At 68.1% G+C, this 110,600-nt stretch carries 109 protein-coding genes, 2 tRNA genes and 1 pseudogene (1 of these 112 running past the window's edge); 81 read left to right on the plus strand and 31 right to left on the minus strand.

The genetic code is table 11. From position 1 onward, the window contains the following. The 10 genes from ACFSCU_RS07120 to ACFSCU_RS07165 form a co-directional block, all read left to right on the plus strand. Window positions 1-1,581: type II secretion system protein GspD (locus tag ACFSCU_RS07120; protein ID WP_377560269.1), on the plus strand; the 1,581-nt coding region annotated here is incomplete at its 5' end. Window positions 1,582-2,028: 447 nt separating this feature from the next. Continuing rightward, entirely contained in the window at window positions 2,029-2,460 is a 432-nt protein-coding gene (locus tag ACFSCU_RS07125; protein ID WP_377560270.1) for a hypothetical protein, read from the plus strand. 178 nt (window positions 2,461-2,638) lie between these two features. Continuing rightward, complete coding sequence (locus tag ACFSCU_RS07130; protein WP_180549957.1) at window positions 2,639-4,237, plus strand: hypothetical protein; 1,599 nt, start codon at window positions 2,639-2,641, stop codon at window positions 4,235-4,237. Between the two features lie 543 nt (window positions 4,238-4,780). Further along, complete coding sequence (locus ACFSCU_RS07135) at window positions 4,781-5,773, plus strand: peptidylprolyl isomerase (protein ID WP_180549956.1); 993 nt, start codon at window positions 4,781-4,783, stop codon at window positions 5,771-5,773. 47 nt (window positions 5,774-5,820) lie between these two features. Next, window positions 5,821-6,627 (plus strand): ABC transporter permease, encoded by an 807-nt coding sequence (locus ACFSCU_RS07140; protein WP_377560271.1) that lies wholly within the window; start codon window positions 5,821-5,823, stop codon window positions 6,625-6,627. Window positions 6,628-6,715: 88 nt separating this feature from the next. After that, window positions 6,716-7,009 carry a BrnT family toxin gene (locus tag ACFSCU_RS07145; RefSeq protein ID WP_308645787.1) on the plus strand — a complete coding sequence of 98 codons (294 nt, stop codon included), beginning with the start codon at window positions 6,716-6,718 and terminating at the stop codon, window positions 7,007-7,009. Next, window positions 6,984-7,220, plus strand: a complete 237-nt coding sequence (locus ACFSCU_RS07150) for a CopG family transcriptional regulator (RefSeq protein ID WP_180549955.1) — start codon at window positions 6,984-6,986, stop codon at window positions 7,218-7,220. Before ACFSCU_RS07145 ends, ACFSCU_RS07150 begins: the two co-directional genes overlap by 26 nt. 36 nt (window positions 7,221-7,256) lie before the next feature. Then, window positions 7,257-8,516 carry an ABC transporter ATP-binding protein gene (locus ACFSCU_RS07155; RefSeq protein WP_377560273.1) on the plus strand — a complete coding sequence of 420 codons (1,260 nt, stop codon included), beginning with the start codon at window positions 7,257-7,259 and terminating at the stop codon, window positions 8,514-8,516. Window positions 8,517-8,525: 9 nt separating this feature from the next. Then, complete coding sequence (locus tag ACFSCU_RS07160) at window positions 8,526-9,473, plus strand: class I SAM-dependent methyltransferase (RefSeq protein ID WP_257646021.1); 948 nt, start codon at window positions 8,526-8,528, stop codon at window positions 9,471-9,473. Next, on the plus strand, window positions 9,461-10,357 hold the full coding sequence (locus ACFSCU_RS07165; RefSeq protein ID WP_180549954.1) for a class I SAM-dependent methyltransferase: 897 nt from the start codon (window positions 9,461-9,463) through the stop codon (window positions 10,355-10,357). The genes ACFSCU_RS07160 and ACFSCU_RS07165 overlap by 13 nt, the downstream gene beginning before the upstream one ends. A gap of 75 nt (window positions 10,358-10,432) precedes the next feature. Here ACFSCU_RS07165 and ACFSCU_RS07170 read toward each other — a convergent pair whose 3' ends face one another. Beyond that, a complete protein-coding gene (locus ACFSCU_RS07170) occupies window positions 10,433-14,248 on the minus strand; it encodes a methyltransferase domain-containing protein (protein WP_377560276.1) in 3,816 nt (1,271 codons plus the stop codon). A gap of 141 nt (window positions 14,249-14,389) precedes the next feature. Here ACFSCU_RS07170 and ACFSCU_RS07175 point away from each other — a divergent pair, with 141 nt between their 5' ends. The 14 genes from ACFSCU_RS07175 to ACFSCU_RS07240 all read left to right on the plus strand — a co-directional run bounded on the left by ACFSCU_RS07175 (window position 14,390) and on the right by ACFSCU_RS07240 (window position 29,202). After that, window positions 14,390-15,502: a glycosyltransferase family 4 protein gene (locus tag ACFSCU_RS07175; RefSeq protein ID WP_377560277.1), complete on the plus strand. Its 1,113-nt coding sequence runs from the start codon at window positions 14,390-14,392 to the stop codon at window positions 15,500-15,502. Window positions 15,503-15,578: 76 nt separating this feature from the next. Continuing rightward, entirely contained in the window at window positions 15,579-16,472 is an 894-nt protein-coding gene (gene argB / locus ACFSCU_RS07180; RefSeq protein ID WP_180549952.1) for an acetylglutamate kinase, read from the plus strand. 552 nt (window positions 16,473-17,024) lie between these two features. Continuing rightward, on the plus strand, window positions 17,025-17,675 hold the full coding sequence (slmA, locus tag ACFSCU_RS07185) for a nucleoid occlusion factor SlmA (protein WP_180549951.1): 651 nt from the start codon (window positions 17,025-17,027) through the stop codon (window positions 17,673-17,675). A gap of 68 nt (window positions 17,676-17,743) precedes the next feature. Next, window positions 17,744-18,610, plus strand: coding sequence for a fumarylacetoacetate hydrolase family protein (locus ACFSCU_RS07190; RefSeq protein WP_180549950.1), 867 nt, complete (start codon window positions 17,744-17,746; stop codon window positions 18,608-18,610). A 135-nt stretch (window positions 18,611-18,745) separates the two neighbouring features. Next, window positions 18,746-19,390: a TetR/AcrR family transcriptional regulator gene (locus ACFSCU_RS07195; protein WP_308645786.1), complete on the plus strand. Its 645-nt coding sequence runs from the start codon at window positions 18,746-18,748 to the stop codon at window positions 19,388-19,390. Between the two features lie 42 nt (window positions 19,391-19,432). Next, complete coding sequence (locus ACFSCU_RS07200) at window positions 19,433-21,229, plus strand: acyl-CoA dehydrogenase C-terminal domain-containing protein (protein WP_377560280.1); 1,797 nt, start codon at window positions 19,433-19,435, stop codon at window positions 21,227-21,229. Next, the gene (locus ACFSCU_RS07205) at window positions 21,229-21,696 is read left to right on the plus strand and encodes a DUF2147 domain-containing protein (RefSeq protein ID WP_180551708.1); all 468 of its coding nucleotides are present in this window, start codon (window positions 21,229-21,231) and stop codon (window positions 21,694-21,696) included. Before ACFSCU_RS07200 ends, ACFSCU_RS07205 begins: the two co-directional genes overlap by 1 nt. 11 nt (window positions 21,697-21,707) lie before the next feature. After that, entirely contained in the window at window positions 21,708-24,107 is a 2,400-nt protein-coding gene (locus ACFSCU_RS07210; RefSeq protein ID WP_377560281.1) for a 3-hydroxyacyl-CoA dehydrogenase/enoyl-CoA hydratase family protein, read from the plus strand. A gap of 114 nt (window positions 24,108-24,221) precedes the next feature. Continuing rightward, the gene (locus ACFSCU_RS07215; RefSeq protein ID WP_377560283.1) at window positions 24,222-24,581 is read left to right on the plus strand and encodes an endonuclease domain-containing protein; all 360 of its coding nucleotides are present in this window, start codon (window positions 24,222-24,224) and stop codon (window positions 24,579-24,581) included. A gap of 142 nt (window positions 24,582-24,723) precedes the next feature. Further along, a complete protein-coding gene (locus ACFSCU_RS07220) occupies window positions 24,724-25,932 on the plus strand; it encodes an acetyl-CoA C-acyltransferase (RefSeq protein WP_377560284.1) in 1,209 nt (402 codons plus the stop codon). A 244-nt stretch (window positions 25,933-26,176) separates the two neighbouring features. Beyond that, window positions 26,177-27,064 (plus strand): alpha/beta hydrolase family protein, encoded by an 888-nt coding sequence (locus ACFSCU_RS07225; protein ID WP_377560286.1) that lies wholly within the window; start codon window positions 26,177-26,179, stop codon window positions 27,062-27,064. 36 nt (window positions 27,065-27,100) lie between these two features. Beyond that, window positions 27,101-27,970, plus strand: coding sequence for an acyl-CoA thioesterase (locus ACFSCU_RS07230; RefSeq protein ID WP_180549948.1), 870 nt, complete (start codon window positions 27,101-27,103; stop codon window positions 27,968-27,970). A gap of 225 nt (window positions 27,971-28,195) precedes the next feature. After that, window positions 28,196-28,960 carry an enoyl-CoA hydratase gene (locus ACFSCU_RS07235; RefSeq protein ID WP_180549947.1) on the plus strand — a complete coding sequence of 255 codons (765 nt, stop codon included), beginning with the start codon at window positions 28,196-28,198 and terminating at the stop codon, window positions 28,958-28,960. After that, complete coding sequence (locus tag ACFSCU_RS07240) at window positions 28,954-29,202, plus strand: hypothetical protein (protein WP_377560287.1); 249 nt, start codon at window positions 28,954-28,956, stop codon at window positions 29,200-29,202. Before ACFSCU_RS07235 ends, ACFSCU_RS07240 begins: the two co-directional genes overlap by 7 nt. A 311-nt stretch (window positions 29,203-29,513) precedes the next feature. Here the strand turns inward: ACFSCU_RS07240 and ACFSCU_RS07245 are convergent, their stop codons facing one another. Further along, window positions 29,514-29,975: an acyl-CoA thioesterase gene (locus ACFSCU_RS07245; protein ID WP_180549946.1), complete on the minus strand. Its 462-nt coding sequence runs from the start codon at window positions 29,973-29,975 to the stop codon at window positions 29,514-29,516. A gap of 206 nt (window positions 29,976-30,181) precedes the next feature. Here ACFSCU_RS07245 and ACFSCU_RS07250 point away from each other — a divergent pair, with 206 nt between their 5' ends. Beyond that, complete coding sequence (locus ACFSCU_RS07250) at window positions 30,182-32,092, plus strand: ABCB family ABC transporter ATP-binding protein/permease (protein ID WP_377560519.1); 1,911 nt, start codon at window positions 30,182-30,184, stop codon at window positions 32,090-32,092. A gap of 61 nt (window positions 32,093-32,153) precedes the next feature. On the opposite strand, the gene ACFSCU_RS07255 is transcribed toward ACFSCU_RS07250, so the two are convergent. Next, the gene (locus tag ACFSCU_RS07255) at window positions 32,154-32,327 is read right to left on the minus strand and encodes a hypothetical protein (protein WP_180549945.1); all 174 of its coding nucleotides are present in this window, start codon (window positions 32,325-32,327) and stop codon (window positions 32,154-32,156) included. Here ACFSCU_RS07255 and ACFSCU_RS07260 point away from each other — a divergent pair. Further along, window positions 32,317-32,487 (plus strand): annotated as a pseudogene (locus ACFSCU_RS07260) (amino acid ABC transporter ATP-binding protein); the annotation flags it as partial. The gene ACFSCU_RS07255 and the pseudogene ACFSCU_RS07260 sit on opposite strands and share 11 nt — an antisense overlap. A gap of 205 nt (window positions 32,488-32,692) precedes the next feature. On the opposite strand, the gene ACFSCU_RS07265 reads toward ACFSCU_RS07260, so the two are convergent. The 3 genes from ACFSCU_RS07265 to ACFSCU_RS07275 all read right to left on the minus strand — a co-directional run bounded on the left by ACFSCU_RS07265 (window position 32,693) and on the right by ACFSCU_RS07275 (window position 35,687). Beyond that, window positions 32,693-33,733: a DctP family TRAP transporter solute-binding subunit gene (locus ACFSCU_RS07265; RefSeq protein ID WP_333706205.1), complete on the minus strand. Its 1,041-nt coding sequence runs from the start codon at window positions 33,731-33,733 to the stop codon at window positions 32,693-32,695. 86 nt (window positions 33,734-33,819) lie between these two features. After that, entirely contained in the window at window positions 33,820-35,118 is a 1,299-nt protein-coding gene (locus ACFSCU_RS07270; RefSeq protein WP_180549944.1) for a TRAP transporter large permease, read from the minus strand. Continuing rightward, complete coding sequence (locus ACFSCU_RS07275) at window positions 35,115-35,687, minus strand: TRAP transporter small permease (RefSeq protein ID WP_377560289.1); 573 nt, start codon at window positions 35,685-35,687, stop codon at window positions 35,115-35,117. The genes ACFSCU_RS07270 and ACFSCU_RS07275 overlap by 4 nt, the downstream gene beginning before the upstream one ends. A gap of 217 nt (window positions 35,688-35,904) precedes the next feature. Between ACFSCU_RS07275 and ACFSCU_RS07280 the strand changes: the two genes are divergently transcribed. The 7 genes from ACFSCU_RS07280 (at window position 35,905) to ACFSCU_RS07310 (ending at window position 40,769) form a co-directional block, all read left to right on the plus strand. Further along, window positions 35,905-36,057 (plus strand): hypothetical protein, encoded by a 153-nt coding sequence (locus tag ACFSCU_RS07280; protein WP_180549943.1) that lies wholly within the window; start codon window positions 35,905-35,907, stop codon window positions 36,055-36,057. A 153-nt stretch (window positions 36,058-36,210) separates the two neighbouring features. Then, window positions 36,211-36,633, plus strand: a complete 423-nt coding sequence (gene rnk / locus ACFSCU_RS07285) for a nucleoside diphosphate kinase regulator (RefSeq protein ID WP_333706209.1) — start codon at window positions 36,211-36,213, stop codon at window positions 36,631-36,633. Between the two features lie 221 nt (window positions 36,634-36,854). Further along, window positions 36,855-37,298 (plus strand): hypothetical protein, encoded by a 444-nt coding sequence (locus ACFSCU_RS07290; RefSeq protein WP_377560290.1) that lies wholly within the window; start codon window positions 36,855-36,857, stop codon window positions 37,296-37,298. 180 nt (window positions 37,299-37,478) lie between these two features. Next, window positions 37,479-38,522 (plus strand): dihydroorotase, encoded by a 1,044-nt coding sequence (gene pyrC / locus ACFSCU_RS07295; protein ID WP_180549941.1) that lies wholly within the window; start codon window positions 37,479-37,481, stop codon window positions 38,520-38,522. A 99-nt stretch (window positions 38,523-38,621) separates the two neighbouring features. Beyond that, window positions 38,622-39,152, plus strand: coding sequence for an REP-associated tyrosine transposase (locus ACFSCU_RS07300; protein ID WP_180551706.1), 531 nt, complete (start codon window positions 38,622-38,624; stop codon window positions 39,150-39,152). A 56-nt stretch (window positions 39,153-39,208) separates the two neighbouring features. Then, window positions 39,209-40,042 (plus strand): NYN domain-containing protein, encoded by an 834-nt coding sequence (locus ACFSCU_RS07305; protein WP_180549940.1) that lies wholly within the window; start codon window positions 39,209-39,211, stop codon window positions 40,040-40,042. Further along, window positions 40,035-40,769, plus strand: coding sequence for a DUF3025 domain-containing protein (locus ACFSCU_RS07310; protein ID WP_308645785.1), 735 nt, complete (start codon window positions 40,035-40,037; stop codon window positions 40,767-40,769). The genes ACFSCU_RS07305 and ACFSCU_RS07310 overlap by 8 nt, the downstream gene beginning before the upstream one ends. 116 nt (window positions 40,770-40,885) lie before the next feature. Here the strand turns inward: ACFSCU_RS07310 and ACFSCU_RS07315 are convergent, their stop codons facing one another. From ACFSCU_RS07315 to ACFSCU_RS07325, 3 genes are all read right to left on the minus strand, one after another. Then, entirely contained in the window at window positions 40,886-42,538 is a 1,653-nt protein-coding gene (locus tag ACFSCU_RS07315; RefSeq protein WP_377560292.1) for an MBL fold metallo-hydrolase, read from the minus strand. Window positions 42,539-43,042: 504 nt separating this feature from the next. Continuing rightward, window positions 43,043-43,861: a mechanosensitive ion channel family protein gene (locus tag ACFSCU_RS07320; protein WP_180549938.1), complete on the minus strand. Its 819-nt coding sequence runs from the start codon at window positions 43,859-43,861 to the stop codon at window positions 43,043-43,045. A gap of 160 nt (window positions 43,862-44,021) precedes the next feature. After that, a complete protein-coding gene (locus ACFSCU_RS07325) occupies window positions 44,022-45,152 on the minus strand; it encodes an ABC transporter substrate-binding protein (RefSeq protein ID WP_180549937.1) in 1,131 nt (376 codons plus the stop codon). 200 nt (window positions 45,153-45,352) lie between these two features. On the opposite strand from ACFSCU_RS07325, the gene ACFSCU_RS07330 reads away from it, so the two are divergent. From ACFSCU_RS07330 to ACFSCU_RS07350, 5 genes are all read left to right on the plus strand, one after another. Next, complete coding sequence (locus ACFSCU_RS07330) at window positions 45,353-46,048, plus strand: REP-associated tyrosine transposase (RefSeq protein ID WP_180549936.1); 696 nt, start codon at window positions 45,353-45,355, stop codon at window positions 46,046-46,048. Between the two features lie 189 nt (window positions 46,049-46,237). Beyond that, the gene (locus tag ACFSCU_RS07335; RefSeq protein WP_377560294.1) at window positions 46,238-51,016 is read left to right on the plus strand and encodes a glutamate synthase-related protein; all 4,779 of its coding nucleotides are present in this window, start codon (window positions 46,238-46,240) and stop codon (window positions 51,014-51,016) included. Between the two features lie 9 nt (window positions 51,017-51,025). Further along, window positions 51,026-51,499 (plus strand): OsmC family protein, encoded by a 474-nt coding sequence (locus ACFSCU_RS07340; RefSeq protein ID WP_377560296.1) that lies wholly within the window; start codon window positions 51,026-51,028, stop codon window positions 51,497-51,499. Window positions 51,500-51,523: 24 nt separating this feature from the next. Beyond that, complete coding sequence (locus tag ACFSCU_RS07345; RefSeq protein WP_377560297.1) at window positions 51,524-53,014, plus strand: glutamate synthase subunit beta; 1,491 nt, start codon at window positions 51,524-51,526, stop codon at window positions 53,012-53,014. A gap of 670 nt (window positions 53,015-53,684) precedes the next feature. Further along, window positions 53,685-54,671 (plus strand): diaminopimelate dehydrogenase, encoded by a 987-nt coding sequence (locus ACFSCU_RS07350; RefSeq protein ID WP_180549935.1) that lies wholly within the window; start codon window positions 53,685-53,687, stop codon window positions 54,669-54,671. A 637-nt stretch (window positions 54,672-55,308) separates the two neighbouring features. On the opposite strand, the gene ACFSCU_RS07355 is transcribed toward ACFSCU_RS07350, so the two are convergent. Both ACFSCU_RS07355 and ACFSCU_RS07360 read right to left on the minus strand, forming a co-directional pair. Beyond that, window positions 55,309-57,294: a sensor histidine kinase gene (locus ACFSCU_RS07355; RefSeq protein WP_377560298.1), complete on the minus strand. Its 1,986-nt coding sequence runs from the start codon at window positions 57,292-57,294 to the stop codon at window positions 55,309-55,311. Beyond that, entirely contained in the window at window positions 57,284-57,997 is a 714-nt protein-coding gene (locus ACFSCU_RS07360; RefSeq protein ID WP_180551705.1) for a LuxR C-terminal-related transcriptional regulator, read from the minus strand. Before ACFSCU_RS07360 ends, ACFSCU_RS07355 begins: the two co-directional genes overlap by 11 nt. 622 nt (window positions 57,998-58,619) lie before the next feature. On the opposite strand from ACFSCU_RS07360, the gene ACFSCU_RS07365 reads away from it, so the two are divergent. From ACFSCU_RS07365 to hisG, 12 genes are all read left to right on the plus strand, one after another. Continuing rightward, the gene (locus ACFSCU_RS07365; RefSeq protein ID WP_180549934.1) at window positions 58,620-59,480 is read left to right on the plus strand and encodes an ABC transporter ATP-binding protein; all 861 of its coding nucleotides are present in this window, start codon (window positions 58,620-58,622) and stop codon (window positions 59,478-59,480) included. Next, window positions 59,477-60,259: a lipid asymmetry maintenance ABC transporter permease subunit MlaE gene (gene mlaE, locus ACFSCU_RS07370; protein WP_180549933.1), complete on the plus strand. Its 783-nt coding sequence runs from the start codon at window positions 59,477-59,479 to the stop codon at window positions 60,257-60,259. The genes ACFSCU_RS07365 and mlaE overlap by 4 nt, the downstream gene beginning before the upstream one ends. A 16-nt stretch (window positions 60,260-60,275) precedes the next feature. Then, window positions 60,276-60,758, plus strand: coding sequence for an outer membrane lipid asymmetry maintenance protein MlaD (gene mlaD, locus ACFSCU_RS07375; RefSeq protein WP_377560299.1), 483 nt, complete (start codon window positions 60,276-60,278; stop codon window positions 60,756-60,758). Between the two features lie 105 nt (window positions 60,759-60,863). Further along, window positions 60,864-61,661 (plus strand): MlaA family lipoprotein, encoded by a 798-nt coding sequence (locus tag ACFSCU_RS07380; protein ID WP_377560300.1) that lies wholly within the window; start codon window positions 60,864-60,866, stop codon window positions 61,659-61,661. 99 nt (window positions 61,662-61,760) lie between these two features. Continuing rightward, window positions 61,761-62,411: an MlaC/ttg2D family ABC transporter substrate-binding protein gene (locus tag ACFSCU_RS07385; protein ID WP_373368332.1), complete on the plus strand. Its 651-nt coding sequence runs from the start codon at window positions 61,761-61,763 to the stop codon at window positions 62,409-62,411. A gap of 5 nt (window positions 62,412-62,416) precedes the next feature. After that, a complete protein-coding gene (locus ACFSCU_RS07390) occupies window positions 62,417-62,710 on the plus strand; it encodes an STAS domain-containing protein (protein WP_180549930.1) in 294 nt (97 codons plus the stop codon). A 78-nt stretch (window positions 62,711-62,788) separates the two neighbouring features. Then, window positions 62,789-63,748: an ABC transporter ATP-binding protein gene (locus tag ACFSCU_RS07395; protein WP_180549929.1), complete on the plus strand. Its 960-nt coding sequence runs from the start codon at window positions 62,789-62,791 to the stop codon at window positions 63,746-63,748. Beyond that, the gene (locus ACFSCU_RS07400; RefSeq protein ID WP_257645650.1) at window positions 63,745-64,551 is read left to right on the plus strand and encodes an ABC transporter permease; all 807 of its coding nucleotides are present in this window, start codon (window positions 63,745-63,747) and stop codon (window positions 64,549-64,551) included. The genes ACFSCU_RS07395 and ACFSCU_RS07400 overlap by 4 nt, the downstream gene beginning before the upstream one ends. 143 nt (window positions 64,552-64,694) lie before the next feature. Next, a complete protein-coding gene (locus ACFSCU_RS07405; protein ID WP_180549928.1) occupies window positions 64,695-64,931 on the plus strand; it encodes a BolA family protein in 237 nt (78 codons plus the stop codon). Between the two features lie 139 nt (window positions 64,932-65,070). Continuing rightward, window positions 65,071-66,375 carry a UDP-N-acetylglucosamine 1-carboxyvinyltransferase gene (murA, locus tag ACFSCU_RS07410; protein WP_180549927.1) on the plus strand — a complete coding sequence of 435 codons (1,305 nt, stop codon included), beginning with the start codon at window positions 65,071-65,073 and terminating at the stop codon, window positions 66,373-66,375. 5 nt (window positions 66,376-66,380) lie between these two features. Further along, on the plus strand, window positions 66,381-67,094 hold the full coding sequence (locus ACFSCU_RS07415) for an MOSC domain-containing protein (RefSeq protein WP_308645784.1): 714 nt from the start codon (window positions 66,381-66,383) through the stop codon (window positions 67,092-67,094). Window positions 67,095-67,135: 41 nt separating this feature from the next. Further along, window positions 67,136-67,780: an ATP phosphoribosyltransferase gene (gene hisG / locus ACFSCU_RS07420; RefSeq protein ID WP_180549926.1), complete on the plus strand. Its 645-nt coding sequence runs from the start codon at window positions 67,136-67,138 to the stop codon at window positions 67,778-67,780. 137 nt (window positions 67,781-67,917) lie between these two features. Here the strand turns inward: hisG and ACFSCU_RS07425 are convergent, their stop codons facing one another. The 3 genes from ACFSCU_RS07425 to ACFSCU_RS07435 are packed head-to-tail and all read right to left on the minus strand — an operon-like array spanning window position 67,918 to window position 69,257. Beyond that, entirely contained in the window at window positions 67,918-68,685 is a 768-nt protein-coding gene (locus tag ACFSCU_RS07425) for a hypothetical protein (RefSeq protein WP_377560303.1), read from the minus strand. Between the two features lie 38 nt (window positions 68,686-68,723). Further along, the gene (locus tag ACFSCU_RS07430) at window positions 68,724-69,104 is read right to left on the minus strand and encodes a hypothetical protein (protein WP_377560305.1); all 381 of its coding nucleotides are present in this window, start codon (window positions 69,102-69,104) and stop codon (window positions 68,724-68,726) included. A 6-nt stretch (window positions 69,105-69,110) separates the two neighbouring features. Then, a complete protein-coding gene (locus tag ACFSCU_RS07435; protein WP_333707691.1) occupies window positions 69,111-69,257 on the minus strand; it encodes a hypothetical protein in 147 nt (48 codons plus the stop codon). A 132-nt stretch (window positions 69,258-69,389) separates the two neighbouring features. Between ACFSCU_RS07435 and hisD the strand changes: the two genes are divergently transcribed. Continuing rightward, entirely contained in the window at window positions 69,390-70,706 is a 1,317-nt protein-coding gene (hisD, locus tag ACFSCU_RS07440; RefSeq protein ID WP_180549922.1) for a histidinol dehydrogenase, read from the plus strand. A 122-nt stretch (window positions 70,707-70,828) separates the two neighbouring features. Here the strand turns inward: hisD and ACFSCU_RS07445 are convergent, their stop codons facing one another. From ACFSCU_RS07445 to ACFSCU_RS07455, 3 genes are all read right to left on the minus strand, one after another. After that, window positions 70,829-71,320: a flavodoxin family protein gene (locus ACFSCU_RS07445; protein ID WP_180549921.1), complete on the minus strand. Its 492-nt coding sequence runs from the start codon at window positions 71,318-71,320 to the stop codon at window positions 70,829-70,831. A gap of 22 nt (window positions 71,321-71,342) precedes the next feature. Then, window positions 71,343-71,960, minus strand: a complete 618-nt coding sequence (locus tag ACFSCU_RS07450) for an SAM-dependent methyltransferase (RefSeq protein WP_377560306.1) — start codon at window positions 71,958-71,960, stop codon at window positions 71,343-71,345. Window positions 71,961-72,027: 67 nt separating this feature from the next. Next, entirely contained in the window at window positions 72,028-72,612 is a 585-nt protein-coding gene (locus ACFSCU_RS07455; protein WP_180549920.1) for a lipocalin family protein, read from the minus strand. A 201-nt stretch (window positions 72,613-72,813) separates the two neighbouring features. Between ACFSCU_RS07455 and ACFSCU_RS07460 the strand changes: the two genes are divergently transcribed. After that, window positions 72,814-74,016, plus strand: a complete 1,203-nt coding sequence (locus ACFSCU_RS07460; protein WP_180549919.1) for an NAD(P)/FAD-dependent oxidoreductase — start codon at window positions 72,814-72,816, stop codon at window positions 74,014-74,016. A gap of 134 nt (window positions 74,017-74,150) precedes the next feature. Here the strand turns inward: ACFSCU_RS07460 and ACFSCU_RS07465 are convergent, their stop codons facing one another. Together ACFSCU_RS07465 and ACFSCU_RS07470 are read right to left on the minus strand one after the other, a co-directional pair. Continuing rightward, on the minus strand, window positions 74,151-74,549 hold the full coding sequence (locus tag ACFSCU_RS07465) for a hypothetical protein (RefSeq protein ID WP_180549918.1): 399 nt from the start codon (window positions 74,547-74,549) through the stop codon (window positions 74,151-74,153). A 3-nt stretch (window positions 74,550-74,552) separates the two neighbouring features. After that, complete coding sequence (locus tag ACFSCU_RS07470) at window positions 74,553-75,704, minus strand: hypothetical protein (RefSeq protein WP_180549917.1); 1,152 nt, start codon at window positions 75,702-75,704, stop codon at window positions 74,553-74,555. A gap of 202 nt (window positions 75,705-75,906) precedes the next feature. Here ACFSCU_RS07470 and ACFSCU_RS07475 point away from each other — a divergent pair, with 202 nt between their 5' ends. From ACFSCU_RS07475 to tatC, 16 genes are all read left to right on the plus strand, one after another. Beyond that, window positions 75,907-76,125: a CopG family transcriptional regulator gene (locus tag ACFSCU_RS07475; protein ID WP_180549916.1), complete on the plus strand. Its 219-nt coding sequence runs from the start codon at window positions 75,907-75,909 to the stop codon at window positions 76,123-76,125. Beyond that, window positions 76,122-76,580: a PIN domain-containing protein gene (locus ACFSCU_RS07480; protein WP_180549915.1), complete on the plus strand. Its 459-nt coding sequence runs from the start codon at window positions 76,122-76,124 to the stop codon at window positions 76,578-76,580. Before ACFSCU_RS07475 ends, ACFSCU_RS07480 begins: the two co-directional genes overlap by 4 nt. Beyond that, window positions 76,573-77,673 carry a histidinol-phosphate transaminase gene (gene hisC, locus ACFSCU_RS07485; RefSeq protein WP_377560308.1) on the plus strand — a complete coding sequence of 367 codons (1,101 nt, stop codon included), beginning with the start codon at window positions 76,573-76,575 and terminating at the stop codon, window positions 77,671-77,673. Before ACFSCU_RS07480 ends, hisC begins: the two co-directional genes overlap by 8 nt. Further along, window positions 77,670-78,269, plus strand: coding sequence for an imidazoleglycerol-phosphate dehydratase HisB (gene hisB / locus ACFSCU_RS07490; protein WP_180549914.1), 600 nt, complete (start codon window positions 77,670-77,672; stop codon window positions 78,267-78,269). The genes hisC and hisB overlap by 4 nt, the downstream gene beginning before the upstream one ends. Before the next feature lie 43 nt (window positions 78,270-78,312). Beyond that, complete coding sequence (gene hisH, locus ACFSCU_RS07495; protein WP_377560309.1) at window positions 78,313-78,984, plus strand: imidazole glycerol phosphate synthase subunit HisH; 672 nt, start codon at window positions 78,313-78,315, stop codon at window positions 78,982-78,984. Between the two features lie 84 nt (window positions 78,985-79,068). Further along, the gene (gene hisA / locus ACFSCU_RS07500) at window positions 79,069-79,818 is read left to right on the plus strand and encodes a 1-(5-phosphoribosyl)-5-[(5-phosphoribosylamino)methylideneamino]imidazole-4-carboxamide isomerase (RefSeq protein WP_180549913.1); all 750 of its coding nucleotides are present in this window, start codon (window positions 79,069-79,071) and stop codon (window positions 79,816-79,818) included. Between the two features lie 8 nt (window positions 79,819-79,826). Next, window positions 79,827-80,606 carry an imidazole glycerol phosphate synthase subunit HisF gene (gene hisF / locus ACFSCU_RS07505; protein ID WP_180549912.1) on the plus strand — a complete coding sequence of 260 codons (780 nt, stop codon included), beginning with the start codon at window positions 79,827-79,829 and terminating at the stop codon, window positions 80,604-80,606. 202 nt (window positions 80,607-80,808) lie between these two features. Next, entirely contained in the window at window positions 80,809-82,137 is a 1,329-nt protein-coding gene (gdhA, locus tag ACFSCU_RS07510; protein WP_333706872.1) for an NADP-specific glutamate dehydrogenase, read from the plus strand. A gap of 391 nt (window positions 82,138-82,528) precedes the next feature. After that, window positions 82,529-82,918: a phosphoribosyl-AMP cyclohydrolase gene (hisI, locus tag ACFSCU_RS07515; protein ID WP_180549911.1), complete on the plus strand. Its 390-nt coding sequence runs from the start codon at window positions 82,529-82,531 to the stop codon at window positions 82,916-82,918. 6 nt (window positions 82,919-82,924) lie between these two features. Next, window positions 82,925-83,287, plus strand: a complete 363-nt coding sequence (locus tag ACFSCU_RS07520) for a phosphoribosyl-ATP diphosphatase (RefSeq protein WP_180549910.1) — start codon at window positions 82,925-82,927, stop codon at window positions 83,285-83,287. A gap of 23 nt (window positions 83,288-83,310) precedes the next feature. Then, complete coding sequence (locus ACFSCU_RS07525; RefSeq protein WP_333706857.1) at window positions 83,311-83,727, plus strand: DUF4870 family protein; 417 nt, start codon at window positions 83,311-83,313, stop codon at window positions 83,725-83,727. Window positions 83,728-83,826: 99 nt separating this feature from the next. After that, window positions 83,827-84,870, plus strand: coding sequence for a patatin-like phospholipase family protein (locus tag ACFSCU_RS07530; RefSeq protein ID WP_333706858.1), 1,044 nt, complete (start codon window positions 83,827-83,829; stop codon window positions 84,868-84,870). Window positions 84,871-84,894: 24 nt separating this feature from the next. Next, window positions 84,895-85,263: a histidine triad nucleotide-binding protein gene (locus tag ACFSCU_RS07535; RefSeq protein WP_180549909.1), complete on the plus strand. Its 369-nt coding sequence runs from the start codon at window positions 84,895-84,897 to the stop codon at window positions 85,261-85,263. A 90-nt stretch (window positions 85,264-85,353) separates the two neighbouring features. Further along, window positions 85,354-85,590 (plus strand): Sec-independent protein translocase subunit TatA, encoded by a 237-nt coding sequence (tatA, locus tag ACFSCU_RS07540; RefSeq protein WP_180549908.1) that lies wholly within the window; start codon window positions 85,354-85,356, stop codon window positions 85,588-85,590. Between the two features lie 81 nt (window positions 85,591-85,671). Next, window positions 85,672-86,157, plus strand: a complete 486-nt coding sequence (tatB, locus tag ACFSCU_RS07545) for a Sec-independent protein translocase protein TatB (RefSeq protein ID WP_180549907.1) — start codon at window positions 85,672-85,674, stop codon at window positions 86,155-86,157. 131 nt (window positions 86,158-86,288) lie between these two features. After that, window positions 86,289-87,092 carry a twin-arginine translocase subunit TatC gene (gene tatC / locus ACFSCU_RS07550; protein ID WP_333706861.1) on the plus strand — a complete coding sequence of 268 codons (804 nt, stop codon included), beginning with the start codon at window positions 86,289-86,291 and terminating at the stop codon, window positions 87,090-87,092. A 273-nt stretch (window positions 87,093-87,365) separates the two neighbouring features. Here tatC and ACFSCU_RS07555 read toward each other — a convergent pair whose 3' ends face one another. After that, window positions 87,366-88,520, minus strand: a complete 1,155-nt coding sequence (locus tag ACFSCU_RS07555) for a S1C family serine protease (protein ID WP_180549906.1) — start codon at window positions 88,518-88,520, stop codon at window positions 87,366-87,368. A gap of 273 nt (window positions 88,521-88,793) precedes the next feature. Next, entirely contained in the window at window positions 88,794-90,137 is a 1,344-nt protein-coding gene (locus tag ACFSCU_RS07560) for a ferredoxin reductase family protein (RefSeq protein ID WP_180549905.1), read from the minus strand. Window positions 90,138-90,275: 138 nt separating this feature from the next. Between ACFSCU_RS07560 and ACFSCU_RS07565 the strand changes: the two genes are divergently transcribed. After that, window positions 90,276-91,049: a Nif3-like dinuclear metal center hexameric protein gene (locus tag ACFSCU_RS07565; protein WP_257645647.1), complete on the plus strand. Its 774-nt coding sequence runs from the start codon at window positions 90,276-90,278 to the stop codon at window positions 91,047-91,049. Window positions 91,050-91,243: 194 nt separating this feature from the next. Continuing rightward, complete coding sequence (gene pdxA, locus ACFSCU_RS07570; protein ID WP_377560311.1) at window positions 91,244-92,308, plus strand: 4-hydroxythreonine-4-phosphate dehydrogenase PdxA; 1,065 nt, start codon at window positions 91,244-91,246, stop codon at window positions 92,306-92,308. A gap of 34 nt (window positions 92,309-92,342) precedes the next feature. Here pdxA and mscL read toward each other — a convergent pair whose 3' ends face one another. Further along, the gene (gene mscL / locus ACFSCU_RS07575) at window positions 92,343-92,756 is read right to left on the minus strand and encodes a large conductance mechanosensitive channel protein MscL (protein ID WP_377560313.1); all 414 of its coding nucleotides are present in this window, start codon (window positions 92,754-92,756) and stop codon (window positions 92,343-92,345) included. Between the two features lie 151 nt (window positions 92,757-92,907). Here mscL and petA point away from each other — a divergent pair, with 151 nt between their 5' ends. From petA to ACFSCU_RS07605, 6 genes are all read left to right on the plus strand, one after another. Then, window positions 92,908-93,528 (plus strand): ubiquinol-cytochrome c reductase iron-sulfur subunit, encoded by a 621-nt coding sequence (gene petA / locus ACFSCU_RS07580; RefSeq protein WP_377560314.1) that lies wholly within the window; start codon window positions 92,908-92,910, stop codon window positions 93,526-93,528. Between the two features lie 9 nt (window positions 93,529-93,537). Next, window positions 93,538-95,007: a cytochrome b gene (locus ACFSCU_RS07585; RefSeq protein ID WP_377560315.1), complete on the plus strand. Its 1,470-nt coding sequence runs from the start codon at window positions 93,538-93,540 to the stop codon at window positions 95,005-95,007. Between the two features lie 20 nt (window positions 95,008-95,027). Further along, window positions 95,028-95,795 carry a cytochrome c1 gene (locus ACFSCU_RS07590; RefSeq protein ID WP_180549903.1) on the plus strand — a complete coding sequence of 256 codons (768 nt, stop codon included), beginning with the start codon at window positions 95,028-95,030 and terminating at the stop codon, window positions 95,793-95,795. A gap of 102 nt (window positions 95,796-95,897) precedes the next feature. Further along, complete coding sequence (locus ACFSCU_RS07595) at window positions 95,898-96,509, plus strand: glutathione S-transferase N-terminal domain-containing protein (protein ID WP_180549902.1); 612 nt, start codon at window positions 95,898-95,900, stop codon at window positions 96,507-96,509. Window positions 96,510-96,521: 12 nt separating this feature from the next. Beyond that, the gene (locus tag ACFSCU_RS07600) at window positions 96,522-97,046 is read left to right on the plus strand and encodes a ClpXP protease specificity-enhancing factor (RefSeq protein ID WP_180551701.1); all 525 of its coding nucleotides are present in this window, start codon (window positions 96,522-96,524) and stop codon (window positions 97,044-97,046) included. A gap of 41 nt (window positions 97,047-97,087) precedes the next feature. Then, a tRNA-Thr gene (locus tag ACFSCU_RS07605) sits at window positions 97,088-97,163 on the plus strand. Between the two features lie 52 nt (window positions 97,164-97,215). Here ACFSCU_RS07605 and ACFSCU_RS07610 read toward each other — a convergent pair. Then, window positions 97,216-97,539, minus strand: a complete 324-nt coding sequence (locus tag ACFSCU_RS07610; protein ID WP_333706870.1) for a hypothetical protein — start codon at window positions 97,537-97,539, stop codon at window positions 97,216-97,218. 185 nt (window positions 97,540-97,724) lie between these two features. On the opposite strand from ACFSCU_RS07610, the gene secA reads away from it, so the two are divergent. From secA to ACFSCU_RS07630, 4 genes are all read left to right on the plus strand, one after another. Beyond that, window positions 97,725-100,514: a preprotein translocase subunit SecA gene (gene secA, locus ACFSCU_RS07615; protein ID WP_377560316.1), complete on the plus strand. Its 2,790-nt coding sequence runs from the start codon at window positions 97,725-97,727 to the stop codon at window positions 100,512-100,514. 115 nt (window positions 100,515-100,629) lie between these two features. Then, entirely contained in the window at window positions 100,630-101,859 is a 1,230-nt protein-coding gene (gene argJ / locus ACFSCU_RS07620) for a bifunctional glutamate N-acetyltransferase/amino-acid acetyltransferase ArgJ (RefSeq protein WP_180549901.1), read from the plus strand. A gap of 171 nt (window positions 101,860-102,030) precedes the next feature. After that, entirely contained in the window at window positions 102,031-102,897 is an 867-nt protein-coding gene (locus ACFSCU_RS07625) for an ATP-binding protein (RefSeq protein ID WP_377560320.1), read from the plus strand. A gap of 10 nt (window positions 102,898-102,907) precedes the next feature. Continuing rightward, complete coding sequence (locus tag ACFSCU_RS07630) at window positions 102,908-103,387, plus strand: NUDIX domain-containing protein (RefSeq protein ID WP_377560322.1); 480 nt, start codon at window positions 102,908-102,910, stop codon at window positions 103,385-103,387. A 91-nt stretch (window positions 103,388-103,478) separates the two neighbouring features. Here the strand turns inward: ACFSCU_RS07630 and ACFSCU_RS07635 are convergent, their stop codons facing one another. The 8 genes from ACFSCU_RS07635 to ACFSCU_RS07670 form a co-directional block, all read right to left on the minus strand. After that, entirely contained in the window at window positions 103,479-103,703 is a 225-nt protein-coding gene (locus ACFSCU_RS07635; RefSeq protein WP_180549899.1) for a DNA gyrase inhibitor YacG, read from the minus strand. Beyond that, on the minus strand, window positions 103,700-104,455 hold the full coding sequence (zapD, locus tag ACFSCU_RS07640) for a cell division protein ZapD (protein ID WP_180549898.1): 756 nt from the start codon (window positions 104,453-104,455) through the stop codon (window positions 103,700-103,702). Before zapD ends, ACFSCU_RS07635 begins: the two co-directional genes overlap by 4 nt. A 28-nt stretch (window positions 104,456-104,483) precedes the next feature. After that, the gene (gene coaE / locus ACFSCU_RS07645) at window positions 104,484-105,098 is read right to left on the minus strand and encodes a dephospho-CoA kinase (protein WP_180549897.1); all 615 of its coding nucleotides are present in this window, start codon (window positions 105,096-105,098) and stop codon (window positions 104,484-104,486) included. A 12-nt stretch (window positions 105,099-105,110) separates the two neighbouring features. After that, a complete protein-coding gene (locus ACFSCU_RS07650) occupies window positions 105,111-105,953 on the minus strand; it encodes a prepilin peptidase (RefSeq protein ID WP_180549896.1) in 843 nt (280 codons plus the stop codon). Further along, window positions 105,953-107,176, minus strand: a complete 1,224-nt coding sequence (locus tag ACFSCU_RS07655) for a type II secretion system F family protein (protein WP_180549895.1) — start codon at window positions 107,174-107,176, stop codon at window positions 105,953-105,955. The genes ACFSCU_RS07650 and ACFSCU_RS07655 overlap by 1 nt, the downstream gene beginning before the upstream one ends. Window positions 107,177-107,214: 38 nt before the next feature. Further along, window positions 107,215-108,954, minus strand: coding sequence for a type IV-A pilus assembly ATPase PilB (gene pilB, locus ACFSCU_RS07660; RefSeq protein ID WP_377560324.1), 1,740 nt, complete (start codon window positions 108,952-108,954; stop codon window positions 107,215-107,217). A 156-nt stretch (window positions 108,955-109,110) separates the two neighbouring features. Next, window positions 109,111-109,187 (minus strand) — tRNA-Pro (locus ACFSCU_RS07665). 23 nt (window positions 109,188-109,210) lie between these two features. Beyond that, on the minus strand, window positions 109,211-110,140 hold the full coding sequence (locus ACFSCU_RS07670; RefSeq protein ID WP_180549894.1) for a polyprenyl synthetase family protein: 930 nt from the start codon (window positions 110,138-110,140) through the stop codon (window positions 109,211-109,213). A gap of 250 nt (window positions 110,141-110,390) precedes the next feature. On the opposite strand from ACFSCU_RS07670, the gene rplU reads away from it, so the two are divergent. Continuing rightward, window positions 110,391-110,600, plus strand: the 5' portion of a protein-coding gene (gene rplU / locus ACFSCU_RS07675; protein ID WP_180549893.1) for a 50S ribosomal protein L21. Its footprint extends 120 nt past the window's final position; only the first 210 of its 330 coding nucleotides appear in the window; it begins with the start codon at window positions 110,391-110,393; its stop codon lies beyond the right edge, outside the window.

Genomic DNA, 110,600 nt, shown 5'->3' on the forward strand with positions numbered 1-110,600 from the left:
GCCCCGGCCGCCGTCCCGCGGCCCGGCGCCGCGCCCACCCCGGGCGCGGCCGGCGCCGCCGCCGCGCCGGCCGGCCTGGGCGAAGGCAGCCCCCTGTTCGGCGCCCTGCGCATCCTGCCCATCGAGCGCATCAACGCCGTCATGGTCGTCACCCCGCGCGCCGCCTATCTGGACGAAGTGCGCTACTGGATCGAGCAGTTCGACCGCCCCAACCTCAACAGCGCCGAGCCGCAGCTCTTCGTCTACAAGGTGCAGAACGGCTCCTCCACCCACTTGGCCGAGCTGCTCAACGGCATCTACGGCGGCACCACCACCCAGCAGGCCGGCGGCGCCACCGGCATCGCCCCCGGCCTCAGCGGGGCCAGCGGCACCAGCGGCAGCGGCGGCAACGTCAACAGCAGCTTCGCCGGCCAGTACGCCGGCAACCGCAACAGCCCGTTCGGCGGCGGCAGCAGCTTCGGCGGCCTGGGCGGCAACAGCTTCGGCAGCGGCAGCGGCCTGGGGGGCGGCCTGGGCGGTGGCCTCGGTGGCGGCATCGGCGGCGGCCTGGGGGGCGGCATCGGCGGCATGTCGGGCGGCCTGGGCGGCCTCGGCGGCGCACAAGGGCAGCAGGCCCAGCAAGGCCCCAACGTCGTCACCACCGTGCTCGGCCAGAACGTGCGCGTCATGGCCGACCGCATCAACAACACCTTGCTCATCCACGCCACGGCGGCCGAATACGAGCGCATCGAAGCCACCCTCAAGCGCCTCGACGTCCAGCGCGCCCAGGTGCTCATCGAGGCCTCCATCGTCGAAGTCACCCTGGGCGACGGCCTGCAGTACGGCCTGCAATGGGCCTTCCGCGGCGGCATCGGCGGCGGCTCGGGCCGCGGCGTCATCGGCGCCAGCGATGCCGACGGCGCGCTGGCCGCCACCGGCGCCTCCGACGGCGGCTTCACCTACACCTTCCGCAACGGCGCCGGCATCTCCGCCGTGCTCAGCGCGCTGGCCAACAAGTCGCTGCTCAAGGTCATCTCCAGCCCCTCGCTGATGGTCATGGACAACCACACTGCCGCCATCCAGGTCGGCAACCAGGAGCCCGTCAACACCGGCACCATCCTCTACACCAACAGCAACACCAGCAGCACCTCCATCCAGTACAAGGACACCGGCGTCATGCTCGGCGTCACGCCCTCGGTCAGCGCCGGCGACCTGGTCACGCTCGACGTCGACCAGATCGTCACCACGCTGGGCAACGACTCCACTTCCGCCCAGACCCGCGGCTACCCCACCTTCATGCAGCGCCAGATCAACTCCAAGGTCGCCGTGCGCTCGGGCGAAACCCTGGTGCTCGGCGGCCTGATCCAGGACAACGTCAACAACAGCAAGTCGGGCGTGCCCGTTCTTTCGGCCATCCCGGTGGTCGGCGCCCTGTTCGGCACCCACAGAAGCAGCGCCAGCCGCACCGAGCTGCTGGTCATCCTCACCCCGCGCGTGCTGCGCGCCGACGACGACGTGCGCGCCATCAGCCGCGAACTGCGCGACCGCATGAAGGGCCTGGTCGAGCCCGCCACCGTGCCGGGTCAGCGTTTGGTGCCGTAATCAGCCTCCAGCGCCCGCCCAGCCTGCGGCAGGCGCTATTGTTTTTGCATGATCAACCGCCTGCCTCAGCACACCGCTCTCACTCCCTCCCCCGCTGGGGGAGGGCCGGGGTGGGGGCCTGCAGCGCATCCCGCTCGCCGGCCTTGTCCAGCGCCGCCAGCCCCTCACCCCAGCCCTCTCCCCAGAGGGGCGAGGGAGCAACAGCCGCCTGCGCTGCGCAGAGGCCCTCTCTCCCGCCTGCGGGAGAGGGCAGGGCTGAGGGTGACTCGCTCCCTCCCCCGCTGGGGGAGGGTTGGGGTGGGGGCCGGCAGCGCATCACCATCCGCCGGCCTTGGCCAGCGCCGCCAGCCCCTCACCCCAGCCCTCTCACCAGAGGGGCAGGGGGCAACAGCCCGAGCCAGCTTGCCGACTCCGTTTTTTGAATCAACCTGAAAGGAAGCCTTCCCCATGACCCACCCCCTTCCGTCGCCCACCCCCCGCCGCGCCGCGCTGGCCGCCCTGCTGGGCGCCGCCGCGCTGGCGCTGGCCGGCTGCGCCGCGCTGCAGCCCAAGACACCCGAGCAGCAAGTGCAGCAGCGCGCCGAAGCGCGCTGGGCCGCGCTGGTCGCCGGCGACTTCGACAAGGCCTGGACCTACACCCAGCCCGGCTACCGCGCCATCGTCCAGCAAAAGGACTACCGCAAGCGCTTCAACAGCGCCGGCCAGTGGCGCGGCGCGCAAATCCACCAGGCCACTTGCGAGGCCGAGCGCTGCACCGTGCGCATCCGCCTCACCACCCGGGTGATCGTCCCGCCCTTTGCCGGGCAGGACATCGTGGGCGCCATCGACGAGCAGTGGGTGCGCGAAGACGGCCAGTGGTGGTTCTACCAGGCCCTGTAAACCCCGGTGCGCCAGGCCAGCCGGGCGCCCTGTTTAAAAAATACAACAAACGACTGCGCAAAAAATCGGTGCCCCCCCGTGGCGCATTGAGTTTCCGCGGGGCGCCGTGGTAGCATCTACACGCATTTCCAAGATTCGCTTGGGTCTTGCAATCTTTTCTATCAATGGAGTCATAGCTATGAAAAAGAGCATTCTGGCGCTGGGTGCAGCAGTCGCCCTGGGCGGTCTTGGCGTTGCCGGCTCGGCGCACGCCGTGGCCTACTTCGGTGCCGGTAACACCGTCGGCCACACCACGCTGGCGGCCAGCACCGCCCTGAGCCTGAACCCCGGCGCCACCGGCCACATGCTGTTCACGCCCTACTTCACGGCGCAGGGCAACATGGGCACGCTGTTCAACATCACCAACACCGACCTGGTGCGCGGCAAGGCCGTGAAGGTGCGTTTCCGCGGCGCCGCCAACTCCGACGACGTGCTGGACTTCACCGTCTTCCTGTCGCCCGGCGACGTGTGGACCGGCTCCGTGGCCAAGGACGCCGCCACCGGCCGCGCCGCCATCAGCACCAGCGACAAGTCCTGCACCATCCCTGACGCCACCGCCTTCCCCGGCGTGTTCAAGACCGACCGCCTGGCTTCCTACCTGGCTGCCGACGTCAAGAACGCCAACGTCAACGAGGGCTACATCGAAGTCCTGAACATGGCCGACATCCCGCCGTTCCTCGACATGGTGGCCGGCGAGGGCGGCACCAAGGCCAACCCGCTGTTCACCAACATCAAGCACAAGGCCGGCGTCGCCCCCTGCGACAACCTGGCCTTCCAGACCGTGCTGAGCACCGACATCGTCGACGCCGCTGGCGCCGAAGCCGCTGGCCTGTTCGAACCCACCGGTGGCCTGATGGGCAGCTGGGCCGTGTTCAACCAGTCCGAGCTGGCCGTCTACAGCGGCAACCAGACCGCTGTCGTGGCCCACGCTGGCTGGGGCCAGGATAACGCCCAGACCCCGCTGAGCGCCCGTGGCCGCATTATCTTCGCGCCTCAGGTCGGCTCGCCGGTCGGTGTCGTGGTGGACGGCGTGACGGCCGACCCGCTGCTGCGCGGCGCCGCGCCGCTCATCCAGCCGCTGTGGTTCGACCTGCCCGACATGTCGACCCCGCTGGACCAGGCCGTCGCCGGCGCGATCGACCAGGCCCGGAACCTGTCGACCGCCCTGTGGCGCTCCGCCGTGTACAACGACTACGTGGCCACGGCCGCCGGCGCTGCGGTGCCGATGTCGACCGACTGGGTGGTGTCGCAGCCGACCCGCCGCTACCACGCCGCCGTCAACTACGGTGCCTCCGCCTCCGCCTCGGCCCTGGTGTGGAACGCCGACATGGCCAACAACGCCACGCCGACGACGACCACGGCGCCTACCCTGGCGCAGAACATGTACGCGCCGCTGTCGCTGAACAAGACGCTGGCCATGGGCCCGCAGGCCTGCATCATGCTCAACTTCTCGTCCGCTGGCCGTGAAGAGCAGTTCCAGGTCGCCGGTGGTGGCTTCTCGCCCGGCGTGAGCCTGCCGAACTGCGGCGAAGTGTTCACCGTCAGCTTCGGCGCCACCTCGGTGCTGCAGGGCGCGGTCACCAACACCCGCGTCAACCCGGTGTCCACCGAAGGCTGGGCGCGCCTGGCCCTGGGCGCTGGCCGTCTGCCGATGGTCGGCTTCGCCGCCACCTCGATCGTCAACACGGCGACCAACGGCAACTACGGTCTGACCCTGCCGCACCGCTGGGTCGACTGATCGAAGCCGGCCTGCGGGCCGGGCCGGCGCGCTGGTACAGGCGCTGGCCCGATGCACCAGGTCCTTCGCCAAGGGCGGGTTTTCGAACCCGCCCTTTTTTTTCGCCCGCGTTTTTTCGTCCTTGCTTCCGTCGCCGTTTTTTGGCCCTCGCGTTCGCTCTCGCTTGCGCTGCATGCCCATCCGACATTTGCTCCTGAATAAAACCCGTGGGAGCGGCCTTGGCCGCGATGGCCCAACCCGTGGGAGCGGCCTTGGCCGCGATGGGGCGCCTCGCTCGCCGGTCAGGCCGATCGCGGGCAAGCCCGCTCCCACCAGGGGGGTTGGCGCCCCGGGCCACGCCAACCCGTGGGAGCGGCCTTGGCCGCGATGGCCCAACCCGTGGGAGCGGCCTTGGCCGCGATGGGGCGCCTCGCTCGCCGACCAGGCCGATCGCGGGCAAGCCCGCTCCCACCAGGGGGTCGGCGCGCTGTGTTTCATGCCGGTATGATGGGCGCTTTTTTCCGGCCGCCGACGCGCGGCCCCGCACACCCCATGAATGATTCGATGTCTGGCCCCCGCTTTTCGCGCCTGGCGGCGCTGGCGCTCGGCGCGGCCCTGCTGAGCGGCCCGCTGGCCGCCGCCGCGCAGTCGGCCGCCCCCGCCCCCGCGGCCGCTGCCCAGCCGGCGCCGCGCTTCGGCGCGCCCGCCGACGTGCTGGCCTCCGGCCCGGCCGGCGCCGTGACGCGCGCCGAGATGGAGCAGCTGGTGGAGCAGCTGGTGCCGGCCGAGAACCGCGCCATGTTCTGGGTCTCGCCCGACGAGGTGCGCCGCTTTGCGCGCGGCCAGTACGTGCAGCGCGCCCTGGCCGCGCAGGCCCGCCAGGCCGGCCTGGCGCTGGACGCGTCGGCGGCGGCCGAGCCCGCACTGGCGCGCGAGCGCGCGTTGGTCGAGCACTACATGCAGCAGCGCGTGGCCGCCGAGATGCCCGACGCGCAGGCGCAGGAGGCCTATGCCCGCTCGGCCTACCGCGCGCAGCCGCAGCGTTTTGTCGTGCCCGAGGAGGTGCGGGTGCGCCACATTCTGCTGACGGTGGAGAGTGGCGGCAGCGACGACGCGGCGGTGAAGGCCGAGGCCGAGCGCCTGGTCGGGCAGCTGCGCGGCGGCGCCGATTTTGCCGCCCTGGCGCGCGCGCATTCGGCCGACCCGGGCAGCGCCCAGCGCGGCGGCGAGCTGGACTGGTTCGCCCGCGGCCGCATGGTGCCGCCCTTCGAGGCCGCGGCTTTCGAGCTGAAGCAGCCGGGCGACGTGAGCGCGCCCGTGAAGACGCCCTACGGCTACCACGTCATCGAGCTGCTGGGGCGCAAGCCGGCCGAGCAGAAGTCCTTCGAGCAGGCGCTGCCCGAGCTGCGCCAGGAGATCGCGGCGCAGATCAACCAGCGCGTGCGCCGCGGCCTGTGGGAGCAGGCCGAGGCCGACGCGCAGCTGGACGAGGCGGCGCTGAAGAACCTGATGGCCGATCACTTCACCCCGATCACGCCGACCCTGCCCAGGCCTTGAACCGTCGCCGCCTGCGGCCGGCGTGCCACCCGCCCCCCCGGACATAGATGCTGCTGTCGCCCCTGCGCGCCGAATGCCGCCAGCTGTGGCGCCTGCGCGGCCTGCTGGCGGTGCTGACGCGGCGCGAGATCGCCGCGCGCGTGGCCGGCTCGGCCGGCGGCCTGCTGTGGGTGTGGCTGCCGCCGCTGCTGACGGTGGCGGCGTATTACCTGGTGTTCGACCTGGTGTTCGGCATGCGCCTGGGCGCGGCGGCGCCGACGGCGCGCGTGGGCACCTACCTGATCGTCGGCATGCTGGCCTGGATGGCCTTTGCCGACGCCGTGCAGCGCGGCATGGGCAGCCTGCTGGAGGCCGGCGGCATGCTGCAGAAGAACCCGCTGCCGGCCGGGCTGTTCCCGGCGCGCGCGGTGCTGGCCAGCGGTGCGGTGTTTGCGCCGCTGATGCTGGCGCTGATCCCGCTGTACGCCGGCGTGCACCACTTCAGGCCCGGCGTGTGGGCGCTGCTGCCGCTGCTGGCGCTGCAGGGCGTGCTGGCGCTGTTGGCCGGCTACCTGCTGGCGATTCTGGCGGCGGCGCTGCGCGACGTGCTGCAGCTGGTGGCGGTGCTGCTGTCGCTGGGGGTGTTCTTGTCGCCGGTGCTGTTTCCGGTCGAGCTGTTTCCGGCCGGCTGGCGCTGGCTGCTGTGGCTGAACCCGATGACGGGGCCGATCCTGGGCTACCAGTCGGCGCTGCTGCAGGGCGCCTGGCCGGGCCGCGAAGTGTGGCTGGCCCTGGCCGTGTGGCTGGTCTTGCTGGCCGGCCTGTTGTCGCTGGCGCTGGCGCGCAGCCGCGACCAGCTGGCGGACTGGTTGTGAGGGCGCGGCCCGGTTTCGACGATGATGCACCGGGGCATCGCGATGGCTGTGTATGGCTTTATAGCCATACCCGTGATATGCTGAGAGCGTGCGTGAACCGAGCTTTGAGTGGGACGAGGCCAAGAATACTGCGAACCAGCGAACGCATGGCGTGTCGTTCCACGAAGCGCAGCATGCGTTTCTGGACCCGCGGCGCGTCATTGCCGAAGACTTGGCGCACAGCCAGCTGGAGCAGCGCTACTACTGTTTTGGCGTCAATAGCGATGGAACAGGTGTCCTCACCGTCCGGTTCACTTATCGCTCGGGCCGCATCCGGATCATCGGTGCGGGCTACTGGCGCAAGGGAAAAGCTGTCTATGAACAAGCGAATTCAATACCGTGACGAGCCGCTGGGCCCGATCCGGCTGGTGCCGGACTTCCTGCCGTCGCCCGAGGAACTGGCGCTCAAGAACGAGCAGACGAAGGTGACGATCGCCCTGAGTTCGGAGAGCGTCGATTTTTTCAAGGAAGCCGCGCGCAAGCACCACATGCAGTATCAGAAGATGATCCGGCAACTGCTCGATGAATACGTTGCGCGGCACAAGCGGTCTTGATTGCGTGGCGCAAAGCGCACCAGGACGGTCGGCGCGGTGACCGAAGCCGCCCCCCATCACACCCACCCGCTGCCGCTGCGCCTGGCCGGCGTGGGCAAGGAGTACAAGCTGTACGACTCGCCGCGCGCGCGCCTGAAGTCGCTGCTGACGGGCCGCGCGCTGCACCGCAGCCACTGGGCGCTGCAAGGCGTGTCGCTGGAGCTGGCGCGCGGCCAGTGCCTGGGCGTGGTGGGCAGCAACGGCGCCGGCAAGAGCACGCTGCTGAAGCTGATCACCGGCACGCTGCAGCCGAGCTGCGGGCAACTGGCGCGCAGCGGGCGGGTGACGGCGATTCTGGAGCTGGGGGCGGGCTTTCACCCCGAGTTCACGGGGCGGCAGAACCTGTACTTCGGCGGCAGCCTGATCGGCATCCCGGCCGAGCAGATGCGCGCGCTGGAGCCCGAGGTGCTGGCCTTCGCCGAGATCGGCGAGGCGATCGACCGGCCGGTGAAGACCTATTCGTCGGGCATGACGGTGCGGCTGGCGTTCGCGCTGGTGACGGCGGTGGAGCCCGACCTGCTGATCATCGACGAGGCGCTGGCCGTGGGCGACCAGCATTTCCAGAAGAAGTGCGTGGAGCGGATCGAGCAGTTCCGGCGCAATGGCTGCACGATCCTGTTCTGCTCGCACAGCCCGTACCACATTCGCCATCTGTGCGACGTGGCGCTGTGGCTGGACGCGGGGCGGGTGATGGAGTTCGGGCCGACCGAGTCGGTGCTGGGGGCGTACGAGAAGCATTCGCGCCTGCTGGACACGGCCGGCAGCGCGGCGCCGGCGGCAGCGTCTGCCACGCCCTCACCAGCCGTGCCGCCGCTGCCGTACGAGCGCGGCCCCGAGTCGGCCATGATCCTGTCGTGTGAACTGGCCGGGCTGACCGAGCCGGATGCGGACGATGCGCCCGGCGCGCCGCGCGTGCTGCAGGCGCGTGACCTGGTGGCGACCATCGTGGTGCGTGGCCAGGGCGAGGAGCGGCCCAACATCGGCTTCATGATCGAGCAGGATCGCGGGGTGGGCATCACGTCGCTGGCGACGCACGAGGAGGGCGCGGCGCCCACGCCGCTGGGCGATAGGACGTGGCGCTCGGTGCTGACGTTTCCGGACCTGCCGTTGCACACGGGCGACTACGTGATCAGCGTGTTCCTGTTCGACGAGAGCGGCCTGGTGACCTACGACCTGTGGTTCAAGTTCATGACCTTCCGCTTCGTGTCGCCGACCTTGATGCCGGGGCTGGTGCGCCTGCCCCATACCTGGAGTTGAATCGTGAGCATGGTGTTGCAGCAATTGCTGGCGGCGACGGCGGCGGGGCCGGTGCCCGAGGCCGATGCGCGGGAGGCGCTGGCCCGCGGCCAGGCGCTGCTGGCGGCGGGCGACCGCGACGGCGCGGCCGTGGCGCTGCGCGTGGCGGCGATGGTGCCGGGCACCCAGCTGGCGGCGCACAACCTGATCGAAACGCATGGCCTGCCGGGTGCGTTTGCGCCCTGGATGGGGCTGGATGCCCACATCGACCCGGCCGATGACGTGTTCGGCTTCTTCACCGGGCATGGCACCTGGTCGAGCCCGCTGCGCGACTACCTGGCCGACGGCTGGCGCACGCTGTCCGAACTGCTGCTGCTGCTGGAGGGGGCCGGCCACCGCCTGTCGGGGTGCAGGCAGGTGCTGGAGTTCGCCAGCGGGCACGGCCGCTTCACCCGCCATCTGGTGAAGGCGCTGGGGCACGAGCGGGTGACGGTGTCGGACGTGGTGCCGGGGGCGGTGGCGTTTTCGACGGCGCAGTTCGGGGTGCGGGGCTTTGTGTCGACATCGGAGCCTGCAGCGTTGGCGTGGCCGGGGCGTTACGACCTTGTGTTCGTGCTGTCGCTGTTCAGCCACCTGCCACGCGCCACCTGGGCCGCATGGCTGCGCAGGCTGTGGGACGCGGTGGCGCCGGGCGGTGTGCTGGTGTTCACCACGCACGGCGACTTTGCCGCACAGCGGGCCGGGGTGACGCTGGACGAGCAGGGCTTTCAATTCGTGGCGGCGAGCGAGTCGACGGCGATCGATGTGCAGGAGTACGGCACGGCGTTCACGTCGCCGGGGTTCGTGCAGGCGCAGATCGAGGCGCTGGTGCCGGTGCCTGCGCGCTGGTCGGTGGAGCCGGCATGGTTCTGGGCGCACCAGGATGCCTTCGTGCTGCAACGGCCGGACGCCGAAGGAGCGGGGGCATGGGCGGTCTGACAGCGGATTTCGATGACCGGCAGGCAGCGCTTTATCTGGCGCAGGGGCAGGCGGCATTGCAGGCCGGCGATGCGCCGGCGGCGACCGCGGCGCTGACGGCGGCGCGCGGTCACCCCGTCACCCGGTTGGAAGCGCACAACCTGATGGAGCGCCACCAGCTGCCGGGAGCGTTCAGCGAGTGGGTAGGGGTGAACTGCGAGGTGTCGCCGCAGGATGACATCTTTCGCTTCTTTGCGGGGCATCCGACGTCTGTGAACCCGCTGCGCGACTACTTCGCCGATGGCTGGCGCACGCTGTCGGAACTGATGCTGTTGCTGGAATCGGTGCAGCGGCCGTTGCTGGGCGCCGGGAGCTTTCTGGAGTTTGCCAGCGGCCACGGGCGCTTCACGCGGCACTTGGTGAAGGCGCTGGGCGCCGAGCGGGTCACGGTGTCGGATGTGGTGCCGGACGCGGTGGCCTTCGCCCGCGACACGCTGGGCGTGCCGGGCTTCCTGTCGGCCGCCCGGCCCGAGGACGTGGCTTGGCCCCGGCGCTATGGCGTGGTGTTCGTGCTGTCGCTGTTCAGCCACCTGCCGCGCTCCAGCTGGGGCCGCTGGCTGGCGCGCCTGGTCGATGCGGTGGAGCCTGGCGGGCTGCTGGTGTTCACCACGCACGGCACCGAGGCGGCGCGGCGCGCCCGGGTGACGCTGGATGCCGAGGGCTACTTCTTCGCGCCATCGAGCGAATCGACGGCGATCGACGCGCAGGAGTACGGCACGGCGTTCACCGACGAGCGTTTCGTGCAGGCGCGCATGGCCGAGCTGGCTGGGCCGGTCGAGGTGCTGCGCTGGGCGCCCATGTGGTTCTGGCACCATCAGGATGCTTGGGTGGTGCGGCGTCGCTGATTATCAATGAAAAACGGCCGCGGCGCTTGTCTGGCAAGCGCTGACAGCTATTAGTGTAATAGCGAATCGGCAGCGTCAGCGTTGCAGCCAGTTCTTGACGCGCCGCTGCCAATGCGCCGGGATGGCCCTGGCCACGCCAGAGAGGACGGGCAGCGAACGCAGGCGCGCCAGCGCTGCCACCAGCGGCCCACCCCCCCCTGCTGCGGCAAGGGTGCCTTCGCCCGGGCCGGGCAGATGCGCGGCCAGCGTGGCGCGGTCGGGCAGGGTGGCGCTGGCGCCCGCTGACGGCAGTTGCCGCAGGTAGTCGCTGCGGTACCAGTCGTGTGAAACCACCGCCGGCGGCACGTGGCCGTCGGTGGGCACGATGGTGAAGACCGGGGCGGGCGACTGCCCAGCGGCGAAATGGCGCTGGCGGATGTCGGTGAAGAAGGCCAGCCAGTCGGCGGCGGGGGTGTCCCAGGGCTGGACCCAGGTCCAGCGGCGGCCCTGCAGGCGTTCGGCGAAGGCGCCGATGTCGGGCGCCACCACCGGCCAGCCGCCCAGCAGGCAGGCGCTGAGGGTGTAGCTGTAGGTTTCGGGCCACAGGGCGGGGAACCACACCACGTCGGGCTGCAGCCAGTGCAGCAGGTCGGGCAGGTCTTTTTCGTCGTAGCGGCCGTGCACGGTGAGGTGCGCGTGCGGCTGGGTCTTGAGCGCGCGGTAGCCGTAGCCGATGAGGTGGAATTCGACCGGCGCGCCCTGCCTGCGGGCGGCGATGGCGACGTCTTCCAGCAGGTCGGCGCCCTTGATGGTGCTGAGCGCGCCGATGACGACGATCTTGAGCGGGCGATCACCGGCCAGCGGCGGCGGGTTGGGCGCGGGCAGGGGCGCGGCCGGGTCGATGTCGGTGTGGGGCACCAGCCGCAGCGCGGCGCCGGGCACGTGGCTGGCCAGGCGCAGCAGCACGTCGCGCGCCGGGCCCATGACGAAGCGGGCGCCGTTCAGGAACTCGGCGTGGCGGGTGCGCCAGGTGAGGATGTCGAGCCCTTCGGGCGCCGGCGATTTGGCCAGGCAGTCGGTGCATTGCTGCACGCCGAGCTCGCCGCAGTAGCGGCTGTCGCGCTGGGTGAGCGAGATCTGCGGGCAGATGGTGAAGTAGTCGTGCGCGGTGAAGTCGTAGCCGACGCCCAGGCGCGCGGGCAGGCGGGCGATGTGCTCGCCGTGGCCGAGCAGGTGGTGGTAGTGGATGTGGACGACGCCCAGCTGGCGCAGCAGGGTGATGAGCTGCTCGTATTCGTCGGCCAGAGAGAAGACCAGCTCGAAGCTGTCGCCGGCATCGGGCAGGCGCAGGCTGACACGCTGGCCGGGCAGGGGGCGCAGCACCAGGAACCGGGCGCGCTGGCGCAGGGTGGCGGCGAGTTCCTGCACGTGGCGTTCGGTGCCGCCCTGGCGGTCGTGCAGCACGGCCAGGATGAGGGGGCCGCTGCCGGCTTGCACGCGGGCGATGTCGACCATGGTGCGGGCGAGCCGTGCCGGGTCGGCCTGCACGAAGGCGAGCACCTCGCTTTCGTAGCGGGGGTGCAGGCGGCGCAGGGTTTCCATGGCGGCGCGCTCGCGCGGGCTTTTGCTGTCGCCAAAGCTGACGCCGCCGAAGTGGCGCACGAAGGCGTCGAGCAGGTGCAGGTTGCGCCAGCCGGCCTTGGCGGCGCGGATGCAGAAGTCGTTCTCCTCGCCGTAGCCCTTGCCGAAGTTCTCGACGTCGAACAGGCCGACGTCGGCCAGCGCGGCGCGGCGGATGTACATGCAGAAACCGACGCCGGTGGGCACGTCGACCACCTGGCCGGGGTTGGTGCGGGCGAACAGGGCGTCGAGCCGGGCGGTGTCCCAGCCGTCGGGCAGGTCGTTGTCGTGGCAGAAGCGCGGGTAGCTGCAGATGGTGGCGTTGTTGGAAAACGGGGTGACGCTGGCCACCTTCTGGTCGCCGTAGGCGGCGGCGCGGATGCGGTCGAGCCAGTCGTTGGCCACCTCGGTGTCGCTGTTGAGCAGCAGCACGTCGTGCTCGCCCGACAGCGCCATGCCGCGGTTGACGGTGCCGACGAAGCCCAGGTTCTCGGGGTTTTCGAGCAGGGTGATGCGCTCGTCGCCGGGGGCGAAGGCGCGCAGCCAGTCGGTGACTTCGGGCTCGGGGCTGGCGTCGTTGATGACGATCAGGCGCCAGGGCGTGGCGCAGCGGGCGGCCAGCACCGATTCGAGGCAGCGGCGCGTGTCGGCCAGGCCCTTGTAGACGGGCACGATGATGTCCACCGGCTGCGGCGGCGGGGTCAGCGGCTGCGGCGCGGGCCGTTCGGCCGCGGCGGGGCGGGCGGAGCCGGTGCCGAGCAGGCGGTCGAGGCGCATCTTGGCGTGCACGATGGGGCGGGTGGCGCGGAACACGGTGGAGTTCTCGATGTCGTGCACCAGCTGGCGGGCCTCGTCGCGCTCCTGGGCCAGGCTGCGGGTGGTGCTCAGCAGCGCCTGCTTCTGCTGGCGCAGGTGATCGTTCTGCTGGCGCAGGTGATCGTTCTGCTCACTGAGGCCGTGTGACTGCTGGGTGAGCGTGTCGATGGTTCGCAGCATTTCCTCGCGTGAGCGATTGAAATCCTGTTGCTTTGCGCGTTCGGCGTGCAAGGCCATCTCCGCCTGGGCGATGCGCTGCTGCGCCAGACCGGCCAGCGCCAGGTAATCCGCCGACATGGGCCAGCCGAGATCGATTTCCAGTTGCCCGCCCCCAGCCTGCGCCAGAGCCGCAGGGGGAATCGGCAGTTCGATCCACGGATCGCTGCCGTGGAGCAGCAGCGAAAACGGCGCACCCGGCCAGGCCGGCGGATGGGCGACGATGCCGCTGTTCGGTGCGCCCAGCAGCAGCGCCGCATCGGCGGGTGACCATTGCCAAACGGTCTTGCCGTCTGCGCCAAGCAATGCGATGCCGTGGAGGTGGAGGAAGCCGGGGCGGTCGGCCGGGTCAAGCTTGAGCGCGTCGGGCGCCGGCTCCGGCAGCGTGAAGGCCAATGTCTGGCGTACCTGACCGATGGTGCCGGCGGCAGTGAACTTGCGCGCTTCGTCGAACTGCCCGTTGAAGCCCAGATACAACTCGGCGGTGAACAGCGCCTGCGCCGGCAGGGCACTGGCGGCAGCTTCTGCGGCCGGTGCCGCTGTGACAGCCTCTTTGGCCGAAGCGGGGCGCGCGACGACGATGAACTGGTAGGTCAGCGCGTCCGGCAGGGCCAGCAGATGGCGCGCCACGGCCGGGGGCAGGGCGTCGAACGCGACGTTGAACTCGGAATCCGGCAGCTGCCGCGTGATGACATCGGCCTGCACATCGATCCAGCCGTGCTCGCGCAGAAAGCGCATCAGCGTGCGCCGGGTGAAGAAGCGCACATGCGTTTCGTCCAGCAGGCCTTCCTGGCGGTAGCGGAACTCGCCGGCCATCAGCTCGGCCACCAGGCCGGCATAGCCGGCGTTCGGGATGGACAGCAGCAGGCGGCCTTCGGGCGCCAGCAGCTGGCGGCATTCGGCCAGCACGCGGGGCGACTGGCGGATGTGCTCCAGCACGTCGGCGCAGACGATGGCGTCGTAGCTCTGGGCGGGGAACAGGTCGCTCAGGCGGGCGTTGTCGAGGTCGGCCACCTCGACGCGGCGGTAATGCGGGGAGGCCAGGCGGGCCTCGTCGGCGCTGATGGTGAGGCCGTCGATGACGGTGGTGCCGGCGCCGTCGCGCTGGGCCAGGTAGCGCCCGATGGCACCGCTGCCGCAGCCCAGGTCGAGCACCCGTGCGCCGGGCGCGATGTGGCTGGTGAGCACGGAAAGGGAGGTGCGTTCGCTGCTGTCGATCTCGCGGTCGTAGATGTGCAGCGCGGAGGAAGAATCGACCATGAAATCGGACAGAGCGTGGAGGCCGGTAGCCAAGCGCCCAGCGGGCCTGGCAGGTGAGCGGATGCTACCATGCGGGGCTTTTCGCACGCTTTCGGGGCATCCGTTCCGGGAGCCTTGGGCGGACCGCCTTTTCTTGCACGAATGATCTCGCTGGCGCTGCTTGCCTTTGTGGTGTCCCTGGTGGCGACACTGTGGGTGCGCCGGCTGTTCCGCCGCCGCGCGGCGCGCTATGCCGACGACGCGCCGCAGCGCTTTCACTGGGGCGAGACGCCGCGCCTGGGCGGGCTGGGCCTGCTGGCGGGCTGGGCCATCGCCCTGGCCGCGCTGCCGCTGCTGCAGCGCGCCCACATGGCGGGCAACATCGACAGCGTGAAGCTGCACCTGGGCACCTGGCTGCTGATGCTGCTGCCAGCCTTCGTGGGCGGCGTGCTGGAGGACATGACCCAGCGCCTGCGGGTGAGCTGGCGCCTGCTGCTGACGCTGACCTCGGGCCTGCTGGCCTGGGGCGTGCTGGGCGTGTCGGTGCCGCACCTGGGCTTCGGCTGGATCGACCCGTACTGGGGTGCCTGGCCCTGGCTGGGCGTGGGCGTGGCGGTGCTGGCGGTGACGGGGCTGCCGCACGCCTTCAACATCATCGACGGCTACAACGGGCTGGCGGGCGCGGTGGCGCTGGTGGTGTGCCTGGCGCTGGCGCACGTGGCGCTGCAGGTGGGCGACCGCGAACTGGCGGCGGTGGCGATCGCCCTGGCGGCGGCCACGGCCGGCTTTCTGGTGTGGAACTACCCGCGCGGGCTGATCTTTGCCGGCGATGCGGGTGCCTACTTGTGGGGCCTGCTGATCGCCGTCATCAGCCTGCTGCTGGTGCAGCGCCACCCGGTGGTATCGCCGTGGTTCCCGCTGCTGCTGCTCATCTACCCGGTGTGGGAGACGGTGTTCTCGATCTACCGCAAGCTGTGGCGCGGCGATTCGCCCGGCATGGCCGACGCGCTGCACCTGCACCAGCTGGTGTACCGGCGCCTGGTGCGCAGCGTGCTGCACGAGGACGAGGCCAGGAACATGCTGGCGCGCAACAACCGCACGGCGCCCTATCTGTGGAGCTTCATCGTGCTGACGGTGGTGCCGGCGGTGCTGTTCTGGCGCTACAGCGGCGTGCTGCTGGGCTTTTGCGTGCTGTTCGCCATCAGCTACGTGGCGGCCTACGTGATGCTGGTGCGCTTCAAGGTGCCGCGCATCCTGCAGCGCCCGCGCGAGTGACTGCAGCGCCCGTGCGAGTGACGCGGCCGCTTCACTATCATTGCCATCGTCTCAACCTCCAACCGGCCCATCCGACATGAGCACTGATCTCTCCGCCCTGGCCCCGCGCGACAAGGCCCAGATCCTGGCCCAGGCGCTGCCGTACATCCGCAAGTTCCACGGCAAGACCATGGTCATCAAATATGGCGGCAACGCCATGACCGACCCGGCGCTGCAGGCCGCCTTTGCCGAGGACGTGGTGCTGCTCAAGCTGGTGGGCATCAACCCGGTGGTGGTGCACGGCGGCGGGCCGCAGATCGAGACCGCGCTCAAGCGCCTGGGCAAGGAGGGCAAGTTCATCCAGGGCATGCGCGTGACCGACGCCGAGACCATGGAAGTGGTCGAGTGGGTGCTGGGCGGCGAGGTGCAGCAGGACATCGTCGGCCTGATCAACCAGGCCGGCGGCAAGGCGGTGGGCCTGACGGGGCGCGACGGCGGGCTGATCCATGCCCGCAAGCTCAAGATGCTGGACCAGAAGGACCCGAGCGTCGAGCACGACGTCGGCCAGGTGGGCGACATCGAGCAGATCGACCCGTCGGTGGTGAAGGCGCTGCAGGACGACCAGTTCATCCCCGTGGTCAGCCCCATCGGCTACGGTGCACAGAACGAGAGCTACAACATCAACGCCGACGTGGTGGCCGCCAAGCTGGCCACCGTGCTGCAGGCCGAGAAGCTGCTGATGCTGACCAACATCCCCGGCGTGCTCGACAAACAAAGCCAGCTGCTGCCCGAGCTGACGCCGCGCCGCATCGACGAGCTGGTGGCCGACGGCACCATCTCCGGCGGCATGCTGCCCAAGATCGCCGGCGCGCTGGACGCCGCCAAGAGCGGCGTGAACGCGGTGCACATCATCGACGGCCGGGTGCCGCACGCGCTGCTGCTGGAAGTGCTGGGCAACGAGCCGTTCGGCACCATGATCCGCTCGCACTGACGAGGGCAGCCGCTCGACGGGCGGAAAAAGCTTGATCAGCAACAAGTCTCACACAGCGTTGTAGGAGCGGGCTTGCCCGCGATGAGGCGCCTCGTCGCAACCACCGCTTGATCGCGGGCACGCCCGCTCCCACACAGCGGGATGCGGTCGGCGCATCATCTGATTTCCGTTTCCGCCTCGAGACGTCAACCATCGTCATCCCGGCGAAAGCCGGGATCCATGCGCTGCTCACGCGCGTCGTCTGGATTCCGGCTTTCGCTGGAATGATGAGATTCATGTCGTTTCGATCTGGGAATGGAATGAGATATCTTGATGATGAATCAAAAAAGATAGCTGCTGACGCCCGCTGATAAAGGTTTTCATGTCGATTTCTCTTGAAAACGTTGCAGGGCAAGCGCAAGCCACTATAAAAAATATACCGATGCAGCGCGTCCCGCGCTGGCGCGTGGCCGTCGGGCAAGCGCTCACTTGCATGCGGCGCGGGCGCGACAGGGCCGCACTTGTCATTGGTCCATCCTGTGGCAGAATCATTTGGAAACATTTGAGCCCGCCATGCAGCCTGCCACCGACCCTTCCGCCGCACCTGCCCTGGACGAAGCCGCGCCGGGCGCGGCAACGCGCAAGCGCCCCAAGCCGGGCGAGCGGCGCGTGCAGATCCTGCAGGTGCTGGCGCAGATGCTGGAGCAGCCCGGCGCCGAGCGCGTGACCACCGCCGCGCTGGCCGCCCGGCTGGAGGTGAGCGAGGCCGCGCTGTACCGCCACTTCGCCAGCAAGGCGCAGATGTTCGAGGGGCTGATCGACTTCATCGAAAGCACGGTGTTCGGCCTGATCAACCAGATCAGCGAGCGCGAGGCCGATGGCCGCGCCCGCGCCGCCCGCATCGTGGCCATGGTGCTGCAGTTCGGCGAGAAGAACCCCGGCATGACCCGCGTGATGGTGGGCGACGCGCTGGTGTTCGAGCACGAGCGCCTGCAGCAGCGCATGAACCAGCTGTTCGACAAGCTCGAGGCGGCGCTGCGCCAGTGCCTGCGTGACGGCGCGCCCGCGGCCGATGCCGGCACGCTGACGCCCGACGCCGATGCGCAGCTGACGGCCTCGGTGCTCACCGCCTTCGTGGCCGGGCGCCTGCAGCGCTTTGCGCGCTCGGGCTTCCGGCGCCTGCCGTCCGAACAGCTGGACGCCTGCATCGCCCGGATGCTATAAGCCGGGAAGCTGCCAGCGCCCGATGGACGGGCCCTGAAGGCTGATTCGATGCCTGAAAGGGTCTGCGCATGAAACTGCTTCGCTACGGCCCGCCGGGCAAGGAAAAGCCCGGACTGCTGGACGCCGATGGCCGCCTGCGCGACCTCTCCGCCGTGGTGCCCGACATCGGCCCGGCGCAGCTGGGCGATGCGGCGCTGGCCAGATTGCAGCGCCTGAACGTCGACAAGCTGCCGCTGGTCAAGGGCACGCCGCGCCTCGGCTGCCCGGTGGCCGGCATCGGCAAGTTCATCGCCATCGGCCTGAACTACGCCGACCACGCCGCCGAGTCGGGCCTGCCCGTGCCCAAGGAGCCGGTGGTCTTCACCAAGGCCATCTCCTGTATCCAGGGGCCGGATGACGACGTGATGCTGCCCAAGGGCTCGAAGAAGAGCGACTGGGAGGTGGAACTGGGCGTCGTCATCGGCCGCACCGCGCGCCACGTGGCGCTGAAGGACGCGCTGGCGCACGTGGCCGGCTACTGCGTGGTCAACGACGTGAGCGAGCGCGCATTCCAGATCGAGCGCGGGGGCACCTGGGACAAGGGCAAGGGCTGCGACACTTTCGGCCCCATCGGCCCCTGGCTGGTGACGCGCGACGAGGTGCCCAACCCGCAGCGCCTGGGCCTGTGGCTCGACCTGAACGGCCAGCGCATGCAGACCGGCGACACGTGCACCATGGTGTTCGGCGTGGCGCGGCTGATCAGCTACGTCAGCCGCTTCATCACGCTGGAGGCGGGCGACGTGCTGACCACCGGCACGCCGCCGGGTGTGGGCATGGGGCTGCGCGATGCGCAGGGCCAGCCGGCACCGCGCTACCTGAAGAAGGGCGATGTGATGACGCTCGGCATCGACGGCCTGGGCCAGCAGCGCCAGCGCGTGGTGGCGTTCAAGGCATAGGCAAGTCAGAACTGCGCGCCTATACGGGTGCAGGTATTAATTCAGGGTAAACACCCATGTTCGCGGGGAATGAAGCGCTTGGCGCCCTCCAGGGGATAGGGCAGAATAGAACGACCGTTCGTTTTATTTCAAGCCGTGTCCCGTACCCCGCCGCTCACCATCGCGCCTGCGCCGCAGGCCAGGGCCCGTGCCTTGCCGAAGGGCCAGCAGACCAAGGCCGCCATCGTCGACACGGCGCTGCGCATGGCCGCGCAGGTGGGGCTGGAGGGCCTGTCCATCGGCGCGCTGGCCGAGGCCATGGAGATGAGCAAGTCGGGCGTGTTCGCGCACTTCGGCTCGCGCGACGAACTGCAGATCTCGGTGGTGCGCGAATACTACGCCCGCTTCGAGCGCGAGGTTTTCCAGCCCGCGATGGAGCAGCCGCGCGGCCTGCCGCGCCTGCAGGCGCTGTTCAAGCACTGGATGCGCTTCACCAGCGCCGAGCTGGATTCGGGCTGCATCTTCATCAGCGGCGCGATCGAGTTCGACGACCGGCCCGGGCCGGTGCGCGATGCGCTGATCGAGGCGGTCGAAACCTGGATGGCCGCCTTCACCCGCGCCATTGCCCAGGCGCGCGAGCAGGGCCACCTGGCGGCCGATGTCGACGAACACCAGGTCGCCTTCGAGATCCACGGCCTGATCCTGGTGCTGCATTACGAAGCCCGTTTCCTGCAACGCCCGGGCGCGCTCGAGCGCGCCGTCCAGGGCTTTCACAACATCCTGGCGCGCTACCGTGCCTGATGCCCCTTCAACCTCTCGCCTTTCTTCTGGAGCGATTTCGCCATGCCCATCTACACCCCCCCGCTGCGCGACATGCAATTCGTGATGCACGAGGTGCTCAACGTCGTTGACGAATTCAAGGCCCTGCCCAAGCACGCCGACCTCGACGCCGACACGCTGAATGCCGTGCTGGAAGAAGGCGGCAAGTTCGCCGCCGAGGTGGTGCAGCCGCTCAACCTGCGCGGCGATGCCGAGGGCTGCACGCTCGACAAGGCCACGCACGAAGTGACCACCCCCACCGGCTTCAAGGACGCCTACGCCCAGTTCGTCGAAGGCGGCTGGGCCGCGCTGTCGTGCGACCCCGAGTACGGCGGCCAGGGCCTGCCGCTGCTGATCAACCAGTGCTTCTACGAGATGCTGAACAGCGCCAGCCAGGCCTGGACCATGTACCCAGGCCTGTCGCACGGCGCCTACGAGGCGCTGCACGCGCACGGCACCGACGAGCAGAAGAAGACCTTCCTGCCCAAGCTCGTCAGCGGCGAATGGACCGGCACCATGTGCCTGACCGAGCCGCACTGCGGCACCGACCTCGGCCTGCTCACCACCCGCGCCGAGCCGCAGGGCGACGGCACCTATCGTGTCACCGGCAACAAGATCTTCATCAGCGCCGGCGAGCACGACCTGGCGCCCAACATCATCCACCTGGTGCTGGCCCGCCTGCCCGATGCGCCCAAGGGCAGCAAGGGCATCAGCCTGTTCCTGGTGCCCAAGTACCACGTCAAGCCGGACGGCAGCCTGGGCGAGCGCAACCCCATCTTCTGCACCGGCCTGGAGCACAAGATGGGCATCCACGCCAACGCCACCGCGCAGCTCAGCCTGGACGGCGCCATCGGCACCCTGGTGGGCGAGCCCAACAAGGGCCTGCAGGCCATGTTCGTGATGATGAACACCGCGCGCCTGGGGGTCGGCAACCAGTCGCTCGGCCTGACCGAAGTGGCCTACCAGAACGCGCTGGCCTACGCCAAGGAGCGCCTGCAGATGCGCAGCCTGTCGGGCACCAAGGCCAAGGACAAACCGGCCGACCCGATCATCGTGCACCCCGACGTGCGCAAGATGCTGCTGACGGCCAAGGCCTACGCCGAGGGCGGCCGCGCCATGGCCATGTACGGCGCCATGATCGCCGAGAAGGCGCACCACCACCCCGACGACAAGGTGCGCAAGGACAGCGAGGAAATCCTGGGCCTGCTCACGCCCATCGTGAAGGCCTTCCTGACCGACAACGGCTTTGCCGCCACCAACCACTGCATGCAGGTGTTCGGCGGCCACGGCTACATCCACGAGACGGGCGCCGAGCAGTTCGTGCGCGACGCGCGCATCAACATGATCTACGAAGGCACCAACACCGTGCAGTCGCTCGACCTGCTGGGCCGCAAGATCCTGCAGAACCAGGGCGCCACGCTGAAGAAGTTCGGCAAGCAGATCGAGGCCCTGATCGCCGAGGAAGGCGTGAACGAGAAGATGGCCGAGTTCATCAACCCGCTGGCCACCCTGGCCGACCAGATGACGAAGTTCACCACCGAGATCGGCTTCAAGGGCTTCGTCAACGCCGACGAGGTGGGCGGCGCCAGTGTCGACTACCTGCGCGTGGCGGGCCACCTGGTGTTCGGCTACTTCTTCGCGCGCATGGCCAGCGTGGCGCTGAAGAAGATCGGCGAAGGCAGCACCGACCCGTTCTACACCGCCAAGCTGCAGACCGCGCGCTTCTACTTCGCGCGCCTGTTCCCCGAGACCGCGAGCCTGATGCGCACCGCGCGCTCGGGCGTGGCCAACCTGCTCGACACCGACGCGGCGCTGACATGATGGATTTCAAGCCAAATCGGGCTTCAGCGCCCGACCATAAAGCGCTGGCAGCTATTGTATTGATAGTTTTCGGCGGTGCGGCGCACGCCCAGATGACCCCGGTGGGCACCTGGCGCAGCATCGACGACGCCACCAAGGAGCCGAAGGCGCAGGTGGTCATCACCGAGGCCAACGGCGTGCTTACCGGCCGCATCGAGAAGGTGCTGAAGAAGGATGCCCAGCCCGGCGCCGTGTGCGACAAGTGCGAAGGCGACCGCAAGGACAAGCCCATGGAGGGCCTCGAAATCATCCGTGGCGCGAAGAAGGCCGAAGGCAAGGACGTGTGGGAAGGCGGCCGCGTGCTCGACCCCGAGAAGGGCAGCGACTACCGCCTGCGCCTGACGCCCATCGACGGCGGCCAACGACTCGAAGTGCGCGGCAGCATCGGCCCCTTTGGCCGCACGCAAACCTGGACGCGCGTCCAGTGAAGGAATCCACCATGTCCCGATTCAACGTCAAGAAAGTCGCCGTGCTCGGCGCCGGCGTGATGGGCGCGCAGATCGCCGCCCATCTCGTCAACTGCAAGGTGCCGGTCATCCTGTTCGACCTGGCCGCCAAGGAAGGCCCCAAGAACGCCATCGCGCTCAAGGCCATCGACAACCTGAAGAAGCTCAAGCCCGCGCCGCTGGGCGTGGCCGAAGACGCCGAGCTGATCGAGGTCGCCAACTACGACGACGACCTGAAGAAGCTGAAGGGTTGCGACCTGATCATCGAGGCCATCGCCGAGCGCATGGACTGGAAGAGCGATCTGTACGCCAGGATTGCCCCGCACGTGGCCAAGCACGCCATCGTGGCCAGCAACACCTCGGGCTTGTCGATCACCCGCTTGAGCGAAGCCCTGCCCGAGGCGCTGCGTCCGCGCTTCTGCGGCATCCACTTCTTCAACCCGCCGCGCTACATGGTGCTGGTGGAGCTGATCGCCACGCCGACGACGCGGCCGGAAGTGCTGGACCAGCTCGAGGCCTTCGTCACCACCGCGCTCGGCAAGGGCGTGGTGCGCGCCAAGGACACGCCCAACTTCATCGCCAACCGCATCGGCATCGCCGGCATGCTGACGACGATGAAGGAGGTCGAGAAATACGGCCTGACCTTCGACGTCGTCGACGACCTGACCGGCAAGCGCCTGGGCCGCGCCTCAAGCGGCACCTTCCGCACCATCGACGTGGTGGGCCTGGACACCGTGGGCCACGTCATCAGGACGCTGCAGGACAACCTGGACGAGAAAATGGATTCGTTCTACGGCAGCTTCGGCACGCCGCCGGTGCTGCAGAAGCTGATCGAATCCGGCCACCTGGGCCAGAAGGCGAAGGCCGGCTTCTACAAGAAGCAGGGCCGCGACATCCTGCGCTTCGACCTGGAACAGGGCGAGTACGTGCCCAGCGGGGAGAAGGCCAACGAGGTCTACGGCCGCATGCTGCGCAAGCCCGCGGGCGAGCGCCTGAGGCTGCTGCGTGACAGCGAAGGCCCGCAGGGCCAGTTCCTGTGGGCCATCCTGCGCAACGGCTTCCACTACGCCGCCGTGCACCTGAAGGACATCGCCGAGACCGCACGCGACGTCGACCAGGCCATGCGCTGGGGCTTCGGCATGAAGCAGGGTCCGTTCGAGCTGTGGCAGGAGGCCGGTTGGCTCGACGTGGCGAAGATGGTTCAGGAAGACATCGACGCCGGCAAGGCGCTGAGCAAGCAGCCGCTGCCCGAGTGGGTGTTCAAGGGCCCGGTGGCCGAGGCCGGCGGCGTGCACACCGAGCAGGGTTCGTGGAACCCGACCACGGGCCAGTTCGAGCCGCGCCGCCAGCTGCCGGTGTATGAGCGCCAGCTGTTTCCCGAACTGCTGCGGGGCGAGGCCGGTCCGCGCCCCGACACGGCCGGCAAGACGCTGCTGGAGACCGACGCCATCCGCGTCTGGACGCTGGACGACGAGGTGGTGATCGCCACGCTCAAGACCAAGATGCGCGCCATCAGCCCTGACGCGGGCGAGGGCCTGATGGAAGCCATCAACCTGGCCGAGGCCGACTACAAGGGCTTAGTTGTCTGGCCGGGCGACGACCCGTTCAGCGTCGGTGCCGACCTGCAGGCCATGCTGCCCGGCTACGTGGCCGGCGGCGCGGGCCTGGTCGATTCGATGGAAAAGGAACTGCAGGAGCTGATGCTGCGCCTGCGCTACGCCAACGTGCCCACCGTGGCCGCCATCCGCGGCATGGCGCTGGGGGGAGGCTGCGAGATGGCGGTGCATTGCGCGAAGCGCGTGGCCATCATGGAGAGCTACATCGGCCTGGTCGAAGTCGGCGTGGGCCTGGTGCCGGGCGCCGGCGGCCTGGCCTACATCGCCCGCCGCGCGGCCGAGAACGCGCAGGCCAGCACCGGCAAGGACCTGCTGCCCTTTCTGACCGAAGGCTTCACGGCCGCCGCCATGGCCAAGGTCGGCATGAGCGCGCTGGATTCGCGCAAGCTCGGCTACCTGCTGTGGAGCGACACCATCGTGCCGCACAAGGACGAGCTGCTGTACGTGGCCATCCAGCAGGCCAGGGCGATGTACGAAGGCGGCTACCGCCCGCCGCTCAAGCGCCTGTTCCCCGTGGCCGGGCGCGACGGCAAGGCCACCATTACCGGCCAGCTGGTGAACATGCGCGACGGCGGCTTCATTAGCCAGCACGACTTCGACATCGCGCTGAAGATCGCCCACGTGGTGACTGGCGGCGACGTCGACCCCGGCACGCTGGTGAGCGAGGAATACCTGATGACGCTGGAGCGCCAGGCCTTCACCTCGCTGCTGGGCCATCCCAAGACGCATGAGCGGATCATGGGGATGCTGGCGACGGGCAAGCCGGTGCGTAACTGATCTGCCCGTCCCGCTCCTTCCCCCTCTGGGGGAAGGCTGGGATGGGGGCCACCCCACATGCAACACCAGACTACGCTTTCCGCTCGTCGAAACGCGCCGGCATTGCGCCGGGCGATGACCGACGCCGAGCGCGCGCTGTGGTCGCGCCTGCGCGGCGAGCAACTGGGTGTGAAGTTCCGCCGCCAGCACCCCTTGGGCGGCTACGTCGCCGACTTCGCCTGCCTGGCGCCCCGGCTGATCGTCGAACTGGATGGCTCGCAGCATGCGAACCAGCAAGCGTATGACGACAGACGGGATGCCTTTTTCCGGTCGCAAGGCTTCACGGTGCTGCGCGTCGCTACCGATGCGCCGTTCGTGAATATGGAGGGAGTGCTGGTGAGCATCCTCGATCGACTCGAATCATTGGCGGGCGCGGCCCCCACCCCAACCCTCCCCCAGAGGGGGAGGGAGAGAAACGAAAAGGGCACGCCGTGACTGCACAGCGGCTTGCCACGAACTCCTTCCCCCGCTGGGGGAAGGCTGGGAAGGGGGCTACCCAAGCCCGCCCTTCGACCGCCGCGCCATTACCCCAACCCTCACCCCGCACGAGGGCCTTGAACACCCACGGAGTTTCGCCATGAGCAAACAAATCCAGGACGCCTACATCGTCGCCGCCACCCGCACGCCCATCGGGCGCTCGCACCGGGGCTACTTCAAGCACACCCGCCCCGACGACCTGCTGGCACACGCGCTGCGCGAGGTGCTCAAGCAGGCCCCCGGCCTCGACCCGGCCGCCATTGAGGACGTGATCGCCGGCTGCGCCATCCCCGAGGCCCAGCAGGGCCTGAACGTGGCGCGCGTGGCCAACGTGCTGGCGGGCTACCCCAAGAGCGTGGGCGGCATCACCGTCAACCGTTTCTGCGCCTCGGGCCTGTCGGCCGTGGCCATGGCGGCCGACCGCATCCGCGTGGGCGAGGCCGAGGTCATGGTCGCCGCCGGTGTCGAAAGCATGAGCATGGTGCCCATGATGGGCAACGCGCCCTCGCTCTCGCCCGAGATCTTCAAGAACACCAGCAACGTCGACGACTACGGCATCGCCTACGGCATGGGCCTGACGGCCGAGAAGGTGGCGCAGCAGTGGAAGGTGTCGCGCCAGGCGCAGGACGCCTTCGCCCTCGAATCGCACCAGCGCGCGCTGAAGGCTATTCAACAAGGCGAGTTCAAGGACGAGATCACGCCCGTCACCGTGACCGAACGCAGCGTCAACCTGAAGACCGCCGAGGTCACGACGAGCGAACGCACCGTGGACATCGACGAAGGCCCTCGCCCCGACACGTCGCTCGAAGGCCTGGCCAGGCTGCGCACCGTGTTCGCCGCGCGCGGCTCGGTGACGGCGGGCAACAGCTCGCAGACCAGCGACGGCGCGGGTGCGCTGATCGTGGCCAGCGAGGCCGCTGTCAAGCGCTTTGGCCTGACGCCGCTGGCGCGTTTCGTCAGCTACGCGTCGCGTGGCGTGCCGCCGCACATCATGGGCATTGGCCCCATCGAGGCGATTCCGGCCGCGCTGAAGTCCGCCGGCCTGACGCACGACCAGATCGACTGGTACGAGCTGAACGAAGCTTTCGCCGCGCAGTCGCTGGCGGTGGTCAACACGCTCGGGCTCGACCCCGCCAAGGTCAACCCGATGGGCGGCGCCATCGCGCTGGGCCACCCGCTGGGCGCCACCGGCGCCATCCGCTCGGCCACCGTGGTTCACGCGCTGCGCCGCCACAACAAGAAATACGGCATGGTCACCATGTGCGTGGGCATGGGGCAGGGCGCGGCGGGCATCTTCGAGCGGGTGTGAGCGCAGGGGGCACTGCCATCCCCGGAGCGCTGGGGATGGCATTTCGCATACTCCCATGCATGCATGCCGACAGCGCTCGTCCAGTGGGCGCAAGGAGCGCATACCCCCTGATTTTTCCTTAATGCTTGCATGTGGGAGCGGCCTTGGCCGCGATCGGCGCATCGCCGTGCCACAAGCCGCCATCGCGGGCAAGCCCGCTCCCACACAGCCCGCAGCCCGATCCCGCCACTGAGCACCACCGTCGATGAACACCCTGCACCTCCACACCCCGCGCGGCGGCCACGTGGCGGCGCGCGTGTTCGAGCCACCAGCCGGCACGCCCACCACGCTGCAGGCCGTCATCGGCGCGGCCATGGGCGTGCCGCAGCGTTACTACGCCGACTTCGCCGCCTGGCTGGCCACGCAGGGCGTGCGCGTGCTCACCTTCGACTACCGCGGCCATGCCGATTCGCTGGCCTTGCTGCAGCACCGGCGCGTGCGCCATGTCGATGCCACGCTGCACGACTGGCGCGCCGATTACGAAGCCGCCACGCAGTACCTGCACGCGCTGGCGCCTGAACTGCCGCTGCGGCTGATCGGCCACAGCCTGGGCGCGCAGTTGCCCGGCCTGTTCGAGCGCACCGACCACATCGACGGTCTGCTGGCCGTGGCCGCCGGCAGCGGCTACTGGCGCCAGAACGCGCCGCAACTGCGGCGGCGGGTGCTGTTCATGTGGCACGGCCTGGTGCCGGTGCTCACGCCGCTGTTCGGCTACTTCCCCGGCAAGCGCATCGGCGCGGTGGGCGACTTGCCAGCCGGCGTGATCCGCCAGTGGCGCCGCTGGTGCCTGCACCCCGACTACAGCGGCAGCGAGGGGCCGGCCGCGCGCCAGCGCTACGCGGCGGTGTGCTTTCCCATCCTGGCGCTGTCGATCAGCGACGACGAGATGATGACCCTGCCCGGCACGCAAAGCCTGCTGGCGCTGTACGCCAACGCGCCGCACGCCATCGAGCGCGTGACGCCGCAAGACCATGCCCTGGCGCGCATCGGCCACCTGGGCTGGTTCCACCGCCGCCACCAGGCCGACCTGTGGCCCCACACGCTGCAGGCCCTGCGTGCGCTGCCGCAGCGCGTGGCGCAGGCGCCCGCGTGACAACAGCGTGCCGTGCCGCGTGCTAACTTCGCGCCCATGACCCGCCCCAAGCTGCTCATCACCCATCCGTTCGACGAAGCCGTCGCCCTCGACGCGCTGGTGGCCAGCGTGGACGAGCACGGCCGCGCATCGGCGCGCCAGTTCGAAGGCCGCCCGCACCCGGCCTACGCCAACATGGTGGGGCCGTTCGGCGGCGTCACGGCGGCGCAGGCGCTGGCTGCCGTGCTGGCCCACCCCGAGCGGCTGGGCGAGCCGGTGGCGCTCACCGTCAACTTTGCGGCCGCGCTGGCCGATGCGCCCTTCCGCGTCGAGGCGCGGCCCGCGCGCACCAACCGCTCGACCCAGCACTGGACGGTGACGATGACGCAGACCGGCGCCGACGGCGTCGATGCGGTCATGCTCACCGCCAGCGCCGTCACCGCGCTGCGGCGCGACACCTGGAACGCGGTCGACGCACCCATGCCCGCCGTCGCCGCGGCCACCGACGTGCCGCGCGCGCCCTTCACCGACCGGGTGAGCTGGGTCGGCCGCTACGACATGCGCCCCGTGGCCGGCGCCATCCCGCAGCACTGGGACGGCACCGAGGCCGACAGCCTGACCCAGCTGTGGCTGCGCGACGACCCGCCGCGCCCGCTCGACTTTCTGAGCCTGACGGCGCTGGCCGACGCCTTCTTCCCGCGCATCTGGCGCCGCCGCGCGCGCATGACGCCCATCGGCACCGTGTCGATGACGGTCTACTTCCACGCCAGCGCCGCCGAGCTGGCCGCCACCGGCGAGGGCTACCTGCTGGGCCAGGCCCGTGCGCAGTCGTTCTTCAACGGCTACTTCGACCAGAGCGCCGAGCTGTGGAACGAGGCCGGGCACCTGCTGGCGACCACGCACCAGATCGTGTATTACAAGGAGTGAAGCCCGGAATACCGAAAACCGAATACCGGACGCAGAGGACGCAGAGGTTTCGCAGAGGACGCAAAAGACGACAGAAATACTTTGTTTTGCATCGCAGCGGGCCGGCGCCTCGGGAAACGTTCAGAGCCTTGTTTGGTATTTCTTTTCTGCGTCCTCTGCGAAACCTCTGCGTCCTCTGCGTCCGGCTGTTTGAAACGCATCCTCACCCAACACCCACCAAGAACCATGTCCGAAATCCTCCAACACCAAGACGCCGGCGTCCTCACGCTCACCTTCAACCGCGTGGAGCGCAAGAACTCCATCAACGTCGCCATGTACGACGCGCTGGCCACCGCCATTGCGCAGGCGACCGACGACGCGGCCACGCGCGTGGTCGTCATCCAGGGACACGAGACGGTGTTCTCGGCCGGCAACGACATCGAGGACTTCCTCAAGAACAAGCCGGCGGGCGACGATTCGCCGGTGTTCCGCTTCCTGCGCGGCATCGCCGCCTTTCCCAAGCCGCTGATCGCCGCCGTGTGCGGCCCGGCGGTGGGCATCGGCACCACCATGCTGTTCCACTGCGACCTGGTGTATGCCGGCGACAACGCGGCGTTTTCGATGCCCTTCGTCAATCTCGGCCTGGTGCCCGAGGCGGCCAGCAGCCTGCTGGCGCCGCGCATGTTCGGCCACCACCGTGCGGCCGAGGCGCTGCTGCTGGGCGAACCCTTCATGGCCGAGGCGGCGCTCGAAGTCGGCCTGGTCAACCGCGTGCTGCCGCCCACCGAGGCGAACGCCTACGCACAGCAACAGGCCCGCAAGCTGGCCGCCAAGCCCCTGCCCAGCCTGATCACCACCAAGGCGCTGATGAAGGGCGGCTACCTGGGCGAAATCCTGCACCGCATGGACCAGGAAGGCGCGCACTTTGCCCGCATGCTGGGCGAACCCGCCGCCCGCGAAGCCATGACCGCCTTCATGGAAAAGCGCAAGCCCGATTTCAGCAAGTGCTGAAATCGGCCGTTGCGTCAGCAACGGAGCCGCAGTGCGGCGCGCAGCAGCTTTCGATAAAAGCGCAAGCCCGATTTCAGCAAGTGCTGAAATCGGCCGTTGCGTCAGCAACGGAGCCGCAGTGCGGCGCGCAGCAGCTTTCGATAAAAGCGCAAGCCCGATTTCAGCAAGTGCTGAAATCGGCCGCTGCGTCAGCAGCGCAGCCGCGCTTCACCATGGGCTTGACGGCTGAAAACAAGCGATAGCCATTTGGAGCCACATGGCACTCATAAGAAAATAGCTGCTTGCGCCCGTTAATTGGGCGCCAAAGACTTTTTTGACCATCAAAAAAATCTGGAAGGTCCCCCCAGTGCGGCGGCCTTCCAGCTTCCGTGGCAAGGTGCCACAGCGCCCACATGCGAATTTGCTTTCAGAAAAGCTTGACCATCCAGAAGTCTCCGATGAGGCGCGGATCGCATCCGCTGTGTGGGAGCGGGCTTGCCCGCGATCAAGCGTTGGTGGCGACGAGGCGCCTCATCGCGGGCAAGCCCGCTCCCACAACGCTGCCTGAGAGATATCAGTCGTCCGTGCGCGGCACCGGCCGCGGCTTGCCCTCGTCGTCGATGGCGACGTAGGTCAGCTGCGCCTCGGTCACCTTGATGTAGCGCCCCTGGTTGTTGAAGCGCTCGGCGTACACGCCCACGTTCACCGTCATCGAGGTGCGGCCGATGCGCTCCATCTTGGCGTAGAACGACAGGATGTCGCCCACGCGCACCGGCGCCCTGAAGATGAACTGGTTCACCGCCACCGTGGCCATGCGCCCCTGCGCATAGCGCGCCGGCAGCACCGAGCCGGCCAGATCCACCTGCGCCATCACCCAGCCGCCGAAGATGTCGCCGTTGGCATTCGCATCGCCCGGCAGCGGAATCACCTTGAGTACCAGTTCATGATCGGCCGGCACCTGGGCCTCGGGTGCATCGACCGGCGCCGTGTTCGGCGCGCGCAGGTGGGTGGTGACGGAGTTGGAGAGGTGCGACATGGGCAAAATCCGGTAAACACCCCCTGAGGCGCTGGCGCGCCTTCCCCCTCTCCTGCGGGAGGGGGACAACGCCACTGGCCGGGCCAAGCCCGCTCCAGGGCGTTCACTGGCGTGGCCTGCTCGCAGGCCCGTCGCCCCAAGGGCGTGCAGCGGCTTTTTCGGCCGCTGCACGTCTGAGTTTTTGAACAAGAAAGAGATTGTCCACGATGCGCGGTGGCCGCGATTTGTCCCGTTCCCTTCCTGTTGCCGAGGCGCCCAGCGGGCCGCGCTCCGACTGGCGCACGCTGGGGCGCCTGCTGCCCTACCTGTGGCAATACAAGTGGCGCGTGGCGGCGGCGCTGCTGTTCGTCATCGGCGCCAAGGTGGCCAACGTCAGCGTGCCGCTGCTGCTGAAGGAGCTGATCGACCGCATGACGCTCAAGCCCGGCGACCCGGCGGCACTGCTGGTGGTGCCGGTCGGCCTGCTGCTGGCCTACGGCGCGCTGCGGCTGATGACCAGCGCCTTCACCGAGCTGCGCGAACTGGTGTTCGCCAAGGCCACGCAGGGCGCCAGCCGGCAGATCGCGCTGCAGACCTTCGAGCACCTGCACAGCCTGAGCCTGCGCTTTCACCTGGAGCGCCAGACCGGCGGCATGACGCGCGACATCGAGCGCGGCGTGCGCGGCATCGAATCTCTGGTGTCGTTCTCGCTGTATTCCATCGTGCCCACGATCATCGAGGTGGCGATGGTGCTGTCGATCCTGGCCGTGAAGTTCGACGCCGGCTTTGCCTGGATCACCGGCGCGGCGCTGGTTTGCTACGTGGTGTTCACCGTGACGGTGACCGAGTGGCGCACCAAGTTCCGGCGCGAGGCCAACCTGTACGACTCGGCCGCGCACACCAAGGCCATCGATTCGCTGCTGAACTACGAGACCGTCAAGTACTTCAACAACGAGGAGTTCGAGGCGCGCCGCTACGACGAAAGCCTGGAGCAGCTGCGCCGCTCGCGCCTGAAGGCGCAAACCTCGCTGTCGGTGCTGAACACCGGGCAGCAGCTCATCATCGCCATCGGCCTGGTGGCCATGCTGTGGCGCGCCACGCAGGGCGTGGTGGATGGGCGGCTGACGCTGGGCGACCTGGTGATGGTCAACGCCTTCATGATCCAGCTCTACATCCCGCTCAACTTCCTGGGCGTGATCTACCGCGAGATCAAGCAGAACCTGACCGGCCTGGACAAGATGTTCACGCTGATGGACCGCGAGCGCGAGGTGGCTGACGCGCCCGGCGCCGAGGCACTGCACACCAACGGCCCGGTGGACGTGCGCTTCGAGCATGTCGATTTCGCCTACGAGCCGGCGCGCCAAATCCTGCACGACGTGAGCTTCGAGATTCCAGCCGGCAAGACGGTGGCGGTGGTGGGGCCGTCTGGCTCGGGCAAGTCCACCTTGGCGCGACTGCTCTATCGCTTTTACGACGTCGGTAACGCGCCCCCACGCTCCGCTGCTTCGCATGCTGCGCTGCCCCCCGAGTGGGCTGCCGCCGACTTGGGGCGGCCCGGCATCGGCGGCGGTCGCATCCTCATCGCCGGCCAGGACATCCGCAGCGTCACGCAGGCCAGCGTGCGCCGCGCCATCGGCATCGTGCCGCAGGACACGGTACTGTTCAACGACACGGTGGCCTACAACATCCGCTACGGCCGGCCCGACGCCACCGATGCCGAGGTGGAGCAGGCCGCGCGCGCCGCGCACATCCACGACTTCATCATGAGCACGCCCAGGGGCTACGCGACGATGGTGGGCGAGCGCGGCCTGAAGCTCTCCGGCGGCGAGAAGCAGCGCGTGGCCATCGCCCGCACGCTGCTGAAGGACCCGCCGGTGCTGATCTTCGACGAGGCCACCAGTGCGCTCGATTCGGCCAACGAGCGCGCCATCCAGGCCGAGATCCGCAGCGCCGCGCGCGGCAAGACCACGCTGGTCATCGCGCACCGGCTGTCCACCGTGGTCGATGCGCACGAAATCCTGGTGATGGAGGCCGGCCGCATCATCGAGCGCGGCACGCACTTCGCGCTGCTGGCCGCGCACGGGCGCTATGCGCGCATGTGGGCGCTGCAGCAGAGTGCGGACAATCAGGACACTTGATTGGCAACAAGGCTCCCACACAGCGGATGCGGTCCGCGTGTCATGTGAGACTTCTTGGTCATCAAGCAAAAACAATAGCTGCTGGCGCCTGCTGCACGGCGATATTCAAGGCATTTGCATCTGAAATCGTTTGCAAACATGCGCAAGCAGCTATGAAAAGCAAAGTGCCCGGCGGCGCGACCAAGGGTTTATCCTGTGGCCGCACGTCCGTAGAATGCCGTTCTTTGGTGGTCACGCACGAGATGGGCTTTGCCCGCAAGGTGGCCAACCGCGTGGTGTTCATCGACGTCGGCGGCAAGGTGCTGGAAGACTGCAGCAAGGACGAGTTCTTCGGCAACCCCGAAGGCCGCCAGCCGCGCACCAAGGATTTCCTCAGCAAGATCCTGCAGCACTGAGCGGCGGCGCCCGCACACCGCGCACAAGACGGCCTCGGCCGTCTTTTTTCATGATGCAGGGGAGTATGTTCCGTCAGCGCCCGCCGATATGGCGCTAGCAGCCTGAAATGCGGGGAGTATATGAGGCAATGGCGACCATGGCGACTGGCGCCGGAACCAAAAAAAGCCCCGCATCGCGGGGCTTCGTGCGGCGCTGGCGCGGGCCTTACTTCTTGCGCGCCGCGATAGCCTTCTCGGCCTGGTTCACCAGGTCGGCGCCGATCTGGTTCTTCCACTTGTCGTACACCGGGCGCGTGGCCTTGACGAAGGCGTCGCGCTCGGCCGGGCTCAGGTGCGTGATCTGCACGCCCATGGCGGCGATGTCCTTCAGCAGCGGCTGGCCGGGCTCGATGAGGCCCTTGCGCGCAATGGCGATCTGCTCCTGGCCGGCCTCGATGGCGGCCTGGCGCACCAGCTCGCGGTCGGCCGGCGTCCACGACTCCCACACCTGCTTGTTCACCACGAACACCAGCGGGTCGGCGATGTAGCCCCACATCGTCAGGTGCTTCTGGCCCACGGTGTGCAGCTTGGCGGCGGTGAAGATGCTCATGGGGTTTTCCTGCCCGTCCACGGCACCGCTGGCCAGCGCGGGCTGGGCGTCGGCCCAGCTCATCTGCGTCGGGTTGGCGCCCAGGGCGGTGAAGGTCTCGAGGAACAGCGGCGAGCCGACGACGCGGATCTTCAGGCCCTTCAGGTCGGCGGGCGACTTGATGGGGTGCTTGGAGTTGCTCAGCTCGCGGTAGCCGTTCAGGCCCCAGGCCAGGGGCACCACGCCGGCCTTCTCGAGGATGGTGAACATCTGCTTGCCGACGTCGCCCGTGGTCAGCGCGTCGATGGCGGCGTAGTCCGGCATCAGGAAGGGCAGCGAGAACAGGTTGAGCTGGCGCACCTGCGGCGACCAGTTGATGGTGGAGCCCACGGCCATGTCGATCACGCCCTGGCGCAGCGCGCTGAACTCGCGCGTCTGGTCGCCCTGGATCAGCGACACGCCGGGATACAGCTTGATGTTGATGCGGCCGTTGGTCTTTTCCTTGACCTTGTTGGCCCAGATCTCGCCGCCCTTGCCCCACGGGAAGGCCGGGCCGACGACCAGCGACATGCGGTATTCGGACTTGTAGTTCTGCGCGGCGGCCGGCAGCGAGAAGGTGGTGGCGGCCAGCGCGGTGGCGGCAGCAGCCAGGGTGAGCAGAGTGCGGCGAAGTTTCATGGGTTCAGTCTCCTTGCGGTTCACTATGAAAAAAAGAGCTGCTTGCGCCCGCCAGATGGGCGCTACAGGCCGAAAACACTTGAAAATCAATACCCCAGCACGCGCGGCAGCCACAGCGCCAGCTGCGGCCAGATGATGACGGCCACCATCACCAGCCCCATGGCCAACAGCATCGGCCAGACCCAGCGGATGGTTTCTTCCATGCGCACATTGGCAATGCGGCACGACACCATCAGGTTGACCGCCAGCGGCGGCGTGAACTGGCCCAGCGCCACTTTCAGCGTCAGCAGCACGCCGAACCACACCGGGTCCCACTGGTAGTGCTGCATGATGGGCCACAGGATCGGCACGAAGATCAGGAAGATCGAGATGCCGTCGAGGAACATGCCCAGCGTGATCAGCATCACCATCAGCAGCGCCAGCACGCCGTATTCGCCCAGGCCCGAGTGGATGATGGCGTTGGTGATTGGGTCGATCACGCCCAGCGTGGAGAGCGAGAACGCGAAGATGCCCGCCAGCGACACCACCAGCAGGATCACGGCCGACAGCTCGCCCGATTCCTTGAGGATCGGGAACAGATCGCGCAGCGTCATCGTGCGGTGCACGAACATGCCGACGAACAGGCCGTAGAACACGGCCACCACGGCCGCCTCGGTGGGCGTGAACCAGCCCATCCGCATGCCGCCCAGAATCAGCACCGGCGCGGCCAGGCCCCAGATGGCTTCGACGAAGCTCTTGAGCAGCGGCGGGCGCGGCAGGCCCGATTCGAGGTGTCCCATGCCGTGGCGGCGCGCCATCCACACGGCCGGAATGATCAGCGCCAGCCCGGCCAGCACGCCCGGCACCATGCCGGCGGCGAACAGCGCCGGCACCGACGCGCCCGGTACCAGCACCGAATACACGATGAACGCCACCGAGGGCGGGATCAGGATGTCGGTGGCCGCCGCCGCGCCCACCACGCTGGCCGAATAGGGCGCCGGATAGCCGGCGCGGTGCATGGCGGCGATCATCACGCCGCCCACGGCCGCCGCGTTGGCCGGGCCGGAGCCCGAGATGCCGCCCAGGAACATCGCGACCGCGATCGCCACCAGCGGCAGCATGCCCGGCCCGCGCCCCACCAGCGCGATGGCGAAGTTGACCAGCCGCAGCGCCACGCCCGAGCGGTCGAAGATCGAGCCGACCAGCACGAACATCGGGATGGCCAGCAGCGGGTACTTGCCCAGGCCGGCGTAGAAGTTCTGCGGCACCGCCAGCAGGCCGAACCACGGCGCCTGGGCATTCGCCAGCGCAATGGCCGCCGCGCCGGCCAGGCCCAGCGAGGCACCGATGGGCACGCCCATCAGCATGGTGATGATGAAAAGCGCAAAGAGCAGCGTGGCGATCATGGCGCATGCTCCTCGGCACGCACCTCGGGCGAGGTGGGCAGATCGACGCTGTCGGCCGCGGCGCGGCCGCCGCGCAGCATCAGGCCGATGGCGCGGCCCATGATGGCCACGCTGAGGATCGGCAGCCACATCGTGTACCACCACTGCGGCACGCCGATGCCGGGCGAGGTTTCGCCGTACTGCACGTCGTCCCACAGCACGCGCGCCGACAGCACGGCCAGCAGCGCGAACAGCAGCGCCACCAGCCCGGCGCCGAACTGGGCCAGCGTGCGCTGGCGCCGCTCGGGGCCGCTGTCGGCAAAGAATTCGATGCGGATGTGCCGGTTGCGCGCCACCGCGGCCGAACCGGCCACCATGGCCAGCACGATCATCAGGAACACCGACACCTCTTCCGTCCACGCGAACGATACATTGGTGAAATAGCGCACCAGCACGTTGGCGAAGGTAATCAGCGCCAGCAGCGCCATGATGATCACCGTCAGCCAGTCCTCGATGGCCAGCGGCACGCGTGTCGGGGCGTCAGCCGGTGCCGGGGCGGCGGGCTGATCGGGTATGTGGGGGGAAGACATGAGGGAAACGGCTCGGAGCGAACGCGGCAACAAAAAACGCGGCCTGTGCAGCCGCGCCCGCTATCTTAAGCGCCCCGCACCCCGGCGGGCGCGCCGCCTGACGCCGCCGGGTGCATGGAAACCCTGAAAGCCGCGCCGCGCCTGCCGCCCGGGCGATCCGGCCCGGCGCCGCGGCGGCCATTGGCCTTTTCGGTGCCGGGGCGGTATCATCCGGCCCATGCACGCCATCCCTGCCTGCCCCACGCGCGTCCTGTCGCGCGCCACATCGGCCCCCACGGCCGGGGCCACGGCGTGCGCGCGCACGATCCGTCGAACGCCAGCGCGGGCGCACCACGCCCGCCGTGCCGGCCTGCTGGCCGCACTCTCCTGAGCCCGACGATCCCCCCGACCTCTGATTGAGCGCTGCCCGGATCGTCGGGCACCGCACCGGCGCGCCGCGCATCCGCTTGATTCCACGCCGTGGCGGCTGCCCCGCCCGCCGGCCAGCACCGCACAGACAACCCCTTTTTCGCAGGAGACTGCCATGACCGCCAACGATTTCAACCGCACCATCACCGACCTGGACCACGTGCGCATCTTCAACATGCTGCGCCGCCAGTCGGCCGACGCCGCCGCCGCGGCGCAGGCCGAGGAACTGTCGGACCTGATCGACGCTGCCGAGGTGGTGCGCCCGCAGGAGATCGCCGGCGACATCGTCACCATGTATTCCAAGCTGCGCGTGGCCGACGCGGCGGGCGGTGCCGAGCGCAGCGTGACCCTGGTCTACCCGGCCGACGCCGATGCCGCGCAGGGCATGATCTCGGTGCTGTCGCCCCTGGGCACGGCGCTGCTGGGCCTGCGCGCCGGCGAGGTGGCGCGCTGGCGCGGCATCGACGGCAAGGAGGGGGCGCTGGAAGTGCGCGCCATCGAGTTCCAGCCCGAGGCCAGCGGCGACTACACGGCCTGAGGTTGTCAAAGCCGCGCTGTGCCGAGCGGCCTTGCGCGGAGCCGTAAGCAATCGCTCACATCGGTCGGCGTGCCGGCCTGTTGTGCTACGTGGCGTGAAGGTGCCGTCCTTCACGGCGCAAGGAAGGCTGCCCGCAACGGCGGTGCAGCCGGCGCTTTTCAATATCGCTTCAGCGGCTTCGCTTTTTCGGCGGCCGCGCCATCCAAGACAAGGAGCGAAAAATGTTGAAGAGCAACCAACCCGTGTCCGTCAAAGGCGTTGCCGCCCTGGGCGCCATCGTCACCCTGGCCGCGCTGACCGGCTGCGTGACCCGCACGCGCGAAGTCGTCGTCGAGCGCCCCACCGCGCCCGCCGTGGTGGTGCAGCAGCCCGTGGCCGCCGCACCGGCCAACGTGCGCACCATGCCCGGCCCCATCAACGAGCAGCGCGGCGTGTCGCCCGGCGCGGGCTACAGCTGGCTGACCGGCTACTGGGCCTGGGACGGCGTGCGCTGGGTGTGGCAGCCGGGCCGCTGGATCCAGGGTGCGGCACCCGCCATCCCGGCCCCGCAGGCCGAGACCATGGGCAATGCGCCCCATGCCACGGCGTACTGGGTGCCGGGCTACTGGGCCTACAACACCTCCAGCAACACCTGGGTGTGGACGCCGGGCGCCTGGAGAAACTGACCCTCCCCCTGTGGCGCTGGCGCGCCTTCCCCCTGAGAGGGACAACGCTGGTGGCCGGCTCAGGTCCGGCCACGGCGTTCCAGGAGGGCCTGCTCCGCGGCCACGCGAACACAAGAAAGGCCATCGTCCTGCAGCGATGGCCTTTTCTGTTGGTGGAGGCACCGGTGGGACAATTGGTGCATGACCGCTTCTGCCTCCGAAACCCTCACCATCACCCGCCCCGACGACTGGCATCTGCATGTGCGCGACGGCGCTGCGCTGGCCTCGGTGGTGCCGCACACGGCCGCCCAGTTCGGCCGCGCCATCATCATGCCGAACCTGCGCCCGCCGGTCACCACCACGGTGCAGGCGCTATCGTATAAAGAGCGCATTGCGCAGGCGGTGCCTGCAGCAATGGCGTTTGAGCCCTTGATGACGCTGTACCTGACCGACGTCACGCCGCCGGATGAAATCGCCCGCGCGGCCGAGGCCGGTATCGTCGCCCTCAAGCTTTACCCCGCCGGCGCCACCACCAACAGCGACGCCGGTGTCACCGACATCCGCAAGACCTACAAGACGCTGGAAGCCATGCAGCGCGCCGGCCTGAAGCTGCTGGTGCACGGCGAGGTGACAGACCCCGACATCGATCTGTTCGACCGCGAGGCCGTGTTCATCGACCGCGTGATGACGCCGCTGCGCAAGGACTTCCCGGAACTGAAGGTCGTGTTCGAGCACATCACCACGAAGGAGGCCGCGCAGTACGTGGCGGATGCCGACGCGCACACGGCGGCCACCATCACCGCGCACCACCTGCTCTACAACCGTAACGCCATCTTCCTCGGCGGCATCCGCCCGCACTACTACTGCCTGCCCGTGCTCAAGCGCGAAGTGCACCGCCAGGCGCTGGTGCAGGCCGCCACCAGCGGCAGCCCCAAGTTCTTCCTCGGCACCGACTCGGCGCCGCACCCCGCACACCTGAAGGAACACCCGTGCGGCTGCGCCGGCTGCTACACCGCGCTGACGGCGCTGGAGCTGTACGCCGAAGCCTTCGAGGCCGCGGGCGCGCTGGACAAGCTGGAGGGCTTCGCGTCGTTCTTCGGGGCCGATTTCTACGGTTTGCCGAGGAACAGCGGGCGCGTCACGCTGCGGAAAGAAACGTGGACGATTCCCGACGAAGTGGCGTTTGGCGAGGCGGTGGTGAAGCCGTTGAGGGGTGGCGAGCTTGTCCATTGGAAGCTGATGTAGGCGCGTAGGTCGGAACCGCCGCAGGCGATTCCGACGCACGGCGACACATCAACCCGGATGGCGGAATCGCCTGCGGCGGTGCCGCCATACGATGGCGCGATGCCCAACTACATTCGTTCCAAGACGCCGGGCGCGACGTGGTTCTTCACCGTGAACCTGCTGCAACGACAGGGGAACGATTTGCTGGTGCGGCACATCGACCGGCTTCGGCAATGCGTGGCGGAGGAAAAGGCCCGCCGACCGTTCCAGATTTTGGCCTGGGTCGTGCTGCCGGAGCACATGCACTGGTTGTGGCGACTGCCTGCGGACGATGCGGATTTTTCTACCCGCAGGCGGCGCATCAAGACCGCTTTCTCGAAAGGATTGCCCGCCACCGAGTACCGCTCGCCGGTGCGCTTGGCCAAAGGTGAGCGCGGCATCTGGCAGCGGCGGTTCTGGGAGCATCAGATTCGAGACCAAGAAGACTTGGCACGGCACATGGACTACATCCACTTCAACCCCGTCAAGCATGGCTGGTGTGCTGCGCCGGCAAACTGGCCGCATTCCAGTTTTCTGCAGCATGTGGAGAAGAGGCATTACACCCGGAATTGGGCCGCCGGTGGCGACATCGACATGGCTTACGATGATTGACGCCATGCGTCGGAATCGCCTGCGGCGGTTCCGACCTACCGTCTGAACTGCCTGTCATGAGCGCCAACCCGAACACCCAACCCCGCATCGCCCTCCTCATCGACGCCGACAACGCGCCGGCCGATCTGATCGACGAGATCCTGACCGAGCTGTCGACGCTGGGCGTGATCAACATCCGCCGCGCGTATGGCAACTGGACCAAGTCGGGGCTGAACGGCTGGCAGGAGCGGTTGCTGGAGTTCGCCATCCGGCCGATGCAGCAGTTCGACTATTCCAAGCGCAAGAACGCCAGCGATATGGCGATGACGGTGGATGCGATGGAGTTGCTCTACACCGAGCGGCCCGATGCGTTCGGCATCGTTTCGTCCGACGCCGACTTCACGCCGCTCGTGATGCACTTGCGCGCCAAGGGCGCGGCCGTGTACGGCTTCGGCGCGGCGCAGACGCCCAAGCCGTTCGTCAACGCGTGCTCGCGTTTCCTGTACCTGGAGGCACTGGCCGAGGCGCACGCCGAAGCCGAGGGCGACAGGGCGGGGCTGCCCACCGCCGCGGCCGAAGGCAAACCGAAGCCCGACGGTGCGGGCGCACCCGCGTCCGCACCCGCACCGGCGGCGCACCGCGTGCGCGTGCCGACCTCGCAACTGCGGCAGGACACGGCGCTGATGAACCTGCTGCGCGACGCCGTGCATGCGGTGCAGGACGAAGCGGGCTGGGCGCGCGTGGGCGAGGTCGGTACGCAGATCAGCAACAAGGCCAGCTTCGACCCGCGCAACTACGGCTACGCCACGCTCAGCAAGCTGCTGGGGGCCGTGGATGCGTTCGAGTTCCGCGACGAGGGCACCTCGCGCGTGGCGGTGCGCGACAAGCGCGCCGCCCGGCGCGGTGGTTGAGCCCGCCATCGACTGGGCGCGGCCGTGGAACGCGTCCACGCGCCGCTGGGGCGAGCCGGCCGAGGCCGTCTGGCGCGCGGGCGCGTCGGCGGCCGATGTGCTGAACGCGCTGGGCGCCGCTCCGGTGCGCTTCGTGCCGCAGCACGCGCTGCCCGAGGGCGTGGCCTACGAGCAGTTCATCTTTGCGCAGCGTGCCGTGCCCACGCGCGACAACCTGCACGACTTCTTCAACGGCCTGATCTGGTGCGCGTTTTCGCGCGCCAAGCAGCGCCTGAACGAATTGCAGCACGCCGAGATCGCGCGCGATGGCGTGCGCGCCACGCGCGGGCCGGTGCGCGACGCGGTGACGGTGTTCGACGAGAACGGTGCGCTGCTGGCCGCGCCCGAGGCGCTGTGGGCGGCGCTGCGCGCGCGCCGCTGGGCCGTGCTGTTCGGGCCGCTGCGCCCGCTGTGGGCCGAGGCACGGCTGTGGGTGTTCGGGCACGCGGCGCTGGAGAAGCTGGTGTCACCGTACAAATCGATCACGGCGCACGTCATGCAAGCGCCGACAGCTATCGAAACGATAGAAGAGGCGGATGCCTGGCTGGCCAGTTGGCTGAGCGCCGAGCGCCTGGTGCCCAAGCCGTTCGCGCCGCTGCCGCTGCTGGGCGTGCCCGGCTGGTGGGCGGCGAATGAAGACGCGGCGTTCTACGACGACGCGACGGTGTTCCGGCCACTGCGGACGTGATACGAACAAACGGCGCCAAGGCGTGTAGGAGCGGCAGAAGCCGCGAATCGAGTTCTCCTGGCCTCAGGCTCGCCTATTCGCGGCTTCCGCCGCTCCTGCATGGGTGCTGGGGGGCCTCAGTCGTTCCCCGGCTGCATGGCCTGGATGCGCTCCACATGCGCCAGCAGCGAGCGCTTGGCCACGGGCCACACGCGCGGCGGCACGTCGTCGTAGGCCTTGGCGACCCAGTCGTCCATGGTGCCGTCGGGGTCGGCCTGCATCACGGCCAGCACCTTGGCCTCGCGCGCCAGGCGGTGCTTTTTCAGGTGGGCGATGGTGTCGCGCGCGCTGCCCAGCACGTGGCCGTGGGCGGGCAGGATGAAGCGCGCGTCGTGCGCGGCGCAGGCGGCGTCGAGCTTGTCGAGCGAATCCAGGTAGGCCGTCATCTCGCCATCGGGCGGGTCGATGACGGTGGTGCTGCCGTTCAGGATGTGGTCGCCGCTGAACAGCAGGCCATCTTCCTCGAGCAGCAGGCACAGGTGGTTGGCGGCGTGGCCGGGCGTGTGGATGGCGCGCAGGGTGTGGGTGATTTCGCCCTCTGGGCCTTTGCCAGTCAGCGTGAGTCGCTCTCCATCCTGTAGCAAACGATCAGGCGTGAAGGCGCTGTTGGCGCGGGCCGTGGGCTGCGAGGGCAGGCCCAGGATGGGCGGCGGCGTGCCGTTGCACAGCGCCTGCAGCGGCTTGGCGCCGGGCGAATGGTCGGCGTGCGAATGGGTGCAGACGATGAGTTTGATGTTGCCGCCGGCGGCGCGCCACAGCCGCTCGATGTGCGCCGCATCGGCCGGGCCGGGGTCGATGGCGATGTAGCCGGTGCGCGGGTCGCCCACCAGGTAGCTGTTGGTGCCGGGGCCGGTCATGAAGCCGGGGTTGGGCGCGGTGAGGCGCTGCACGTTCTTCAGCAGCGGCACGGGCTGGTCGGTCTGCCAGTCGAGCTGGTGCAGCAGTTGCCCGTCGGGGCTGACCAGCTCCAGCTCGCCAAAGGGCGGCTCGTGCTCCATGTAGCGCGCTTCCTTGCCGGCCAGCCAGCCGGCTCGCGGGCAACTGGTCCACAGCGGGTGCTCGCCGGCGCAGGCGGCCAGCACCGCGTCCACGGTGGGGTGCACGGTCAGGCGCTGCAGGGTGCGGATGGTGGGGTAGATGATGAAGAACTGGCCCGCTTCGTGTCGCGTCAGCGCATCGGCGGGGCGCACCCACACGGGCTCGAACTGCTCGGCCTCGTCGGCCACGGGTGTCTGGCCCTCGGGCATGCGGGCGACGAGGAAGGGCACGTCGAAGCGGCGCGGCAGGTCACGGTCGGTGATCCAGTGCGCCAGCACGTACACGTCGGCGGCGGCCAGCGTGAGGCCGCGCGCGCTGCACTGCGGCACGAAGGGCGCGTGGCGGTCGAGCGCGGCGATGTCGTCGGCCGTGGCCGCCGTGCCGTCGGCATGGCGCGCCAGCAGCACGCCCAGTTCCTCGAAGCTCTCGCGGATGGCGGCGATGGCCTGCGTCAGGTGTTCGTCGCTTTGCGTGGGGCGGCGCGTGGCGTGGGCGTGTGCGGCAGCGTCGGCCGCGTCGATGCCGCCGCCGGGGAACACGTAGGCGCCGGGCGCGAAGCTGGCGGTGAGCGAGCGGCGCGTCATCAGCACCTCGATGCCGGCGGGCGTGTCGCGCAGCAGCAGCACGGTGGCGGCGGGGCGCAGCGGCGCGGGATCGCGCTGCGGATGCAGGAGTTGGCTGGGGCGGGGCATGGGCCGATTATGGGAGCGGCCTGCGCGCGGGGGTGTCGTGCCGGTGGCAGGGACGAGGCTGCGGCCGGGCGCTGCGGAATCGGGCGCTGCTGGTGCCGGAGCTTGATCCGGCTTGAATCTTCGGCCGTGGGCGCGGGCAGCGGGGTGGGCCGGTCGTGGTCAGAGCGGGTTGCCAGGGCTGGGTGCCGTGGATACTCCCTGGTAATCATGCCGCTGGCGCCCAACTGTAGGGATCTGGAAGACGATACTCCCCATGAATGCCCCGGCCGTGACGAGGAGTGGCGGCTGCGTGGGAGCGGGCTTGCCCGCGATGGCGGCGGCCCGCGCACTGTGGCGCTTCATCGCGGGCAAGCCCGCTCCTACAGCCGAAGGGATCAGATACTCCCTTGTATGCACCACGGTAGCGCTTATTGGGTAAGCGCTGGAGTCACATACTCCCCATCGAGAACGTGACGTGCCTGCGCTGACGGGCCAGCTTTCGGCGCCGCAGCCGGCCCCGCCCGCTCAGGCCGACGTCACCGTGCGGTGCGCCACCGGCAATTCGGGCACCGGGTAGCCGGCGGCACCGAAGGTTTCGACGATGGCCTTGTGGGTGTCGAAATAGACCTGCCAGTAGTGGTCGGTGTGCGTGTAGGGGCGCACGCACAGCTTGGGGCCTTCGGGCGTGAACTCGAGGATCTCGATGTCGGGTGCCGGGTCTTGCGCCACGTTGGGGATGGCGGCAATGACGGGGCGCAGCCGCGCGATGGCGTCCATCGGGTTCACGCTGTTGGCCACCTTGGCCACGCAGTCCACGCGGCGCACGGGCAGGGCGCTGTAGTTCTGGATGTTGTCGCCGAACACCTTGCCGTTGCCGACGATGGTGGTCACGTTGTCCATGGTGACGATGGTGGTGCCGAACAGGCCCAGCTCCTTCACCGTGCCGGTCACGCCGCCGGCCTGGATGAAGTCGCCCACCTTGTAGGGGCGCAGCACCTGCATGAACACGCCGGCGGCGAAGTTGCCCAGCATGCCGCTCCAGGCCGCGCCGATGGCCAGGCCCGCGCCGGCCAGCAGCGCCGCGAACGAGGTGGTGCGCACGCCGAAGATGTCCAGGATCGCCAGGATCAGGACGATGTTCAGCACGATGGCGATGATCGACTTCAGGTAGTTGGCCAGCGTGGCGTCGATCTTGCCGCCGCGCTCGAAGGCCTTGCCGATCAGGCCCACGGCCAGGTTGATCAGCCAGCGGCCGACGATCCAGGCGACGATGGCCGTCAGCAGCTTGATGCCGAAATCCACGCCCTGCGTGGTGATGAAGTTCCAGATGTCCTGCGTGTTCATGAGCGCCTCCCTCGGTCGATGAATGAACGGGTCGGCGCGACTGTTCCATGCCTGGGTGCGGGGCCGCATGACAGCGGCCACCGGGCGTGACTTTCGTCACGCGGCTGTGGCCCGTGGGCGCCCCTGGCCGGCCGCAGGCCGGTGCAGGGTTGCACTCAGATCAATACATCAGCTTGCCGCGGCTGTCGACCACGCCGATGTCGACGAACTCGGCACCGACGTTCTTGCCGTTGGCCGGGAAGTCGACCAGGTAGCCGCCCAGATCGACGCGCAGCTGGCGCAGCGCGGCGGCCACCTTGTCGGGCGTGGGGTTGGGGCCGGCGCGGCGGATGGCCTCGCCGGCGATGCGGGCGTTGACGTAGCCGATCATCTGCATCGACGAGCGCGCCTTCACCTCGGGCAGGAACTTGTCCATCGCGGCGCGGAAGTCGCGGCTCAGCGGGGTGTGCGGCACGTCGGGGTTGGGCGTGACCTGCGCCAGCGCGATGCCCACTGCGTCCTTCAGCGGCGCCTTCTCCAGAATGGCGCTGGCCGGTACGTAGGACATGCTGTAGATCGGCGTGCGGTCGCCCGCGGCGCGCAGGTCGCGCACCATGGCCGCGCCGCTGTTGGGCGTCAGGATCATCAGGTAGGTCTTGGCGTTGGCGGCCTTGAGCTGCTGCGCCACGGCCTTGAAGTCCTCCGACGCGGAGGGCGCGGCAATGCGCGCCGCAATCTCCACCTTCAGGCCCGGCGCCATCTCGTCGACGAAGCCCAGGCCCGACTTGCCGAAGGGGATGTCCTGGTACACCACGGCGATCTTGTTCAGCCCAATGGTGGACAGGTGCGTCAGCACGCGGCGCAGCTGCGCGCGGTCACCGGCCTGCACGTGGAACATCCAGGGGCTGCCGGGGTTGCGCAGCGCCTCGGCGCCGGGGGTGATGCCGACGAAGGGCGTGGCGACCTTGTCGAACGTCTTGTCCTTGAACATCGCCGTGACGTTGGCCGAACCCAGCAGGTTGATGAAGGCCACGGGGCGGTCGCGCTTGGCCACCTCCTGCACCAGGCGGATGGTTTCGTCGGCCTTGTACTGGTCGTCCTCGCGCACCAGGCGGACCTTCTGGCCGTTGATGCCGCCCTGGGCGTTGACCTGGTCGAAGTAGGCCTTGGCCCCTTCGTAGTTGGCGATGCCGTTGCCCGCCAGCGGCCCGGACATGGGGCCCACGTGCGCCACCACCACGTCCTGCGCATGGGCCATGTGCAGGGGCAGCGCCAGCAGGGCCGACGCGGCCCAATACCACAGTTTCTTCATGTCGAGTTCTCCCAGGCGCGGCCGCAACGGCGCGCGGATGGTTCAAGGGATGCTGAAAGCAAGTGGCGCCGACTCTACCGGCTTGCGGGCGATGCGCCTCACAACTTTGTCACGCTGGGCCAGACGGTGTGGGGTATGCGGGAAAACACGGGTCTGCGCATGAAAGCGCGCGACAAACCGAGGCTGGCTTAAGATTTGCCATGTCCCGCCTGCCCCGCCTCACGGTTCCCGGCTACCCGCACCACGTCATCCAGCGTGGCAACAACCGGCAGCCCATCGTGGTCGACGACGCCGACCGCCAGCGCCTGCTGGACGACCTGGCCGAGCACGCCCGCGCACATGGGGTGGCGGTGCACGCCTATGTGCTGATGAGCAACCACCTGCACCTGCTGGTCACGCCCGAGGCCGGCGACAGCCTGCCCTTGATGATGCAGGGCGTGGGTCGCGGCTACGTGCGCTGGTTCAACCGCCGGCATGGCCGCAGCGGCACGATGTGGGAAGGGCGCTACCGCAGCACCGTGATTGAGGCCGAGCGCCATCTGCTGGCCTGCATGGCCTACATCGACCTGAACCCCGTGCGCGCCGGCATGGTGGCGCGGCCGCAGGACTATCCCTGGTCGAGTCATGGGCACCACATCGGCCTGCGGACGGACCCGCTCATCACGCCCCATCCGCTGTACTGGCAACTGGGCAACACGCCGTTCGCGCGCGAGCGCGCCTATGCCGAGATGGTGGGCGCCGGCCTGAACCCGGACCAGATGACCGCATTGACGCGCGCTGCCCACAGCGGCTGGGCGTTGGGCGGGGCGGATTTCATCGCCGAGCTGCAGCGCCGCACCGAACGCCGGGTCGCGCGTGCCGCCGCAGGGCGGCCGCCCAAGCCGGCGGAAAACTGATTCAAACGGGGCATTGAGGCTCGTCAGTGTTTCACTTGGCGCTACGTTATTTGATATGTCCCTTATTATTCTGATTCATTCAATCTGGCAATTTAATTTTGATCTGACCCCAATTAAAAAACTTGGCGACGATGTTGCAGTGCACTATGCTCGCGCTTCCGGAATTGATCTGATGGATGGAATAGAGCGATGAGCACGCGTGCCGAACAACAGCAGTTGCAACAACAAGGCCTGTACGACCCGGCCCAGGAGCACGACGCCTGCGGCGTGGGCTTCGTGGCGCACCTGAAGGGCGAGAAGAGCCACGCCATCATCACCAACGCGCTGAAGATCCTCGAGAACCTCGACCACCGTGGCGCCGTGGGGGCCGATGCGCTGATGGGCGACGGCGCCGGCATCCTGATCCAGATGCCCGACGCGCTGTACCGCGCGGAGATGGCCAAACAGGGCGTCAAGCTGCCGCCGCCCGGCGAATACGGCGTCGGCATGATCTTCCTGCCCAAGGAACATGCCAGCCGCCTAGCGTGCGAGGAAGAACTGGAGCGCGCCATCAAGGCCGAAGGCCAGGTGCTGCTGGGATGGCGCGATGTGCCGGTGAACCGCGACATGCCGATGTCGCCCACCGTGCGCGCCAAGGAGCCGGTCATCCGCCAGGTGTTCATCGGCCGCGGCCACGACGTGATCGTGCAGGATTCGCTGGAGCGCAAGCTGTACGTGATTCGCAAAACCGCCAGCGCGCACATCCAGGCGCTGAAGCTCAAGCACAGCAAGGAGTACTACGTGCCGAGCATGAGCTCGCGCACCGTCATCTACAAGGGCCTGCTGCTGGCTGACCAGGTGGGCGAGTACTACCTCGACCTCAAGGACGAGCGCTGCGTTTCCGCGCTGGGCCTGGTGCACCAGCGCTTTTCCACCAACACCTTCCCCGAGTGGCCACTGGCCCACCCGTACCGCTACGTCGCGCACAACGGCGAGATCAACACCGTCAAGGGCAACTACAACTGGATGCGGGCGCGCGAGGGCGTGATGTCCTCTCCGGTGCTGGGGGCCGACCTGAAGAAGCTGTATCCCATCAGCTTCCCCGACCAGTCCGACACCGCCACCTTCGACAACTGCATCGAACTGCTCACCATGGCCGGCTACCCGCTGGCACAGGCGGCAATGATGATGATTCCCGAGCCGTGGGAGCAGCACACCACGATGGACGAGCGCCGCCGCGCGTTCTACGAATACCACGCGTCGATGCTGGAGCCCTGGGACGGCCCGGCTTCCATCGTGTTCACCGATGGCCGTCAGATCGGCGCCACGCTCGACCGCAACGGCCTGCGCCCGGCGCGCTACTGCGTGACCGATGACGACATCGTCATCATGGGCTCCGAATCCGGCGTGCTGCCGGTGCCCGAGCACAAGATCGTCAAGAAATGGCGCCTGCAGCCCGGCAAGATGTTCCTGATCGACCTGGAGCAGGGCCGCATGATCGACGACGAGGAGGTCAAGGCCAGCCTGGCCAACGCCAAGCCCTACAAGCGCTGGATCGAGGACCTGCGCATCCGCCTCGACGACGTGGTCAAGCCCGTGGCGGGCCTCGATGCCGAGGAGCTGCCGATCGCCGACACCGAGCCGCAGTCCTCCGGCGTCGAAAGCACGCCGCCCGCCATGCTCGATCTGCAGCAGGCTTTCGGCTACACGCAGGAGGACATCAAGTTCCTGATGAGCCCGATGGCCGTGAATGGCGAAGAGGGCATCGGCTCGATGGGCAACGACAGCCCGCTGGCCGTGCTGTCCGACAAGAACAAGCCGCTGTACAACTACTTCAAGCAGCTGTTCGCGCAGGTCACCAACCCGCCGATCGACCCGATCCGCGAGGCCATCGTGATGAGCCTGGTCAGCTTCATCGGCCCCAAGCCCAACCTGCTGGACATCAACCAGGTCAACCCGCCGATGCGGCTGGAAGTGAGCCAGCCGATTCTGGATGCGGCCGACATGGTCAAGCTGCGCAACATCGGCCGGCACACGCAGGGCAAGTTCGAAAGCAGCGTGCTCGACATCACCTACCCGCTGGGCTGGGGCCCCGAGGGCGTGGAAGCGCGCCTGGCCAGCCTGTGCGCGCACGCGGTGGATGCCATCAAGAGCGGCCACAACATCCTCATCATCAGCGACAAGGCCGTGGGGCCGGAGCGTGTGGCCATTCCGGCGCTGCTGGCGCTGTCGGCCATCCACCAGCACCTGATCCGCGAGGGCCTGCGCACCGCCGCCGGCCTGGTGGTGGAAACGGGCAGCGCACGCGAAGTGCACCACTTCGCCGTGCTGGCGGGCTATGGCGCCGAGGCCGTGCATCCCTGGCTGGCCATGGAGACGCTGGCCGCCATCCACAAGGATCTGCCGGGCGATCTGAGCGCCGAGAAGGCGATCTACAACTACGTCAAGGCGATCGGCAAGGGCCTGTCGAAGATCATGTCCAAGATGGGCGTGAGCACCTACATGAGCTACTGCGGCGCCCAGCTGTTCGAGGCCATCGGCATCAACAGCGCCACGGTGCAGAAGTACTTCACCGGCACCGCCAGCCGGGTCGAGGGCATCGGCGTGTTCGAGATTGCCGAAGAAGCCCTGCGCCGCCACCGCGGTGCCTTCGGCAGCGATCCGATCATGACCGACATGCTCGACGCCGGTGGCGAATACGCCTGGCGCACCCGCGGCGAAGAGCACATGTGGAGCCCCGACGCCATCGCCAAGCTGCAGCACAGCACGCGCGCCAACAACTGGAGCACCTACAAGGAATACGCCCAGCTCATCAACGACCAGAGCAAGCGCCACATGACGCTGCGCGGCCTGTTCGAGTTCAAGGTCGACCCGGCCAAGGCGATTCCGGTCGACGAGGTAGAGCCGGCCAAGGAAATCGTCAAGCGCTTCGCCACCGGCGCCATGTCGCTCGGCTCCATTTCAACGGAAGCCCACGCTACGCTGGCCGTCGCCATGAACCGCATCGGCGGCAAGAGCAACACCGGCGAGGGCGGCGAGGACGCGGCGCGCTATCGGCAGGAACTGAAGGGCATCCCGATCAAGCAGGGCGCCACGCTGGCGTCGGTGATCGGCGAGGACGTGGTCGAGGTCGACCTGCCGCTGGCCGAAGGCGACAGCCTGCGCAGCCGCATCAAGCAGGTGGCCTCGGGCCGCTTCGGCGTCACGGCCGAATACCTGGCCAGCGCCGACCAGATCCAGATCAAGATGGCGCAAGGCGCCAAGCCCGGCGAGGGCGGCCAGCTGCCGGGTGGCAAGGTCAGCGACTACATCGGACGCCTGCGCCACAGCGTGCCGGGCGTGGGGCTCATCAGCCCGCCGCCGCACCACGACATCTATTCGATCGAGGACCTGGCGCAGCTGATCCACGACCTGAAGAACGTGGCGCCGCACAGCGACATCAGCGTCAAGCTGGTGTCCGAGGTCGGGGTCGGCACCATCGCCGCCGGCGTGGCCAAGTGCAAGAGCGACCACGTGGTGATCGCCGGGCACGACGGCGGCACGGGCGCGTCGCCTTGGTCGTCGATCAAGCACGCCGGCTCGCCGTGGGAAATCGGCCTGGCCGAAACGCAGCAGACGCTGGTGCTGAACCGCCTGCGTGGCCGCATCCGCGTGCAGGCCGACGGCCAGATGAAGACCGGCCGCGACGTCGCCATCGGCGCGCTGCTGGGCGCCGACGAATTCGGCTTCGCCACCGCGCCGCTGGTGGTCGAAGGCTGCATCATGATGCGCAAGTGCCACCTCAACACCTGCCCGGTCGGCGTGGCCACGCAGGATCCGGTGCTGCGCGCCAAGTTCACCGGCAAGCCCGAACACGTGGTCAACTACTTCTTCTTCGTCGCTGAAGAGGTGCGCCAGATCATGGCGCAATTGGGCATCCGCAAGTTCGACGACCTGATCGGCCGCAGCGACCTGCTCGACATGAAGCAGGGCATCGCGCACTGGAAGGCCAGGGGCCTGGACTTCAGCCGCCTGTTCGCGCAGCCGGACGTGCCGGCCGATGTGCCGCGCTTCCACGTCGCCACGCAGGACCACGGGTTGGAGAAATCGCTCGACAACCGCCTGATCGAGAAGTCCCGCCCCGCCATCGACCAGGGCGAGGCTGTCAAGATCATGGACACGGCGCGCAACGTCAACCGCTCGGTCGGCGCCATGCTGTCGGGCGCGGTGACCAAGGTGCACCCCGAAGGCCTGCCCGACGACACCATCCGCATTCAGCTCGAGGGCACGGGCGGCCAGTCGTTCGGCGCCTTCCTGTGCAAGGGCATCACGCTGCAGCTGATCGGCGATGCGAACGACTACACCGGCAAGGGCCTGTCGGGCGGGCGCATCGCCATCCGCCCCAGCCTGGATTTCCGCGGCAACGCGCACGACAACATCATCGTTGGCAACACCGTGATGTACGGCGCCACCACGGGCGAGGCGTTCTTCAGCGGCGTGGCGGGCGAGCGCTTCGGCGTGCGCCTGTCGGGCGCCACGGCGGTCGTAGAGGGCACGGGCGACCACGGCTGCGAATACATGACGGGCGGCACCGTGGTGGTGCTGGGCAAGACGGGCCGCAACTTCGCCGCCGGCATGTCGGGCGGCGTGGCCTACGTCTACGACGAGGATGGCCAGTTCGCCAAGCGCTGCAACCTGTCGATGGTCACGCTGGAGAAAGTGCTGCCCGCCGCCGAGCAGAAGGCGAATGTCGACGCCGGCATCTGGCACCGTGGCCAGACCGACGAGGAGCAACTGAAGCAGTTGCTCGACGACCACCTGCGCTGGACCGGCAGCCGCCGCGCCCGCGAACTGCTCGACCAGTGGGCCACCGCGCGCGACAAGTTCGTGAAGGTGTTCCCCACCGAGTACAAGCGCGCGCTGGGCGAGATTCATGCGCGAAAACAGGCTGCAGCGCAGGCTGGAAAAGCGCTGAAAGCTACCAAAAAAGAAGCAACCCCGGCAAAGTGAGGGTGCGCGATGGCAAGCTACAACGCTGAACTGACGTGGGAGCGAGAGGGGCAGGATTTCCTGTCCAACCGCTACAGCCGCCGCCACCTGATCCGCTTCGATGGGGGGGTGGAACTGCCCGGCTCCTCGTCGCCACACGTGGTGCCGCTGCCGTGGTCGGACGCGTCGGCGGTCGACCCCGAGGAGGCCTTTGTCGCCGCCCTGGCCAGCTGCCACATGCTGTGGTTCCTGTCCATCGCGGCCCAGCGCGGTTTCTGCGTCGACCGCTACGAGGACGCCGCCGAGGGCGTGATGGCGCGCAACGCCGAGCGCCGCATGGCGATGACCGTGGTCACGCTGCGGCCGGCCGTGTGGTTCTCGGGCGAGCGCCTGCCGAACGCGGGCGACATCGCCGCCATGCACCACGAAGCGCACGAGGAATGCTTCATCGCCAACTCCGTCAAGACCGACGTGCGCTGCGAGCCGCGCGTGGTCGCGGGCTGAAAGAACATTGAAGAGAGAAACATCATGGGAAAAGTCACCGGCTTCATGGAATTCGAGCGCATCGACGAGGGCTACGCGCCCGTGGCCGAGCGCGTGAAGCACTACAAGGAATTCGTCATCACCCTCGATGACGCGCAGGCCCGGCAACAGGGCGCGCGCTGCATGGACTGCGGCACGCCGTTCTGCAACCACGGCTGCCCGGTCAACAACATCATTCCGGACTTCAATGACCTGGTGTACCGGGGCGACTGGAAGAACGCCTTCGCGGTGCTTGACTCGACCAACAACTTCCCCGAGTTCACCGGCCGCATCTGCCCGGCGCCGTGCGAGGCGGCCTGCGTGCTGAACATCAACAACGACCCGGTGGGCATCAAGTCGATCGAGCACGCCATCATCGACCGCGCCTGGGCCGAGGGCTGGGTGGTGCCGCGCCCGGCGCTGCGTAAGACCGGCAAGAAAGTCGCCGTGGTCGGCGCCGGCCCGGCCGGCCTGGCGGCAGCGCAGCAGCTGGCGCGCGCCGGCCACGCCGTGACCCTGTTCGAGAAGAACGACCGCATCGGCGGCCTGCTGCGCTACGGCATCCCCGACTTCAAGCTCGACAAGGCGCACATCGACAAGCGCGTGGCGCAGATGGAGGCCGAGGGCGTGACCTTCCGCACCGGCGTGCTGGTGGGCGGCATGCCGGGCGAAGGCCCCGGCGCCAAGGTCACCAACCTGGCCAAGGAAACCGTGTCGGCTGCGCAGCTGATGCAGGACTTCGACGCCGTGCTGCTGACCGGCGGCGCCGAGCAGTCGCGCGACCTGCCGGTACCGGGGCGCGAGCTGGACGGCGTGCACTTCGCCATGGAGCTGTTGCTGCAGCAGAACCGCGCCAACGCCGGCGACAAGCTGAAGGACGCCATCAACGCCAAGGGCAAGCACGTCATCGTCATCGGCGGCGGCGACACCGGCAGCGACTGCGTGGGCACCAGCAACCGCCACGGCGCCAAGAGCGTGACGCAGTTCGAGGTCATGCCCATGCCACCCGAGCACGAGAACAAGCCGCTGGTGTGGCCCTACTGGCCGATCAAGCTGCGCACCTCGTCGAGCCACGAGGAGGGCGCGGCGCGCGAGTTCGCCATTTCCACCAAGGAGTTCGTCGGCGATGGAAAAGATGGCAAGAGTGGCAAGGTCAAGGCGCTCCGCACCGCGCAGGTCCAGTTCAAGGACGGCAAGCTGACCGAAGTGCCCGGCACCGAGAAGGAATGGCCGGCCGACCTGGTGCTGCTGGCCATGGGCTTCACCAACCCGGTCGCCAGCGTGCTCGAAGCCTTCGGCGTCGACAAGGACGCGCGCGGCAACGCCAAGGCCACGACCGAGGCCGCCGGCGGCTACGCCACCAACGTGAAGAAGGTGTTCGCGGCCGGCGACATGCGGCGTGGGCAGTCGCTGGTCGTGTGGGCGATCAGGGAAGGCCGCCAGGCAGCACGCGCCGTCGATGAGTTCCTGATGGGATCGAGCGACCTGCCGCGTTGAGGCGTCGGGGCGCGGCCCTCCCTGATCGCCCGGCGGGCGGCGTGACAACCTGCACGCTGACCGCGTGCAGGGGAAGGGCCGCCAGGCCGCGCGTGCGGTGGATGAGTTCCTGATGGGTTCAAGCGACCTGCCGCGTTGAGGCGTTAGGGGTGCGGCCCTCCCTGATCGCCCGGCGGGCGGCATGACGACCTGCACGCTGACCGCGTGCGTGGCAAGAAGGTCGCCAGGCAGCGCGCGCCGCCGATGAATTGCTGACGGATGTCAGCGACCCGCCTCATCGGTGCGGCAAACGGGGGGGGGACTTCCGAAATTTTTTGCCAATCAATAATTTGCTTTTGCGCCCGTCCATCAGGCGCAAGCAGCTATTCTTTTCAAACCAGTTCGCCGCACCAATCCGTTATCGCTTGTTCAGGCCCCCAGCGGCCACCGCCCAGCCCCTGTGGGAGCGGCCTTGGCCGCGATGGCGGCGCACCGCCCGCGCGGTGCCTGATCACGGCCCAAGCCGTGTCCACCACCGCCCAACCCGCCCGCCAGGCCGCCCGCGGCGCCGGCTTCCGGCCCGCACCCCCACCCCCGCTCAGACATAATCCAGCGGCCCGCCGGCGCCCCGCGCGCCAGCCTGCCATTGATGACCCGGCCGCCCCGGCCCCGCACGCAACCAGCATTCCCCATGACATCTCCCATTCGCATCGCCATTGCCGGCCACGGCAACCTGGGCCGCGGCGTCGAGGCCGCCGTCGCCCGCAGCCCCGACATGCAGCTCGTCGGCATCTACACCCGCCGCCCGCCCGCGCAACTGCAGCCGCTCACCGCCGGCGTGCCGGTGCACGGCATGGACGCGCTGGCCGGCCACACCGGGCAGATCGACGTGCTGATCCTGTGCGGCGGCTCCAAGCAGGACCTGCCCGAGCAGGGCCCGCAACTGGCCGCACTGTTCAACACCGTCGACAGCTTCGACACCCACGCCCGCATCCCCGAATACTTCGCCGCCGTCGACGCGCCGGCGCGTGCCAACCACAAGACCGCGCTCATCTCCGCCGGCTGGGACCCCGGCATGTTCTCCATCAACCGCGTCATCGGCGAGGCGCTGCTGCCCGAAGGCGCCACCTACACCTTCTGGGGCAAGGGCCTCAGCCAGGGCCACTCCGACGCCATCCGCCGCGTGCCCGGCGTGGCCGGCGGCGTGCAGTACACCGTGCCGGTGCCCGCCGCGGTGGAGCAGGTGCGCAGCGGCACCCGCCCGCAACTCACCACGCGGCAGAAGCACACGCGCGAATGCTTCGTGGTGCTGGCCGATGGCGCCGATGCCGACACGGTGCGGCGCGCCATCGTCACCATGCCGCACTACTTCGACGAGTACGACACCACCGTCACCTTCATCAGCGCCGACGAACTGCGCCGCGACCACGGCGCCATGCCGCACGGCGGCTTCGTCATCCGCAGCGGCAGCACCAGCGCCGGCACCACGCAGGTGATCGAGTACGGCCTGAAGCTCGACAGCAACCCCGAGTTCACCTCGGCCGTGCTGGTGGCCTATGCGCGCGCCGTGCACCGCCTGCACGGCCAAGGCCAGTACGGCGCCAAGACCGTGTTCGACGTGGCGCCCGGCCTGCTGTCGCCGCACAGCGCCGAGCAGCTGCGCGCCGAGCAGCTGTAGGCGGCGCCAAGGGGCGATGGGCGGCGCTGTGCCTGTCCGCCCTGGGCATCTGCATATCTGCCGGCACTGGCGCCGAACCAGCACCTCCCAACCCCGTCATTCCGGCGCAAGCCGGAATCCAGAGCGCTTGCGCACACCGATGGGTGGCTGGAGGCCAAGTGGATTCCGGCTTGCGCCGGAATGACGCAGGGGCAGGCCAGCGCGGTCACCCAGCCATCCGGTCATCCAGAGCGGCAAGGGCATGATGGATGGTCAAGCCACCGACTTGAAGGTGCGCTGAATTCTTGAGTCCAGAGAACGCCAGGACTTCGCAAAAGGCGCAGAACAAGATGGTGAAAACCTTGCGTGACTTCAGCTTTCACAAGCGATGGTGGCTATCTTCCTTGCTTGATGATCAAGAGGCGTCAGATGACGCAGCGACCGCATCCCCCGTGTGGGAGCGGGCTTGCCCGCGATCAAGCGTTGGTGGCGACGAGGCGCCTCATCGCGGGCAAGCCCGCTCCCACACCAGGGTCTGAGACTTCAAGCTTCCCTGATGAACGGCAGATGATTCTTCTGCGTCTTCTGCGTCTTCTGCGCTGCCTTGGCGATTTTCGCGTTCAAGGGTTTTTCAAGTTGCTTTCTTGCGAGTCATGCATCAGCCCCGCCGCAGCGGCAGCCACAGCGTGAACACCGTGCCGCGCTCGCCACCGGGCGCCCAGGCACAGTCGCCGCCCAGCAGCGCCACCCGGCTGCGGATATTGCCCAGCCCGCGGCGGCCGGGCGGCAGCGCCTCGGGCGGCGGCGGGCTGAAGGGCCGGCCATCGTCGGCGATGCGCACCACCACGCCGGGCACGCCGCCCTGCGCCTGTTCGGCGGTCGACACCGTGATCTCGCGCGCCCCACTGTGCTTGACGATGTTGGTCAGCACCTCCTGCAGGATGCGCAGCACGTGCAGGGCGCTCTGCGCGTCCAGCCAGGGCAGGGGCGGCACGTCCTGCACCGCCCAGTGCAGCGCCAGGCCGGCGCCCTCCAGGCGCGGGCCAAGCCGGAAGCGCAGCGTCGCCAGCAGCGCCAGCAGGTCGGCGTCCAGCGGCTCCAGCGAGTCGATCGAGATCTTCAGGTCGTCGATGCACTCCTTCAGCACCTGCGCCACGTCCACGCGGTCGCGCTCGCCGTGCTCGATCACGCGCAGCGCCGTCATCAGCGACGAGCCCATGCCGTCGTGCATCTCGCGCATCAGGCGCTGGCGCTCGGTCATCAGCGTCTGCTCGCGCTCCACCTGGCGCAGGCGCTCGTGGCTGGCGGCCAGTTCCGCCTCTCGCTCGGCCAGGCGGCGCTCCAGCGTCGCATTGGCCTGGGCCGCCACGTCAAGCGCGCGCACGTAGCGCGTGTAGGCGATCAGCAGGAACATGGTGAACAGCCCCACGTAGACGTAGGGCGTGAGGTAGATCGACTCGATGTCGCCGCGGTAGCTTTGCAGCCCCAGGTCGTGAAAGCCGATCGGCAGCGACAGCAGCAGCCACAGCGCCAGCAGCGCGCTGCCCCAGGTGCGCCGCTGGATGGCGCCCCACACCCCCACGCCGATCATCACCAGCCCCGGCGGAATCAGCGCCAGCCGCAGCGCCGGCAGCGCGGTGTTCAGCTCCAGCAGCCCCAGCGGCGGCAGCGTGATCAGGCACGCCGCGCCCACGTACAGCAGCATGGCGGCCTTCAGGCGCGGCAGGCGCAGCTGGTTGATGACGCACAGGAACAGGAACGAGCACAGCGCCGACCCCATGGAGCCGGCCACGTAGGCCAGCCAGGCGAACCACTCGTCCGGCAGGCCGAAGCCCTCGCTGTCCACCATGTAGTGCAGCATCGACAGCACCTGGAACACCGACATCACGAAGAACAGCAGGTACAGCCCCTCGCCGCGCCGCCGCCGTGCCAGCCAAAGCAGCAGTGCGAACAGGCCGATCACCAGGTACGAGCCGCGCGAGAACGCCACCCCGTCCGCCTGCAGCAGCGTGCGCGCACGCCACGACGCCAGCAGCGCCTCGGCCGGGCCCACCCACAGCGTGGACAGCGCGCCGCCCACGCCCTGCTGGCTGGCCATGCGCACGTGCAGCGTCAGCGTGGTGTCGGCCGGCGTCGCGCCGCCCAGGTCGATCCACACCGGCCGGTTGGTGCTGTTCCAGGTGCGGCTGCCGCGCGTCTGCCACAGCAGCCGGTCGTTGGCGTACACCGCCACCGTGCCCGAAGTCTGCCAGCGCGGGATGTACACGCGCGGCCCCTGCGGCGACGCCGCCAGTGCCGCCGCCGGCACCTGCAGCCGGTACCAGGCCACCTGCGGCGGCGCCTGCGCCGCCTTCGCCGGGGTGGCCACCGCGCGCGGCCGCACGTGCGGCAGCGCCACCGTCTGCCACGGCGTGGCGGCCTCCAGCACGGCGTCGTCGCTGTGCGTCAGCGTGTCCGGCGGCGCCCAGCTGCCCGAAGGCGAGTGCCACAGCTCGGCCTGCGTCAGGTGCAGGGCCGGCGGCGCCGCCGCGCACACCGGCTGCGCCAGCGCCAGCAGCCAGCTGATGAATGCAAAAACAATAGCTTCCCGCGCTTGTCTGGCGCGGGATATAGGTCTTTTCCTTTCAAAACCATCAACCGCCATCCAGCAACCCCTGATGCGCCGCCACGCGCACCGCCTCGCCGCGCGACTTCACCTGCAGCTTGGCGTAGATGCGCCGCACGAAGGTGCGCGCCGTGTGCGGCGACACCACCAGCGCCTGCGCCACCTCGGCCAGCGTGTGCCCGCGCGACACCAGGCGCAGCACCTCCAGCTCGCGCGCCGACAGGCTGGGCAGCTCGTCGCCCGCGGCGGCCTCGATGGCCTCGGCAACGTCGGCGGCCGGCGCGCCGCCGCGCTGCGCATGCAGCAGCAGCTTGCGCGCCACCAGCGGGTTGATCGGGCTGCCGCCGGCGTGCAGGCTGCGCACCTCGCCGATCACCGCCTCCGGCGTCGCGTCCTTCAGCAGATAGCCCATGGCCCCGGCCTCGATCGCCGCCAGCACGTGTTCCTCGTCGCCGAAGATCGTGCTCACCATCGGCGCCACGCCCGGCCAGCGCGTGCGCGCCGCGGCGATCACGTCCAGCCCGCTGCCGTCCGGCAGGCCCAGGTCCACCAGCAGCACATCGGGCGCCTGCGCCATCCGGTCGCCCAGCGCCGCCAGCGCCTCGGCCCGGGTCGCCGCGGCCCAAAGCAGCCGCATGTCCGGCGCCGCGTTCGGCGCCGCCACCAGCGCGATGCGGCAGGCCGCGTCGTCCTCCACCACGGCGACGTCGATGGCACTGGCAGCGGGCGATGTGGGCGTCATGCGCGCATCTTGCCGCCATTTGGCCGGCGCCGTCATGTCGCCAGAAATGGCGACATGCCAACGACCATGGCTCGGCTACGCTTGGCCGCGCTTGCGTCCAGTAGCAAGTTTCATCGACAGGACATGGCTGCCTGCTGGCGGCGGGGCTGGGGGCGCGGCGGCTGCGGCGCGCGGGATGGCGTGCCGCCGGTGGGCGCAGTGGTGCGCGAGAAGGTGGATGCTACTGAATAAATAGTGGCTTGCGCTTGTTGGGGCTTGATTTCAAAATAAAAGTGTCTGAAATCGTTGTGTGGCGGGCGCGAGCAGCTATGAATATTCAACCTGCGTTACCCTCACCCCAACCCTCTCCCGCCGGCGGGAGAGGGCGCAAGACGGCACGCCGCGCGACGCAGCGGCGCTGCACTGAACCACCAGCCCTTCGCCCGCACGGCCCGGCGCCGTCGAACGCGAGGCCCAGGCGGCGCCAACCCAGCTGGCTTGCTTCGATAAATGTAGCGACTTGCGCATGCTGGCAAGGGGTTTCGTGCCGATTCGAGGCTGAGGTGGCGCGCGGCCAACGTTGCTGAAATCCCTTATGATGGCGGGCCGAGCCGGTTGTCATGCCGGCTCTGTCTTTTTGACGATGTCATCGCCTTCTTCCATCGCAGTGCCCTCTGTTCCGGCGTCGGGTGCCGCATCGACCGACGCCCTGGTCGAGCTGCGCGACGTGACCTTTGGTTATGGCACGCGCCCGGTGCTGAGCGGGCTGTCGCTGGCGGTGCCGCGCGGCAAGGTGACGGCGCTGATGGGCGCCTCGGGCGGCGGCAAGACGACGGTGCTGCGCCTGATCGGCGGGCAGCAGCGCGCGCAGCAGGGGCAGGTGCTGTTCGACGGCAAGGACATCGGCCCGATGGACGAGGCCCAGCTGTACGCCGCGCGCCGGCGCATGGGCATGCTGTTCCAGTTCGGCGCGCTGTTCACCGACCTGAGCGTGTTCGAGAACGTGGCCTTTCCGCTGCGCGAGCACACCAAACTGCCCGAGGCGCTGATCCGCGACATCGTGCTGATGAAGCTGGACGCCGTGGGCCTGCGCGGCGCGCGCGATCTGATGCCGGGGCAGATCTCCGGCGGCATGGCGCGGCGTGTGGCGCTGGCGCGGGCCATCGCACTGGACCCTGAACTGGTGATGTACGACGAGCCGTTCGCCGGGCTGGATCCGATCTCGCTTGGCACCGCGGCCAAGTTGATCCGCCAGCTCAACGACGCGCTGGGCATCACCAGCATCGTGGTGTCGCACGACGTGCAGGAGACTTTCCTCATCGCCGACCAGGTGATCATCCTGGCCGACGGCAAGGTGGCCGCGCAGGGCACGCCGGACGAGGTGCGCGCCAGCAGCGACCCGCTGATCCGCCAGTTCGTCGGCATGGACATGGAGGGCCCGGTGGAGTTTCATTACCCCGGCCCCACGGTGGAGCAGGACTTTGGCATCGAGGTGGCCCGATGAGCTGGTGGCGCCCGTCCGACGTCGGCTTCGCCACGCGCCGCGCGCTGGCCGATGTGGGCTACGCCGCGCGCTTCTTCTGGCGCCTGGTCGCGCTGCTGGGGCCGACGCTGCGGCGCTTCTCGCTGGTGCGCGACCAGATCCACTTCCTGGGCAACTATTCGCTGGCCATCATCGCGGTGTCGGGGCTGTTCGTCGGCTTCGTGCTGGCGCTGCAGGGCTACAACATCCTGCAGCGCTACGGCTCGGCCGAGGCGGTGGGGCTGATGGTGGCGCTGTCGCTGCTGCGCGAACTGGGGCCGGTGGTCACCGCGCTGCTGTTTGCCGGGCGCGCAGGCACGTCGCTGACGGCCGAGATCGGCCTGATGAAGTCGGGCGAGCAGTTCAGCGCCATGGAGATGATGGCGGTGGACCCGGTGCAGCGCATCATCGCGCCGCGCTTCTGGGCCGGCATCATCGTCATGCCGCTGTTGACGGCGGTGTTCAACGCGGTGGGCGTGCTGGGTGGCTGGATCGTCAGCGTGCCGATGATCGGCGTCGACCCCGGTGCCTTCTGGAGCCAGATGCAGGGCGGCGTGGACATCTTCTCCGACCTGGGCAACGGGGTGATCAAGAGCGTGGCCTTCGGCATCACCGTGACCTTCGTGGCCCTGCTGCAAGGCTACATGGCCAAGCCCACGGCCGACGGCGTGGCGCGCGCCACCACTCGCACGGTGGTGATGGCGTCCTTGATGGTGCTGGGGCTGGACTTCCTGCTCACGGCGCTGATGTTTTCCTATTGATGTGAGGGCGAGCTAGATGGAACGCTCCAAGAATGATCTCTGGGTCGGCCTGTTCGTGATGATCGGGCTGGCGGCGCTGGTGTTTCTGGCGCTGCAGGCGGCCAACCTGCTGTCGCTGAACTTCCAGTCCACCTACCGCATCACGGCGCAGTTCGACAACATCGGCGGCCTGAAGCCCAAGGCGGCGGTGCGCAGCGGCGGCGTGGTGGTGGGGCGCGTGGCGGGCATCAGCTTCGACGACGAGCGCTACCAGGCCCGGATCGACCTGGACATGGACGCGCGCTTCAAGTTTCCGAAGGACAGCTCGCTCAAGATCCTCACCAGCGGCCTGCTGGGCGAGCAGTACATCGGCGTGGAGGCCGGCGCGGCCGAGGACAACCTGGCCGCCGGCGATAATGTGACCAGCACGCAGTCGGCCGTGGTGCTGGAGAACCTGATCAGCCAGTTTCTCTTCAACAGCGCGGCCAATGCCGCATCCCCCGACAAGGGTGGAAAGTAGGCCGCCGGTGGGGTTCAATCACGCCTTCGGCAGCCGCAGGCCGCCAGCCAGCGCTGGCGCGCCGCAAGCAGCCAGCGACACCGCGAAAGCAACAGGGGTATTTCAATGAGCAAGCAAAGCATGGGCGCCAGGCAGCGCGTGCAAGGTCTGGCTGGTGCCGTGGCGCTGGTGTTGCTGGCCGGCTGCGCCAGTGCCCCCGGCGCCGATCCGCGCGACCCGTGGGAGCGCTACAACCGCAGCATGTACAGCTTCAACGAGGCGGTGGACACGGCCGTGCTCAAGCCCGTGGCCACGGCCTACCGCGACGTGCTGCCGCAACCGGTGCGCACGGGGGTGAGCAACTTCTTCGGCAACCTGGGCGATGCCTGGTCCTTCGTGAACAACATCCTGCAGGCCAAGCCCGAGGGCGCGCTGCACTCGTTCTGGCGCGTCGTCATCAACAGCACCATGGGGCTGGGCGGCGTGCTGGATCCGGCGACCGAGATGCGACTGCAGCGCCACCGTGAGGACTTCGGCCAGACCCTGGGCTACTGGGGCGTGCCGGCGGGGCCGTATTTCGTGCTGCCGCTGTTCGGACCGTCGACGCTGCGCGACGCCGCGGCGCTGCCGGTCGATGCGTACGGCAGCGCGGTCGGCCACGTCAACGATGTGTCGGTGCGCAATTCGCTGATCGGTGTGAACGTCATCCAGACCCGCGCCAGCCTGCTGACGACGACCGACTTTCTTGAATCCGCCGCGCTCGACAAGTACAGCTTCCAGCGCGACGCCTTCCTGCAGAAGCGCCGCAACGAGATCCACGACGGCAACCCGCCGCAGGACGAGGAGCGCTACGACCTGGAAGAAGAGGGCGGGGCCGCGCCGGCACCCGCTGGCTCTGATGCCGCCCCGCAGCCGGCCCGCTAGCACAACTTGTAACAGCGCTGGGGAACCCCTGGGGCGCGGCAGATTCAAAATGCCAAGGGCGCCGGGGTGCGCCGTCCCGAGAAAGACAGACCGATGAAGATTGCCGATCGCCGTTCCTTTGTCCGTTTCACCGCCGGTGCGCTGGGCGCGCTGGCCATGGCGGGTGCCGCGCCGTGGGCGCAGGCGGCCGACGAGGCCCCCAACGCCATGATGACCCGCGTCAGCAACGAGGTGCTGGAACTGATCAAGGGCGACGCGGCGCTGCAGGGTGGCGACATCAACCGCATCATGTCCGTGGTGGATTCCAAGGTCATGCCCTACGTGAACTTCACGCGCATGACCGCCTCGGCCACCGGCCCGGCCTGGCGCAAGGCCACGCCCGAGCAGCGCCAGCGCCTGCAGAGCGAGTTCAAGACCTTGCTGGTGCACACCTACGCGGGCGCGCTGCGCCAGGTGAAGAACCAGAGCGTCGAGGTACTGCCGCTGCGCGGCGCGCCGACCGACAAGGAAGTGGTGGTGCGCACCCTCATCCGCGGCCAGGGCGACCCGGTGCAGGTCGACTACCGCATGGAGAAGACGCCCGGCCAGGGCGCAGGCTGGAAGATCTACGACCTGAACGTGGTCGGCGTGTGGCTGGTCGACAACTACCGCCCGCAGTTCGCGCAGCAGATCAATGCCGGCGGCGTCGATGCGCTGATCAGGTCGCTGTCCGAGCGCAACCAGAGCAACGCCGCCAGCGGCAAGACCTGACCGCCATGCTGGTGCTGCCCGCCGAACTGACGCACGCCCAGGCGCCCACCTGCCTGAACATGCTGCTGAAGGCCGCGCGGGCCGAGAGCGAGCCGCAGGTGCTGGTCGACGCCACGGCGCTGACGCGTTTCGATTCGTCCGCCCTGGCGGTGCTGCTGGAGTGCCGGCGCGAATGCCTGCAGGACGGCAAGCGCTTTGCCGTGCGCGGCCTGGCGCCGCGGCTGCGTGAGCTGGCCGGGCTGTACGGCATCTCGGCCCTGCTACCCGATCCCGCCCTGCCCGAGGACACCGCGGCCTGAAAGAGCCTGCGCCCCCAGGGGCTGGGCCGGTTGCGCACCACGCGGAACGGCCCAAAATCGTAAAATGGCCGGTTGCCTATGCCTGCCATCTCCTTTCAGTCGGTGTCCAAGGTCTATCCGGCCGCGGGCAAATCCGGCGCCGCTCCCCTGAAAGCCCTCGACAACGTCAGCTTCGACATCGAAGAAGGCGAATTCTTCGGCCTGCTCGGCCCCAACGGCGCGGGCAAGACGACGCTGATCTCCATCCTGGCCGGCCTGGCGCGCGCCACGGCCGGCACCGTCAAGGTGCATGGCTACGACGTGCAGCAGGACTTCATGCAGGCGCGCCGCCACCTCGGCATCGTGCCGCAGGAGCTGGTGTTCGACCCCTTCTTCACCGTGCGCGAGGCGCTGCGCTTCCAGTCCGGCTACTTCGGCCTGCACCGCAACGACGACTGGATCGACGAGCTGCTGTCCGGCCTGGGCCTGGCCGACAAGGCCAGGGCCAACATGCGCCAGCTCTCTGGCGGTATGAAGCGCCGCGTGCTGGTGGCGCAGGCGCTGGTGCACAAGCCGCCCGTCATCGTGCTCGACGAGCCCACCGCCGGCGTCGACGTGGAACTGCGCCAGACGCTGTGGCAGTTCGTCGCCGCGCTCAACCGCAAGGGCCACACCGTGCTGCTGACCACGCACTACCTGGAAGAGGCCGAGGCCCTGTGCCAGCGCCTGGCCATGCTCAAGAAGGGCCAGGTCATCGCGCTGGAGCGCACCAGCACGCTGCTGAACAACGCCACCGCCAACGTGCTGTATTTCAAGACCGACAACGCCCTGCCGCCCGAGCTGGCCGCGCAGGCGCGCACCACCGGCCGCATCGTCGAGTTGCCGGCCAGCGGCCCGGCCGAGATCGAGGCCCACCTGGCCGCGCTGCGCCAGGCCGGCGTGGCGGTCGAAGACCTGGAAATCCGCAAGGCCGACCTGGAGGACGTGTTCATCCAGTTGATGAACGCGCCCGCCATCGCCACGCCGCCGCCAACCACCACCGCAGGAGTGCTGTCATGAACGAATCGGTGATGCGCACCACGCACCTGCAGGCCCTGCCGGCGCCCAACGACGGCTGGAAGATGCTGCTGAAGAAGGAGGTGCTGCGCTTCTGGCGCGTGGCCTTCCAGACCATCGCCGCGCCGGTGCTCACCGCCGTGCTGTACCTGCTGATCTTCGGCCACGTGCTCAGCGACCGCGTGCAGGTGTACCCCGGCGTCAGCTACGTCGCCTTTCTGGTGCCCGGCTTGGTGATGATGAGCGTGCTGCAGAACGCGTTTGCCAACAGCGCCTCCAGCCTGGTGCAGAGCAAGATCATGGGCAACCTGGTGTTCACGCTGCTCACGCCGCTGTCGGCCTGGCACTGGTTTGTGGCCTACGTGGGCGCCGCCGTGCTGCGCGGGCTGCTGGTGGGGCTGGGCGTGTACCTCGTCACGCTGCTGTATGCGCCGCCGCGCGCCGCCTCGCTGCCCTGGGTGCTGGTGTTCGCGCTGCTGGGCGCGGGGCTGATGGGCGTGCTGGGCCTGCTGGCCGGGCTGTGGGCCGACAAGTTCGACCAGATGGCCGTGTTCCAGAACTTCATCGTCATGCCCATGACCTTCCTCGCCGGCGTGTTCTATTCCATCCATTCGCTGCCCGGCTTCTGGCAGACGATCAGCCACTTCAACCCGTTCTTCTACATGATCGACGGCTTCCGCTACGGCTTCTTCGGCGTCAGCGACGTGTCGCCCTGGCTCAGCCTGGGCGTGGCTGGCTCGGCGGTGGCGCTGGTGTCGGCGCTGACGCTGTACCTGCTGAAGACCGGCTACAAGCTGCGCGGCTAAGGTCGTGGGTGCCGGGCGCAAGCAAGCCGGTGCTCATGAATTGAGAGTGGCTTGCGCCCGCCAGTTGGTTGTTTCAAGCGAAAAACATTTGAAACCATTGATTGACAAGCGCAAGCAGCTATTATTTTGATAACCCCCCCGACATGACCGCTGACCAACTCAAAGCCCTCATCGCCGCCGGCATGGCCTGCGAGCACCTCGAAGTCGAAGGCGACGGCCGCCACTGGTTCGCCACCATCGTCTCGCCCGAGTTCGAGGGCAAGCGCCCCATCGCGCGCCACCAGCGCGTGTACGCCACGCTGGGCGAGCGCCTGAAAACCGACGAGGTGCATGCGCTGTCGATGAAGACGCTGACCCCTGCCGAATGGGCAGCCAAATGAAATCCCCCCTGAGTCGCCTGCGGCGCCTTCCCCCCGCAGGGGGGACGCACCCAGTGGCCGGCGCAGGTCCGGCCACGGGTGCTCGCGCCTGGCCTGCGCTGCGGCCTCTCGATATCCACCGAGCCTTTTCAATCCAGCCATGGACAAACTCCTGATCCGCGGTGGCCGCCCGTTGCGCGGCGAAGTCACCATCTCCGGCGCCAAGAACGCCGCGCTGCCCGAGATGTGCGCCACGCTGCTGACCGACGAGCCGGTCAAGCTGACCAACGTGCCGCGCCTGCAGGACGTGCGCACCATGCGCAAGCTGCTCGACAACATGGGCGTGCAGACCGAGACGCACGGCGAGCGCGGCGGCATGAGCTTTCACGCCGCCGAGCCGATCACGCCCGAGGCGCCCTACGAGCTGGTCAAGACCATGCGCGCGGCGGTGCTGGTGCTGGGGCCGCTGCTGGCGCGCTTTGGCCGTGCCAAGGTGTCGCTGCCCGGCGGCTGCGCCATCGGCTCGCGCCCGGTCGACCAGCACATCAAGGGCCTGCAGGCCATGGGCGCCCTGATCGACGTGGAGCACGGCTACATGGTCGCGCGCCTGCCCGACGGCGCCACGCGCCTGAAGGGCGCGCGCATCACCACCGACATGGTCACGGTGACCGGCACCGAGAACTTTCTTATGGCCGCCTGCCTGGCCGAGGGCGAGACGGTGCTGGAGAACGCCGCGCAAGAGCCCGAGATCGTCGACCTGGCCGAGATGCTCATCAAGATGGGCGCGCAGATCGAAGGCCACGGCAGCAGCCGCATTCGCATCCAGGGCGTGGAGCGCCTGCGCGGCTGCGAGCACGAGGTGGTGGCCGACCGCATCGAGGCCGGCACCTTCCTGTGCGCCGTGGCGGCCTGCGGCGGCGACGTGACGCTGCAGCACGCCTGCGCGCACCACCTCGACGCCGTGGTCGAGAAGCTGCGCGACGCCGGTGCCGAGATCGAGGCCATCGGCGGCCCCGACTGCCAGGGCGGCCCCAAGGCGCACGCCATCCACGTGCGCAGCCTGGGCGGCCGCGCGCTCAAGGGGCAGAGCTTTCGCACCACCGAATACCCGGGCTTTCCCACCGACATGCAGGCGCAGTTCATGGCGCTCAACTGCGTGGCCTCGGGCTCCAGCATGGTCACCGAGACCATCTTCGAGAACCGCTTCATGCACGTCAACGAACTGGTGCGCCTGGGCGCCAGTATCCACGTTGACGGCCGCACGGCCATGATTGACGGCGTGCAGCAGCTCAGCGGCGCCACCGTGATGGCCACCGACCTGCGTGCCTCGGCCTCGCTGGTCATCGCCGGCTTGGTGGCCGACGGCGAGACGCTGGTCGACCGCATCTACCACCTGGACCGCGGCTACGACCAGATGGAAGAGAAACTGCGCGCCATCGGCGCCGACATCGAGCGCGTGCGCTGACGGCGGTGACGGCACGCAGCGCAGCCCCCGTCATCGGCCAGGTGCGCGCCGTGCTGACCGGGCGCGCCGTGCCCTACACGCGGCCAGGCACCTTCAGCGCCATCGACAAGCAGTCCGTGAGCGGCCCCGTCGCCGTGGGGGCCGAATCGCTGGCCGGCGACGAACAGGGCGACCGCCGCGTGCACGGCGGGCCCGACAAGGCGGTGCACGTCTACCCATGGGCGCATTACGCGATCTGGCGCAGCGAGCTGGGCGACCGGCCGCTGCTGGCCGCGCCCGGCGCCTTCGGCGAGAACCTGAGCGTCGATGGCCTGGATGAGCAGAGCGTGTGCCTGGGCGACGAATGGCAGATCGGCAGCGCACGCTTCGCCGTCAGCCAAGGCCGCCAGCCGTGCTGGAAGCTGAACGACCGCTTTGGCGAGCCCCACATGGCGCGCCGGGTGCAGGACACTGGCCGCACCGGCTGGTACCTGCGCGTGCTGGCGCAGGGCAGCCTGCAGGCGGACGATCCTGTGGTGTTGATCACCCGCCCGCACCCCGACTGGCCGCTGGACCGCGTGGCCACCCTGATCCGCCAGCGCGTGTGCGAACCCGCCACGCTGCACGCCGTGCTGGCTCTGCCGTTGCCGCCCTCGTGGCGCAAGCTGTTCGAGCGCCGGCTGGAACAGGGCGCCGCCGAAGACTGGGCGCCGCGCTTGCACGGACCGGCGCGACAATAGTGGGCATCGACGACGACAAGTTCGCTAGAAGGAAACCCATCGTGATCACCCTGGCTTTGTCCAAAGGCCGCATCTTCGACGAGACCCTGCCGCTGCTGGCCGCGGCGGGCATCGAGGTGCTGGAAGACCCCGAGAAGTCGCGCAAGCTCATCCTGCCCACCAACCAGGAGGGCGTGCGCGTGGTGCTGGTGCGCGCCACCGACGTGCCCACCTACGTCGAATACGGCGGCGCCGACATCGGCGTGACCGGCAAGGACGTGCTGATCGAGCACGGCGGCGCCGGCCTGTACCAGCCGCTGGACCTGCAGATCGCCCAGTGCCACATGGCCGTGGCCGCGCCCGCCGGCTTTGATTACCAGAAGGCCGTGCGCCAGGGCAGCCGCATCACCGTGGCCACCAAGTACACGACGATTGCGCGCAACTTCTTTGCCGAGAAGGGCGTGCACGTCGACCTGATCAAGCTCTACGGCAGCATGGAGCTGGCCCCGCTCACCGGCATGGCCGACGCCATCGTCGATCTGGTCAGCACCGGCAAGACGCTGAAGGCCAACAACCTGGTCGAGGTCGAGCACATCATGGACATCAGCTCGCGCCTGGTGGTCAACCAGGCGGCGCTCAAGCTCAAGACGGCGGCCATCCGCACGATCATCGACGCCTTCGCGCAGGCGATGCACCAGCCGGCGTGAGCGCGCGTGGATGGCGCTAAAAAGGCGGGGATATCAAGATACTCCCCTTTATCCTGTTCGCCAGCGCCCGGCTGACGGGCGCTGAAGGCATATACTCCCCCTTATGGATTGACCGCTGATCAGCGCCGGCGCGGCCTTCACCGACCCGCCATCAGATCGATCACGCGTCCCGTGTAGCCATCGCGCACGTATTCCATCCACGGGTCGTATTCCAGCGTCTGGTTGAACCTGAAGTCCTTCGGGCGGCGGTAGCGCTCCAGCACCAGCGCTTCCATGTCCATCATGCAGGGTGCGCGCTGCTCGCCGAGCGGCGGCGTGAACAGCACCACGCGCCGCGCCGAGAACATGGGCTGCGGCCCCCGGCTGGCGCGCGCCATGTCCAGGCCCCAGCGCCATTCGCTGCGCCCGGTCATCGCCACCTGGCCCAGCAGCGTGGCCACGTCCAGCACCACGCTGAAGATCGCGTCGTCGCCGGTGCGGGCGCTCATGGCCCAGTGGCTGTCGCTCAGATGCTCGGGCCGGTAGGGCCGATCAGGCCAGCAGGCGCGTGTCCACGCGATCAGCCGCGCCACCAATTCCTTGGCCTCGTCCAGCGAAGCAACCGGCCGCTGCAGGTCGGCCGGCAGCGCCAGCCCGGTGTCGGCCGCCAGCGCGCGCAGGGCGTGCAGCCGCTCGGGCACCGAGCGCCGAAACCAGTCCAGGTTGTGCTGCGCCTGCTCGGGCGTGATATGCCCGCCCAGGCCACGATGCGGCGGCACGTGGGCGGGGTAATGGGCCAGGGCCAGGCGGAACACGGCCTTCAGGTCGGGCGGTGCGTCTGCCGGGGCTGGGGTGCGTCTTGGGGTGAGCTTTTTCAGCCAGTCGAGCATGGCGTTGGCGCGCGGCGGGTGATGCGTCAAGGCCATCATCTTGCCGCATCACGATGTCGAAACCGGACCGGCTTTCAGTGTCGGATGGAGCCGAGCAACGCGATGTCCGCCGATGGCGCCCACCAGCCCACGCTGAGTCCGTCGCCGTGGGGGATGACGGCGCCGCGGCACGGCAGGGGCCAGCGGATCGTCTGCGGGTGCATCAGTGCGTCGTGCGCAAAGCCCCAGACCAGCGCCACCTGAGCGTCGTCAAGCCAAACGTCGCTCCCCATGGCGTGCATGAGGTCGCTGATCGAGAGCTGGGTCAGGCGGCGCGAGGGCACCTCAAGCAGCGCTGCCGATTGTCTTTGCTGATCACACAGGCGCATCAGTGCCGCGGCACGATCAAGCCAGTCGAAGGCCAGCGCTGGCAGATATTCCCCACCTTCGAGCCAGGTGCGTTCGTCGGCAGCCAACTGCGCTCAATCGAGCTGCCACAGCAGGGTTTGCGCATCTTCACCACAGGCGACCAGAGCCTGCAACGGCTTGGGGGCAGAGTTCAGCAGCCGAGACCGGAAAGCCAGTGCCGCGCTGCGAGGCTCGATCCAGATGATGTCACCATCGTCCATGACGACGAGTGTGCCACGCAGGCCCTGCTGGCGCGCCCGCTCAGGAATCCCGGGTGAGACAATAACCCGCTGGCCCGCAGCACACGGCGGGCGCTGTTGACTGTAGCCGCCCGCCGTGGCGCCATGATGACCATGTCCCTCTCCGCCAAGCCTCTTCGCCTTTCCACCACGCAGCCTGACTTCGAGGCGCAGTTCACCGCCCGCCTGCACTGGAGCGCCGAGCAGGACGATGCCATCGAGCAGCGCGTGAAGGACATCCTGGCCGACGTGCGCACGCGCGGCGATGCGGCGGTGCTGGAATACACGGCGCGCTTTGACGGGCTGGCCGCTGCGTCGATGGCCGAGCTGGAACTGACCGCCGCCGAACTGAAGGCCGCCTTCGACAGCCTGCCCGCCGAACAGCGCGGCGCGCTGCAGCAGGCCGCCGCGCGCATCCGCCGCTACCACGAGTGGCAGAAAACCCAGGGCGGCGAGACCGCCACCTACCGCGACGAAGACGGCACGTTGCTGGGCCAGAAGGTCACGCCGCTGGACCGCGTGGGCATCTACGTGCCCGGCGGCAAGGCGGCCTACCCGAGCAGCGTGCTGATGAACGCCATCCCGGCGCACGTGGCGGGCGTGGGCGAGATCATCATGGTGGTGCCGACGCCGAAAGGTGAGAAGAACCCGCTGGTGCTGGCCGCCGCGCACGTGGCGGGCGTCAGCCGCGCCTTCACCCTCGGCGGTGCTCAGGCGATCGGCGCGCTGGCCTACGGCACGCAGACGGTGCCGAAGGTGGACAAGATCACCGGCCCCGGCAACGCCTACGTGGCCAGCGCCAAGAAGCACGTGTTCGGCACCGTGGGCATCGACATGATCGCCGGCCCCAGCGAAATCCTGGTGCTGGCCGACGGCAGCACGCCGCCCGAGTGGGTGGCGATGGACCTGTTCAGCCAGGCCGAGCACGATGAGCTGGCGCAGTCCATCCTGCTGTGCCCCGACGCCGCCTACATCGACGCCGTGCAGCGCGAAATCGACCGCCTGCTGCCCACCCTGCCGCGCGCCGAGATCATCGCCAAGAGCCTGAACGGCCGCGGCGCGCTGATCCACACGCGCAGCATGGAAGAAGCCTGCGACATCAGCAACCGCATCGCGCCCGAACACCTGGAGGTGAGCAGCCGCGACCCGCACCAGTGGGAGCCGCTGCTGCGCCACGCCGGCGCCATCTTCCTCGGCGCCTACACCAGCGAAAGCCTGGGCGACTACTGCGCCGGCCCCAACCACGTGCTGCCCACCAGCGGCACAGCGCGCTTCTCAGGCCCCTTGAGCGTGTACGACTTCCAGAAGCGCACCAGCCTGATCGAGGTCAGCGAAGCCGGCGCGCAGCAACTGGGCCGCATCGCCAGCGTGCTGGCGCATGGCGAGGGCCTGCAGGCGCATGCGCGGGCGGCGGAGATGCGCTTGCGTTGAGCCGGGGCGCGCGAGCCGCGTCGGAATCCCTTCGGGGTTCCGACCTGCGATCAAGATAGGGGGGTATATGCCGTCAGCGCTTGATGGTCAGGCGCTGGCGGATGGGTATGAGGGGAGTATGTTCAAAACACCCCCATCGCCACCCCCGCCGCCAGCGCTGCACCCAGCTCCTCCGTGCGTTGCAGTTCCTCCGGCGGAATGCGCTTCGGCGCCAGGATCGCCTCCGGCGTCTGCGCGTGGGTGCAGACGATGAGTGGCGGTGCGGCGGGCTTCAGGCGCCAGCCGGTGGCGATGCGTTCGATCTGCCGTGCGGCGTTGCTGCCGTCGCTGCCGGCGCAGATCAGCGTGGCATAGGGGCGGCCTTCGATGCGCCCCAACACCGGGTAGTAGCAGCGGTCGAAGAAGTCCTTCATCAGCCCGGCGATGGCGGCCAGGTTCTCGGGGCAGGCGAACAGGTAGGCGTCGGCCGCCAGCACGTCGTCCGGCCCGGCCTGCGGTGCGGTCAGCAGGCGCACGTGCACGCCGGCCTCGCTCTGCGCGCCGCGCGCGGCGGCGTGCGCCAGCTGCTCGGTGCCGCCGGTCATCGAGTGGTAAACGATGAGCAGGGTTTTCACGGCGGCCCCCCCTTGTTCAGCCTCAGCGCTGGCCGATCCAGCGCGTGACCTTGGCCGGCCCCTGGTGGCCCGAGCCTTCGTCGAGCACGGCGTCGGTCTCTTCCGCCAGCAGTTCGGTCATGTCGGCGAAGTCGGCGCGCAGCATGGCCAGCGTGTAGAGCATGGCCACGTCCTTGGGGCCGCCGCTGCTCAAGGGCAGTTGATCGGGGTGGAAGGCTTCGAGGATCAGCAGCCCGCCGGGCCCCAACGCCTGCACCAGCTTGCGGTGCACCGGCGCGCGCAGCGCCGGCGGCAGGTGCAGGTAGATGGCGACCACGGCGTCGAAGCTGGCCGGCTCGGGCTGCCACGCGCCCAGGTCGGCGTGGGTGGTGTGCAGCGTCACGCCGCGGCGGCGCGCCAGGTCCTGCGCGCGTTCCAGGCCGACGGCCGAGCCGTCGATGCTGAATGCGGCGTGGCCGCGCTCGGCCAGCCACACGCCGTTGCGGCCTTCGCCGTCGCCCGGCAGCAGGATGCGCGAGGCGGGTGCCAGGCGCGCGGCCTGCGCGACGAGGAAGGCATTGGGCTGCTCGCCGTACTTGAAGTCGGCGGTGGCGCGGTAGTTCTGGTCCCAGACGGACGGGTGAGGGGTGTTGTTGGTCATGCGGCCGATTCTGCCCCCGCACCCAAGGCCCTGCAGGCGTGCCGGCTTGCCTGCGGTGGGGCGCCGCTCAGCGCGGCAGTTTGCGGCGCGGCAGATCGCCCCGCAGGCCGGCGGTGTTGCGCCGCTGGTCCACCCACAGCAGGCGGCCGGTGTCGAAGCCGGCGGCGCGCGCCTGCTCCAGCAGCGTGGCGCGCACGCTGGGGCGGATTTGCGGCGTGCGCGACAGCAGCCACAGGTAGTCGTGCGTGGGGCCGCTGACCAGGGCGTGCTGGTAATCGTCGTCCAGCGCGAACACGATGTAGCTGGCGCGCACCGGCCAGAAGAAGCTGACCTGCAGCTGCGCCGCGCCGGCGGCACCGGTGACCGGGCTGGCCGTGGCGCGGGCCTCGCGCCAGCGGCCGCTGGCCGGGTGGTAGCCGCGGTTGACGACCTGCACGCGCCCGCCCGGCAGCGGCCGGTAGTCGGCGCTGGTGTTGGTCAGGCCGTGCTCGTAGGAGTGCTCGATGCGCGCGATCTCGTACCAGCGGCCGAGGTAGCGCGTCAGGCTGAACGGGCGCACGGGCTCGACACCGGCCGGCCGGCCCAGTTGCTGGGTCAGCCGGTACAGGGCCCAGCCGCCAGCGCCGAGCAATGCGAGTGATCTCAGTCTCATCTGGGGCGCCAGCATAGCCGCGCCGCCGCGCCGTGGGTGTAGGTGCAGGCCGCAACATACTCCCCTTGGGGGAGGCGGGCGGTGCAGGTGGGGCCGGCGCAACGCCCTGGGGTTGTCAGCCCAATCGGCCCTCAGCGCCCGCCCTGTCTTTGCAGGAAGCTATCAATAACATAGTTACATGATGCCCCCAGAATAGCACCCATGAGCGACGACCATGTGGTGATCATCGGCGGCGGCGCCGTCGGCAGCAGCATTGCGCGCTACCTGACGCGGCCCGCCAGCCAGGCCGCGCGCCCCTGCCGCGTGACGGTGCTGGAGCGCGACTTCAGCTACGCGCGCGCCTCGTCGGCGCTGTCGGCGTCGTCGATCCGGCAGCAGTTCTCCACCGCGATCAACATGGCCATCTCGGCCTACGGCATCGGCGTGCTGCGCGATGCGGCGCGCGAGCTGGCCGTGCCGGGCGAGCCGCCGCCGCAGATCGGCCTGCACGAAGGCGGCTACCTGTACCTGGCCACGCCGGCGGGCGAGGGCGTGCTGCGCGACAACCACGCGCGGCAGCGCGCCAGCGGGGCCGATGTGGCGCTGCTGTCGCCGGCCGAGCTGCAGGCGCGCTTTCCGTGGCTCGCCACCGAGGGCATCGCGCTCGGCTCGCTCGGCCTGTCGGGCGAGGGCTGGTTCGACGGCTACAGCCTGCTGCAGGCCTTTCGCGCCCAGGCGCGGGCGCAGGGCGCTCGCTACGTGCCCGCCGAGGCGGTGGGCTTCGAGATGGCAAGCCGGGGCTCGCGCCCGTCCATCGGGCGCGTGCAGCTATCGAATGGAGAGCATGTCGACGCCAGCGTGGTGGTCAACGCGGCCGGCCCCTGGGCGCGCCACGTGGCGGCGTGGGCCGGCATCGCGCTGCCGGTGGTGGCGCGGCGGCGCACGGTGTTCCACGTCAGCTGCCCCGTGCCGCTGCCACGCTGCCCGCTGCTGATCGATCCTTCCGGCATCTGGCTGCGGCCCGAGGGCGCGGGCTTCATCACCGGCTTTGCGCCGCCGCCCGATCAGGACGGCGACGACCTGCCGCTGGACGAGCCCGACCATGCGGCGTTCGAGGCCTTCGTCTGGCCCACGCTGGCCGCGCGCATCCCGGCCTTCGAGGCGCTGCGGCTGCACCGCGCCTGGGCCGGCTATTACGAGATGAACGGGTTCGACCACAACGCCATCGTCGGCCCGCACCCGGCGTGCGACAACCTGATCTTCGCCAACGGCTTCTCGGGCCACGGCCTGCAGCAGTCGCCCGCCGTGGGGTGCGGCGTGGCCGAGTGGATTGCGCACGGCGGCTACCGCACGCTGGATTTGTCGCCGCTGGGCTGGGCGCGCGTGCTGGAGAACCGGCCGCTGCAGGAGCAGTGTGTGATCTGAAGCCGCTTCACGAGGCGGCACGCAGCACATACTCCCCATCATACAGGCCGCCAGCTCCCGTCTGACGGGCGCTGGCAAGGCATACTCCCCTGTATCTGCTTGCGGGCCATGGCTGCCGGCGCCCGCCTGGCCGCTCAGCTTGCCGCGGCGATGCGGATGCGGATGAAGGCGGCGAAGTCCTCGCCAACCACGTCCTTGCTGAAGTTGGTGGGGTCGATCTCGACGATGCGCCAGCCGTCGGCGCTGTCGAAGCCGCAGTTGGTGCCGGCGAAGTCGTCGCCGAACAGCCACACGCCCTGCAGGCCGTCGGGCGTTTCGCCGAACACCTCGTCGGGCGCCAGCAGGCCGCCGTAGAGCATGAACGAAGCCTCGCCCAGCTCGCCAAAGCCCAGCGTGGTGAGAAAGTCGATATAGCCCTCGGGCGCCTGCGGGTGCGCCGCGCGCAGGCGCGCCAGCGCGTCGGAGGGCAGAGGCGTGAGCTTGTCCAGGGGCGGCTGCCCCTGGTCGGCTGCAAGGTCGTCGAACTGGCTCATGGGTCAGGGGAAAACTTGGCTGCCGGGCCCGCCCGCGCGGTGGATGCCCTGCTGGTGCTGGTCGGGAAAGCGCGCCGGGTGCATGTTCCACCACTCGTTGGGGCCGCCGTAGCTGCTCTCGATGATGTGGTGCGCATCATAAGGTTGGCCCGCGCGGCGCACCAGCGTGCCGTTCTTCGAGTACAGGTCTTCGGTGTAGCGCGGCCAGCTCTTGCCGGTTTGCGTTTCCCACTGGGCGATCAGGTCGTTCTTGACCTTGTTGAACTGGGCGCGGTGCGCCTTCGAATCGGCGGTGGACAGGCGTGTGTAGTCCTTCTTGTCCAGCGCGGCGTCGATCAGCTTCTGCTGCTTGGCGCCGACGGCCATGCCGGTCTGCGCCTTGATGTCGTCGATGTACTTGCCCCAGGCCGGCTGCGCGCCGACACGGCTGGCGGCTGCGGCGGCGCGGGTGGTGGCGCTGGCGGGCACGTCGTCGGCGGCCTTCAGGGCCTGGCGCGCGGCGGCGTCGGACTCTTTGGCGAAGATGCCGGTCAGCTCTTTCAGCGTGGCGATCTGCTTGCGCGCGCTGTCGGGCAGCTTGTCCAGCGGCAGCTTGGCGATGGCGTCGGCAATGCCCTTGACGGCGGGCGCCAGCGCCTCGCGCAGGGCCGGGTTGGCGCGCGCGGCGTCGATGGCCTTGGCCATGGTCTGCGCGTATTTGCCGAGCTTGCCCAGCTTGGCCGCATCGCCGATGTAGGGGACCATGCTGATCGCGCTCAGGCCCGCGCCCAGCCAGTCGCCCCGGCCGAGGGAGATCAGCGTGTTGGCGCCGTCCGAGATCGGCGTGGGGTCGAAGAAGCCGGCGATGTCGAGACCGATCTGCGTCAGGTCCAGCGCCAGGTCGGCGTCGATGCCGGGCTTGGCGCGCGGCGGCTGGCCGATCTGGCGGCTTACGTCATCCAGATCGCGCGGCGACAGGTGCGGGGCCAGCTCGTTCAGCAGCTGCTGGCGTGCGCCGTCGGGTGCGCGCTTCAGCTGCTGCGCCAGTTGGGCGGGGTTGACGACGCCGAGCGTGGTGGCGCCGTCCAGCGCCTGCCGGGCGGCGGGCGACAGCGCCTGGGCCGCGTGCCCAGCCAGCGCGCCGCCGCGCCCGATGGAGGTGGGGTTGATCGACATGGCTTTTGGATCCGTGCCCCGCCGGTGCGAAGCCTTGACGTGTATTGCAGCGCAGCCAGCGCGCGCCCGCCATCCGGCGCGTTACGAGCTGGTAAGCGCCCCAGCTGGGGTCGATACCAGGGGCTTCGTCATCAAGCGGTCATGCACCACAAGTGAGAACACGAAATTCGTGCAACACGAATTTCGTGTAAACTCGCGCCCCATGAAGAACGTCACCATCACGGTCGAGGACAGCGTACTCGAATGGGTGCGTGTCGAAGCCGCCAAGCGCGGCAGCAGCGTGTCGCGCCTGGTGGGCGAGATGCTGGCCGAGAAGATGCGCCAGGAAGACGCCTACGCGCAGGCCATGCGCAGCGCGCTGCGCTTCGAATCCTGGGGCGCCAGCGACGGCCCCTACCTGCGGCTGAGTGAGATCCAATGACCGCGCCCTTGGTCTTCGTCGACACCCCGGTGCTGCTGCGCACCGCCGACGACCGCGACCCGGACCGCCAGGCGCGTGCGCGCGAATGGCTGCGCTGGTGCTGGACGCAGCGCGCCGGCCGCATCAGCACCCAGGTGCTGAACGAGCTGTACCACAACGCCATCACGCGCTTTCGCAGCGTGATGCCGGTGCAGCAGGCGCGCGCCCAGGTGCGCAACCTGCGCCAGTGGCAGCCGCCGCACCTCGACACCTACGTGATCGACGGCGCCTGGGCGCTGCAGGACCGCCACGCGCTGGGCTACTGGGACGCGCTGATCGTGTCCTCGGCCCAGCAGCAGGGCTGCCGCTACCTGCTGAGCGAAGACCTGCCGCACCAGCAGCGCTTCGAAACCGTGCAGGTGCTCAACCCCTACCTTGTCGGCCCCGACCAACTGCCCGCCACGCCAGATGACTGAAACCACCGCCCCCAACCCCCTCGCCCGCATCCGCCAGGACGTGCAATCCATGCACGCCTACGCGGTACAGGACTCGACCGGCATGCTGAAGATGGACGCGATGGAGAACCCCCATCGTCTGCCGCCCGAACTGCAGGCGGAACTGGGCCGGCGCCTCGGCGAGGTCGCCATCAACCGCTACCCCGGCGCGCGCGTCGACGAGCTGAAGGCCGCGCTGCACGCCTGGGCGCAGCCGCCCGAAGGCTGGTCGCTGATGCTGGGCAACGGCTCGGACGAGCTCATCAGCCTGCTGGCCATGGCCTGCGACATTCCGGGCGCCAGCATCGTGGCGCCGGTGCCGGGCTTCGTGATGTACCCGATGAGCGCGCAACTGCAGGGCCTGGCCTTCCACGGCGTGCCGCTCACGGCCGACTTCGCGCTGGATGAGGCGGCGATGCTCGCCGCCATCGCCCAGCACAAGCCTGCCATCCTGTACCTGGCCTACCCCAACAACCCCACGGGCACGCTGTGGGACGCGGGCGTGATCGAGCGCCTGATCGCCGCGCAGGGCGCACAGGGCGGCCTGGTGGTGATGGACGAGGCCTACCAGCCCTTCGCCGCGCGCAGCTGGATCGAGAACGCACGCGCCGCGCCGGAAAAGCACCGCCACGTGCTTGTCATGCGCACCCTCAGCAAGTTCGGCCTGGCGGGCGTGCGCATCGGCTACATGCTGGGCGATGCGGGCCTGATCGCCGAAATCGACAAGGTGCGCCCGCCCTACAACATCAGCGTGTTGAACGCCGAATGCGCGCTGTTCGCCATCGAGCACGCCGACGTGTTCGCGGCGCAGGCGGCCGACATCCGCGCCGAGCGCGCCCGGCTGATCGACGCGCTGGCCAGGCTGCCCGGGGTGATGCCCTTCCCCAGCGAAGGCAACATGCTGCTGGTGCGCGTGCCTGATGCCGTGAAGGCGTTCGACGGCATGAAGGCGCGCCGCGTCCTGATCAAGAACGTTTCTAAAATGCACCCGCTGCTGGCCAACTGCGTGCGTCTCACGGTGGGCACCGCCGACGAGAACGCGCAGATGCTGGCCGCGCTTGAAGCCTCGCTATGACCATTGAAGCACGCACCGCCACCGTTTCGCGCGATACTGCCGAGACCAAGATCACCGTCACCCTCAACCTGGACGGCACCGGACAGTCGAAGCTGGCCACCGGGATCGGCTTTTTCGACCACATGCTGGACCAGATCGCGCGCCACGGCCTGATCGACCTCGACGTGCAGTGCAAGGGCGACCTGCACATCGACGGCCACCACACCGTGGAAGACGTGGGCATCTGCATCGGCCAGGCCGTGCGCCAGGCCGTGGGCGACAAGAAGGGGCTGACCCGCTACGGCCACAGCTACGTGCCGCTGGACGAGGCGCTGTCGCGCGTGGTGGTGGACTTCTCCGGCCGCCCCGGCTTGGCGCTGAACGCCCAGTTCACCGCCGGCATGATCGGCCAGCTCGACACGCAGTTGATCCACGAGTTCTTCCAGGGCTTCGTCAACCACGCCCACGTCACGCTGCACATCGACAACCTGAAGGGCATCAACGCCCACCACCAGGCCGAGACCATCTTCAAGGCCTTCGGCCGCGCGCTGCGCATGGCGCTCACGCCCGACCCGCGCATGGCCGGCACCGTGCCCTCGACCAAGGGCGTTTTATAAGTCAAATAGGCCTCCAGCGCTTATCCATCAAGCGCGATCAGCTATGAATTCAGTAGTAAACCAGACGGTGGCCGTGGTCGATTACGGCATGGGCAACCTGCGCTCGGTGGCGCAGGCGGTGATCCATGCGACCACCGACACGCACGTCAACGCCGTCATCACCAGCAGCCCGCAGCAGGTGCGCGACGCCCACCGCGTGGTGCTGCCAGGGCAGGGCGCCATGGCCGACTGCATGCGCGAACTGCGCGAATCCGGCCTGCTCGAATCGGTGCTGGAGGCCGCGGCCACCAAGCCGCTGTTCGGCGTCTGCGTCGGCATGCAGATGCTGCTGGACCACAGCGCCGAAGGCCGCACCGCCGCCGGCACGCCGGGCCTGGGGCTGATCGCCGGCGAGGTGATCCGGTTCGACCTGGCCGGCCAGCTCGCGCCCGACGGCAGCCGCTACAAGGTGCCGCAGATGGGCTGGAACCGCGTGCACCAACGCCGCCCGCACCCGGTGTGGGGCGGCGTGCCCGACGGCGAATGGTTCTACTTCGTGCACAGCTTCTACGCCCGTCCGCTTGATCCACGTCACAGCGTGGGCGAAACCGAGTACGGCGCGCGCTTTACCTCGGCGGTGGCACGCGATAATATTTTTGCCACCCAGTTCCACCCTGAAAAGAGCGCCGACCAGGGCTTGGCGCTGTACCGCAACTTCCTGCATTGGAACCCCTGATCGACCACCCTCGATCGCTGCAACATCAGTAGCTGCTGGCGCAATATCCACGGCCTCTGAGCCTCAATTCATCCACATTTCACCATGCTGATCATTCCCGCCATCGACTTGAAAGACGGGCATTGCGTGCGCCTGAAACAGGGCGACATGGACCAGGTCACCACCTTCAGCGAAAGCCCGGCCGACATGGCCGCGCACTGGCTGGCGCAGGGCGCGCGCCGCCTGCACCTGGTGGATTTGAACGGCGCCTTCGCCGGCAAGCCGCAGAACCTGGCGGCCATCAAGGCGATCCTGAAGGCCGTGGGCGACGAGATTCCGGTGCAGCTGGGCGGCGGCATCCGCGACCTGGACACGATCGAGAAGTACATCGACGCCGGCCTGCGCTACGTCATCATCGGCACGGCGGCGGTGAAGAACCCAGGCTTTCTGAAGGACGCCTGCACCGCTTTCGGCGGCCACATCATCGTCGGCCTCGACGCCAAGGACGGCAAGGTGGCCACCGACGGCTGGAGCAAGATGACCGGCCACGAGGTGGGCGACCTGGCGAAGAAGTTCGAGGACTGGGGCGTCGACAGTATCATCTACACCGACATCGGCCGCGACGGCATGCTGTCCGGCATCAACATCGATGCCACCGTGAAGCTGGCGCAGGCCTCCACCATTCCGGTCATCGCCTCGGGCGGCCTGTCGAACATGGCCGACATCGACGCGCTGTGCGCGGTGGAAGACGAGGGCGTCGAGGGCGTCATCGCCGGCCGCGCCATCTACACCGGCGACCTCGACTTCGCCGCCGCGCAGGCCCGCGCCGACGAACTGAACGGCGACCCCGCCTGAACCACACCATGCTCGCCAAACGCATCATTCCCTGCCTCGACGTCAACGGCGGCCGCGTCGTCAAGGGCGTCAATTTCGTCGAACTGCGCGACGCGGGCGACCCGGTGGAAATCGCCGCGCGCTACAACGAACAGGGCGCGGACGAACTGACCTTTCTCGACATCACCGCCACCAGCGACGGGCGCGACCTGATCCTGCCCATCATCGAGGCCGTGGCTTCCCAGGTGTTCATCCCGCTCACCGTGGGTGGCGGCGTGCGCACGGTGGACGACGTGCGGCGCCTGCTGAACGCCGGTGCCGACAAGACCAGCTTCAACTCGGCCGCCATCGCCACCCCGCAGGTGATCCGCGATGCCTCGGCCAAGTACGGCGCGCAGTGCATCGTGGTCGCCATCGACGCCAAGCGCCGCGTGGGCGACGAGGTGGCGGCGCGCGGCGAGGGCTGGGACGTGTACAGCCACGGCGGGCGCCAGAACACCGGGCTGGATGCCGTCGAGTGGGCGAAGAAGATGGCCGAGCACGGCGCCGGCGAGATCCTGCTGACCAGCATGGACAAGGATGGCACCAGGAGCGGCTTCGACCTGGCGCTGACCCGCGCCGTGGCCGACGCCGTGCCGGTGCCGGTGATCGCCTCGGGCGGCGTGGGCAACCTCGACCACCTGGCCGATGGCGTGCAGATCGGCGGCGCCGACGCGGTGCTGGCGGCCAGCATCTTCCACTACGGCGAATACACGATTGCGCAGGCCAAGCAGCACATGGCCGCGCGCGGCATCGCGGTGCGCCTGTAGCGCGGCGGCTGGTGCTGCTGCTTTTTGCGTCAAAATAAGCCCCTGGCCAACCGCCAGACAGCGCCGGTCGCTATCAAAAACAAAGCGTCCGCCCTTTGTCTTCCGTCAGGAAACGCAGGGAGGACTTGGTGCATGATCGTCTGCTGAGCCGATGGCCATGCCGAACCCATCGAAGGAGCCCCCATTGAAGACATCCGCCAGCATGAATGAATTCCTGCGCCAGATCGAGCAGCGCGACCCCCTTCAGCCAGAGTTCCTGCAGGCGGTGCGTGAAGTGATGATGTCGCTGTGGCCGTTTCTGGAGAAGCACCCCAGGTACCGCGAACACGGCCTGCTGGAGCGCCTGTGCGAGCCCGACCGCGTGATCCAGTTCCGCGTCGCCTGGGTCGACGACAAGGGCAAGACGCAGGTCAACCGCGCCTTCCGCGTGCAGCACAGCATGGCCATCGGCCCCTACAAGGGCGGCATGCGCTTTCACCCCAGCGTGAACCAGTCGATCCTCAAGTTTCTGGCTTTCGAGCAGACCTTCAAGAACGCGCTGACCACGCTGCCCATGGGCGGCGGCAAGGGCGGCTCCGACTTCGATCCCAAGGGCAAGAGCGACGGCGAGGTGATGCGCTTCTGCCAGGCGCTGATGGCCGAGCTGTACCGCCACCTGGGCGCCGACACCGACGTGCCCGCCGGCGACATCGGCGTGGGCGCGCGCGAGGTCGGCTTCATGGCCGGCATGATGAAGAAGCTGAGCAACGATGCCGGCAGCGTGTTCACCGGCAAGGGCATCGCCTACGGCGGCAGCCTGATGCGGCCCGAGGCCACTGGCTACGGCACGGTGTACTTCGCGCAGGAGATGCTGCGGCGCAAGCAGATGGGCTTCGAGGACCGGGCCGTGAGCATCTCCGGCTCGGGCAACGTGGCGCAGTACGCCGCCGCCAAGGCGATGGAGCTGGGCGCCAAGGTCGTCACCCTGTCCGACTCCGATGGCACCCTGGTGTGCGAGGGCGGCCTGAGCGAAGGCATGCTGCAGGACGTGATGGATTTCAAGAACGTGCAGCGCGGCCGCCTGAAGGATTTTGCCAAGCAGCACAAGCTGAAGTTCGAGGCCGGCAAGCGCCCCTGGCACGTGCCGGTCGATATCGCGCTGCCCTGCGCCACGCAGAACGAGCTGGACGCCGAAGACGCCAGGCATTTGATCGCCAACGGCGTGGTGTGCGTGGCCGAGGGCGCCAACATGCCCAGCACGCTGGAGGCGGTGGACTGCTTCCTCGAGGCCGGCACGCTGTACGCACCCGGCAAGGCCAGCAACGCCGGCGGCGTGGCCACTTCGGGCCTGGAGATGAGCCAGAACGCCATGCGCCTGTCGTGGACGCACAGCGAGGTCGACCTGCGCCTGCACGAGATCATGAAGGACATCCACGGCAACTGCGTTCGCCACGGCGAGCGCAGCGACGGCACGGTGAATTACGTGGAAGGCGCCAACATCGCCGGCTTCGTGAAGATCGCCGACGCCATGCTGGCGCAGGGCGTGCTGTAGCCCACCCCCAGGCTGCACACGCTTCGCGTTGTTTCGCCACCCCCCTCGAGGGGGCATCGCCGATGGCCGGTGCAAGCCCGGCCATGGCGATCGCTGGCGTGGCCTGCTCCGCGGCCATTCGATCCCGATGGATTCAGCAAGCCGGGTAGGTCGGAACCGCGCAGCGATTCCGACGGATGGCACCCGATGCCGTGCGTCTGCGGGCACACTCTGGACGGCCATGTGGCCATATACTCCCCTGTATAGCGGCTGCCAGCGCCCAGTAGACGGTCGCTAACGCTGCATACTCCCCATGTTTGATGTGTGCCTGCGCGCACTGCCTGCTGGCAACCTGACCGCGGCGCTGCCGCGGCTTGCCGGCCGCGTCATCTGAATCACCGACAATGCGGACATGAACTGGCTCGACGAAGTGAAGTGGGACGCGCAGGGCCTGGTGCCCGTGATCGCGCAGGAGCAGGGCACGGGCGACGTGCTGATGTTCGCCTGGATGAACCGCGAGGCGCTGCAGAAGACCGCCGAGCTGGGCCGCGCCGTGTACTACAGCCGCTCGCGCGGCAAGCTCTGGTTCAAGGGCGAGGAGTCGGGCCACGTGCAGACGGTGCACGAAGTCCGCATCGACTGCGATGCCGACGTGGTGCTGCTGAAGGTGACGCAGCTCGGGCACGAGCCCGGCATCGCCTGCCACACGGGGCGCCACAGCTGCTTCTTCAGCGTGCTGAAGGACGGCGCCTGGCAGGCGGTGGAGCCGGTCTTGAAAGATCCCGAGTCGATCTACAAATAACGACCTATGTCCTCTGACGACACCCTGGCGCGCCTCACGGCCGTCATCGACAGCCGCAAGCCTTCCGCTGGCGGCGACCCCGACAAGAGCTACGTCGCGCGCCTGCTGCACAAGGGGCCGGACGCTTTCCTGAAGAAGATCGGCGAGGAAGCCACCGAGGTGGTGATGGCCGCCAAGGACGCCGACCACGGCGGCCCGCGCGAGAAGATCGTCGCCGAGATGGCCGACCTGTGGTTCCACGGCATGGTGGCGCTGGCGCATTACGGCCTGTCCGCCGCCGACGTGGTGGCGGAACTGGCGCGCCGCGAGGGACTCTCAGGCATAGAAGAAAAAGCGCTGCGCAAGGTGCGCGAGCGCGAGGCTGAATGAACCGCACTGAAAGGAGCTGGCTCATGCGCAACAACGACATCATTGACGTGGAACCCATCAACGGCCGCGGCACCGCGGGTGGCGGCCGGGCCGCCGATTCGTTCAAGACCTGGGGCTGGGTCAGCTACGTCCTGCACCTGATCGTGGCCGTGGCCGCCGTGGTGCCCGGCGCGCAGGTCAGCATCGCGCTGCTCATCATCGCGCTGGTGATGGACCTGGTGAAGAAGGACGACGCCGCCGGCACCTGGCAGGAGAGCCATTTCAAGTGGCGCATCCGCTCGGTGCTGTGGGCCGGCGTGCTGTACCTGGTCACCTTTCCGTTCTTCCTGCTGGGCCTGTTCCTGTTCAACCCGGCCTGGATCGTCATTTCGATCTGGTTCCTCTACCGCATCGTCAAGGGCATGGTGCGCATGAACGCCGGCCGCGCGGTGATCGCGTAAACCTTTCCCTCGGGCCGCGTCGGCGGCCCTGTCCCCTCGCTCGCCGGCGGCCACGGTTCACAAGGGCCGCCGGCGACGCTTCAAGCACCGAACAAGAACATGGCAAAGAATGGCAATGGCCGCCCTGCGGCCCACAAGACCGTGAACCTGGCCCTGCAGGGCGGTGGCTCGCACGGCGCCTTCACCTGGGGCGTGCTCGACGCGCTGCTGGAAGACGGGCGCGTGCGCTTCGAGGCCGCCAGCGGCACCAGCGCCGGCGCCATGAACGCCGTGGTGCTGGCGCACGCGCTGGCGCGTGCCCGCGCCGACGGCCAGCGCGGCCAGGACGTGAACGAGGCCGCGCGCGCGGCGCTGTCGCGCTTTTGGGACGGCGTGGGCGTGATGGGCGCCTTCACCAGCGGCCTGCCGCTGGCCGCGACGCAGGCCATGGGCTCGTGGTTCGCGCAATGGTTTTCGCCCTACCAGGCCAACCCCTTTGGGCTCAACCCGTTGCGCGACCTGCTCAAGCGCGAGGTTGATTTCGAGCTGCTGGCGCGCCCGCCGCGCACGCGGAGCATGAAGGTCTTCGTGGCCGCCACCAACGTGCGCACCGGGCGTGGTGAAATTTTCAGCGGCAAACGCCTGTCGGTTGACGCGGTGATGGCCTCGGCCTGCCTGCCCACCCTGTTCCAGGCGGTGCAGGTGGAGGGCGAGTACTACTGGGACGGCGGATATTCGGGCAACCCCGCCATTTACCCGCTGATCTACGAGACCAAGAGCGCCGACGTGATTCTGGTGCAGATCAACCCCATCGAATCGAGCCACACCCCCGGCGCCAGCGCGGCCGACATCATGGAGCGCGTGAACGAGATCACCTTCAACGCGCCGCTGCTGGCCGAGATGCGCGCCATGGCCTTCGTCTCGCGCCTGCTGGCCGAAGGCCGGCTGGACCCCGAGCGCTACAAGAACGTGCTGCTGCACCGCGTGGACGGCGGCGCGGCGCTGGCCGAGCACGGCGCGGCCAGCAAGGCGCGCGCCGACATGGCCTTTCTGCGCCGCCTGTTCGAGCTGGGGCGCGGTGCCGGGCAGTACTGGCTGGCGCAGCATTACGACGACATCGGCGTGTGCTCCAGTGTCGAGGAAGTCCGCCATACTCGGGGCTGACCCCCTTCACCCAAGCTTTGCCGCATGACCACCCACCCACAAGACCCGGCCTGCATCTTCTGCAAGATCGTTGCCGGACAGATTCCGTCGAAAAAGGTGTACGAGGACGATGAGCTGTACGCCTTCCACGACATCAACCCCTGGGCGCCGGTGCACTTTCTGATCGTGCCCAAGGCGCACATCGCGTCGATGGCGCACGTGGGCCCTGAGCACGAGGCGCTGCTGGGCCGCATCATGGCGCTGGCGCCCAAATTGGCGCTGGAGCGGGGCTGCGAGCCCTATCCGGATGGCGGCTTCCGCATCGTGGTGAACACCGGCGCCCAGGGCGGGCAGGAGGTGCACCACCTGCACATGCACGTGATGGGCGGCCCGCGCCCGTGGCTGAAGGGTTGACCCTGAGGCCGCAAGGAACCCCGAGCACCCCCCACCGTCTAAAATCGAATCAACCGCGCCAAATCTTTCACCGGCGCAAGGAGCAACACCATGGGTACCTTTTCCATCTGGCACTGGCTGATCGTTCTGCTGATCGTGGTCATGATCTTCGGCACCAAGAAACTCAAGAACATCGGCTCCGACCTGGGCGGCGCCGTCAAGGGCTTCAAGGACGGCATGAAGGACGGCGCCGCCGAGGCCGATGCCAACCAGCCGCCCGCCGGCCAGGTGACCAACGCCGCCGCGGCCAAGGAAACCATCGACGTGCAGGCCAAGGAAAAATCCTGACGCACCCTCGATTCGGTCTGCGGCCGAATCGAGCAGTTGCCGCGCGAGCGCGGTGCCGCTGCGGGTTAGAGATTCCCATCCATGCTTGACCTTGGCATTTCCAAGATGGCGCTGATCGGCGCCGTGGCGCTGATCGTCATCGGCCCCGAGAAGCTGCCGCGCGTGGCCCGCACGGTGGGCACGCTGCTGGGCAAGGCGCAGCGCTACGTGTCCGACGTCAAGGCCGAGGTCAACCGCGCCATGGACCTGGACGAACTCAAGAAGATGAAGGAATCGGTGGAAGAAGCCGGCCGCGAGGTTGAAAAAGGCATCTACTCCACCAAGGCCGACTTCGAGAAGGACTGGTCCGACGTCACCGCGGGCCTGGAAGGCGCGGGCAGCAGCAGCGACGGCAGCACCACGTCCTCCACCTGGGAGCCGCCGCCGCCCGAATACCGCCGCCCCAACAAGAACTGGCGCCTCAAGCGCGGCGCCACGCCGCAGTGGTACAAGGCGCGCCACGGCGTGCGCCGGCAGGTGCAGTCGGGTGCGGCACGGGTGGCCCGCTATCGCCCGAAGCCCAAATGACGACATGACCCCGGCCCGCGGCCTTCGGTGACGGCACCTCGGGCTCGGGCAGCGCAAGTCATTCCGTCATCGAGGCCGCGCCAAAGGCCAAGTCATCTTGTCATCGCCACACAGGCGACAATCGCTGTTCCATGACCGATCCCAAGCCCAAGACCGACCCCGAAGACGAACTGGCCGGCACCGAGCAGCCCTTCGTCACGCACCTCATGGAGCTGCGCGATCGGCTGATCCGCTCCGTCGTGGCCATCGGCGTGGTGGCGGTGGTGCTGGCGATCTACCCGGGCGCGAACTCGCTGTACGACCTGCTGGCCGCGCCGCTGGTGGCGCACCTGCCCAAGGGGGCGACGGTGATCGCCACCTCGGTCATCTCGCCCTTCATGGTGCCGATCAAGGTGCTGCTGATGGCCGCCTTCCTGATCGCGCTGCCGGTGGTGCTGTACCAGGTGTGGGCCTTCGTGGCGCCGGGGCTGTATTCGCACGAGAAGAAGCTGGTGCTGCCGCTGGTGGTGTCCAGCACCATCCTGTTCTTCGTCGGCGTGGCGTTCAGCTATTACTTCGTGTTCGGCACGGTGTTCTCGACCATCCAGAAGTTCGCGCCGCAAAGCGTGACGGCGGCGCCGGACATCGAGGCCTATCTCAGCTTCGTGCTGACCATGTTCCTGGCCTTCGGCATGGCGTTCGAGGTGCCGATCGCCGTGGTGGTGCTGGCGCGCCTGGGCGTGGTGAGCATCGAGCAGCTCAAGAGCTTCCGCGGCTACTTCATCGTGCTGGCCTTCGTCATCGCCGCCATCGTCACGCCGCCCGACGTGGTGTCGCAGCTGGCGCTGGCCATTCCCATGTGCCTCTTGTACGAGGTCGGCATCTGGGCGGCGCGGCTGTTCATCAAGCACACCAAGCGGCCCGAGGACGAGGCCGAACCGGCCGCCAAGACCTGAGCGCCGGCAGCGCGGGCGTTTCAGCGCCCGGATGAAAATATAAGGGAGTATGTGCCTCTAGCGCCCTGTTGACGGGCGCTGGCGGCCGGCATGGTGGGGGGTATATGTGCCCTCTGTGCCCTCTGCGCGGGCCGAGCGCCTCATGCCGTGTCGCGGTTCAAGCGATGACCAATGACCGCGGCTGGCGCCGCATGACAAACGGCAAATGTCTTCTTTGTCATTGAAGCGCAGCGAAGTCATTGGTCATTCGTCATCCTTGAAAGCAAGTACGTATCAGCGCGGCATGCGCTGCCCGCGCTGCGGCTGCGGGCGCTGCGCCGGCGTCACGCTGACCTGCACCGTGTCGCCGCGCCGCTGCAGCGTGAAGGGCGCGGGCTGGCCGGGCGTGAGCGCGGCGATGCGCGTCAGCAGCTCCGACACCGTGCGCACCGGCTGGCCGTCCACCTGCGTGATCACGTCGCCGGGGCGCATGCCGGCGGCGGCGGCCGGGCCGGTGTTCAGCACGCCGGTCACGATCACGCCCTGCGCGGTCTGGATGCCGAAGGTCTGCGCCAGTTCGGGCGTCAGCTCGTTCGGCTCCACGCCGATCCAGCCGCGCACCACGCGGCCGTTCTTCACGATGCTTTCCATCACGTGCTTGGCGGTGCTGACGGGAATGGCGAAGCCGATGCCCATGCTGCCGCCCGAGCGCGAGTAGATGGCGGTGTTGATGCCCATCAGGTTGCCGTTGATGTCGGTCAGCGCGCCGCCCGAGTTGCCGGGGTTGATGGCGGCGTCGGTCTGGATGAAGTTCTCGAAGGTGTTGATGCCCAGCTGGTTGCGCCCCAGCGCGCTGACGATGCCGCTGGTCACCGTCTGGCCGACACCGAAGGGGTTGCCGATGGCCAGCACCTGGTCGCCCACCTGCAGCGCGTCGGAATTGCCCAGCGTCATCACCGGCAGCTTGTCGAGCGTGAGCTTGAGCACCGCCAGGTCGCTCTCGGGGTCGGTGCCGATCACCTGCGCGGTGGTGCGGCGCGCGTCCTGCAGCACCACCTCGATGGCGTCGGCGCCCTCGACCACGTGGTTGTTGGTCAGCACGTAGCCGTCGGGGCTGACGATGACGCCCGAGCCCAGGCCGGTCTGCTGTTGCTGCATGTCGCTGCGGTCGCCGAAGAAGAAGCGGAACCACGGGTCGTTGGCCAGCGGGTGGCTGGCGCTGGTGTTGATGCTGACCACCGCCGGCGCGGCCTTGCGCACGGCGCCGCTCAGGCTGCCGGGCGCGGTCTGCGGGGCAGGGGCGGGCGCCTCCAGGATCGAGATGGTGCCGGTGCTGCCGGGCACCGGGCCACCGCGCTGCAGCCACTCGGGTTTCAGTGTGCCGACCACGAAGTAGGCGGCCAGCAGCACGGTGACGGCTTGGGCAAAGACGAGCCAGAGGCGTTTCATGGGGGATCCAGAAGTCGGGCGGCGCGGCGCTTTCGGGGGGCGAAGGCGCTCTGCGCGCGCAGGGCCGAAATTGTAGGCCGCGGGGCGCGACTTCAAGCCGTGCGGCACCCGCGCGCGGCGTGAGGGTATCGGTGTGTTGTGGGAGCGGGCTTGCCCGCGATGGGCGCCTGCGTTATGGCGAGGCCGTCATCGCGGGCCAGCCCGCTCCCACAGAGGGAGGAGGGCGTTGGGTGGCCACGCGCTCCGGGCGCAAGGGACTGGCGCGGCCGTCGTTCACCGCATCTGGAACAGCTCCTGGTGGAAGGCATCGTCCGGCAAGCCCTGCGCGGTCAGGTCGGCACGCAGCGCCTGGCCAAAGCCTGCGGGGCCGCAGAACCACACGCTGGCGTTCTTCCAGCCGGGCACCATCTGGCGCAGGCGTTCGCCTGTCAGGCGCTCGTCCTGGCCGTCGACCAACAGGTGCAGGCGCACGCCGGCGGCCCGGGCGTTGGCTTGCAGCTTCTGCAGCGCAGCGGGGTCGATGGCGGCGGTGGGGTGGAACAGGTCGACCACCGTCGGGCCGCGCGCGCCGGCCTGCGCCAGGTGCTTCATGCGGGCGATGAAGGGCGTGATGCCGATGCCGGCGCCGATCCAGATCTGCTGCGGCGCATCGCCTTCGAAGGTGAAGTGGCCGTAGGGGCCTTCGATCTTCACGCGGTCGCCCACGCGCAGGCGCTCGTGCAGCGTGCCGGTGTGGTCGCCCAGCGCCTTGGTGACGAAGCTGATGCGCCGGTCCTGCGGGTTCCAGGCCGAGGCGATGGTGTAGGGGTGCGCGCCCTCCGACGCGCTGGAGGTGAGAAAGGCGAACTGCCCCGGCTGGTGGCCGGCCCAGCGCTCATCCAGCAGCAGCGTGGTCTCCAGCATGTGCAGGGCGGGAAAGCGCTCCAGCGACTCGATGGTGCCGTGCGCGGTGCGCCGCGCACCGATGCGGCCCAGCAGCACGATCACCGCCGACACCGTGCCCGCCACCAGCAGCACCGCCTGCACCGAGCCCACCGGCTGCGCCCAGTAGTCGATCTTGGTCAGCACAACGGTGTGGAACACCAGCACCAGGTAGGCCACGGCCAGCAGCTTGTGCGTCTTGGCGAAGAGGCGGTAGGGGAAGCGCTTGACGAGCGCCAGCACGATCAGCAGCACGGCGCCGTAGAAGGCCCATTCGCCCATCGTCTCGGCCGTGCCGCGCCAGCCGCGCAGCGCGGCTTCGATGGCGCCCAACTCCGCCGCGCCGCCGCCCGCACCGCGCGCCGGCTTGGTCAGCCAGCCCCAGCCGACGGCCCACTTGGTGCCCTTGGCCCACAGCCAGTGCACCGTGCCCACCACCAGCGCGCCGATGCCCAGCCACTTGTGCAGGCGGTACATCTTGTCCAGGCCGTCGAGGTGCCGCTCCAGCCACACCGGCCGCACGGCCAGCACCACGGCCAGCGACATCACGCCCATGGCGATGACGCCCGTGTACTGCACCCACACGGTGCGGAAGTCGAAGTAGCCGCGCTGCGCGGGCAGCAGCGTATCGGCCATCAGCCACAGGCCGGTGAGCAGGGCCAGAAAGCCCCAGAAAACCCAGGCGATGCGCTTCATGGCTTGACCTCCAATCTTGTTGTGTTGAGCAAGATTCAGCTTAAGCGGGCGGCCTGAAGTGCTTCTGAACTCTTGTGAAGCACGGGTAAACGGGTTTGATCTGCGTCAGGCAAAGGGCGATGGTCGACAATGCGCCGCATGTCTGCACCGCCCTCCATCGACCGCGCCGCCCTGCTGGCGGCCTGCAACGCCGAGCTGCAGCCGGCCCTGTTCAAGGACTACGGCCCCAACGGCCTGCAGGTGGAGGGCAAGCCGCACATCGGCAAGCTGGTGAGCGGTGTGACGGCCAGCCGCGCGCTGATCGACGCCGCCATCGACGCCGGGGCCGATGCCATCCTGGTGCACCACGGCCTGTTCTGGCGCGGGCAGGACGGCACGGTGACGGGCTGGATGAAAGAGCGCCTCAAGCGCCTGCTGGCGCACGACATCAACCTGCTGGCCTACCACCTGCCGCTGGACGCGCACCCCACGCTCGGCAACAACGCGCAGTTGGGCCAGCGGCTGGGGCTGGTGGCCACCGGGCGCTTTGGCGAGCAGGAGCTGGGCTTCATCGGCCAGCGCGCCGACGGCGAAGCCTTTGCCGATGCCGACGTGCTGGCCTGGCAGCTGGAGCATGTGCTGAACCGGCCTGTGACGCAGGTGGGGCAAGCGCCGGATGCTATTGAAATAATAGCTTGGTGCAGCGGCGGCGCGCAGGGTTATTTCGAATCCGCCATCGCCGCCGGGGCGCAGGCCTTCATCACCGGCGAAATCTCCGAGCCGCAGGTGCACCTGGCGCGCGAATGCGGCGTGGTCTTCTACGCCTGCGGCCACCACGCCACCGAGCGCTACGGCGCGCCGGCCTTCGCGGCGCACGTGGCGGCGCAGCTGGGCATCGCGCACCAGTTCATTGAGATCGACAACCCGGCGTGAGCGGCGGAGGGCCGGCGCGCGGGGCTCGACGGGGCGGCACAGGTGCTTAAACAGGCGATAGCGGTTTGACGCCATTCATGAGTATGAAAATATGAGCTGCTTGCGCCCGCTAATCAAGCGCCAAAAGCATTTTTAATTAATCAAAAAATCTTGGAAGTCCCCCCCTCCTTCCTGCACCTTCTTCGTCTTCACCCATGACCCTTCCTCTCGCCATCACCATGGGCGATGCGGCCGGCATCGGCCCCGAAATCATCGCCAAGGCCTTTCGCGACGCGCCCGAGGCGCTGCGCGGCTGCTTCGTCGCTGGCGATGTGGCCACGCTGCGCCGCGCCGCCGCCATCGTGCAGGGCGCGGGCGTGCCGCTGCCGGTGGCGCTGATCGAGCGCCCCGCCGATGCGCTGGCCGTGCCGCCGCGCTGCGTGCCGGTGCTGCAGGTGGTCGAGCCGCCGGCCGTGCCGGTGCCGCTGGGGCGCATCAGCGCCGTGGCCGGCCGCATGGCGGGCGATGCCGTGGACTGGGCCGCGCGCGCGGCGCTGCGCGGCGACATCGCGGGCCTGGTCACCGCGCCGCTGCACAAGGAGGCGCTGTCGGCCGCCGGCGCCCCGTATGCGCGCTACCCCGGCCACACCGAGCTGCTACAGGCTGTCGCCGCTGAACACCTGGGCAAACCCGTGGCCGAGCTGCCGGTGCGCATGATGCTGGCCAACGGCGAACTGCGCACCGTGCTGGTGAGCATTCACCTGTCTTTGCGCGATGCTATCGAAAAGGTAACAGTGGGCAACATCCTGCAGACGTTGCGCATCGCGCACACTTCTGTTGGGGCGGCGCTACAGCGGCAGCCCCGCATCGCGGTGGCCGGGCTCAACCCGCATGCGGGCGAAGGCGGGTTGTTCGGGCGCGAGGAGATCGAGGCGATCGCCCCCGCCATCGCCCAGGCGCGCGCCGAAGGCATCGACGCCCAAGGCCCCTTCGCGCCCGACACCGTGTTCATGCGCGCGCGCGGCTTCGCCGAGTTCGACGTGGTGGTGGCGATGTACCACGACCAGGGGCTGATCCCGGTGAAGTACCTCGGCGTGGAGCAGGGCGTGAACGTCACGCTGGGCCTGCCCCTCGTGCGCACCAGCCCCGACCACGGCACCGCCTTCGACCTCGCCGGCAGCGGCCGCGCCGACGCGGCCAGCCTGCTGGCGGCGGTGCGCATGGCACGCCGCATGGCGCAAACAAAAACGCCCGTCGCGCAGGGCGAACGGGCGTCTTGAGCTACGGTTTGTGTAGCGTTTTCGCTTGATCTGATCAGCGCTTCAGGCTGTCGCGGATTTCGCGCAGCAGCTGCACCTCTTCCGGCGGCGCCTCGGGGGCGGGGGCCGGCTCTTCGCGCTTCAGGCGGTTGATCTGCTTGACCATCATGAAGATGATGAAGGCCAGCAGGATGAAGTTCACCAGGATGGTGATGAAGTTGCCGTAGGCGAACACGGCGCCGGCCTTCTTGGCCTCTTCCAGCGCCAGGCCGCTGGCCTGGCCCGCCAGCGGGATGTAGTAGCTGGAGAAGTCCAGCCCGCCGAACAGCCGGCCGACGATCGGCATGATCAGGTCGCCCACGATCGAGTCGACGATCTTGCCGAAGGCGCCGCCGATGATCACGCCCACGGCCAGATCAATGGCGTTGCCCTTGACGGCAAATTCCCTGAACTCTTGCATCATTCCCATGTTGTTTCCCTCAGCGGGTTGTTGAAGACGGCGCCAGTATTGCGACCGCTTGATGGTTGTCAATCCCGTGCGCTCGGCCCGCCGGGGGCGATGTTGCGCTCCGCTACAATCCCCCGTTGATCCGGACACAAGAAATCGCCAGAGGACAGCCATGAGTGACGCCCCCACAAGCAAATTCACCCCAGCGCCCATGGACAGCAGCAAGCGAACCTGGCTCATCGCCTCGAGTTGCGCTGGCGCTGCCGGTGCCGCGGCCTTGGCAACCCCCTTCGTCGCCAGCTTCGCGCCCTCCGAGCGGGCCAAGGCGGCCGGTGCCGCCGTCGAGGTGGACATCGCCGCGGTGAAGCCCGGTGAGAAGATCACCGTCGAGTGGCGCGGCAAGCCGGTGTGGATCATGCGCCGCACGCCCGAGCAGCTCGAGACCCTCAAGCAGGTCGAGGGCGAACTGGCCGACCCCAATTCCGACCGCACCGCCTTCCCCACGCCCGAGTACGCCAAGAACCAGACCCGTTCCATCAAGCCCGAGGTGCTGGTGGCGATCGGCATCTGCACCCACCTGGGCTGCTCGCCCGGCGACAAGTTCACCCCCGGCGCGCAGCCCTCGCTGCCCGACAACTGGCCGGGTGGCTTCTTCTGCGCGTGCCACGGCTCCACCTTCGACCTGGCGGGCCGCGTGTTCAAGAACAAGCCGGCGCCCGACAACCTGGAGGTGCCGCCGCACATGTACCTGTCCGACAACAAGCTGTTGATCGGCGAAGACAAGAAGGCATAAGAGGCGGTCATGGCAGAGTTCAAGGAAATCTCCCCCAACGCGCCGCTGGGCGCCAAAGTGACCAACTGGTTCGAGAACCGGTTTCCGACCGCGTTTGCGGAATACCGCAAGCACATGTCGGAGTACTACGCGCCGAAGAACTTCAACTTCTGGTACTTCTTCGGCTCGCTGGCCATGCTGGTGCTGGTGATCCAGATCGTCACCGGCATCTTCCTGGTCATGCACTACAAGCCCGATGCCGGCCCGGTGGGTGGCATCCTGGGCGCGCCGCCCATCGCCTTCGCCTCGGTTGAATACATCATGCGCGAGGTGCCGGGTGGCTGGTTCATCCGCTACATGCACTCCACCGGCGCGTCGGCGTTCTTCGTGGTGGTCTACCTGCACATGTTCCGCGGGCTGCTGTACGGCTCGTATCGCAAGCCGCGCGAGTTGGTCTGGATCTTCGGCTGCGCCATCTTCCTGGCGCTGATGGCCGAGGCCTTCATGGGCTATCTGCTGCCTTGGGGCCAGATGTCCTACTGGGGCGCGCAGGTGATCGTGAACCTGTTCTCCGCCATTCCCTTCATCGGCCCCGACCTGGCGCTGCTGATCCGCGGTGACTACGTGGTGGGCGACGCGACACTGAACCGCTTCTTCAGCTTCCACGTCATCGCCGTGCCGCTGGTGCTGATCGGCCTGGTGGTGGCCCACCTGCTGGCGCTGCACGACGTGGGCTCGAACAACCCGGACGGCATCGAGATCAAGGCCGGCCCCAAGGGCAACCGCTGGTCGCCCGATGCACCGGCCGACGGCATCCCGTTCCATCCGTACTACACCATCCACGACATCATGGGCGTGGGCGTGTTTCTGATGATCTTCTTCGCCGTGGTGTTCTTCGCGCCGGAGATGGGTGGCTACTTCCTGGAGTACAACAACTTCGTGCCGGCCGACCCGCTGGTCACGCCGCTGCACATTGCGCCGGTGTGGTACTTCACGCCCTTCTACTCGATGCTGCGCGCCACCACCGACGTGATGGTCAACGTGCTGGTCGCCATCATCGCCCTGGGTGTGGTGCTGGCCTTCCTGAAGTGCAAGTGCTCGATGGCGCTGAAAATCGGCATGGCCGTCGCCGGCCTGGTGGCCATCGCGCTGCTGAAGACCTTCGACGCCAAGTTCTGGGGCGTGGTGGTGATGGGTGGTGCCGTCGTCATCCTGTTCTTCCTGCCCTGGCTGGATCACAGCCCGGCGCGCTCCATCCGCTACCGCCCGAACTGGCACAAGTGGGTCTACGCCGTGTTCGTGATCTGGTTCCTGATCCTGACGGTGCTGGGCATCATGGTGCCGGGTCCGCTGCATCCGGCGCTGCCGTGGCTCACCAACGAACTGGTTGCCATGATCGGTACGCTGTTCTACTTCGGCTTCTTCCTGCTGATGCCCTGGTGGAGCCAACTGGGTACGCCCAAGCCTGTGCCCGACCGCGTCACCTTCAAGCCGCACTGAAGACCGCTGGAGATAACAACATGAACGTCTGGAAGAAACTGGCCCTTGGCGCTGCGCTGGCGCTCGGCCTGATCACGGGTGCCCAAGCCGCGGCCGGTGGCGCCGCCTGGGACAAGGCGCCTGGCAAGGTGAACGACCAGGGCTCGCTGCAGAACGGCGCGAAGATCTTCGTCAACTACTGCCTCAACTGCCACTCCGCCACCTTCATGCGCTACAACCGCCTGAGGGACATCGGCCTGACTGATCAGCAGATTCAGGACAATCTGCTGTTCACGTCCGAGAAGGTCGGCGACATGATGAAGTCGGCCATCAACCCGGCCCAAGCCAAGGCCTGGTTCGGCGTCAACCCGCCCGACCTGACGCTGATCGCCCGCTCGCGTGCCGGTGCCGGCGGCTCGGGCGCGGACTACATCTACACGCTGTTCCGCACCTACTACCGCGATCCGATCAAGCCCACGGGCTGGGACAACCTCACCTTCCCCAACATCGCCATGCCGCACCCGCTGTGGGAACTGCAGGGCGAGCGCAAGCCCATCTTCGAGGTCAGCCAGCAGCATGGCCATGAAGTCCAGCATTTCACCGGCCGCTGGGAGCAGGTGACACCCGGCACCATGAGCCAGCAGGAGTACGACAAGACGGTGGGCGATCTGGTCAACTTCCTGCAGTGGATGGGCGAGCCGGCGCAGAACAAGCGGGTGTCCATCGGCGTCTGGGTTCTGCTGTTCCTGCTGTTCTTCACTTTCCTGGCGTGGCGCCTCAACGCGGCGTACTGGAAAGACGTCAAGTAATCTTCGCTTTCAAGTTGCCCCCGGCGCCTGGCCGGGGCGGTGGAGTGGGGCGGTGCCGGCCAGGCGCCGCCCCACTCCTTCGGTTTTAAGGAGCCTCCTCACATGATGGTGCTGTATTCCGGTACGACCTGCCCTTTCTCTCACCGTTGCCGCTTCGTGCTGTTCGAGAAAGGCATGGACTTCGAGATCCGCGATGTCGATCTCTACAACAAGCCCGAAGACATCGGCGTGATGAACCCCTACGGACAGGTGCCGATCCTGGTCGAGCGCGACCTGATCCTGTACGAGTCGAACATCATCAACGAGTACATCGACGAGCGCTTCCCGCACCCCCAGCTGATGCCGGGCGACCCGGTCGACCGCGCGCGCGTGCGCCTGTTCCTGCTCAACTTCGAGAAGGAACTGTTCTCGCACGTGTCCACGCTGGAGAACCGTGCCACCAAGAGCAACGAGAAGGCCCTGGAAAAGGCGCGCGCCAACATCCGCGACCGCCTGACGCAGATGGCGCCCGTGTTCCTCAAGAACAAGTTCATCCTGGGCGACAACTTCTCCATGCTGGACGTGGCCCTGGCGCCGCTGCTGTGGCGCCTGGACTACTACGGCATCGACCTGTCGAAGAACGCCGCGCCGCTGTTGAAGTACGCCGAGCGCATCTTCTCGCGCCCCGCCTACATCGAGGCGCTGACGCCGTCCGAGAAGGTGATGCGCAAGTAAGGCGTGGGCATGATGAATGCGCTTGAATCCGCCTCCACCCGTCCGTACCTGATCCGGGCCCTGTACGAGTGGTGCACCGACCATGCGCTCACGCCGTACATCGCCGTGCTGGCCGACGACACGGTGCAGGTGCCGCGCGAGTACGTGCAGAACGGCGAGATCGTGCTCAACATCAGTTTCGACGCCACCAGCGGCCTGAAGCTGGGCAACGAGTTCGTCGAGTTCAAGGCGCGCTTCGGCGGTGTCCCGCGCGAGATCATCGTGCCCATGGACCGTGTCATCGCCATCTATGCGCGCGAGAACGGCCAGGGCATGGCGTTTCCCGTGCCTGTGCCGACAGTCTCCGACGATGGCGTGGAGCCAGCCGTTGATGCGCAGCAGGCGGGCGCCCCGGCTGCAACCGAGGACGCGGTCCCACGCGGTGGCATCCAGCTGGTGCCCAGCACGGAAGCGGCAGACGAGGACGGGTCATCCAGCGACGATCCGCCGCCATCCCCGCCCGCGCGCAAGCGCCCGGCGCTCAAGCGCGTCAAATGACAAGATCATCGGCAGGAGGTGGCTAGAATCCGCGTGTTTTCGCCGGCTTAGCTCAGTTGGTAGAGCACCCGCCTTGTAAGCGGTAGGTCGTCAGTTCGAATCCGACAGCCGGCACCATCAAAGCATTGCTTCAACCCGCGCCACCGCAAGGTGGCGCGGGTTTTTCTTTTCACGGGGTGCTGCGCAGCACTTTCACCCGGATGGCGTTCACCGGGTGGCCTGCGCCGTCAAGGGCTGCAAGCAGTGCTGGCGCCAACTGGCGCAGCTTGGCGGCCGCCGCGTTGTGGGGGGCGAGCAGCGTCCAGCCATCCGCATCGGGTGCGCCTGCCTGCACCAGCGTGCGCAGGGCGGGCGGCAGCAAGGGGCGGACGATGGCGAGTCGCGCGGCCGACTCGGCTGCCAGCTCGCTGAGCCGCGCCAGGGTGGGGGCCTGGGCCACGGCCTGTTGCAGCGTCAGGGCAGTGCGGGTCGAGGAAGTCACGGTGCGGGACATGGTTTGATGGCGTGGATTATCGGCCGGCACGGGCCAGTTAAAATGCCCAGTTGCCCCGCGGATTGTGGGTGCTGCGGTTCGCAGGCGCTTGCATGCGGGCCAGGCGCCCCCCACTTCGCGTCACTTTTGAACTTTTCGGATCACCGTCCGGTGCGCACGCAAGGCGTCGCGGTGACCGCTCACGCATGGCCACCTCCAACTTACTCACCAAGATTTTCGGCAGCCGCAATGATCGTCTGCTCAAGCAATACCGCAAGGTTGCGGCCAGCATCAATGCGCTGGAGCCGGCGCTGGAAAAGCTGAGCGACGACGAGCTGCGGGCCAAGACCCAGGAGTTCAAGGGCCGGCTGGCCAACGGCGAGAGTCTGGACAAGTTGCTACCCGAGGCCTTTGCCGTGGTGCGTGAGGGCTCCAAGCGCGTGATGAAGATGCGCCACTTCGACGTGCAGCTGATGGGTGGCATGGCGCTGCACGAAGGCAAGATCGCCGAAATGCGCACCGGCGAGGGCAAGACGCTGACGGCCACGCTGCCGGTGTACCTGAACGCGCTGACGGGCAAGGGCGTGCACGTGGTGACGGTGAACGACTACCTGGCCAACCGCGACGCGCAGTGGATGGGCCGGCTGTACAACTTCCTGGGCCTCAGCGTCGGCGTGAACCTGCCGCAGATGCCGCGCGAGGACAAGCAGGCCGCCTATCAGTCCGACATCACCTACGGTACGAACAACGAGTTCGGCTTCGACTACCTGCGCGACAACATGGTCTACGAGACCCAGGACCGCGTGCAGCGCAAGCTCAACTATGCGATCGTCGACGAGGTGGACTCGATCCTGATCGACGAGGCGCGCACGCCGCTCATCATCAGCGGCCAGGCCGAGGACCACACGGCGCTGTACCTGGCCATCAACCAGGTGGTGCCGCAGCTGACTCGGCAGGAGGGCGAGGCCGACCCGCGCACCGGCCTGGGCGTGATGAAGCCGGGCGACTTCACCGCCGACGAGAAGTCGCACCAGATCTACCTGACCGAGCAGGGTCACGAAACGGCCGAGCGCATCCTGGCCCAGCAGGGCCTGATCCCCGTGGGCACCAGCCTGTACGACCCGGCCAACATCTCGCTGATGCACCATCTGAATGCCGCCCTGCGCGCGCACCACATGTACCACCGCGACCAGCATTACGTGGTGCAGCAGACCGACAGCGGCCCCGAGATCGTCATCGTGGACGAGTTCACCGGCCGCCTGATGAGCGGCCGCCGCTGGAGCGATGGCCTGCACCAGGCGGTGGAAGCCAAGGAAGGCGTGCCGATCCAGGCCGAGAACCAGACCCTGGCCTCGATCACCTTCCAGAACTACTTCCGCCTCTACAACAAGCTGGCCGGCATGACCGGCACGGCCGACACCGAGGCCTACGAGTTCCAGGAAATCTACGGTCTGGAGACCGTGGTCATCCCGCCCAACAAGCCGAGCAAGCGCGACGACCAGCTGGACCGCGTCTACAAGACCACCAAGGAAAAGTACGACGCCGCGATCGCCGACATCCGCGAATGCTACGAGCGCGGCCAGCCGGTGCTGGTGGGCACCACCTCGATCGAGAACTCCGAGATCATCGCCGAGCTGCTGACCAAGGAGAAGCTGCCGCACCAGGTGCTGAACGCCAAGCAGCACGCGCGCGAGGCCGACATCGTGGCGCAGGCCGGGCGGCCGAAGATGATCACCATCGCCACCAACATGGCGGGCCGTGGCACCGACATCGTGCTGGGCGGCAACGTCGAGAAGGCGGTCGAGGCGCTGGAGGCCGACGAATCGCTGGACGACACCACGCGCCGGGCACGCATCGACGCGCTGCGGGCGCAATGGCAGAAGGACCACGAGGCGGTCAAGGCGCTGGGCGGCCTGCGCATCATCGCCACCGAGCGGCATGAAAGCCGCCGCATCGACAACCAGCTGCGTGGCCGCTCGGGCCGCCAGGGCGATCCGGGTTCGTCGCGCTTCTACCTGAGCCTGGACGACGCGCTGATGCGCATCTTCGCCGGCGACCGCGTGCGCGCCATCATGGACAAGCTGAAGATGCCCGAGGGCGAGGCCATCGAGGCCGGCATCGTCACCCGCAGCATCGAGAGCGCGCAGCGCAAGGTCGAGGCGCGCAACTTCGACATCCGCAAGCAGCTGCTGGAGTACGACGACGTGTCGAACGACCAGCGCAAGGTGATCTACCAGCAGCGCAACGAGATCCTCGACGCCGAAGACTTGGCCGGCCAGATCGCCGGGCTGCGCGAGAGCTGCTTCACCGACCTGGTGCGCCAGTACGTGCCGGCCGAGTCGGTCGAGGAGCAGTGGGATATTCCGACGCTGCAGAAAGTGCTGGCCGACGAGTGGCAGATCGAGCTGCCGCTGCAGCAGGAAGTCGAGGCCTCCAGCGCCATCGGCGACGACGACATCGTCGAGAAGGTGGTGAACGCTGCCAACGAGGCCTACGCGGCCAAGCTGGCCCTGGTCGGCCCCGAGAACTTCCGCCCCTTCGAGCGCGCCGTGCTGCTGCAGGCCATCGACACGCACTGGCGCGAGCACCTGTCGGCGCTCGACTACCTGCGCCAGGGCATCCACCTGCGCGGCTATGCGCAGAAGCAGCCCAAGCAGGAATACAAGCGCGAGGCGTTCGAGCTGTTCGGCCAGCTGCTGGACGTGGTGAAGAACGAGGTCACCCGCACGCTGATGAACGTGCGCATCGAATCGGGGGAACAGATCGAGCAGGCGGCCGAAGACCTGGAGCAGCGCGGCGAGCAGTTCAGCAACGTGACCTACACCGCGCCCACCGAGACCGGCGAGGCCGAAACGCTGCCCGAATCGCAGGCACGCGCGGGTGCCGCGCTGGCCGGCGCGGCAGCGGCTGGCGCCGTGCCGCGCGTGGGCCGCAACGACCCCTGCCCCTGCGGCAGCGGCAAGAAGTACAAGCACTGCCATGGGGCGCTGAGCTGAGGTAGTCGTTTCATTGCCACTCGGATTGCTATATTAAATATAGCTTTCGGCGCTTGCCCATCAAGCGCCAGAGCCCAAAATCGCTTGAAATCCAAACCGTCCTGAGGATCCCGCCATGCCCGTGAACCTGACCGCTCCCGTCGCCTCCAGCCTGCACCCCGTGGCGGGCGTGCGCATCGGCGTGGCCGAGGCGGGCGTGCGCAAGGCCAACCGCAAGGACCTGACGGTGTTCCTGCTGGATGAAGGTGCCAGCGTGGGCGGCGTGTTCACCAGCAACCGCTTCTGCGCCGCGCCGGTGCAGATCTGCCGCGAGCGGCTGGACGCGGGCGCCGCCGTGCGCGCCATCGTCGTCAACACCGGCAACGCCAACGCCGGCACGGGCGAGGACGGCCTGGCGCGTGCGCGCCAGACCTGCGAGGCGCTGGCCGCGCAGCTCGGGCTCCAGCCCGATCAGGTGCTGCCGTTCTCCACCGGCGTCATCATGGAGCCGCTGCCGGTCGACCGCATCGTCGCCGGCCTGCCCGCGGCCATTACCGACGCGCAGCCCGCCCACTGGGCGCGCGCTGCCGAAGGCATCATGACCACCGACACCGTGCCCAAGGCGGCCAGCGCCAAGGCCATGGTGGGCGGTGTTGAAGTGACGATCACCGGCATCAGCAAAGGCGCCGGCATGATCCGCCCCAACATGGCGACCATGCTGGGCTTTCTGGCCACCGACGCGAAGGTCGACCAGGCGGTGATGAAGCAACTGGCGTTCGAACTGGCCGAGGGCTCGTTCAACCGCGTCACCATCGATGGCGACACGTCGACCAACGATTCCTTCATCGTCATCGCCACGAACAAGGCAGCCAACGCGCCTGTCACGGCGCTGGATTCGGCCGACGGCCAGGCGCTGAAAGAAGCCCTGATGGGCGTCGCACGACAGCTCGCGCAGGCCATCGTGCGCGACGGCGAGGGCGCCACCAAGTTCATCACCGTGCAGGTCGAAGGTGGCAAGACGGCCGCCGAATGCCGCCAGGTGGCCTACGCCATCGCGCACTCGCCGCTGGTCAAGACGGCGTTCTTCGCCAGCGACCCCAACCTGGGCCGCATCCTGGCGGCCGTGGGCTATGCGGGCATCGACGACCTGGATCAGACCAGGATCGACCTGTACCTGGACGACGTGCACGTGGCCGTGAACGGCGGGCGCAATCCCAGCTACCGCGAGGAAGACGGCCAGCGCGTGATGAAGCAGGCCGAGATCACGGTGCGCGTGAACCTGGGCCGCGGCAGCGCCAGCGACACGGTGTGGACGTGCGACCTGAGCCACGATTACGTCAGCATCAACGCGGATTACAGGTCGTGACATCCTCCTGAGCGCCTGACGGCGCCTCCCCTTTCTGCTGCGCGAAGGGGGACGACGGGAGCGAGCGCGCTTGGCTTATTCGCGGCGTTTGCTGGCATGGCCTGCTCCGCAGCGTCTTTGCTTTTGAATTGATAGCTGCTTGCGCTTATGCAGTAAGCGCCGGTGACCAAAATGAACGATAACCTTGTCCGTCTGATCGAAAAAGCCGAGCGCCTGATGGAGCGCATCGAGGCGGTGTTGCCGAAGCCCCTGAGCGAGCCTGACTGGTCGCAGTCCGTGGCCTGGCGCTACCGCAAGCGCGCCAGCGGCCACGGCGCGCTGGAGCCGGTGCGCCACGTGGGCAGCATCGCGCTGGCCGACCTGAAGGAGATCGACGGGCAGAAAGACAAGATCGAGCGCAACACGCGCCAGTTCGTCGAGGGCAAGCCGGCCAACAACGTGCTGCTGACGGGCGCGCGCGGCACCGGCAAGTCTTCGCTCATCAAGGCCTGCCTGAACGCCTACGCGCCGCAGGGGCTGCGCCTGATCGAGGTGGACAAGACCGACCTCACCGACCTGCCCGACATCGTCGAGGTGGTGGCTGGCCGGCCGGAGAAGTTCATCGTCTACTGCGACGACCTGAGCTTCGAGGATGGCGAGCCGGGCTACAAGGCGCTGAAGAGCATCCTGGACGGCAGCGTGGCCGCCAGCACGCCCAACGTGCTGGTCTACGCCACCAGCAACCGACGCCACCTGCTGCCCGAGTACATGAAGGACAACCTCAGCTACACGCACACCGACGATGGCGAGGTGCACCCGGGCGAGGTGATCGAGGAGAAAATTTCGCTGTCCGAGCGCTTCGGCCTGTGGGTCAGCTTCTACCCCTTCAGCCAGGACGAGTACCTGGCCATCGTGGCGCAGTGGCTGTCGTCGCTGGGCGCCAGCGCGGCGCAGATCGAGGCGGCCAAGCCCGAGGCGCTGGTGTGGGCGCTGGAGCGCGGTTCGCGATCGGGCCGCGTGGCCTACCAGTTCGCGCGCGATTTCGTCGGCCGGGCCTGAGCCGCGCGGCATGGCCGACATCCTGAAAGCCGACGCGCACCTGGCGCGCGACGTGCCGGGCGAGCGGCCCATCGTCGATGTGGCCGTGGGCGTGCTGCTGCAGGCCGACGGGCGCTTTCTGCTGACCTCGCGGCCGGCGGGCAAGGTGTACGCCGGCTACTGGGAGTTTCCGGGCGGCAAGCTGGAGGCGGGCGAGAGTGTGGAGCAGGCGCTGGCGCGCGAACTGCACGAAGAGCTGGGCCTGGACATCGACCCTGCTGACGTGCAGCGCTGGCGCGAGCAGTTGGTGGACTACCCGCATGCGCTGGTGCGGCTGCATTTCTGCAAGCTGTTCGACTGGCGCGGCGAATTGCAGATGCGCGAGGGCCAGGCCTTTGTGTGGGACACCTTGCCGGTGCAGGCCGCGCCGGTGTTGCCGGGGGCGCTGCCGGTGCTCGAATGGCTGCAGGCGGAGCGCGGCGTGGCTCCAGGCGGACTTCAAGAAATATAGCTTGTTGCGCCCGTCACATAAGGATTTCAGCATTAATTCGATCTGAAATCCTTATGTGACGGGCGCAAGCAGCTCTTTTTTCAATAGTGTTTCATTGCAGCGGCGGCTGGTTCGCTTCGTCGGCGCCGTCGTGCTCCTGCACTTCCACCCGAAAGCTTTCGCTGGCCCAGGCGCCGAGGTCGTGCAGCTTGCAGCGCTCGCTGCAGAAGGGGCGGTAGCGGTTTTCCGGCGCATACACGCTGGGGCCGCCGCAGGCCGGGCAGCGCACGGTGCGTGGCTGGGCGGCAGGGGGTGGGGAGGTGGGGTTGTCGCTCATGCGCACAAGGCCAGTTCGAACGCGGCGTCTTCGCGCGCCACCTGCAGCTTGCCCTCGGCGTCCTGCCGCATCAGGCGCACCGAGGCCATCAGGCGGTTGCCGCTGGTCTCGGGGATGAGTTGCAGCGACTCGTCGATGCGCAGCCGCAGCAGCTGGAAGGTGCGGCCCTGGGGCAGCGTCTGCTGAAAATACCCGGCGCTGGCCATCACCTTCTGCGGCTTGCCGGAGTCGCGCAGAATATGCAGCAGCAGCGTGACGGCCTGCGCCATGGGCGCCAGCGAGGCCGCCCAGGTCTGCAGATCGGCGCGCCGTGCGGCCGACTGGCCCTGCTGCCAGGCGTGGTAGGCCGGCAGGTCGAACCCGCAGGTGCCACCTGGGATGACGGCGCGGCTGCGGATGCTCATCAGCCATTCGTTGTCGGTCAGCTCATGGCCGGGTTTGCCGTGCTGCTGGCTGAGCTGCTGGAAAGCGTCGTCCAGCTGCGCCAGAAAGGCGTCGAGCGACGCCTCGGAAATGGCCGGGTTGCCGCGGAACGCGCCCATGTGCGCTTTCTGCTTGTCGAGGTCCTTCAGCACCTCGGATTTCAGGTCGGCGCGGCTGGTGACGTCCATCACCTCGAAGATGGTGATCAGCGCGTAATGGTGGTCGAGCGCGCTGTCGCGTGGCAGAAGCTGGCCCAGACGGCCGAACAGGTGTTCGAGCCGAAGGTAGGTGCGGATGCGTTCGTTGAAGGGGTACTCGTACAGGATCACGCGAAGCGCCTTTTCAGGGACGCCGGCATCATAGCCCGAAGGTGGCGGCCGCCCGCTGCACTTGCTGGCGCAGGGTGTCGAGCGTGGTGTCGGCGCCGTTGAACAGCACGGTGTCGGCCGCCGCCAGGCGCTGCGCGCGCGGCGACTGGGCGGCCAGGATCTGCTCGACCTGCTCGCGCGGCAGCTGGTTGCGCGCCATCACGCGCTCGATCTGTGTGGCCGGGTCGCAGTCGACCACCCACACGCGATCCACCTTGCCGCGCCAGCGCGCGCCGGATTCGACCAGCAGCGGCACGTCGAACACCAGTATCGGGTGGCCGGCGGCCAGCGCCTGCTGTGCCTGGCGATCGGTTTCCTGCCCGACGAGAGGGTGGATGATGGCCTCCAGGCGCTGGCGGGCGCTGGCATCGCGGAAGACCAGTTGACGCATCGCTGCGCGATCGAGGGCACCGTCGGCGCCGATCAAGGTGGGGCCAAACACTTGTGCGATGGCCGGCAGGGCAGCGCCACCGGGCGCCGTGGTGGCGCGCGAGATGGCGTCGGCGTCGATGACTGCCGCACCGCGCTCGGCCAGCATGCCGGCCACCGTGCTCTTGCCGCTGCCGATGCCGCCGGTCAGCCCGATGAGCAGCGCGGATGTCACCCGAAGGACCTTCTAGAGCCCGATCACCCGCAAGATGGACTGCGGGCCGAAGATCATGGCGGTGAGGCCACCCATGGCGAGGAACGGGCCGAACGGCACCACACCGCCTTCGCGCAGCGAACTGGCCAGCTTCATGCCGATGCCCACCAGCGCGCCGATGACCGAGGCCATCAGGATGATGGGCACCAGCGCCTGCCAGCCGAACCAGGCGCCCAGCGCGGCGAACAGCTTGAAGTCGCCAAAGCCCATGCCCTCCTTGCCGGTGGCCAGCTTGAAGCCCCAGTAGACCAGCCACAGCGACATGTAGCCGCCGACAGCGCCCCAGACGGCATCGGGCAGACGCACGCCGGTGATGCCCAGGGCGGATGCGATCAGGCCCAGCCACAGCAGGGGCAGGGTGAGGTCATCGGGCAGCAGCGTGGTGTCCCAGTCGATCAGGGTCAGGGCCACCAGCACGGCGGAAAAAACGCACCAGGCGGCGGCCGTCCAGGTCCAGCCCCAGCGCCACACGCACCAGGCGAACAGCAGGCCGGTGACCAGTTCGACCATCGGGTAGCGCAGGCTGATGGGCGTGCCGCAGGCCGAGCATTTGCCGAGCAGGAACACATAGCTGAGCACCGGGATGTTCTCGAGCCAGCGGATCTGGTGGCCGCACTTCTGGCAGCGCGAGCGCGGCACGACGAGGTTGAAGCGCTCCTGCGGTGCAGGTGTTTGCCCCGTCATCTCGGCGCATTCGGCCGCCCACTGGCGCTCCATCATCTTGGGCAGACGGTAGATCACCACATTCAGAAAGCTGCCGATGAGCAGCCCGAACAGGCCGCCCAGGGCGGCCTGCAGCCAGATCCCCTCGGGCATCAGACCACCTGGCCCAGCTTGAAGATCGGCAGGTACATCGACACCACGATGCCACCGATGACGGTGCCCAGCACCACGATGATGATCGGCTCCATCAGGCTGGACAGCCCGGCCACCATCTCGTCGACTTCTGCCTCGTAGAAATCAGCCGCCTTGCCCAGCATGTGGTCCAGCGCGCCTGATTCCTCGCCGATCGCCGTCATCTGCAGCACCATGCTGGGGAAGATGTTGGCGTTGGTCATGGCCGCCGTCAGGCTGGTACCCGTGGAGACTTCCTGCTGGATCTTGTCGGTGGCCAGTTTGTAGAGCGAGTTGCCAGAGGCGCCGCCGACGGAGTCGAGCGATTCCACCAACGGGACACCGGCAGCGAACATGGTGGAGAGGGTGCGTGTCCAGCGCGCCACGACGGATTTCTCGATCAGCTCACCGAAGATCGGGATCTTGAGCAGCAGACGATCCATGAACATCTGCATTTTCTCGTTGCGCTTCCAGGCCTGGAAAAAGAAGTAGGTGCCGAAGAACAGCCCGCCGAAGATCAGCCACCACCACTGCACGAAAAACTCGCTCATCGCGATCACGAACATGGTCGGTGCCGGCAGGTCGGCGCCGAACGAGGAGAAGACTTCCTTGAACGCCGGGATCACGAAGATCATGATGACTGCCACCACCACGAACGCGACCACGATCACGGCGATCGGGTACATGAGTGCCGACTTGATCTTGGACTTGATGGCCTCCGTCTTCTCCATGTACGTGGCCAGACGGTCGAGCAGGCTTTCCAGGATACCGGCGGCTTCACCTGCTTCCACCAGGTTGCAGTACAGGTTGTTGAAGTAGAGCGGATATTTGCGGAACGCTGCGGACAAGGACGTGCCGGTCTCGATGTCGGCGCGGATGTCGTTCAGCAGCTTGGTCACGCTCGGGTTGGGGTTGCCGCGAGCCACGATGTCGAACGATTGCAGCAGAGGCACGCCGGCCTTCATCATGGTGGCCAGCTGGCGTGTGAAGATGGCGATGTCTTTCGGCTTGATCTTCTTGCCGGCGCGCATCCGGCGCTTCTTGATCTTGGTGACGAAGATGCCCTGACGGCGCAGCGTGGCCTGGACCTGGTTTTCACCGCTGGCACGCGTATCGCCGCGAACGATCTTGCCGTTGCGGTCCTTGCCTTCCCATTCGTAGACGAATTCCTTGACGCTCTTGGCGCCAGCGACTCGAGTTGCCATGGCTTGTTCTTTCCAGTCCTAGTGACGAGGTGCGCGCGTCACTCGTTGGTGACGGCCAGCACTTCTTCCAGTGAGGTCACGCCGATCCTGACCTTGTGCAGGCCCGATTGCCGCAGCGATCGCACACCCTCGCTTCGCGCCTGTTGGGCAATCTCCAGCGCGCTGCCGTCCGCCAAGATGATGCGTTGCAGTTCTTCGCTGATCGGCATCACCTCGTAGATGCCGACGCGCCCTTTGTAACCGTTGTTGCACGCGCTGCAGCCGACAGGCTTGTATGGAGTCCAGCTGCCATCCAGTTCGAGTTCGTCGAACCCTGCCTCGATGAGCGTTTCGCGGGGGATGTCGACTGGCGCCTTGCACTGCGCGCACAGACGGCGCGCCAGGCGCTGCGCCGTGATCAGGATCACACTCGACGCGATGTTGAAGGGGGCAATGCCCATGTTCCGCATCCGCGTCAGCGTGGTGGGCGCGTCGTTGGTGTGCAGCGTGGAAAGCACCAGGTGACCGGTTTGAGCGGCCTTGATGGCGATGTCGGCGGTTTCCAGGTCGCGGATCTCACCCACCATGATGATGTCCGGGTCCTGGCGCAGGAAGGCTTTCAGCGCCACGGCAAACGTGAGGCCGGCTTTCTCGTTGACGTTGACCTGGTTGACGCCGGGCAAGTTGATTTCCGACGGGTCCTCTGCCGTGGCGATGTTGACGCCGGGCTTGTTCAGCAGGTTCAGGCAGGTGTAGAGCGATACCGTCTTGCCGGAGCCGGTTGGGCCGGTCACGAGGATCATGCCGTAGGGGCGTTCGATGGCCTTGAGCAAGCGCTCTTTCTCGATCGGCTCGTAACCCAGGGCATCGATGCCGAGCTTGGCACTGCTGGGATCAAGGATGCGGATCACGATCTTCTCGCCGAACAGCGTGGGCAGGGTGCTGACCCGGAAGTCGATCACGCGGTCGGGGCCGATCTTCAGCTTCATGCGGCCGTCCTGCGGCACGCGCTTTTCGGAAATGTCGAGCCGCGACAGCACCTTGATGCGGGAAGCCAGCTTTTCCTTGATGGCCACCGGCGGCGACACGATCTCGCGCAACTCGCCGTCGATGCGGTACCGCACCCTGTAGTTGTGCTCGTAGGGCTCGAAGTGCAGGTCGGAGGCGCGCATGTTGAAGGCGTCGACCAGCATCTTGTGGAGAAACTTGACGACGGGAGCGTCTTCGACATCCGTCTGCGGCGCTTCGGTCTCTTCAGTCGGTGTATCACCGCCCAAGGACGCTTCGTCGAACTCGAAGTCGCCGCCGACGATGCTGTCCATCGCCTCGGTGGCGCTCTTGGTGTGGGCCTCGATGAGCCGGGTCAGCTTGTCGAACTCGCCGATCACCCACTCAACACCCATCTGGGTAGCGAACTTCACGCGTTCGGCCGCCTCATGATCCGAAGGATCGGCCGTGGCGACGATCAATCGTCCGCCGCGCTTGCTCAACGCGAGGATGCGGTAGCTGGCCGAAAGCTTGGGATCCAGCAGATCTTTCGGCAAGCGCTGGGCATCCAGCGCGTCCATGTCCAGCAGCGGCGCTGAGAACGCCTGCGACATGGTGTGGGCCAGTTCCGCTGCGGAAATGGCGCCGGTTTCCGTCAGTTCAGTGATGAAGTGGCGGTTGGCGGCTTTGGCCTTTCGAAAGACTTCGTCCGCCGTCTGCTGAGTGATCTTGCCAGCCATGACCAAGGCGCGGCCAACCCCCGGCAGGGCGACGGGCAAGGTGTTCTTGGAAACTGGATCGGCAACGGCCATGGGACGAATGGTCAAACGGGCAGGACAAGCCGGTCGATCATCGCCGATCAGTGAAAAGATGTAAACGCCGGAGCGCTCCGAATGTGTGCATCAATCGACACATCGGGCGGGATGGCAGTGAACGCAAACTTCCCGCAACAGACGGCAGCATCAGATTGGTCGGGGTGAGAGGATTCGAACCTCCGGCCTCTACGTCCCGAACGTAGCGCTCTACCAGGCTAAGCTACACCCCGATGGTGCCCGACCCTGATGGGTTTCACGAGCGCCGCTGCAATAGCTGAGCCGCCAATTCTATCAAACTGTTGGTGAATTCATTGGTGGGCAACGCGCGTGCCGCAGCGACTGCGCGTTCTGCCTGTGCCGCGGCTGCAACACGGGTGCGTTCCAGAGCGCCGGTAAGCCGCACGATGTCCACGATGCGCGGCAATTCGGTGGTGCTGCCTGTCTCGATGGCTTGGCGCACCACCTGGGCTTCTTCCGGCGTGCCGAGTTTCATCGCCAGAATCAGGGGCAGGGTGGCCTTGCCCTCGCGCAGATCGTCGCCGAGGTTCTTGCCCATTTCGGCAGCGTCGCCATCGTAGTCGAGCACATCGTCGATGACCTGGAAGGCGGTGCCCAGCGACTGCCCGTATTCAGCGCAGGCCTCTTCCAGATCAGGCGGGCTGTCCGCCAGGATGGCGGCGATGCGGCAACTGGCCTCGAACAATTTGGCCGTCTTGGAGCGGATCACGCGCAGATAGCCCGCCTCGTCGAGCGAAGCGTCGTGCATGTTCATCAACTGCAGCACTTCGCCTTCGGCGATCACGTTGGTGGCGTTGGCCAGAACCTGCATGATGCGCATGTTCTGGCTTTCCACCATCATCTGGAAGGCGCGCGAATACAGGAAGTCGCCCACCAGGACGCTGGCAGGGTTGCCGAACACTTCATTGGCCGTCGATCGACCGCGCCGCAACGTCGACTCGTCCACCACATCGTCGTGCAGCAGGGTGGCCGTGTGGATGAACTCCACCACGGCAGCGAGGTTGTGGCGCTGTGGGTGCTGGCAACCCAGGGCGTTGCAGGTCAGTACCAGCAACACAGGGCGCAGCCGTTTGCCACCTGAGGAAATGATGTAGTGCGCTACCTGGCCTACCAGGGGCACTTCCGAGTCAAGTCGGCGCACGATGGTGGCGTCGACCTCGCGCATGTCGTCGGCGGCCAGGGCCAGGGCGCGGTTGGTGGGGGTGTTAGGAGAGGACAAGAGGAGTCAAAGCTAGAGGCGGCTGGACGGCGCCTGGGCGATCCATGCGCGCGGGCGATTGTAGGATTATAGGTTTCGCCATGGTCTGCTGCCGATGCGAGATGGGCTTGTTTGCCAACGCGCGGGCTGATCGTTATAATGCGCGGTTCTGCCGGAAATCCGTTCGGCAGAACATTTTCCGAACAAGGATTTCACTATGTACGCGGTCATAAAAACCGGTGGCAAGCAGTATCGCGTGGCCGCCGGCGAGAAGATCAAAGTAGAACAGATTGCTGCGGACGTTGGCCAGGAAATCACCTTCGACGAGGTTCTGGCTGTCGGCAATGGCAGCGACCTGTCGATCGGTGCGCCCCTGGTGTCCGGTGCCTCCGTCGTTGCCAAGGTGGTCAGCCACGGCAAGCACGAC

It is taken from the genome of Ottowia beijingensis, from assembly GCF_042680925.1.
Taxonomy (GTDB): domain Bacteria; phylum Pseudomonadota; class Gammaproteobacteria; order Burkholderiales; family Burkholderiaceae_C; genus Ottowia; species Ottowia beijingensis.

Coding starts and splice junctions, on each gene's coding strand:
- mlaD (WP_377560299.1), top strand. CDS start 60,276: ATGGAACGCTCCAAGAATGATCTCTGGGTCGGCCTGTTCGTGATGATC.
- ACFSCU_RS07170 (WP_377560276.1), bottom strand. CDS start 14,248: ATGGTCGATTCTTCCTCCGCGCTGCACATCTACGACCGCGAGATCGAC.
- mlaE (WP_180549933.1), top strand. CDS start 59,477: ATGAGCTGGTGGCGCCCGTCCGACGTCGGCTTCGCCACGCGCCGCGCG.
- ACFSCU_RS07600 (WP_180551701.1), top strand. CDS start 96,522: ATGAATGCGCTTGAATCCGCCTCCACCCGTCCGTACCTGATCCGGGCC.
- ACFSCU_RS07470 (WP_180549917.1), bottom strand. CDS start 75,704: ATGTCGATCAACCCCACCTCCATCGGGCGCGGCGGCGCGCTGGCTGGG.
- ACFSCU_RS07235 (WP_180549947.1), top strand. CDS start 28,196: ATGTCCGAAATCCTCCAACACCAAGACGCCGGCGTCCTCACGCTCACC.
- hisA (WP_180549913.1), top strand. CDS start 79,069: ATGCTGATCATTCCCGCCATCGACTTGAAAGACGGGCATTGCGTGCGC.
- ACFSCU_RS07300 (WP_180551706.1), top strand. CDS start 38,622: ATGCCCAACTACATTCGTTCCAAGACGCCGGGCGCGACGTGGTTCTTC.
- ACFSCU_RS07315 (WP_377560292.1), bottom strand. CDS start 42,538: ATGCCCCGCCCCAGCCAACTCCTGCATCCGCAGCGCGATCCCGCGCCG.
- ACFSCU_RS07265 (WP_333706205.1), bottom strand. CDS start 33,733: ATGAAACTTCGCCGCACTCTGCTCACCCTGGCTGCTGCCGCCACCGCG.
- tatC (WP_333706861.1), top strand. CDS start 86,289: ATGACCGATCCCAAGCCCAAGACCGACCCCGAAGACGAACTGGCCGGC.
- ACFSCU_RS07305 (WP_180549940.1), top strand. CDS start 39,209: ATGAGCGCCAACCCGAACACCCAACCCCGCATCGCCCTCCTCATCGAC.
- ACFSCU_RS07465 (WP_180549918.1), bottom strand. CDS start 74,549: ATGAGCCAGTTCGACGACCTTGCAGCCGACCAGGGGCAGCCGCCCCTG.
- ACFSCU_RS07270 (WP_180549944.1), bottom strand. CDS start 35,118: ATGATCGCCACGCTGCTCTTTGCGCTTTTCATCATCACCATGCTGATG.
- ACFSCU_RS07395 (WP_180549929.1), top strand. CDS start 62,789: ATGCCTGCCATCTCCTTTCAGTCGGTGTCCAAGGTCTATCCGGCCGCG.
- ACFSCU_RS07280 (WP_180549943.1), top strand. CDS start 35,905: ATGCACGCCATCCCTGCCTGCCCCACGCGCGTCCTGTCGCGCGCCACA.
- hisI (WP_180549911.1), top strand. CDS start 82,529: ATGAACTGGCTCGACGAAGTGAAGTGGGACGCGCAGGGCCTGGTGCCC.
- ACFSCU_RS07160 (WP_257646021.1), top strand. CDS start 8,526: ATGGTGTTGCAGCAATTGCTGGCGGCGACGGCGGCGGGGCCGGTGCCC.
- ACFSCU_RS07480 (WP_180549915.1), top strand. CDS start 76,122: ATGACCGCGCCCTTGGTCTTCGTCGACACCCCGGTGCTGCTGCGCACC.
- ACFSCU_RS07220 (WP_377560284.1), top strand. CDS start 24,724: ATGAGCAAACAAATCCAGGACGCCTACATCGTCGCCGCCACCCGCACG.
- ACFSCU_RS07175 (WP_377560277.1), top strand. CDS start 14,390: ATGATCTCGCTGGCGCTGCTTGCCTTTGTGGTGTCCCTGGTGGCGACA.
- ACFSCU_RS07165 (WP_180549954.1), top strand. CDS start 9,461: ATGGGCGGTCTGACAGCGGATTTCGATGACCGGCAGGCAGCGCTTTAT.
- ACFSCU_RS07205 (WP_180551708.1), top strand. CDS start 21,229: ATGGATTTCAAGCCAAATCGGGCTTCAGCGCCCGACCATAAAGCGCTG.
- ACFSCU_RS07345 (WP_377560297.1), top strand. CDS start 51,524: ATGGGAAAAGTCACCGGCTTCATGGAATTCGAGCGCATCGACGAGGGC.
- ACFSCU_RS07655 (WP_180549895.1), bottom strand. CDS start 107,176: ATGGCAACTCGAGTCGCTGGCGCCAAGAGCGTCAAGGAATTCGTCTAC.
- ACFSCU_RS07275 (WP_377560289.1), bottom strand. CDS start 35,687: ATGTCTTCCCCCCACATACCCGATCAGCCCGCCGCCCCGGCACCGGCT.
- ACFSCU_RS07380 (WP_377560300.1), top strand. CDS start 60,864: ATGAGCAAGCAAAGCATGGGCGCCAGGCAGCGCGTGCAAGGTCTGGCT.
- ACFSCU_RS07230 (WP_180549948.1), top strand. CDS start 27,101: ATGACCCGCCCCAAGCTGCTCATCACCCATCCGTTCGACGAAGCCGTC.
- ACFSCU_RS07325 (WP_180549937.1), bottom strand. CDS start 45,152: ATGAAGAAACTGTGGTATTGGGCCGCGTCGGCCCTGCTGGCGCTGCCC.
- ACFSCU_RS07535 (WP_180549909.1), top strand. CDS start 84,895: ATGACCACCCACCCACAAGACCCGGCCTGCATCTTCTGCAAGATCGTT.
- ACFSCU_RS07610 (WP_333706870.1), bottom strand. CDS start 97,539: ATGTCCCGCACCGTGACTTCCTCGACCCGCACTGCCCTGACGCTGCAA.
- ACFSCU_RS07210 (WP_377560281.1), top strand. CDS start 21,708: ATGTCCCGATTCAACGTCAAGAAAGTCGCCGTGCTCGGCGCCGGCGTG.
- mscL (WP_377560313.1), bottom strand. CDS start 92,756: ATGGGAATGATGCAAGAGTTCAGGGAATTTGCCGTCAAGGGCAACGCC.
- hisB (WP_180549914.1), top strand. CDS start 77,670: ATGACCATTGAAGCACGCACCGCCACCGTTTCGCGCGATACTGCCGAG.
- pilB (WP_377560324.1), bottom strand. CDS start 108,954: ATGGCCGTTGCCGATCCAGTTTCCAAGAACACCTTGCCCGTCGCCCTG.
- rnk (WP_333706209.1), top strand. CDS start 36,211: ATGACCGCCAACGATTTCAACCGCACCATCACCGACCTGGACCACGTG.
- hisF (WP_180549912.1), top strand. CDS start 79,827: ATGCTCGCCAAACGCATCATTCCCTGCCTCGACGTCAACGGCGGCCGC.
- ACFSCU_RS07635 (WP_180549899.1), bottom strand. CDS start 103,703: ATGAGCGACAACCCCACCTCCCCACCCCCTGCCGCCCAGCCACGCACC.
- ACFSCU_RS07350 (WP_180549935.1), top strand. CDS start 53,685: ATGACATCTCCCATTCGCATCGCCATTGCCGGCCACGGCAACCTGGGC.
- ACFSCU_RS07520 (WP_180549910.1), top strand. CDS start 82,925: ATGTCCTCTGACGACACCCTGGCGCGCCTCACGGCCGTCATCGACAGC.
- ACFSCU_RS07390 (WP_180549930.1), top strand. CDS start 62,417: ATGCTGGTGCTGCCCGCCGAACTGACGCACGCCCAGGCGCCCACCTGC.
- ACFSCU_RS07215 (WP_377560283.1), top strand. CDS start 24,222: ATGACCGACGCCGAGCGCGCGCTGTGGTCGCGCCTGCGCGGCGAGCAA.
- ACFSCU_RS07405 (WP_180549928.1), top strand. CDS start 64,695: ATGACCGCTGACCAACTCAAAGCCCTCATCGCCGCCGGCATGGCCTGC.
- ACFSCU_RS07450 (WP_377560306.1), bottom strand. CDS start 71,960: ATGACCAACAACACCCCTCACCCGTCCGTCTGGGACCAGAACTACCGC.
- ACFSCU_RS07555 (WP_180549906.1), bottom strand. CDS start 88,520: ATGAAACGCCTCTGGCTCGTCTTTGCCCAAGCCGTCACCGTGCTGCTG.
- ACFSCU_RS07365 (WP_180549934.1), top strand. CDS start 58,620: ATGTCATCGCCTTCTTCCATCGCAGTGCCCTCTGTTCCGGCGTCGGGT.
- ACFSCU_RS07140 (WP_377560271.1), top strand. CDS start 5,821: ATGCTGCTGTCGCCCCTGCGCGCCGAATGCCGCCAGCTGTGGCGCCTG.
- hisH (WP_377560309.1), top strand. CDS start 78,313: ATGAATTCAGTAGTAAACCAGACGGTGGCCGTGGTCGATTACGGCATG.
- argB (WP_180549952.1), top strand. CDS start 15,579: ATGAGCACTGATCTCTCCGCCCTGGCCCCGCGCGACAAGGCCCAGATC.
- ACFSCU_RS07630 (WP_377560322.1), top strand. CDS start 102,908: ATGGCCGACATCCTGAAAGCCGACGCGCACCTGGCGCGCGACGTGCCG.
- ACFSCU_RS07250 (WP_377560519.1), top strand. CDS start 30,182: ATGCGCGGTGGCCGCGATTTGTCCCGTTCCCTTCCTGTTGCCGAGGCG.
- ACFSCU_RS07565 (WP_257645647.1), top strand. CDS start 90,276: ATGTCTGCACCGCCCTCCATCGACCGCGCCGCCCTGCTGGCGGCCTGC.
- ACFSCU_RS07320 (WP_180549938.1), bottom strand. CDS start 43,861: ATGAACACGCAGGACATCTGGAACTTCATCACCACGCAGGGCGTGGAT.
- hisC (WP_377560308.1), top strand. CDS start 76,573: ATGACTGAAACCACCGCCCCCAACCCCCTCGCCCGCATCCGCCAGGAC.
- ACFSCU_RS07530 (WP_333706858.1), top strand. CDS start 83,827: ATGGCAAAGAATGGCAATGGCCGCCCTGCGGCCCACAAGACCGTGAAC.
- ACFSCU_RS07200 (WP_377560280.1), top strand. CDS start 19,433: ATGCCCATCTACACCCCCCCGCTGCGCGACATGCAATTCGTGATGCAC.
- ACFSCU_RS07650 (WP_180549896.1), bottom strand. CDS start 105,953: ATGCCCGAGGGGATCTGGCTGCAGGCCGCCCTGGGCGGCCTGTTCGGG.
- ACFSCU_RS07455 (WP_180549920.1), bottom strand. CDS start 72,612: ATGAGACTGAGATCACTCGCATTGCTCGGCGCTGGCGGCTGGGCCCTG.
- ACFSCU_RS07130 (WP_180549957.1), top strand. CDS start 2,639: ATGAAAAAGAGCATTCTGGCGCTGGGTGCAGCAGTCGCCCTGGGCGGT.
- ACFSCU_RS07585 (WP_377560315.1), top strand. CDS start 93,538: ATGGCAGAGTTCAAGGAAATCTCCCCCAACGCGCCGCTGGGCGCCAAA.
- ACFSCU_RS07245 (WP_180549946.1), bottom strand. CDS start 29,975: ATGTCGCACCTCTCCAACTCCGTCACCACCCACCTGCGCGCGCCGAAC.
- pyrC (WP_180549941.1), top strand. CDS start 37,479: ATGACCGCTTCTGCCTCCGAAACCCTCACCATCACCCGCCCCGACGAC.
- petA (WP_377560314.1), top strand. CDS start 92,908: ATGAGTGACGCCCCCACAAGCAAATTCACCCCAGCGCCCATGGACAGC.
- ACFSCU_RS07425 (WP_377560303.1), bottom strand. CDS start 68,685: ATGGCCTTGACGCATCACCCGCCGCGCGCCAACGCCATGCTCGACTGG.
- argJ (WP_180549901.1), top strand. CDS start 100,630: ATGCCCGTGAACCTGACCGCTCCCGTCGCCTCCAGCCTGCACCCCGTG.
- secA (WP_377560316.1), top strand. CDS start 97,725: ATGGCCACCTCCAACTTACTCACCAAGATTTTCGGCAGCCGCAATGAT.
- ACFSCU_RS07525 (WP_333706857.1), top strand. CDS start 83,311: ATGCGCAACAACGACATCATTGACGTGGAACCCATCAACGGCCGCGGC.
- ACFSCU_RS07150 (WP_180549955.1), top strand. CDS start 6,984: ATGAACAAGCGAATTCAATACCGTGACGAGCCGCTGGGCCCGATCCGG.
- ACFSCU_RS07135 (WP_180549956.1), top strand. CDS start 4,781: ATGTCTGGCCCCCGCTTTTCGCGCCTGGCGGCGCTGGCGCTCGGCGCG.
- ACFSCU_RS07400 (WP_257645650.1), top strand. CDS start 63,745: ATGAACGAATCGGTGATGCGCACCACGCACCTGCAGGCCCTGCCGGCG.
- slmA (WP_180549951.1), top strand. CDS start 17,025: ATGCAGCCTGCCACCGACCCTTCCGCCGCACCTGCCCTGGACGAAGCC.
- ACFSCU_RS07625 (WP_377560320.1), top strand. CDS start 102,031: ATGAACGATAACCTTGTCCGTCTGATCGAAAAAGCCGAGCGCCTGATG.
- ACFSCU_RS07560 (WP_180549905.1), bottom strand. CDS start 90,137: ATGAAGCGCATCGCCTGGGTTTTCTGGGGCTTTCTGGCCCTGCTCACC.
- ACFSCU_RS07330 (WP_180549936.1), top strand. CDS start 45,353: ATGTCCCGCCTGCCCCGCCTCACGGTTCCCGGCTACCCGCACCACGTC.
- ACFSCU_RS07460 (WP_180549919.1), top strand. CDS start 72,814: ATGAGCGACGACCATGTGGTGATCATCGGCGGCGGCGCCGTCGGCAGC.
- ACFSCU_RS07335 (WP_377560294.1), top strand. CDS start 46,238: ATGAGCACGCGTGCCGAACAACAGCAGTTGCAACAACAAGGCCTGTAC.
- ACFSCU_RS07125 (WP_377560270.1), top strand. CDS start 2,029: ATGACCCACCCCCTTCCGTCGCCCACCCCCCGCCGCGCCGCGCTGGCC.
- ACFSCU_RS07355 (WP_377560298.1), bottom strand. CDS start 57,294: ATGGCGGTTGATGGTTTTGAAAGGAAAAGACCTATATCCCGCGCCAGA.
- ACFSCU_RS07595 (WP_180549902.1), top strand. CDS start 95,898: ATGATGGTGCTGTATTCCGGTACGACCTGCCCTTTCTCTCACCGTTGC.
- ACFSCU_RS07670 (WP_180549894.1), bottom strand. CDS start 110,140: ATGCGCGAGGTCGACGCCACCATCGTGCGCCGACTTGACTCGGAAGTG.
- ACFSCU_RS07340 (WP_377560296.1), top strand. CDS start 51,026: ATGGCAAGCTACAACGCTGAACTGACGTGGGAGCGAGAGGGGCAGGAT.
- murA (WP_180549927.1), top strand. CDS start 65,071: ATGGACAAACTCCTGATCCGCGGTGGCCGCCCGTTGCGCGGCGAAGTC.
- ACFSCU_RS07290 (WP_377560290.1), top strand. CDS start 36,855: ATGTTGAAGAGCAACCAACCCGTGTCCGTCAAAGGCGTTGCCGCCCTG.
- ACFSCU_RS07225 (WP_377560286.1), top strand. CDS start 26,177: ATGAACACCCTGCACCTCCACACCCCGCGCGGCGGCCACGTGGCGGCG.
- tatB (WP_180549907.1), top strand. CDS start 85,672: ATGCTTGACCTTGGCATTTCCAAGATGGCGCTGATCGGCGCCGTGGCG.
- ACFSCU_RS07435 (WP_333707691.1), bottom strand. CDS start 69,257: ATGGACGATGGTGACATCATCTGGATCGAGCCTCGCAGCGCGGCACTG.
- hisD (WP_180549922.1), top strand. CDS start 69,390: ATGTCCCTCTCCGCCAAGCCTCTTCGCCTTTCCACCACGCAGCCTGAC.
- ACFSCU_RS07190 (WP_180549950.1), top strand. CDS start 17,744: ATGAAACTGCTTCGCTACGGCCCGCCGGGCAAGGAAAAGCCCGGACTG.
- pdxA (WP_377560311.1), top strand. CDS start 91,244: ATGACCCTTCCTCTCGCCATCACCATGGGCGATGCGGCCGGCATCGGC.
- ACFSCU_RS07360 (WP_180551705.1), bottom strand. CDS start 57,997: ATGACGCCCACATCGCCCGCTGCCAGTGCCATCGACGTCGCCGTGGTG.
- tatA (WP_180549908.1), top strand. CDS start 85,354: ATGGGTACCTTTTCCATCTGGCACTGGCTGATCGTTCTGCTGATCGTG.
- gdhA (WP_333706872.1), top strand. CDS start 80,809: ATGAATGAATTCCTGCGCCAGATCGAGCAGCGCGACCCCCTTCAGCCA.
- ACFSCU_RS07475 (WP_180549916.1), top strand. CDS start 75,907: ATGAAGAACGTCACCATCACGGTCGAGGACAGCGTACTCGAATGGGTG.
- ACFSCU_RS07590 (WP_180549903.1), top strand. CDS start 95,028: ATGAACGTCTGGAAGAAACTGGCCCTTGGCGCTGCGCTGGCGCTCGGC.